The sequence below is a fragment of the Bacillus sp. B28 genome (assembly GCF_029536185.1).
Taxonomy (GTDB): Bacteria; Bacillota; Bacilli; order Bacillales; family Bacillaceae; genus Bacillus; species Bacillus halotolerans.
This window is the reverse complement of sequence record NZ_CP120511.1, coordinates 3,907,860-4,023,202: the sequence shown is the minus strand read 5'-3', so window position 1 is coordinate 4,023,202 and position 115,343 is coordinate 3,907,860. Positions and strand designations below refer to the sequence as shown.

Sequence of the window (115,343 nt, the reverse complement as noted above, 5' to 3'; positions counted from 1 at the left end):
ATGTGTCAAAGCGGCCGAATGTGCTGATCGCGGTTTCTGCGATGCGGTTGACGTCTTCTTCTTTTCCCACATCCGCTTTTACATAGATGGCTTCGTGCCCTTTTTTCTTTACTTCATCAACGAGCTCCTGAAGGGCGTCTTCATTTCGGGCTGCTGCGACGACTTTTGCCCCTTTTTCGGCTGCCATTCTCGCGGTGACGAGTCCGATTCCGCTTGTAGCACCGGTAATGACGATGACTTGATCCTTTACTTTTTTCAGTTTGAGCTTCTTTTTCGGGCTTTGCTGTTCAAGCTGTTCAGTATTGGTGACCGTATCATCAGTTGTCATCGGGAATCCCCTCCTAGACATGTTTGTCTACATTTACCCCATCCAGAAGGTTCTTACCCCTTTTGACAATCCCATGGTTCTTTTTTATATTATATAAGTCGCTCTACCATACCTAGGAGGGAATGTTTCAATGACTAGCAGAGGAGATTCACGTGAAAAAATCCTTCACACAGCGTCACGTCTGTTCCAGCTGCAAGGATATCACGCGACAGGCTTAAACCAGATTGTGAAAGAAAGCGGTGCTCCTAAGGGATCGCTTTATCACTTTTTTCCGAATGGCAAAGAAGAATTAGCAATTGAAGCGGTTACATATACGGGTAAGATCGTTGAACATGTGATACAGAAAAGCATGGATGAGTCCTCTGATCCTGTTGAAGCGATTCAGCGTTTTATTGAAAAAACCGCCAGCCAGTTTGACAATACGGAAAGCATTCAAGGGATTCCAGTCGGCTTGCTGGCGAGTGAAACGGCGTTAATCAGCGAGCCGCTGCGCACGGTTTGCATGAAGGTGTTTAAAAGCTGGGAAGCGGTTTTCGCCAGAAAATTAATGGAAAACGGATTTGCAGAAGAAGAAGCAAGCCAGCTGGGAATGCTGATCAATTCGATGATTGAAGGCGGAATTATGCTTTCTTTAACGAATAAAGACAAAACGCCCCTTCTTCTCATTGCCGAACAAATTCCAGTATTGGTGAGGAAAAAAGGGTAGCAATTTGTTATCCTTTCCCCTAAAATTATATAGAACGGTCTAGTCAAAAACCTACAATATATAGACTGGTCTAAATTGGAGGACGCAACATGAAAACGTTAAGTAAACATTCACTGCCCAAAGAAAAAGTGCCTTACTTGCTTCGCAGCGGAGAGGGAGAGCGCTATTTGTTCGGCAGACAGGTCGCGACAGTGATGGCAAACGGAAAGAGCACGGGAGATTTGTTCGAGATCGTGCTGCTTTCTGGGGGAAAAGGAGATGCCTTTCCGCTTCATATTCACAAAAATACGCATGAAGGGCTTCTTGTTCTGGACGGTAAGCTTGAACTGACGCTTGATGGAGAACATCATCTTTTAGCAGCTGGTGATTATGCGAACATTCCGGCCGGAACGCCGCACAGCTATCGGATGCAGAGCCACAGAACACGGCTGGTGTCTTACACAATGAAAGGGAATGTCGCACATATGTATTCCGTGCTTGGAACGCCGTATGATCACGCTGAACATCCGCCGCACGCAAGCGAAGAGGTATCAAAAGAGCGTTTTGCAAAAGCGGCTGAGGCGGCGGACATTATATTTGCGGAGGATGAAAACCGTGCCGGTGCTCCAAAACTAGTGGAGAATACAGAACTTCCGGCTGGCGTTGTTCCATATGTGCTTGAGTCTGGAGAAGGAGACCGCCTGTTGACGGGCGATCAGCTTCACCGCATTGTGGCTGCGCAAAAGAATACGGACGGGCAATTTATCGTTGTATCATCTGAAGGCCCTAAAGGCGATCGCATCGTTGATCATTATCATGAGCATCATACAGAAACTTTCTATTGCCTTGAAGGACAAATGACGATGTGGGCCGATGGTGAAGAAATTCAGCTTAATCCTGGAGATTTCCTGCATGTTCCTGCCAACACTGTACACTCATATCGCTTGGATTCTCACTATACAAAAATGGTGGGTGTATTGGTTCCGGGCTTATTCGAGCCGTTTTTCCGCACGTTAGGAGATCCGTATGAAGGGCATATTTTCCCGAGTGAGCCTCAAGCTTTGCGATTCGACCGTGTCTTGCAGAATATCGAGACATTAGATTTAAAGGTCATGAAACCATAATATCTCCGCCGGGCTTCCTGAGGAGCCTGGCTTTTTATTGTGAAGGTGACGAGATTGTAAGGTTTTTCCTTTGCGCTGCCACCTAAATCGATGTTTCTTCGTTTCTTTTTTTCATACGCTTGAGGTATAGAAAAAAGGAGCGTGATCCATATGGCTTCATTACAGCCGACTCTGACAAATGAGCGGATTGGTGTGCTTGACGTGTTAAGAGGAATTGCCATTTTCGGCATCCTATTTGTGAATTTGGCGCACTTCAGTTATCCGGATATGTATTTGTCTATGCTTGGAAAGGATAATTTTTTTACGGAAAAGTGGTCTGGTGCAGATTTTGCTGCAGCAGAAATATTGAAATTTTTGATTCAAACCAAATGTATTTTACTGTTTTCATTTTTATTTGGGTTTGGCATGGTGGTGATGATGGAGAGAGCGTTAAGCAAAGGAAAACGTTTTGTCCCGCTTTATATCAGAAGATTATTGGCGCTCTTCATCTTTGGAACCATACATGCTTTTTTGATATGGGACGGGGATATCTTAACGGAATACGCCCTGCTTGGTTTGGTTTTACTTTTGTTCAGAAAAGCAAAGCCGAAAACACTGTTGATATGGGCAGTCTCTTTGTATCTCCTGTTTTCTCTTCCGTTCATTTTGGCAAGCTTTCATCAAGCAAACGGACAAGAATGGGCACAAGCAGCCATTCAGCAAGCGAAGCAGGCGCTTCATGCTTACGGAAACGGCAGCCTGAAAGACATTGCGGAACAGCGAATCCACGATCGGCTCGTTTATATGTCAATGAATGGCATGCTGACCTATAATCCGCTGAATTTCTTTTTTGCCTCCATCCCATATTTCAGTATGTTTTTGCTGGGAGCCGCGGCGGCAAAATCAAGATTTCTGCATCAGCCGGAAAAGCACCGCAAAGCGTTAAAAAGAGTATGGCTGTCTGGGCTGGTCATTGGCATCAGCGCTCATATATTGTACAGTGTGACCGAAATGGAAGTATTTTTGCTGGTTGGTGCGCCTTTTCTTATGTTTTTCTACGTCACAACGATTGTGTATCTTTATCATAAGACAAAACTGGCTAAGCCGCTGCAATACTTTTCCGCAGTCGGGAGAATGGCATTTACCAACTATCTCATGCAATCAATCATTTGTACGTGGATTTTCTATCATTACGGGTTGGGGTTATACGGCAAAGTATATCCGGCTGCGGGCGTGTTGATCACGATCGCGGTATGTGCCCTTCAAATGACCATCAGCCATCTTTGGCTGCGGGCATTCCGAATGGGGCCGTTTGAGTGGCTTTGGAGGAGCCTTACGTATATGAAGCGGCAGCCGATCTTGAAGAAATCATAGATAAATAAAAGTCTAGACTCATAATTGACGTCTAGACTTTTTCATGTTTTCAATTATTTATATACAACCCGTGTACGGCAAATGATGTCATGAAGGCCCTTTTTCTCTCCGAATGCCACCATGATAAAACCGATATAAAAGATAATTCCAGATAATATGTACGCAAAGTAACGGCCGATTGCCTGCCCGACAGACACGCGTCCGCCTTGTTCATTGACTACTTTCAGCCCGAGAATTTTCTTGCCGAGCGTACCTTGCATTTTAGAAGCTGTAAGCAGCCCGTAATATAACACACTGATGACGATCATGATCAGCATGGTTGGCAAAAATGCCAGCGTCAAGTATTTCACCATATATTCGTCTTGTGTCATGTATGGGTCTGTTGCGATGGATCCAGCGATAAATACGGAATTGATAATAAATAGAATAATATAGCTAGGAACAGATACAATAATGCCGTCAATCAAATAAGCTAAAACACGAATCCAAAATCCTGCCGGTTTTTCCATGTATATTTCTCTCTCCTTTGAATTAATCTGGAACAGTATACTTTGTAAAAAAAGCTTTTGCAATATGATATGGTGATAAAATCCTGATATTACTGAAAAATGAGTCTTTTATCCTTTGTTTTTTACTATATAAATATACTAGTAATAACCATATTGTTTGCGTATCTGTTTTGGGATTTTTTAAAATATAATGAATTTTCCACCCGTCTTCCTTATAATAAAAAGGTTAATATTTCTATTTGAAGGAGGAGTTTGATGTCTAGAAAAAACAGCGTGGCGATCATGACAGCCATTTCTGCTTTTCTTTTCTGCGCCATGATTGCTGCGGCTTCACTTTCGCCGCTGGCCGGAACGGGAGGGGCGGCCAATCAATTTAATTCAGTCGGCATGTGGTCAGCTATCGGTATGATTTTTGTATTATATTTTATTCCTTTAATCATTTATATGCTCGGAGTAGATGCGATGAGGTATGTCATGGCGGTGCTTTGCGGCTTTGGGCTGCTGATTCACTTGTCTTCAGCGGGGTTTATCTTGATGTATAGTTTCTTCAGTGACCATCCGTTTTCTGATGTGATCTTTGTGATTGGGGTTAGTCTCGCTGCGGCTGCTGTCAACGTTATTTGGTTTGTGGCTGCATTTCGTTCGGGTGCTGAAAAAACGTCTGCGCATACTCTTACATAGTTTTCTAGTTTGTGATGGTTTTGTGAAGCAGAATGATAAAATGGATGAATATGTTATGATGATCATATATTAGAAAATACATATAATGGGGGTCTCAATGATGATCAAGTCATTTCGTATGAAAGCTTTGATTGCGGGAGCTGCGGTGGCGGCTGCTGTTTCGGCCGGCGCTGTTTCTGATGTGCCCGCTGCCAAAGTGCTTCAGCCGGCAGCTGCTTACGCGGCGGAAACGGTGTTTTCTCAAAATAATGGAGCATCCGGCTTTTTAACAGGAAGGTATGATGTACAAGCTATGGCGCCTGCCATGTTTAACTGGTCACGCGAGAGTCGATTCGCTGGCAATACAGACGGGACGCTGAAATGGCAAAACGATATTAGAACGACACCGCAAAATGGTGCGGGGGCAGTAGTTGATGGAGACGGCACGGTATATCTTCATTCCAGAGACGGGGAAATGAAAGCCTTTAATCCTGACGGCTCAGTCAAATGGGTGACGGGCAATCTGGGAAAAACGTTCACACAATCTCCTGTACTCGGAACCAACGGTGTTATCTATCTGGCATCTTATGATAAAAAGATTTATTTTATCGACAAGGAAACGGGTGAGATTTTAACAACGGTTCCGTTAAGCGGCGGGCCAAGCTCTGAAACGGTGATCGGTTCAGACGGCACGTTGTACTTCTCAACACTTGATAATTATGTTCACGCGATCAAACCGACGTCAAAATCAACTTGGACAGAGCGCTGGAAGTTGAAAACAAATGGTGTCGTCAGCTCTGTGCCGGTGCTTGCCTCAAACGGCACCGTGTATGTCGGCACATACAATAACGTGTTTTATGCGATCAATTCCGGAACCGGACAGGTGAAATGGTCCAGAACGACGTCAAATGCGTTTAAAGGATATCCGGTGATTGATAAGGATGGCACCGTTTATGCCGGCAACCAAGACGGACAGCTGTATGCGTATACGTCAACAGGCAGCTTAAAATGGACATTCCCTCTCAACGGGTTCTCAAGTTCATCGCCTGCGATCGACCATAACGGCAACATCTATATCGGTTCAGGAAGCGGCGAGCTGTTTTCCATCAGCAAAAACGGGGATATGAACTGGTCATTCTACACAGACGGCCCTGTCAGAACGGCGCCGCTGATTGACGCGAAGGGAACGGTTTATTTCGGGTCGGATGATATGAAGGTTTATGCGGCGGACGGAAACGGCAATGAATTATGGAGCTATCAAACCGACAGCAACGTCGTGTCATCTCCCCAGCTTGCTGAGGACGGAACACTTTATATTGGAAGTTATACGAAGCTGATGGCTTTTAGAAAATAGCAGAACAGGCTGGCGAGGTGATCTCGGCAGCCTGTTTTTGGTATCAATCAAGATGTTTATTTTTATAGATAACCTTAGTCCCGCAAATATAATCGTGTAATGCCAGTTTAGAGGGGAAAGCCGCCATAATGTAACCGATATACAAAATTCCTGATGGTATGTAAGCGAAAAAACGGCCAAAGCTGTGCCAAAATGAAATTCGCTCGCCATACTGATTGACAACGATGATGCCCATAAGTTTTTTGCCTAGTGTTGCTTGCATTTTTGAAGAAGTCAGCAAGCTATAATAAAGAATGCCGAAGATATATATGATGGCGATAACAGGGATCGTCCCGAATATCAGGATATAAAATTTATATTGCTCTTGTGTCATATAGGAGCTTCCTGCATCAATGAGAGGCAGGACAATGAAGGTGTTAATTTGGATCATAATAAAAGCAAAAAAATAGATAATTAAATCATCAATAATAGAGGCAACTGCCCGAATCCAAAATCCAGCTGGCTTTTCCATGTATAATATTCTCTCCTTTGAAGTTTCCTGGGATATTATACGTTAGAGGCTGTGCGGTTTCAATGAGATATACTAGAGGAATTTGGTCTCGTAGTGAAAATGGTATTTTATCACTTTTCATTTCTTTATTTTACCTTTTTATCTTTAGGTGAATAGAATGTTAAAAAAGAATCTGCAAGGTAATGCAGATTCTCTTCACTACAATTATTTAGAGGCTTGAATCAATACACCCTTCTCATGAGAAAACTCTTTAAATCCGTATACCCCATGGTAGGAGCCGATTCCGCTTGTATTTACGCCGCCGAATGGCAGGTTGACGTCACTAAAGTGAACGACAACATCGTTAATGGCTGCGTTGCCTGATGTTGTATGCTGAAGGACGTTGTCGATCAGGTCTTGGTTGTGGCTGAATACATAAAGCGCGAGCGGTTTATCGCGGTCATTTACGTAATCGATGACCTCGTCGATGTCTTCATAGTTCATCATTGGCAGGATCGGTGCAAAGATTTCTTCCTGCATGATCTTCATATCTGGCGTAACGTTTTTCAAAACGGTTGGCGAGATCGTACGGTCGCTTGCATCAAATACGCCGCCGAACACGACTTCCGCGCCTTTCTCGATAGCGTCGTCGAAAAGGTCTTTGACGCGGTTGAAGTTGCGGTCGTTGACAATCTGCGTAAATTTGCTGCGGTCCGGATTGTGATCATCCTCCATAAATCCTGCGTTGACGATTGTTTGTAAAATGCCCGCGAACTTGTCCTGCACATCTTTCTTAATGAAGATATAATCCGGTGCGATGCAGGTTTGGCCGGCGTTTACGAATTTGCCGACGGCGATCTTTTTCGCTGCGTCCATGAGATCGTATTCATTGTCAATGATTGTCGGGCTCTTGCCGCCAAGCTCAAGTGTGACAGATGCCAAGTGTTTGGCAGCCGCTGTCATGACGATTTTTCCGACATTTGTGCTTCCAGTGAAGAAAATATGGTCGAATGGCTGATCCAGAAGCTCGGTTGCCACCTCAACCTCTCCTTCAAAAATCGCAACTTCTTTTTCATCAAAAGCATCTCGAATTACTTTTGCGGCAATGTTGCTTGTGTTCATTGTAAAATCGGACAGCTTCACAATCGCGCTGTTTCCTGCTGCGAGAGAAGCGGCAAGCGGCGCCATTGTCAGCATAAACGGATAGTTCCACGGGCCAAGGATGAGTGTTACGCCTTTTGGCTCGTACATGAGAATCCCATTTGCCTCGGAGCTTAACGATGAACCGACTTCTTTAGGCGCCATCCATTTTTCCAGGTTGTTCATATTATCTCTGATCGCTTTTTTTGTTCCTTCGATTTCCGCTTTTTTGACCTCGTGATATGGCTTCCGCACGTCTTTGCGGATCGCTTCGATGATTTCCTCTTCATGTGCAATGACGGAATCCAAAAAGCGCTGAAGCTTTTCTTTACGCTGTTCCGCTGTTGAAGCGCGCAGCACTTTTTGCTGTTTTTTCTGAAGCTGGAAGACGCGCTGAATGTCGTCTTTTAATTGCTGTTCCATTGTAAATCCCCCTCATTTGCTTTCTGCTTATCTCGGAACTATTATAAAGTGGTATCTTTTCTATAAGAGAGACAACGGAGAATCATCTATACGTTACCGTACATATATCGAACATCTGTCTAAGTTTGGAGGTGACTTTTTTGCCGGAATCTGCTGAGGCTCAAATCAAACAGGCGCTTCTGGATTTATTAGAAAAAAGGGATATTCGACAGATTACAATGAAAGAAATTGCTGAACACGCACAAGTGAGCCGCGCGACGCTCTATCTTTATTACGAGGATAAGTTTTCAATCATTGAGGATTTAATGAGTGACATGCAGGAAGGATTGGGCGAAGCGCTCTACGAAGCCTTCAAGCACATGGATACACTTCATCTCAGCCAAAAGCGGCAAACAGTGCATCCAACATTGTCTTTTGTTCATCAGCATCAATCTTTTTTTTCAGCAATGATGGTCAGAGACAACGTACCGTATCACAATTTCCACCGGTTTTTTAAAGATGTGTTTCAGCAGGATGTCATGCTGTCTCCGGTTCATGTGAATTTGACGCCGATGGAGCAGGAGATTTACGGACATTACAGGGCTTTGTATACGTATGCCATTATTTTGTACTGGCTGAATGAGGATGCGTCTGCATCTCCGCAAGCCATCAGTCACAAGGTATGGGAACTCGTTTCTCAGAAACGGTTTTATTGGCTGTTTGGGCAGGCTGTTGAAGCGGAGCCGGAGGAGAGAAAGCAAGTTGACCGGCGTGTTGTCCGCACAAGACAGGCGCTGCAAGAGGCTTTGCTGGACGTATTGGCGGAGAAAAAAGACTATGCGGCGGTGACTATTTCGGATATTACCAGAAAAAGCAACATCCGCAGGGCAACCTTTTATGATCACTATGCCAATAAAGATGAGCTGTTACAAGCGATGATTCATCAATCATGTGCAGATATGATTGATCGGCTGACGGTGAGTGCCAGTCCGGATGAGCTTTCTTTAGCGGAAGCTGAGACGGCGCTTGCCAGCCTGCTTTCTGCATTATCGGAACGCTCGCCCATTGTCCGGTTTCTCAATCCTGAATGGGGAATTCCTCATGTGATACCCAGCATGTTCAAAGCGCTGGAATCTTTTTACCTGCACCAGCAGCTTGATATCCGCGCGGGGAAGAAACTTTATGCTTATTATGTCTCCGCTATGATTATCGGTTTGATGTTGTATCGGCTGGATGAGGGAAAGGCGCACGATCCGAGGGTGCTGGCCAGGGAGTTTTTGCAGTTTTTAGATGTGAAGAAGTATAAGATTATATTGCTTTGAAAAACAGAAAAGAGAGGGGCTGAATCTCCTCTCTTATTTCGTTTCTTCCTTCCATTTCTCATCAATCAGCATCTTCCCAGGCCATGTATACGCCATGATGCCGCCGTCTGCGGTGATGTCTTCGCCTGTGACGTATGAGCTGTCGTCAGATGCGAGGAACAGCGCCACCGTTGCCATTTCCTTCGGCTGGCCGAGGCGGCCGAGCGGTGTGATCCATTTGTTGGCTTCGCGGAATTTCTCGCCCATTTCCTGTTCCTTGGTGCCAGCTAATTTGTCAATAAGCGGCGTTTCAATCGTACCCGGTGAGATGGAATTGACCCGGATGCCGTTTCTTGCGTAATCAATTGCCATCGCTCTTGTCAGGTTTGTGATGCCGCCTTTTGCGGCGTTATAGCCGGAGCGGTCGAGGTCCGCGGCCCGGCCTGACATGGAGGAGGTGTTGATAATGGAGCCTCCCTTTTCGAGCATAAGCGGAATCAGATATTTGCTGCAAAGGAATGTGCCGCGCAGGTCGACGGCCATAATGCGGTCAAATAGCTCAACGGGGTATTCGTGCACCTTTCCGCCTTCCTGATCGACGCCGGCGTTATTAAACAGAATATCTATCGTTCCGCACGCCTCCTTGATTTGATCAGCAAAAGCTTTCACGCTGTTTTCATCTGACACATCGAGGTGAAAGGCATCCGCCTGTCCTCCGTTTTGCCTGATTGCTTCAACTGTATCTTCCATTTGATCTGTATTGATGTCTCCGATCATCACACGCGCGCCTTCATTGGCAAAAACCTCTGCCGTTGCTTGTCCAATGCCTGTTGCGGCGCCTGTGATCACAGCGGTTTTGTTATCAAGTCTTCCCATAACACAAATCCTCCTTTTTCTAGTTGTCTTCCCGCTGTGTGCAGTGATAAACATGTGAGAAAAGTAATACCTGCATATGTTAAAATGAACTAGAAATTGTTGGGAGGTTTTATGTGTTTTGAAGATACAGCATAAGAAGGAACTCAAATTTTATTGTCTCATTACGATTCCGGCTGCGTTTGCTGTGCTGACTGTCATCTCTTTTTTATTGCAAGAGATTACGTTTCCGGTTACAGCTAGCGCATTTCTGAATGCTTCATGGCATAATCTATTGTTTCTGATACCGTTCTGTTTGTTTTTCTATCCGGTGCATATTTGGATGAAGCGGGAGTTTAGCCGATGGAATGATGCAGGACAAAAGAGAGGCTGATCCTCTCTTTTTCTTATCAGACTGTCTAGAAAAAATAGTGAAAATACCCCCAACTAATGTTAAATTTACATATATATGCATCTATTGATCTTTGATGAAAACTGTATTGACATGAGTCATCATTTATGATAAATAGATGCTGAAAAGAGTTTACATAACATCACAAAGCATGAAAAAGGAGAGAGCGGAATGGCCAAAAAAGAGTTTAAAGCAGAGTCCAAACGACTGCTGGATATGATGATTAACTCCATTTACACTCAAAAAGAAATCTTTCTTCGTGAGTTAATTTCCAATGCGAGTGACGCGATTGACAAAATCTATTACAAAGCGCTGACAGACGATGCGCTGACCTTCGATAAAGACAATTACTACATAAAAGTCGCGGCTGACAAAGGCGCGAGAACACTGACCATCACGGATACAGGGATTGGAATGACAAAGGACGAGCTTGAACAGCACCTCGGTACGATTGCGAAAAGCGGCTCTCTTGCATTTAAAAAAGAAAACGAACAGAAAGACGGCCATGACATCATCGGGCAATTCGGTGTCGGATTTTATGCGGCGTTTATGGTAGCCGATGTGGTGACCGTTATCAGTAAGGCGCTCGGCAGCGAAGAAGCGTATAAATGGGAATCTGCTGGCGCAGACGGTTATACAATTGAGCCGTGTGAAAAGGATTCTGTCGGCACAGACATTATCCTGAAGATCAAAGAGAACACGGAAGATGAGAGCTATGATGAGTTTTTAGAAGAATACCGTTTAAAAGCGATCATCAAAAAGTACTCTGACTTCATTCGCTACCCGATCAAAATGGATACAACGGTTAATAAGCCGAAGGAAGGCAGCGAGAATGAATTTGAAGAGGTGCAGGAGGAACAGACGGTTAACAGCATGGTGCCGATCTGGAGAAAAAACAAGAGCGAGCTGACAGATGAGGACTATGAAACGTTCTATTCTGAAAAGCATTACGGATTTGATAAACCGCTCACTCACGTCCATATCAGCGTGGACGGTGCCGTGCGCTACAACGCCATTTTATTTATTCCTGAAAACATGCCGTTTGACTATTATTCTAAGGAATATGAGAAAGGCTTGGAGCTCTATTCCAACGGCGTGCTCATCATGAACAAATGCGCGGATCTGCTTCCGGACCACTTCAGTTTTGTGAAGGGTATGGTCGATTCTGAGGACCTATCGCTGAACATTTCCAGAGAAATGCTGCAGCATGACCGCCAGCTGAAGCTGATTGCGAAAAACATCAGCAAAAAGATCAAAAGCGAGCTGCAGAGCCTGCTGAAAAAAGACAGAGAAAAATATGAGACCTTCTACAAATCGTTCGGCAGACAGCTGAAGTTCGGCGTGTACAATGATTTTGGCGCGAATAAAGAGCAATTGAAGGATCTCTTATTATTCTACTCTTCCAAAGAGAAAAAACTGGTCAGCCTGGACGAGTACGTATCCAGAATGCCTGAAGAGCAGAAATACATTTATTACGCGACAGGTGATTCTTACGAACGCATTGAGAAATTGCCGCAAACGGAAATGGTAGCGGACAAAGGCTATGAAATTCTCTACTTTACTGAGGACATCGATGAGTTTGCGATCAAAATGCTCGCTTCATATCAAGAAAAAGAGTTCAAATCTGTATCAAGCGGCGATCTTGGCATCGATTCAGAAGAGGATCAAAAGCAGTCTGAAGAAGAGGAAAGCAAGTACAAGGATCTGTTTGAGGAAATGAAAAATATCCTGTCTGACAAAGTGAAAAACGTCAGAGTATCGAAACGCCTCAAATCTCATCCGGTCTGCCTCGCAGCTGACGGTGAAGTGACAATCGAGATGGAAAAAATCTTAAACGCGATGCCGGACAGCCAAAATGTAAAAGCGGACAAAGTGCTGGAAATCAACCCGAATCATGAGGTATTCAACACGCTGCAGAACGCTTTTGAACAAGATAAAGAGAAACTAAGCCTGTATACAAATCTCCTGTACAACCAGGCGCTTCTGATCGAAGGTCTGCCGATTCAGGACCCTGTGGAATTTACGAACAATATGTGCAAGGTGATGGTGTAATCATAAAAAAGGAATCGTCTCGATGAGACGATTCCTTTTTCTATTTATGAGGTCCGTTCATTGAGCATACGGCTTTGTCCGTTGTTCTTTCTTCTAAAACGTTTTTTCAGGCTTGCTTCAATTTCTTCTAAGCTTTTCCCTTTGGTTTCAGGAACCATGTAAAGGGCGAAGAAAAATGAGAGAAGACAAATAACTGAAAAAATTGTAAAGACCCATGCGATGCCCATGGCGCTGAGCATCAGCGGGAAGACCAGCGACACGATCAGGTTGGTTGCCGATAACACCAAAGTGGTAAAGCCCGTCGCGGCCCCGCGCGCTTTGGATGGGAAGAGCTCAGGCATCAGAACCCATACAACCGGACCCCATGTTGCCTGGTAAAATACGATATAAACTCCGAGAAAAACAACAGTCAGCCAAGCTGTTGATGTTGAGAGCCCCAGCGTCAGGAGTACAGCCGATAGTGCGGCCAAGCTCAGCGTAATGCCGATGCTTCCCCAGATCAGCAGCTTTTTGCGGCCGATGCGGTCGATTAAAATCATAGCTGTAATACACATGATGACGTTGAGTACGCCGATTCCCATTGTGCCGAGCACCGATGCCGATGTGCCGAGACCGGCCTTCGTGAAAATGGTTGGCGCGTAGTAGATAACCGTGTTAATGCCGACAGCCTGCTGGAAAACGGCGAGGCCGACGCCAATGAGAAGCATAGGGCGAATCCATTTGGCTTTTAGCAAGCCGAGTGTTGTTTCTTTTTTCTCTGCTTCCCCTTGTTTCATATCTGCCAGTTCACGTTCAATATCTTCTTGATCATGAGTGATTTTCATGATTCGTTTCGCTTCATCTTCACGTCCGCGCTTCACGAGCCATCTTGGTGATTCAGGCATAAATGCGATCCCGATTAATAACAGCACGGCAGGCACCGCAGCCAGCCCCACCATCCAGCGCCACGCTTCAAACGGTGTGAATAGATAATTTACGATATATGCAAGTAAAATACCGGTGACAATCATTAAATTGTTCATCGTGCCGAGTGTTCCGCGGATTTTTGTCGGTGCCATTTCGGAAAGATATACAGGCACCAGCGCCGTTGAACCGCCTACAGCCAAGCCGAGAATGACCCGAGACGCGATCAGCATGGTAATGGTTTGAGAAAATGCACAAGCAAGCGCTCCGATGATAAAAATGATGGATAAAACAAATACGACTTTTCTCCTGCCCCAGCGATCGGAGCACGTGCCGCTTAAAGCGGAACCGAAAATCGCGCCGAGGAGCAGCATGCTGACAACCAATCCTTCTGTCAGTGTTGTTAAAGGGATATCATTGTTGATAAACAGCAGCGCTCCCGAGATGACACCCGTATCATAACCGTAAAGCAGCCCCCCTAAAGCGCCGAAAAAGTAGATCATATATTTCCTTGTGTTTGTCTTCACAAATGTTCCTCCTCAGTCTTTGAGCCAGTGAGTATGTACTACGTGTAACAAAGTTAATAGATTAGTACCCTACTCCTAATCAATTTGAAACATTTGTTTGAAAAAGATTGATTTCACAAAAGGAAATTCAAAGCCAAAACGAGGGATATTGGCGGTTTTTACGCAAGTTATTGATCACGAGTGCAATGATCACGATGATGGCAGATCCAATGAAAACGGGAAACAGTAAATAACTCCAAGTATACGCCCCTTGAATGACCACAATGGGATCTGCGCCGGCAGGAGGGTGAGTGGTTTTGGTCAGCATCATGAAAAAGATGGCAAGCCCTGTCCCCAATGCAAAAGTCCAGGGATGAGCCCCGAATATATGAAGGACAGCCAGCCCTGTAAGTGCAGAGATAAAATGCCCGCCAATCACATTTCTCGGCTGTGATAAAGGTGCATTCCAAGCGCTGAATACCAGCACGCAGCTCGCTCCAAAAGGGGCCATTAACCATAGGCTTGATGTATAAGAGGTCAATACTGCAAGCGCCAGAATGGTGATGAATCCTCCTAAAAAGCCTGTGACGGCGTCCTTTCCGTTGACCCGTAAAGGCGTCTTTCCTGTCCCTTTCATTTTTAAAAAGAAGTTGTTTTCCAAATTTATCCCTCCAGTATGTATAGGATAATAGTTAAATACTAACCTGTCAATTTTATTTCCAGGGGTTAGTTTTTCAAGTCGATAAAAAAACCGTTCTCTGGGGAACGGTTTTTTACTCATTATTGATTTTTTTCTGATGGCGTGAGACCTTTTGTCTGTTGCCGCATATCTTCATGGAGCACCATTTTCGCCTTCCTGTTTTATCAAGAAAAAGCAAAATGCACTTTTCGTTCGCACACCGTTTCAGCTGTTGGATTTCTTTTGTATGAATCAGCCATAAGGCATCGTAAGCGATAAGCGATAAAATAGAATCATCTGGTTTTCCATTCGGAATGCGGGCAAGTTTGTCATCTAAGATTTGATAAGAAAAAGGAGCGGCGGCGATTTGATCTTGCAGGAAAGAGATAAAAGCTGGAGAAGGTTCACTGCCTTCGGCGATACGCTCAAAGTGTTTTCTCAGTTCAGCCCGGAATTGATGAATCCGCTGCAATTGTCCCCGGACTTCCTGTAGCGTCAAAGAACTGAGAAAAGGAGCAGTTTCTCCCATTATTTCAAACCATGTCATCAGGTCTTTTTCTGACTGGATGAGATCGTGCCGTTTGTCATAGCTTATGATTTCAGTATTCACGAGATCGAGAGAAAGGTTTTGTGTGATAAGAGGGAATTGAGCATTTGCCATTGTAATCATTCCTTTCAAAATCATTGTAAGCGCCAAAACCTTTTTGACGCAAGGATATGAGTAAAAGGAGGCTTTGCATGTTATCTCTAGGCAGTGTGCTCTTCCTGTTTACCGGAAAAGTACCGGAGGGGAAAAACATCAAAAAACCTTACTCGCGCGGAGTAAGGTCTTGATTTTTATACTCCCTCGTTGACAAAAACCAAGGCGGAGAAACCTTTTTTCTTATCAAATTGCAATTCAACGACGGTAACGTCTGGATTGAAGTTGTGGTATTCCTCTAAGAACTGAATAATGCCTTCTGAAATGTCATCTGACTCAAGCTGCTTGTGATGAAGGCCATATTTGGCTTCCGCGAAGAATCCTGTACGCTTGTTGTAAGACAGCTCTTTTACTTCAACGTCCTCAGGGTAAATCTCTTCTTCATTAGAAATATACACACAAATCCCGTCTACAATTTCTTGCTCATTTAATACCAATTTCATTACCTAAAAGCTCCTTCTGTACGTCTTCGGTGTTTTAAATGCACGAATCAGTGCGATGACAATGAGTAAAATAATGATCAAAGCGATGATATCCACGATCCAGGCAATGGGTGAAGCGCCATAAGAAACATAGCCCGGGCCCCCGACTGGATGATAGGTGTAGCCCCAAGGGTGCATCATGCTGATCATGAACATGCTTGTTGTGAATCCGCTATAATAGCCAAACCATCCTGATGGCGAGAATCCTGCATTGTAATAATGATTCACTGAAACATAACGTCCGCCAACATAAGCTTTAGATGTTTTTCCGCTGTATGTCTTTCCGCTTACTTTTGATGTGGCGCCGGAAAACGTGCCTGACGATTTTTTAGAGCTTGATGAGCTTGTCTTTTCAGGTTTCTTTTTCAGTGAAATCGATGATGATGAATCATCAGACGTTTTGGACTTGTTGCTTGAGGAGCTTGATCCTGAACTGTAGCTTGATTTCGGGCTGGATTTATAGCTTCCGCTGTATGACGAGCTTGAACTTCGGCTGCTGTGGCTGGATGATGAGCGGCCGCTAAAACTTTTTGCGTGAGAAATGGCTGATGGCAGCAGTACACCTAAAGCAACGGTTACTGCAACTAAGGCTTTAACATATTTCAGTTTCATTCTGTTTCCTCCATAGACCGCAACGGCCCGTTATTTCTGGTTTGAATCGTCTGCAAAAGTGATAGAAGCTGATGAGCTTATTCTATTGCTAGCTCATTCTAGCGTCATATCAATCTTTCATATCATGTTTAGCTTTTTCAATCACTTTCTTTCTGAGATAAACTACCTTTATTTTATCGGATTCATGGCTCTTTTTGTAAGTTTTGTATCAAAATCAAACCAATTTATGGGCAAAAAAAAACAGCCTTCCCCATGGAGAAGGCTGTTTTTTTATTATGCGAACAGCTTATCAATAAACGAAATATCCTCCTGAGAAAGCGTTACATCGGCTGTTTTGATGTTATCAATCAGCTGATCGGCACGTTTTGCCCCAGGGATTAAAATGTCAATTTCCGGTCTTGCCAAATACCAAGCTAATACGATGTGAGGGATGTCCACGTTGTGCTTTTCAGCAATCGGCGCCAGTTTGTTGACCTTTCTGATATTTTCTTTGAAACGCTCGCCCTTGAAGTGTTCCTGTTCGTTTCGCAGGTCTCCTTCAGGGAATGTTGTATCTTCCGTATATTTTCCGGCCAGTAATCCTGATACAAGCGGGAAGTAAGGGATGAAAGAAATATTGTGTTCCTTCGTATACGGGAAGAAGGTTGTTTCCGCTTCACGGTTTAACAGGTTGTATTCACCCTGAAGCACATCGACCAAACCGTCTCTGTTGGCTTCCTTCAGCTGTTCCAAAGAGAAATTGGAGACACCGATGGAACGGATTTTTCCGGCTTGCTTCATTTCATTCAGTGCGTTAACCGCTTCATCCTTCGGCGTATGTTCATCCGGAAAGTGAATGTAGAACAGATCGATATAATCGGTATTCAAACGTTTCAGGCTTTCATCAACTGATTTTTTCAGAAACTCAGGCGAATTATCAAAAACAAAGTCATTTCCTTCTTTTCTGTGCGCGGCTTTTGTGGCAATGACGACATCTTCACGATTGAACTCGCGCAGCACTTCACCAATTAGCTCTTCCGAACGGCCGATGCCATAAATATAAGCGGTGTCTAACATGGTCACGCCATTACGAATGGCCTCGCGAACCAATTCTTTTCCGGTTTCTTCATTCAGATTCGGGTAGAGGTTATGTCCTCCGACAGCATTTGTTCCTAATCCGATAGGGAATACCTGCAAGTCTGATTTTCCGAGCGTTGCTTTTTTCATGATCTACCTCCTGGAATAAAATTGATGAAAGACTCTCAACACTATTGTAAACGTTAGGCCAGATGAATGCCGATTTGGTGCTCATGGCAGTACTGCGTGTACTCGTCATCTAACGGCTGAGAGGTCACAATACAGTGCAGTCTGTCAAAGGGCGCATAGGTCAGCAACGTTGATTTTCCGAATTTTGAATGGTCGGCCAATAAATACACTTCTTTCGCTTTTTCAGAAATCCTCTTTTTAATGTCATACTCGAGCAGATCCGAATTGGTCAGTCCGTGTGTCAGTGTTGTTCCGGTTGCGGACATAAAGGCTTTATTGATATTGTACTTCTCTAAAGTGCCCGGATCATCCATGCCGACAAAGGAGCGTGTTTTTCTTTTATAGTTGTTTCCGATAATGATTAAGTTGATATTCTTCATAGCAGATGCCGCATTGATAATGTCCAAGCTGTTGGTTAAAATGGTGACATTTTTGTTCGGATCAAGCGTATCGAGAATCGATTTTGTGGTTGTTCCTGAGTCAATGAAGATTAAGTCATGATCTTCAATAAACCGGGAAGCATAATGGGCAATTTTTGTTTTCTCATCTTGGTGCTGGATGGTGCGATTCTCAAAAGGAACAAGTGCGGTTTTCTCAATTGATGTTACGCCGCCGTATACTTTTTCGATCGCACCCTTTTCCGTCAGCTTGTTGATATCGCGTCTGACTGTGTTTTTCGAAACATTGAAAACCTGGCACAGCTCATCTAAGGAAACAGTGCCATGTGATAAAATGTACTCCTCCATTTCCTGTATCCGCATCAGTTTCATACAAAAAACTCCTTCTTGAATCTTAAAGTAATGTAAATATATAATAAAAACCAAAAGTTAATCAATAGTTGCTTAAAAAATGATAACATTGGTATGTATCTTTTGCAAGATTCGTCGGACTTCTCTTACCTCTCTTCATTGTTTAAAAGATTAATATAATAAAAATAATGAAAAAATGTAGTGTTTATGATTGACTTATGGGTATTATACGATTAGAATATAACCAAGAAATGACCAAAAAGTAACCTGTTGTGTGCGATTTCAGTGATGATATGGTTGCTTACATAAAAAGTGTATCTAACCACTGATTTTTTTGGTTTTTTTGAAAGCGTTTAATTGTTATCTTATGAATCTATCCTGAACCATCCATACAAGTGTATGTGTTTACTAATGAAGGAGGCAATAAGAATGGCAGAAATCAGAAAATTAAAAAACTATATCAACGGTGAATGGGTTGAAAGCAAAACGGATCAATATGAAGACGTTATCAATCCGGCTACGAAAGAAGTGCTGTGCCAAGTGCCGATTTCTACAAAAGAAGATATTGATTACGCGGCTCAAACAGCGGGTGAGGCATTTAAAACATGGTCGAAAGTGGCGGTTCCGCGCCGTGCAAGAATTCTATTTAACTTCCAGCAGCTGCTGTCTCAGCATAAAGAAGAACTTGCTCATCTGATTACCATCGAAAACGGCAAAAACACAAAAGAAGCTCTGGGGGAAGTGGGACGCGGGATTGAAAACGTTGAGTTCGCGGCAGGCGCGCCTTCTCTGATGATGGGTGACTCACTTGCTTCTATTGCGACGGATGTGGAAGCGGCGAACTACCGGTATCCAATTGGAGTTGTCGGCGGAATCGCACCATTTAACTTCCCGATGATGGTTCCTTGCTGGATGTTCCCAATGGCAATTGCACTCGGCAACACATTTATTTTAAAACCGTCTGAGCGTACGCCGCTGTTAACGGAGAAATTGGTTGAGCTTTTTGAAAAAGCGGGCCTTCCAAAAGGTGTTTTCAACGTCGTATACGGTGCGCATGACGTTGTGAATGGCATCCTCGAGCATCCTGAAATTAAAGCGATTTCATTCGTAGGCTCCAAGCCGGTCGGTGAATACGTCTACAAAAAAGGAAGCGAAAACTTAAAACGTGTTCAATCTCTGACAGGCGCGAAAAACCACACGATTGTCCTGAATGATGCGAATCTCGAAGACACGATCACAAACATCATCGGAGCAGCCTTCGGTTCAGCCGGAGAACGCTGCATGGCTTGTGCGGTTGTGACAGTTGAAGAAGGTATCGCTGATGAATTCATGGAGAAGCTTCAAGAAAAAGCCGCTGAGATTAAAATCGGAAACGGCCTTGATGACGGCGTGTTCTTGGGACCGGTTATTCGTGAGGACAACAAGAAACGCACGCTCAGCTACATTGAAAAAGGGCTGGAAGAAGGCGCGAGACTCGTTTGTGACGGACGTGAAAATGTGTCTGACGACGGCTACTTTGTCGGCCCGACAATCTTCGATAATGTCACAACAGAGATGACGATCTGGAAAGACGAAATCTTTGCTCCTGTCCTATCCGTCATTCGTGTGAAAAACCTGAAAGAAGCCATTGAGATTGCCAACAAGTCTGAATTCGCGAACGGCGCCTGCCTGTTCACATCCAATTCGAATGCCATCCGCTACTTCCGTGAAAATATTGACGCAGGAATGCTCGGCATCAACCTGGGTGTGCCGGCACCGATGGCGTTCTTCCCATTCTCCGGCTGGAAGTCTTCATTCTTCGGAACGCTGCACGCGAACGGTAAAGACAGCGTTGACTTCTACACGCGTAAAAAAGTGGTGACAGCAAGATACCCGGCACCTGATTTCAACTAAACGACGAACAGCCGAACGGCGTGTCTTTGCGCTGTTCGGACTCATTCTTACCATAGAAAGAGGAGGGCTTAACCATGAGTCATTTGTTGCGTAAGCCGCAGTCGAATGAAGTATCAAAAGGCGTCAAGCTTGTGCATGAAGTAACGAAATCAAACTCGGATCTTACCTATGTAGAGTTTAAAGTGTTAGAACTCGCATCCGGTTCAAGCTATACAGAAGAATTGAAAAAACAAGAAATCTGCATTGTGGCAGTGACGGGAAAAATCACAGTGACGGATCATGAATCTGCGTTTGAACATATCGGTACGCGTGAAAGCGTATTTGAGAGAAAACCGACAGACAGCGTCTATATCTCCAATGACCGTGCCTTTGAGATTACGGCAGAGAGTGATGCGAGAGTGGCGCTTTGCTATTCGCCATCAGAGAAACAGCTTCCGACAAAGCTGATCAAGGCGGAAGACAACGGGATTGAACATCGCGGAAAGTTTTCCAACAAACGGACCGTTCACAACATTCTTCCGGATTCAGATCCTTCAGCTAACAGCTTATTAGTGGTTGAAGTGTATACAGACAGCGGAAACTGGTCCAGCTACCCGCCTCATAAACACGATCAAGACAACCTGCCGGAGGAGTCCTTCTTAGAAGAAACCTACTACCATGAATTAGACCCGGGGCAAGGCTTTGTATTTCAGCGCGTATACACAGATGACCGTTCTATTGACGAGACAATGACTGTAGAAAATGAAAACGTTGTCATCGTTCCTGCGGGATATCACCCGGTAGGTGTGCCGGACGGATATACGTCCTACTATTTAAATGTCATGGCAGGACCGACACGAAAATGGAAGTTTCATAATGATCCGGCTCATGAGTGGATTTTAGAACGCTAACAAGTGAGGAGTGGCTGTTTACGATGAAGTATACATTCAATGAAGAGAAGGACTTTGATATTGTTGCCATCGGCCGGGCGTGTATTGATTTGAACGCGGTTGAATACAATCGCCCAATGGAAGAAACGATGACATTTTCGAAATACGTCGGCGGCTCACCTGCGAATATCGCGATCGGCAGCTCAAAGCTGGGATTAAAAGCGGGCTTTATCGGCAAAATTCCAGATGACCAGCATGGCAGATTCATAGAGGCCTATATGAGAAACACCGGGGTAGACACAACACAAATGATCGTTGATAAGGAAGGGCATAAAGCCGGTCTCGCATTTACTGAAATTCTGAGCCCGGAAGAATGCAGCATCTTAATGTACCGCGATGACGTGGCCGATCTTTATCTTGAGCCTTCAGAGGTAAGCGAGGACTACATCGCAAATGCGAAAATGCTGCTCGTGTCCGGGACAGCGCTCGCCAAAAGCCCATCACGGGAAGCGGTGTTAAAAGCCGTTCAATATGCGAAAAAGCATCAGGTAAAAGTCGTGTTCGAACTGGATTATCGCCCATATACATGGCAGTCAGCCGATGAAACAGCTGTTTACTATTCTTTGGTTGCTGAGCAGTCCGATATCGTCATCGGAACACGGGATGAATTCGATGTCATGGAAAACCGCACAGGCGGCAGCAATGAAGAGTCTGTCAATTATTTATTTGACCATTCAGCCGACCTTGTCGTCATCAAGCATGGCGTAGAAGGCTCTTACGCATACAGCAAATCCGGCGAAGTCTTCCGCGCCCAAGCGTACAAGACAAAAGTGCTGAAAACCTTCGGAGCCGGTGACTCGTATGCTTCGGCCTTTATCTACGGACTTGTCAGCGGCAAAGACATTGAAACGGCATTGAAATACGGAAGCGCCTCAGCCTCCATTGTTGTCAGCAAGCACAGCTCATCGGAAGCCATGCCGACGGCGCATGAAATCGCACAGCTTATTGAAGCACAGTCATAATTGAAAAAGATCGAGTAAAGGTGGGATCGTTTGTGGGTAAGAAAATTCGCTTAACAACAGCACAAGCGCTGATTACATTCTTAAACCAGCAGTACATCCATGTAGATGGAAAGGAAGAGCCTTTTGTAGAAGGGATTTTCACAATTTTCGGTCATGGAAATGTTTTAGGGATTGGCCAGGCGCTTGAGCAGGATGCAGGCCATTTAAAAGTGTACCAAGGGAAAAATGAACAGGGAATGGCGCATGCCGCAATGGCGTACAGTAAGCAAATGCTGAGAAGAAAAATTTACGCGGTCTCAACATCTGTCGGACCGGGAGCGGCCAACTTAGTGGCGGCAGCCGGCACTGCATTGGCAAATAATATTCCTGTTCTCTTCATTCCGGCAGATACATTTGCGACAAGGCAGCCCGACCCTGTACTGCAGCAAATGGAGCAAGAGTACAGTGCGGCGATTACAACAAACGATGCATTGAAGCCTGTATCGAGATACTGGGATCGCATTACACGCCCTGAGCAGCTGATGAGCAGCTTGCTTCGCGCTTTTGAAGTCATGACTGATCCGGCAAAAGCGGGTCCGGCGACCATTTGCATTTCTCAGGATGTGGAAGGCGAAGCGTACGATTTCGATGAAAGTTTCTTCGTCAAACGGGTTCACTATATTGATCGCATGCAGCCGAGCGAGCGTGAGCTTCTAGGTGCGGCGGAGCTGATTAAAGCCAGCAAAAACCCTGTGATCCTCGTAGGCGGAGGCGCGAAATATTCCGGTGCGCACGATGAATTAATCGCCATTTCTGAGGCCTGTGACATTCCGCTGGTTGAAACACAGGCAGGCAAATCGACTGTGGAAGCTGATTTTCCGAACAACTTGGGCGGAATGGGCATCACAGGAACACTCGCGGCAAATAAGGCAGCCCGCCAAGCGGATTTGATTATCGGTATCGGCACAAGATATACGGATTTTGCGACATCCTCTAAGACCGCTTTTGATTTTGATAAAGCGAAGTTTCTGAACATCAATGTCAGCCGAATGCAGGCGTATAAACTCGATGCGTTCCAAGTGGTGGCGGATGCGAAAGTGACGCTTGGCAAACTGCACGGCCTGCTTGAAGGCTATAAGAGTGAATTTGGCTCAACGATTCAAGAGCTGAAGGACGAATGGCTCGCTGAACGTGACCGCCTCAGCAATGTGACATTTAAACGGAAAGATTTTGATCCGGAAATCAAACATCATTTCTCTCAAGAGATTCTAAACGAGTACGCTGACGCGTTGAATACCGAGCTTCCGCAAACAACGGCATTGCTGACGATTAACGATACCATTCCTGAAGACAGCGTGATTATCTGTTCGGCAGGCTCTCTTCCGGGAGATTTGCAGCGTTTGTGGCACTCCAATGTTCCGAATACGTATCATCTGGAGTACGGATATTCCTGCATGGGCTATGAAGTGTCCGGCACACTGGGGCTTAAATTGGCTCACCCAGACAGAGAAGTGTATTCCATTGTCGGAGACGGCAGCTTCCTGATGCTTCATTCCGAGCTGATCACAGCGATTCAGTATAACAAGAAGATCAATGTGCTGCTTTTTGACAACTCAGGATTCGGGTGTATCAACAACCTGCAAATGGACCACGGAAGCGGCAGCTACTACTGTGAGTTCCGCACAGATGACAACCAAATCTTGAATGTCGATTACGCGAAAGTCGCTGAGGGTTACGGCGCGAAAACGTACCGTGCTAACACAGTAGATGAGTTAAAAGCGGCGTTAGAGGATGCGAAGAAACAAGACGTATCAACGTTGATTGAAATGAAAGTGCTGCCAAAAACAATGACTGACGGCTATGACAGCTGGTGGCATGTCGGAGTGGCTGAAGTATCTGAACAAGAAAGCGTTCAAAAAGCATATGAAGCAAAAGAGAAAATGCTCGAATCTGCTAAGCAGTATTAGAGGGGAGGCATCATGATGAGCAAACATGAAATCCTGTGGGGGATTGCTCCCATTGGGTGGCGGAATGATGATATGCCTGAAATCGGCGCGGGAAATACACTTCAGCATTTGTTAAGTGATATTGTTGTCGCGCGTTTTCAAGGTACGGAAGTCGGGGGCTTTTTCCCCGAGCCTTCCATTCTTAATAAAGAGCTTAAGCTTCGGAATTTACGCATTGCGGGAAAATGGTTCAGCAGTTTTATTTTGCGTGACGGACTTGGTGAAGCGGCGAAGGCATTTACCCTGCATTGTGAGTATTTGCAGCAAGTCAATGCGGATGTCGCAGTTGTCTCTGAACAAACGTACAGCGTGCAAAGTCTGGAGAAAAACGTGTTCACAGAGAAGCCGCATTTTACTGATGAGGAATGGGAACGGCTTTGTGAAGGATTAAATCATCTTGGGAAAATTGCTAATCAGCATGGCTTAAAGCTGGTATATCATCACCATCTCGGCACCGGCGTCCAAACAGCGGCTGAAGTGGACCGCCTGATGGAGGGGACAGATCCTGCACATGTGCACCTCCTCTACGATACGGGCCATGCGTATATTTCTGACGGTGACTACATGGGCATGCTGAAAAAGCATATCGATCGCATTAAACATGTCCATTTTAAAGATGCCCGGCTGAATGTCATGGAAAAATGCAAACTCGAAGGGAAATCGTTTCAGCAAGCGTTTTTACAAGGCATGTTTACGGTTCCCGGTGACGGCTGCATTGATTTTAGAGACGTATATCAGCTGCTGTTAAAACACAATTATTCCGGATGGATCGTCATTGAAGCTGAACAGGACCCCGATGTCGCAAACCCGCTTGAGTATGCATTGATCGCGAGAAACTATATTGATGAGCAGTTGTTGGGTTTGGCGTAATGGGGACTGAATATATGGGCCATACCAATGCAGATTCGGCCTTCAATAAACGGACAATCGCGGCAGCATTGGCTAACTATATAGATGCCGGTTCGATTGTGGCTGGATCTGCTGGTTTATCGTTATGGGTCAGTTACCTGAAGCTGTCAGATACCCAAATCGGATTGCTCGGCGCATTGAGTGCGAATGCCATCTCTGCCGCTGTCGGTGCTTTGCTTGGGGGATTTTTGGCGGATAAAGTCGGGCGAAAAGCTGTTTATACGAACAGCATGCTGATTTATGCGCTGGGGATTTTTTTCGTCCTGTTTAGTGTTAACTTTCCCATGCTGTTAAGCGGTTACATGATTATCGGGCTATCAGTTGGCGCTGATATCACCGCCTCATGGACGATCATCGCGGAAAACGCGCCTAAGAAAAACCGGGCCCGCCACTGCGGGGTGGCACAGGTTGCGTGGGCCGCGGGGGCAGTCGCTGTTCTGCTTCTCTCTGTGTTGGTCGGTGATTTAGGTCTGTTGGGAAATAAAATTGTGTTTGCTCATCTGCTGGTGATTGCGCTGATTACGTACGTCCTCAGAATCAGGCTTCCTGAGTCAGACGCGTGGCAGCAGAAAAATAAGCCTGCAGACACACAGGCTGCAGAGAAGCCGGCTGTATTACACAAAACCTCGTATTTTGATTTGCTCAAGCCTAAGTATGTAAAAAGCATCCTGTTTTTAATGGGTGTGTACTTGGTTTGGAACTTAGCCGCCGGCGTTATGGGCTTCTTTATGCCTTACATTTATCAGCAGGTCGGCGGGGTATCTGCCAACATGGCAAATCTGTTGCAAATGGGTCTGTTTATCTTTACCGGTCTTGGGGTCGCTCTGATCTTTATGCCCTTTGCAGATCAATATAGAAAAACGGTTTTTGGAATCGCTGCTTTTATGGCCGTCATCGGCTGGACGCTGTTTCTGCTCCCGGTTGAAGGACTGCCGGTTCTGCTTCTGTTTATCGTGGTGATGGGGATCAATAACGGGGCCGGCCAGCAGGCGAACTATCAATTATGGGCCAGCGAAATTTTTCCTACTCAATACCGTGCTTCCGCACAAGGACTGATGTTTTTCCTTGTTCGTATCTCAATAGGGATTTGGAGTCTGTTTGTCCCAATGATTATCAGCCATTTCGGCATTGGAACGATGGCTGCAATTCTCCTCGGGTGTGTGACGGCCAGCATGATGATCGGGCTTCTTTTCGCGCCGAATACATCTGGCAAGTCGCTTGAACAAATTCAAGAGGAACTCTACGGATCGCCTCGGAGCCAAGTAAAGCAAGAAACAGAAAGCAAAATGATGTAACCAACAGAAGGAGTGGCTGTCAATGAGTTTACGTATTGGTGTTATTGGAACTGGAGCAATCGGAAAAGAACATATTAACCGCATCACAAACAAACTGTCCGGCGCAGAAATTGTAGCTGTAACGGATGTGAATCAAGAAGCCGCACAAAACGTCGTCGAGCACTACCAATTAAACGCAGCAGTATATCCTGATGATGACAGCCTTCTGGCAGATGAAAATGTAGACGCTGTCCTAGTGACAAGCTGGGGGCCTGCGCACGAATCGAGTGTGTTGAAAGCGATTAAAGCCCAGAAATATGTATTCTGTGAAAAGCCGCTTGCGACAACTGCTGAAGGATGCATGCGCATCGTCGAAGAGGAAATGAAAACGGGGAAACGCCTCGTTCAAGTCGGCTTTATGCGCCGTTATGACAGCGGTTACGTACAGATGAAAGAGGCGCTCGACAACAATGTCATCGGCGAGCCGCTCATGATTCACTGCGCGCACCGCAACCCAAATGTAGCTGATAACTATACAACGGATATGGCCGTTGTCGATACACTTGTTCATGAAATTGATGTGCTGCACTGGCTCGTCAATGATGACTACGAGTCCGTTCAAGTCATCTATCCGAAAAAATCAAAAAATGCCCTGCCGCACTTAAAAGATCCGCAAATCGTAGTCATTGAAACAAAAGGCGGTATCGTTATCAATGCTGAAATCTATGTGAACTGTAAATACGGCTATGACATTCAATGTGAGATCGTTGGAGAAGATGGCATCATCAAGCTTCCTGAACCATCAAGCATCAGTATGAGAAAAGAAGGCAAATTCAGCACAAATATCCTGATGGATTGGCAGAGACGCTTTGTGGACGCGTACGATGTGGAAATCCAAGACTTCATTGATACGATCCAGAAAAAAGGCGAAGTCAGCGGGCCGACGGCTTGGGACGGCTATATTGCTGCCGTTACGACTGACGCGTGTGTAAAAGCCCAGGAATCTGGACAAAAAGAAAAGGTTGAATTGAAGGAAAAACCGGAATTCTATCAATCTTTTACAACAGTTGAAAACTAGGAATATGGAGGAGTGAAAAAAATGAAATTAGCATTGGATCCATCGATGTATCGAGATGATTTAACGTTGGAGGAAATGGTCTATAAAACGGCGGAGCTTGGCTATGAATATATCGAACTTTCCCCGCGCGAGGATTTTTGTCCATTCTATAAATATCCGAAAGTCGATTCAGCAAAGATCAAACAATTAAAGCGGCTTTTAAGGGATACAGGTGTTAAGCTTTCATCACTCCTTCCGCTTTACCATTGGGCGGGTCCTGAAGAAGACCGCCGCCAGGCTGCGGTGCGCAACTGGAAAAGGGCGATCGAAATTGCGGTTGAACTTGAAGTGGATTTGATGAACAGTGAATTCAGCGGTTCAAAATATGATCCTTTAACAAGCGAAGAAAAATTTATCAAATCCATGGATGAGCTTCTGCCAGTATTTGAAAAGGAAGGCATTAAACTCAATCTTCAAGCTCATCCGTACGATTTTATCGAAACGCACAAAGGTGCGATGGATATGATCCGCGCGCTTGACAAGGATTGGATCAACCTTGTCTACTCGACTGCGCATACGTTCTTCTATGATGACGGAAAAGGCGATATCGCGACCATGTTTGACGAAGCCGGCGACCGTCTCACACACGTTTTATTTGCAGATACCTTTAATCATAAAGCGGCTCACGGCCTGCGTTACATCGTCAATCCGCCTGACGCGAAAGTAACGGTTCACCAGCATTTGGACATTGGTCAAGGCGAGGTTGATTTTGATACGATTTTCAGAAAACTGAGAGAGATGAAGTTCGACGGAATTGCGACGAATGCCGTGTTTGCTTGGGTCGACGAAAGAGCGGATGAATCAAGCCGATTTATGCTTAAAAAAATGAAAGAAGAATTAGGTCTGGCATAAGCTGAGCATGGAGTTCGGCGGGATATGGCGAACAGCCTTCCTGCCGAACTCCCTTCATATCTAACACGCAGATGGGGGAGTCTGACATGAAACTTTGTTTTAATGAAGCAACTACATTGGAAAACTCAAATCTTAAACAGGATTTAGAGCTATGCGAAAAGCATGGCTATGATTATATTGAAATCCGCACAATGGATAAGCTGCCGGAGTACTTAAAAGACCATTCATTGGCCGATCTTGCGGAATACTTTCAAACCCATCACATTAAACCGCTTGCCTTAAACGCACTCGTTTTCTTCAATAACCGTGATGAAAAGGGCTATCAGGAGATCATCGCTGAATTTAAGGGCATGATGGAAACCTGCAAAACCCTCGGTGTGAAATATGTGGTGGCCGTTCCGCTTGTGACAGAGCAGAAAATCTTAAAAGAAGAGATCAAAAAGAGCTGTGTAGAGGTTCTGACTGAGCTTTCTGATATCGCCGAACTGTACGGCGTAAAAATCGCCCTTGAATTTGTCGGACATCCGCAATGTACGGTCAATACATTTGAACAGGCGTATGACATCATCAATACTGTCAGCCGCGACAATGTCGGGCTTGTCTTTGACAGCTTCCACTTCCATGCGATGGGATCAAATATGGAAAGCTTAAAGCAGGCGGACGGGAAGAAAATCTTTATTTATCATATTGACGATACGGAAGATTTCCCAATCGGCTTTTTAACGGATGAAGATCGCGTATGGCCCGGCCAAGGGGCGATTGACTTGGATGCCCACTTATCAGCCCTCAAGGAAATCGGCTTCTCTGATGTGGTATCCGTTGAGCTGTTCCGGCCTGAATACTATAAGCTCAGTGCGGAAGAAACGATTCAAACAGCGAAAGAAACTACAATCGATGCGGTATCAAAATATTTCAGCATGTAATGTAAAGGAGGGGTGAACATGGCTTTTGTATCGATGAAAGAGCTTCTTGAAGATGCAAAGCGGGAGCAATACGCGATCGGGCAGTTTAATATCAACGGCCTGCAGTGGACGAAGGCGATTTTGCAGGCGGCAGAGGAAGAACAGTCACCTGTGATCGCGGCGGCATCGGATCGGTTAATCGACTATCTAGGCGGATTTAAAACCGTAGCCGCGATGGTCAATGCGCTGATTGAAGAATTATCAATCACCGTTCCCGTTGTGCTTCACCTTGATCACGGAAGCAGTGTGGAGCGCTGCAAACAAGCGATTGACGCGGGATTTAGTTCAGTGATGATTGACGGGTCACATCAGCCGATTGACGAGAATATTGCGATGACAAAAGAAGTCACCGATTATGCCGCAAAGCACGGCGTGTCAGTAGAAGCCGAAGTCGGCACGGTCGGCGGAATGGAAGATGGACTGGTCGGCGGGGTCCGCTATGCCGATATCACGGAATGTGAGCGGATCGTTAAAGAAACCAATATCGACGCGCTGGCCGCCGCCCTCGGCTCTGTACACGGCAAATATCAGGGTGAGCCGAATCTCGGATTTAAGGAAATGGAGGCTATCTCCCGCATGACTGATATTCCTCTCGTTCTTCACGGGGCATCCGGGATTCCGCAGGATCAGATCAAAAAAGCCATCACGCTCGGCCACGCGAAGATCAATATCAATACGGAATGTATGGTAGCCTGGACAAACGAAACACGCCGCATGTTTCAGGAAAACAGCGATCTGTACGAACCGCGCGGCTATATGACACCCGGCATTGAAGCTGTGGAAGAGACAGTGCGAAGCAAAATGAGAGAGTTTGGATCAGCCGGTAAAGCAGCTAAGCAGCAGGTCGGCTGAAGAGACCTGAAACCGCCGAGATGGCGGTTTTTTTGTGCGGTGTTGCGTCCGTACCCCTGAAACGATTATGATGATGGCAGCAGTGTAAGAAACGGGAGTGGTTCAGTTTGAATAAAATCATGATTGTGGAAGACAGTGAAGACATTCGCGGACTATTGCAGAATTATCTAGAAAAATACGGATACCAAACCGTGGTCGCCGCAGATTTCACGGCTGTTCTTGATGTCTTTTTGCGGGAAAAGCCTGATGTGGTGCTGCTTGATATCAACCTGCCGTCCTATGACGGCTATTATTGGTGCCGCCAAATCCGCCAGCACTCCACAAGCCCGATCATTTTCATTTCAGCCAGAAGCGGGGAAATGGATCAGGTGATGGCGATTGAAAACGGCGGAGACGATTATATCGAAAAACCGTTTTCTTATGATATTGTGCTGGCGAAAATCAAAAGCCAGATTCGCAGGGCATACGGAGAGTACGCCGCCAAGCAGGGAGAGAAAGTGATTGAATATGCCGGTGTGCAGCTCTTTGTGGAACGGTTTGAACTGCGCTTTCAGGACGAAAAAAGCGAGCTTTCTAAAAAAGAAAGTAAGCTTTTGGAAGTGCTGCTGGAGCGGGGAGAAAAGGTGACGGGTCGTGACCGTCTCATGGAAAAAACGTGGGACACCGACATTTTCGTCGATGATAATACACTTAACGTGTATATCACGCGGCTCAGAAAAAAACTGCGGGAGCTGAATGCGCCTGTATCGATTGAATCGGTGCGGGGCGAAGGCTACCAGCTGAGGATGCAGTCATGAAGCTGTTTCTCCGGTCTCATGCCGTGCTGATTCTGCTTTTTCTCCTTCAAGGGCTGTTTGTCTTCTTTTATTACTGGTTTGCGGGTCTTCATTCTTTTTCTCACTTGTTTTACATATTGGGCGTGCAGCTTCTTATTTTGGCGGGCTATCTTGCCTATCGCTGGTACAAAGACCGCGGCGTGTATCATTGGCTCAGTTCAGGACAGGAAGGGACGGACATTCCGTATCTCGGTTCTTCAGTGTTTTGTTCAGAGCTGTATGAAAAGCAGATGGAGCTGATTCGGCTTCAGCACCAGAAGCTCCATGAGACCGAAGCCAAGCTTGACGCTCGGGTGACGTATATGAATCAATGGGTGCATCAAGTAAAGACGCCGCTGTCGGTCATTAATTTAATCATTCAGGAAGAGGATGAGCCCGTTTTTGAACAAATCAAAAAAGAAGTCCGGCAGATTGAATTCGGGCTGGAGACGCTTCTTTATTCATCAAGGCTCGACCTGTTTGAGCGGGATTTTAAAGTTGAAGCAGTTTCCCTGTCCGAGCTTCTCCAATCAGTCATTCAAAGCTATAAACGATTTTTTATTCAATACCGCGTTTATCCGAAAATGAACATTTGCGATGATCATCAGATTTACACCGATGCAAAATGGCTTAAATTTGCGATCGGCCAAGTGGTCACAAATGCGGTCAAGTATTCAGCGGGCAAGAGTGACAGACTTGAGCTGAATGTCTCCCGCGATGAAGACAGGACGGTGCTTGAAGTCAAAGATTACGGTGTCGGGATTCCCTCCCAAGACATCAAGCGGGTGTTTGACCCTTATTACACCGGTGAAAACGGGCGGCGTTACCAAGAATCTACGGGAATCGGCCTCCATCTCGTCAAAGAAATTACGGACAAGCTCAATCATACGGTGGACATCAGCTCGTCTCCCGGTGAAGGGACATCAGTTCGATTTTCATTTCTTACAAAAATGTAAGGCTGCGTTAAGAAAACAACATAGCTCGTTTTGTGTCCCCTTGATAACATGGATTTATGTCAAGGGGATTTTTATGTTGAACGCCCCGGCACTACATGAAAGCAGCCCAGACCAGCAAGAATAAAACCATAAGGAGGATTCTCATGGCGAATATGCTTGAAGTCAAACATATAAATAAAACCTATAAAGGACAAGTGTCCTATCAAGCTTTAAAACAAATTTCGTTTTCAATAGAAGAAGGCGGGTTCACGGCGGTGATGGGACCGTCCGGGTCAGGAAAAACAACACTTTTGAATATCATTTCAACGATCGACAGGCCGGATTCAGGCGATATCCTGATTCACGGAGAAAACCCGCACCGGCTGAAGCGGACAAAGCTCGCTCATTTCCGCCGCAAGCAGCTCGGATTTGTGTTTCAGGATTTCAACCTTCTGGACACGCTGACGATCGGTGAAAATATCATGCTGCCGTTAACGCTTGAAAAAGAAGCGCCGTCTGTCATGGAAGAAAAACTGCACGGCATCGCGGCAAAGCTCGGAATCGAAGACCTGCTCAACAAACGGACGTTTGAAGTGTCCGGAGGCCAGCGCCAGCGGGCCGCCATCGCAAGAGCGGTCATTCATAAGCCGTCACTCATCCTGGCCGATGAACCGACGGGAAACCTTGATTCCAAAGCGTCAAAAGACGTCATGGAAACGATGCAGAGCCTGAATCAGGATGATCATGTCACGGCTTTGATGGTGACCCACGATCCTGTTGCGGCAAGCTACTGCCGCCGCGTCATCTTTATAAAAGACGGTGAACTGTTTAATGAGATTTACCGCGGGGAAAACCGCCAAGTATTTTATGAACAAATTCTCGATGTGCTGTCTATGCTGGGGGGAAACGCAAATGACCTTTCTTCAGTTCGCTTATAAAAACGTCACGAGAAACAAAAGGGCCTATCTTGCATTCTTTTTAAGCAGCGCCTTTTCCGTGTTGATTTTCTTTACCTTTGCGATGTTCCTGTTTCATCCGGCATTAAAGGAAGGCTATCTAAATAACATCGCCAAAAAAGGCCTAACCGCCGCGGAATGGATGATCTTTGTTTTTTCTTTCTTATTTGTTCTGTATTCGGTTAATGCATTTTTGAAATCGAGAAATAAAGAATTCGGCATTTTGCTTATGCAGGGTATTACGCCGGGACAGCTGAGAAAGCTCATTACGGCGGAAAATATGATCATCGGCGTCATGTCAATTGCAGCCGGGATTATCGGAGGATTCATTTTTTCAAAGACGTTCTTTACGGTCGGCGCTTATATTTTAGAAATGGACGCGCTGCCTTTGTATATGCCTTGGAAAGCGCTCGGTATTACGGCCTGCGGATTTCTGCTCTTATTTTTCTTTTTATCGCAGTTTACGATCCTTTTTGTCAGATCAAATACGGTTATCAAATTAATAAAGGGCACTGACAAGGTTAAACCGGAGCCTAAGCCGTCCGTGCTACTGTCCTTATTCGGCATCGCCTGTCTGTGCGGCGGGTACGGCATGGTCCTTAAAGGTAATGTCCACGGGGCCGAGCCGTTTATCATTTTACTGCTCACCGTCATCGGAACGTATTTCTTTTTCAGCCAAAGCAGCATCTGGATTCTGCGCGCGCTGAAGAAGTGGAAAACCTTTTATCTGCGCGGGAAAAACGTCATTTGGGTTTCTGACCTTGTCTATCGTTTAAAAGACAACGCCCGCCTGTTCTTTATTGTCAGCATTATTTCAGCGGTTGCGTTTACTGCGACAGGCGTGCTCGCGATGTACAAATCGACCGTCGGGGCGGAAGAGTCCGCTTATGAAATGGAGTATTTATCTTACAGCAACAATCCAAAAGAACAGACTCATTTGAAAAAAATTGACCATGAACTGAAAACACACGGCTTTACGTATAAGAAAGACAAAATAGATGTTTCTTATGTTCGCTATCAGGAAGGAGAAACTGTCCCCCCTGTTTACATGATCAGCGAATCGGATGTATCAAAATACTTCCATGTTAAGCTGAGCGGCCTGAAACATGATGAGGCTGTCTATTTCCCGGGCACGTATGACCGCAATTTCAAAAACAAAGCGCCGAATCAGCTGAAGCTGCTGAACCAAAAAGGCAAGCCGGCCGGACAAAAATTGTCAGTAAAAGAAGTCAAAAAACCGCTGATCTCATTGAATGCCATCATCGCGGTGAACGATCAAACCTTTGATCAGCTCAAATCACTCGGTGATAAAGCGTCATTATACGGCTACAGCTACGATCATTGGAAAGACAGTCTTGGGATCAGCCAATCCTTGAAAAATGAGATTTACGGCAACTATATTGATGTGCATTCTGATTTTATGGCAAAAGCCGGCACCTACTATGATACGGTGCAGCTGCCGAGCTTAAGTTTATTCATCGGCCTGTTTATCGCGATCGTCTTCTTTGTCGCGGCAGCAAGTTTCTTATATTTCAGGCTGTTCACCGATTTAGAAGAAGATCGGGAGCGCTACCGTTCGCTGGCCAAAATCGGTTTGAGTGAGCGTGAGATGTCACAAAGCGTGACGATACAATTAGCGATTCTCTTTTTCTTTCCATTTGTCATTGCTGTTATGCATACGCTGTTTGCCTTGAGAACATTGGCTGTGGAAGGCTATTCCGATGTAGCGGGACCGCTCAGTCTCACCATCGGAGGGTTTTTCCTTTTTCAGCTTCTATTCTTCCTCGCGGTGCGGTCAAGCTATTTGAAAAAAATGAACAAGTAGGGGAGTGCAAAGATGAAAAAAGCAATGGCGATCCTGGCCGTCTTGGCGGCTGCTGCCGTCATATGCGGGCTTCTCTTTTTTCATAACGATGTTACAGACAGATTTAATCCGTTTATTCACCAGCAAGATGTCTATGTGCAGATTGATCGAGATGGCAAACATCTTAGCCCAGGCGGTACTGAGTATACATTAGACGGATACAATGCATCCGGAAAAAAAGAAGAAGTGACCTTTTTCGCCGGCAAAGAGCTTCGGAAGAACGCGTATTTGAAGGTGAAGGCGAAAGGAAAGTATGTCGAGACCTGGGAAGAAGTCAAGTTTGAAGATATGGCGGACTCCGTACAGTCAAAATTAAAGTGAATCAAAAAACGGCACAGCGTCATGACTGTGCCGTTTTTTTATTTTTTATTTTCTTCGGCCCGTTTGATCAGCATGTCGGTGATGATATCCACCTGTTTGCTGACAGAAATCGGATCGTACGGATAGAAGGTGTCAAAATCATTCATAAACACACGGTTATGTTTCACAGCGTCTAGGTTTTTCCAAATGGAGGATTCCTTCAGCTTGTCGAGTGTTTTGCTTTCGCCTTTCGGATTGTAGTCCGTAATGAACATATAATCTGCGGCATACTCAGGGATCACTTCTTGGGAGAGCTGTTTCATCTCGCCTTTTTTGATGACATCTTGTTCAATCTTTTCAGACGCTTTTAATCCAAGCGCGTTGTATACAGCTTGGCCGCCGCGACCGCCATTGTCATTGAAGACCCAGAATTCGCCCTTGTCCGTGTTTTCATAAATGCCGAAGGTCGCATCTTTGTCGATGACGCCGGCTATTTTCTTTTTGGCTGCTTCCGCTTTTTTGTTAAAGTCAGCCATAAATGATTTTGCTTTATTCTTGGCGCCCGCAATATCTCCGAACATTGCAACGGTATCTTCGACGTTTTTCGCTGTGTTATAAGGAACGACAACGGTTGGAGCGATTTTCTTTAATTTATCGACATTCTCTTCATTCATGACAACAATTAAGTCAGGCTGAAGCTCCATTACTTTCTCAACGCTGATCGGATCACCGACATCCTTTACATCTTTCAGCTTTGATTTTAAAAATGGATTATCAAATGACCATGAGCCCGAGCCGACCACATTTGCCCCAACAGACAGCAATTCCCCAGCATAAAAATCAGTGACGATGCGTTTCGGATGTGCAGGAATGTTGACGTTCCCTTTTGTTGATTTGTATGTTCTCATTTCTGTCTTTTCGGAAGCGGAATCACTTGAGCTTCCTTTCGAAGCCGTGCCGCTGCAAGCGCTGGCAAACATGATAAGCAGCACAAGCATGCCAACGAGCAATGTGTTCTTTTTCATCAAGAACCCTCCAATATGTATGTTGATCGATTAGTAATGATTATCATTATCAATTAATAATATAGCAAGAAACCTGTGCCCCGTCTATCACTATTTTAATAGGAGAAAGTTTTTGTTATACAAGTGACGCGGTATTCTTAATCGATTATTATAGGTAAAAAGGAGGAGGAAAATATGGAAATCACAAAAAGAGGTGCCGCATGGGAATGGCTTCATAGCTGGTGGATGCTGTTTATTTTCATGCCTTTTGCCATTACCAGTTTTTTTGCCTTTTTATTTATTGGCATCAAGGTTAGAAATAAAAAGTGGATCATATACGGAATCATTTATTTTTTCGTATTTGCGTTTGCTTTCGTGCTGCCTGATCCGCCCGGATTGCTTATTGTGCTCCCGTTGTGGGCTGTGACGATTATTCACGGTTTTAAAGTGCGTCCGCTGTATCTGATTCAGCTGGATGTCTACAAAGACAATGTGGAGGCACGGGCCTTTGCTGAGGCAAGAAGTGAAGCCGAGAGCAGATTTCATGCACCGAAACAGTCTATTCAAGATATACATATTCGCAAAGAACAGTAAGAAAAAAGCTCAACACTCGCATTGTGTTGAGCTTTTTATATGTTACTGCTGGTAGGATTGCTGCTGAAATGGCGTGTTTTGGCCGAATGGAAGTGTAGACACATTCGTATTCATGACGCTGGATTGTCCAGTAAGTTCCTGCTGCATTTGGTTGCACATGTTGACAACCTGCTGGCATTTTTGAATGGCTGTGTCATGTCCATGCAGCGCTTGCTGAATGGTATGTGCAGCTTGTTGTTCGTGGTTTAGAATCTGTTGCAGCATTTGGATGTTTTGCTGCTCCTGATGAAGCATTTGGCGATATTGGTTGCTGCTTTGCTGTGTTTGCTGAATAAGCTGCTGAGCTGTCTGGCGGCACTGGTTCAGCTGCTGCAGGCTGTGTTGCGTATTGTGCATAAATGACCCCTCCGTATGTTCAATTGACATTTGTCGGTATTATCATGCGACCCGAACCAAAAGAAATTCTGCAAAAGGGGAACTACAATTATTTTCCTTACCCCCTCTATCTTTGAATGAAATCGGCAAAGATTGTATACTTGTAAAAACCCTTTTTATGTAAATGTCCCGCTCTGCACATAAGAATAGCGGAAAACGAAACTCCGACATCTGGAGAATCGTATTCCGCTTTTTTCTTTTCTTGCTTCAGAAACCGCCTTCGCCCGCAGTAAATGGGATATTTAATCTGTTTTCTACGGCGCGGAGGCGCTGATTGAGCCGGTTTAAGCGGCGTGTATGGCGTTCAACAGTCTGGCTTAGCTGATTGACCTGATCGGCCAATCTTGCAATTTCCCGGTTTTGACGGCGATCCTCATTCGACAGACGGGTTAATTCTCTTGTCTGCTGTTCGTTTTGCCGTTCAAGAGCAGCGATTCTTCTTTCCAATGCCGGCTGTCTGTCCGTCTGGTATGGCTGGTATACATCCTGCTCCGGATATGGATTGTATTCATATTGGCTATAGTAGGGTTCCTGCTGAGGGAGCTGCGGGCTGTAATATTGATAAGGGTTCATGTAATCAATCTCCTTAAAAAGAAATGTGGGTGAATTCCTTATAATCTATGTAGTCATTGGCACAGTGACACGGCATTCGCCTAAAAAAGTAAGAAAGGACGGTGATGACGCTGAGCAGAAAAGGACCTGTTATTGTGTTCCTGTCTGCTGTATGTCTCATCATTTCGGGCTGTCAGCAGCCAAAAGACGAGACGCCGTTTTATTACGGAACTTGGGATGAGTGCATTATCCCCGGTCCCATGGATGGCGTGAAATCAGCAACGGTCACATTTACCAAAGACAAGGTGCTCGAGACGGAGGTGATTGAAGGGAGAGGAGAGGTGCAGCTGCCCTTTATGGAATACAAGGTAATATCTCAAAGCGCTGACGGTTCCATTGAGATCCAGTACCTTGGCTCCTATTATCCGCTCAAAAGCAAACTGAAAAGAGGGAAAGACGGGACGTTGATATGGGAGCAAAATGGTCAGGAAAAAACGATGACTAGAATCGAGTCAAAGGCCCGCAAGGAGGAGAAACATGAGAAATAAAAAAGCGGAAAGACTGGTGTTAACAGGCCTTATTTTACATATCATTCAATGGTTGTTGGTATTATGGGCTTTTCTCAAAATCAAACATTTATTTAGTGACTATACAATCTACAATCCGAATGTCATAAACGGAACGATGCAGTCGTTATCGTTTATGCAAATGCTGCGTTCTATGATGTACTCGGGCGCCATGGTGAATTATGTTCTATTTTTTGTGATTGCATTGCTTATCTATTGTTTAGTGCTTCATGGGGTCATGATTGTTCTGGAAATGGCTGCTTATGTGATGATCAGACGGAATCCTTCATCTTCATGGGCATATTTTTTGGCGGCGGCGGGTGTGAAGCTTGCAATCTTAAATATCACGGGTATTCCATTTTTAGCTGCCGGCTTCCTGCTGATGAAACAGAAACAAGCAGAAAGCGGCGAAAAGGGTGAAGAACGAAAGCGAAAGCCGCGCACGCGGATCCGGAGACAAGGCAGACGTCTAAACAGAAACAGGAGAAAATCATCGCTTTCAGTTGAATATCAAAAAGAAAAAACGATATGATGGGACTATAGCCTGAAAACGACACGAAGGAGATGCAGGATGTACAAATTAATAGCAATTGATATGGACGGAACACTTTTAAATGATCATCATGAAGTGACGGCGGAGGTCCGCGACGCACTGCATGCCGCAAAAGCGGAAGGGGTAAAAATTGTCCTTTGCACCGGCCGGCCTATCGGAGGTGTTCGGAGATACTTAGATGAACTCAATTTAATTGAGGAAGGCGACTACGTCATTGCCTATAATGGGGCGCTTGTTCAAAATACGCATACAAAAGAAGTGGTGACGGAATTGTCTCTAGGATATGATGATTTGGCATCATTATATGATCTGAGCTTAGAGCTGAAGACACCGATGCACTTCTTCGACTCAGCCAACCTGTATACGCCTAACCGTGATATCAGCGAATTTACCGTATATGAGTCGTACGTGACACAGGTGCCGCTTCATTACCGCAAGATTGAGGAGATGCCTAAAGACATTCTCATTCCGAAAGTGATGTTTATTGATCAACCAGAACACTTAAGCCAAGTCATTACATCGATACCGAAAGACGTGAGAGAAAAGTATACGATGGTCAGAAGCGCTCCTTTCTTTTACGAAATTCTGCATCCGGAAGCAAGCAAAGGAAACGCTGTGCGTCAGCTGGCGAATCTGCTCGGAATCGAGCAGGCGGAAGTCATGAGCATAGGCGACAACGGCAACGATCTGACAATGATCGAATGGGCCGGCTGCGGCGTTGCCATGGCAAACGCCATTCCGGAAGTGCTTGAGGCCGCAAACTTTCAAACGCGCTCCAATAATGAACATGGTGTTGCGCATGCGATTCACGAGCTTGTTTTGGCTAAATAAAAAATCCAGCCTTTTAAAGGCTGGATTTTTTCGTTTTATTTGATGTAATGTCAATTCTTTGACGAATCGATTTGACTTTCGTTATGCTGATAAAACCAATTCGTTCACAATATGTATGATATTAATCTGAATTGAAAAGGGGACTGATCAGATGTGCACAAGTCTTACATTGGAAACCGCTGACCGTAAACATGTATTAGCGAGAACAATGGATTTTGCATTTCAGCTGGGGACAGAGGTTATTCTCTATCCGCGCCGTTACAGTTGGAGTAGTGAAGCTGACGGAAAGGCCCATCAGACACAGTACGCATTTATCGGTATGGGGAGAAAACTTGGTAATATTTTATTTGCAGACGGCGTTAATGAAAACGGTTTATCGTGTGCTGCACTTTATTTTCCGGGCTATGCGGGGTACGAAAAAACGATACGGGAAAACACCGTACACATTGCCCCGCATGAGTTTGTGACATGGGCGCTGTCAGTCTGTAAGTCTTTGGATGACGTGAAAGAAAAGATTCGATCTTTAACGATTGCAGAGAAAAAATTAGATCTATTGGATACGGTTTTACCGCTTCACTGGATATTGTCAGACCGGACGGGACGCAGCCTGACGATAGAACCGAGAGCAGATGGCCTCAACGTCTATGACAATCAGCCTGGTGTCATGACGAACAGCCCCGACTTTACATGGCATGTCACCAATCTGCAGCAATATACAGGAATCAGACCGAAGCAATTAGAGAGCAAAGAAATGGGCGGATTAGCCCTTTCCGCTTTTGGCCAAGGCCTAGGGACTGTAGGCCTGCCGGGGGATTATACACCGCCCTCCCGGTTTGTCAGAGCTGTTTATTTGAAAGAACACCTAGAGCCGGCAGCCGATGAAACGAAAGGTGTAACAGCCGCTTTTCAAATTTTGGCAAATATGACGATACCCAAAGGCGCAGTGATAACGGAAAAAGACGAAATTCATTATACGCAATATACTTCCGTGATGTGCAACGACACGGGAAACTACTATTTCCACCACTATGATAATCGGCAAATCCAAAAAGTAAATTTATTTCATGAAGACCTTGACTGTTTGGAGCCTAAAGTGTTTTCCGCTAAAGCAGAAGAAAGTATTCATGAGCTTAATTAATTCACATCAATCAGCTGATTCCGGTTTGAATCCGGAGTCAGCTGTTTTTTATATACGATCGTTACGGCGTCTGAGTGGATAGGCAGTTTGCTAAAAGCGAAAGAAAAGGGAAAGGAAATGGCAAAATTTTATATAAAAACTGAGTCTTTGCTTCATCAGACTCAGTTTTCTTGCCGATATAGAGGTTTTTGCACTAGTTGAATGAACCAATGCCGTTCCATTATGGTTACGCAAGGGTCTTTTCAGCTTAAATAGAAAAATTTAATCTCAACTCATTGACAAACTCGCAATACAAATGTACATTTTGATTTATTCATATTAAACGACTAGGAATATAGGAGTTTATTTTTCGGACTTTTCAGCCTAAAACATTATAAAAGGAGTAACGTCATGACAAGCAAAAAGAAGCAAATCAAATTAGGAGTTTTTCTTGCGGGGACCGGACATCATGTTGCGTCTTGGCGGCATCCGGACGCGCCTGCGGATGCGAGCATGAACTTGGATTATTTTAAAGAGCTGGCGAGAACAGCGGAGCGGGGCAAGCTGGATATGCTGTTTTTAGCAGACAGCCTGTCAATCGACAGCAAATCGCATCCAAATGTGCTTACAAGGTTTGAGCCATTTACTTTGCTCTCAGCTTTGGCGCAGGTGACGTCAAGAATTGGCCTGACAGCGACAGCTTCTACTACTTATAGCGAGCCGTTTCACATTGCCAGACAATTCGCCTCACTGGATCACCTGTCCAACGGCCGTGCAGGATGGAATGTCGTGACCTCATCCATTGAGTCAACAGCGCTGAATTTCAGCGGGGAAAAGCATCTCGAACATCACTTGCGCTATCAGCGGGCAGAAGAATTTGTCGAGGCCGTAAAGGGGCTTTGGGATTCATGGGAAGAGGACGCCTTTATCCGTAATAAAGAAACGGGTGAATTCTTTGACAAAGAAAAAATGCACGAGCTGAACCACAAAGGAGAATATTTCTCGGTTCGCGGACCTCTGAACGTTTCAAGAACCCCGCAGGGCCAGCCGGTCATTATCCAGGCAGGATCATCAGGAGACGGAAAAGCGCTGGCTGCCAAAACAGCCGAAGTGATTTTCACGGCGCAAAACCATTTGGAATCGGCACAGGAATTTTATCAATCAATTAAAAAGCAGGCAGCCGAGTTTGGCCGCGATCCTGAGAAAATCGCGATCATGCCGGGCATTTTTCCGGTCATCGCAGACACTGAAGAAGAGGCGCGGGCTAAATATCAAGAGCTTCAAGATTTAATCATTCCATCTGTCGGTCTGCAAATCCTGCAGAATTATTTAGGCGGAATTGATTTGTCTGCATATCCGCTTGACGGGCCGCTGCCAAAGCTCGACGCGGATGCATCAAACGCGGTGAAGAGCCGATTTAAGCTTGTTCAAGAAATGGCTGAACGAGACAATATGACAATACGTGAGCTTTACAAATACGTTGCAGGCTCCAGAGGCCATCACATTTTTGTCGGAACGCCGGAACAGCTTGCCGACAAGATGCAGGAATGGGTCGATCATAAAGCTTGTGACGGATTTAATATTATGCCTCCGCTTCTTCCGGAAGGAATTGAACTGTTCGTTGACAAAGTGGTTCCGATTTTACAGGAGCGCGGCGTGTTCAGAAACGAATATGAAGGCACAACATTGAGAGAGCATTTTGGTTTAGAAAAACCGGTAAACCGTTATGCGAAGTAAGGAGGAACGCTCGATGAAGACGCAATATCGCCTCGCAGCTGAACGTGATGCCGAACAGCTTCTCGAGCTGACATGGCGCGCCTATGAACCGATTCGAAAGCTCGGCATTCGTTTTGCCGCGGCCCACGCGGATCTGGATCTGGTCTTAAACAATATCCGAAAAAACGCCTGTTACGTCATGGAAGAAGACGGGCGGATCATCGCGACCATCTCCTTACGAATGCCTTGGGGACAGCAGCCCGGACCATATGGCGTTCCTCATATCTGGTGGTTCGCTGTTGATCCTGAAACCGGGCAAAAGGGAGTCGGGACAAAGCTGCTTCAATGGCTTGAGCAGACCATCCTGCGCGATACGTTAAAGGTTCCGTTTGTATCGCTAGGAACAGCGGATAAGCACCCGTGGCTGATCGAGATGTATGAAAGAAAAGGATATGTCCAAGCAGGCGAGAAGGATCTGGGCAAAGGACATATGACAGTCTATATGAAAAAACAACTGCGAAATGACCTATAAAAGATAAAAGGCGGGAAAATCAAATGAAAATGAAAAAATGGACTGTGCTGTTAGTTGCTGCGTTATTAGCCGTGCTATCAGCTTGCGGCAATGGAAACAGCGGCAGTAAAGAGGATGACAACGTACTTCATGTGGGTGCGACCGGACAGAGCTACCCGTTCGCTTATAAAGAAGACGGAAAGCTGACAGGTTTTGATGTAGAAGTAATGGAAGCTGTTGCAAAGAAAATCGGCATGAAACTGGACTGGAAGCTGCTCGAATTCAGCGGTCTGATGGGAGAGCTTCAAACAGGCAAGCTTGACACCATTTCCAATCAGGTAGCGGTGACAGATGAACGCAAGGAAATGTACAACTTCACAGAACCGTACTCTTATGCAGGAACACAGATTGTCGTCAAAAAAGACAACAATGACATCAAATCAGCAGACGATTTAAAAGGAAAGACAGTAGCTGCTGTTTTAGGTTCAAATCACGCGAAAAACCTTGAAAGCAAAGATCCTGACAAAAAAATCAATATCAAAACATACGAAACACAGGAAGGCACGCTGAAGGATGTCGCATACGGACGTGTGGACGCTTACGTAAACAGCCGAAGTGTGCTAATCGCGCAAATTAAGAAAACAGGCTTGCCGTTGAAACTTGCCGGAGATCCGATTGTGTACGAACAAGTCGCATTCCCATTTGCCAAGGATGACGCGCACGACAAGACCCGTAAAAAAGTCAATAAAGCGCTCGATGAACTGCGCAAAGACGGAACGCTTAAAAAGCTGTCAGAAAAATATTTTAACGAAGATATCACAGCAGAACAGAAGCATTAAGAAACGGCGGTGAACCACCAGAATGAATACGATTGATTGGGAATTCATGATCTCAGCATTCCCGACTTTAATTCAGGCCCTTCCGATTACATTGTTTATGGCTGTAGCAGCTATGATTTTTGCGATTATCGGAGGACTTATTCTCGCACTCATTACAAAAAACAAAATTCCAGTGCTTCATCAGCTGTCAAAGCTGTATATCTCATTTTTCCGGGGCGTGCCGACACTTGTGCAGCTGTTCTTAATTTATTACGGGCTGCCGCAGCTGTTTCCGGAGATGAGCAAGATGACAGCTCTCACAGCTGCGATTATCGGTTTAAGTTTAAAAAACGCCGCCTATTTGGCAGAAATCTTCCGCGCCGCCCTTAACTCTGTTGATGAAGGGCAGCTGGAGGCGTGCCTGTCTGTCGGTATGACGAAACTTCAGGCTTACAGACGAATTATCCTTCCGCAAGCAGTCAGAAATGCGATACCGGCAACGGGTAATACATTTATCGGCCTCCTAAAAGAAACCTCATTGGCATTTACTTTGGGTGTCATGGAGATGTTTGCGCAAGGTAAGATGTATGCATCAGGAAATCTGAAGTATTTTGAAACCTATTTGGCGGTTGCGATTGTCTACTGGGTTCTTACAATCATTTACAGCATCCTGCAGGACTTGTTTGAACGCGCCATGAGCAAGCCATACCGGACTTAGAGGTGAAATCAGTTGATAAAAGTAAAAAATATTCGCAAAGCGTTTAAAGATCTGGTCGTGCTGGACGGAATCGACCTAGAAGTAAAACGCGGAGAAGTGGTGGCGATCATCGGTCCGTCCGGTTCCGGAAAATCAACGCTTCTTCGGTGCTTGAACCTATTGGAGCGCCCCAATCAAGGCATCATTGAAATTGGAGAAGCCAAACTGAACGCGGAAAAGTTTACACGTAAGGAAGCGTACCAGCTCCGTCAGCAAACGGCCATGGTCTTCCAAAATTACAATCTGTTCAAAAATAAAACCGCCCTGCAAAACATTACTGAGGCTTTAATCACGGCTCAAAGAAAATCACGAGATGAAGCGAACCGCATTGGGATGGAGATTCTGAGGCAGGTCGGATTAGAGCATAAAGCTGACAGCTACCCGATCACAATGTCCGGCGGCCAGCAGCAGCGAATCGGCATCGCGCGGGCACTTGCGGTTAATCCGCATGCGATTTTGCTGGATGAACCGACTTCGGCGCTTGACCCGGAGCTCGTGGCGGGTGTGCTTCAGGTCATCAAATCGATTGCGGAAAAACAAACAACAATGATCATCGTCACACACGAAATGGCATTTGCAAGAGAGGTTGCCGATCAAGTGATTTTTATGGCGGACGGCCATATTATCGAGCAGGGAACGCCTGAAGAACTGTTTGACCATCCGAAAAACGAACGGACGAAACGATTTATCAAGCAGGTGGGAGAGCCTGCAGAGCTTATATAGAAGGGAAGAAGAAGAATGGCCGAAGAAACGTTTCATACACGTTTAATCAATATGCGGCGTGACCTTCATGCACACCCTGAACTTTCATTTGAAGAGTTTGAAACGACAACCAAAATCCGCCGCTGGCTCGAGGAAGAACATATAGAGATTCTTAACGTTCCTCAATTAGAAACAGGTGTAATTGCGGAAATCAAAGGGCAGTCAGACGGACCCGTGATCGCGATACGAGCAGACATTGATGCGCTCCCGATCCAAGAACAGACGAATTTGCCGTTTGCCTCTAAGATTGACGGCGCGATGCATGCGTGCGGGCATGACTTTCATACAGCTTCCATTATCGGCACGGCCATTTTGCTGAATAAAAGAAGAGACGAGCTGAAAGGCACGGTCCGCTTTATCTTTCAGCCAGCGGAAGAAATCGCCGCAGGAGCAAGAAAAGTCATAGAAGCAGGCGTGCTGGACGATGTTTCCGCCATTTTTGGCATGCACAATAAGCCTGATTTGCCTGTCGGCACCATTGGGATAAAGGAAGGTCCGCTCATGGCAAGCGTAGACCGGTTTGAGATTGTTGTGAAAGGAAAAGGCGGACACGCCGGCATTCCCAATAACAGCATTGATCCCATAGCAGCGGCAGGCCAAATGGTCAGCGGTCTGCAATCTGTGGTCAGCCGCAACATCAGCTCACTGCAAAACGCGGTCGTCAGTATCACAAGATTACAGGCAGGCAGTTCATGGAACGTGATTCCGGACCAGGCTGAAATGGAGGGCACCGTTCGCACCTTCCAAAAAGAAGCGAGAAAGGCCGTTCCGGAGCATATGAAACGAGTGGCTGAAGGAATCGCCGCGGGCTACGGGGCACAGGCCGAATTCCGGTGGTTTCCTTATTTGCCATCCGTTCAGAATGACGGCACGTTTTTGAACGCGGCGTCAGAAGCTGCGGCCCGGCTTGGCTATCAAACGGTTCATGCGGAGCAATCTCCGGGCGGAGAAGACTTCGCTCTTTATCAAGAAAAAATTCCCGGCCTCTTTGTCTGGATGGGAACAAACGGCACAGAGGAATGGCATCACCCCGCGTTTACATTGGATGAAGACGCACTGCAAGTTGCATCCAGCTACTTTGCTGAGCTGGCTGTTATTGTACTGGGGTCAATCAAATGATCCAAACAGAGCTGACAGCAGGTCTTGCTGAGGCCGTAAGATTATCACAGCCTGAGAACGCCCCTGACGCGATGCGTGAAGCCAAAAAGGGATTGCTCGATTTTACAGCCGCATCATTTGCCGGAAGAGAAGAAAACGGCATTCAAAAGCTTTTGCATCTGATCGAAGAGGAAGGCGGCACGCCCCTTGTCCCTATTATTGGACAAGGGAAAAAGGCAGCGCCATTACAATCTGCGCTGCTCAATGGATTTATCGCCCATGCTCTGGATTTCGATGATGTCCATTCCGATGTAAGGGGACATCCGAGTGCAGTTATTTTGCCGGCACTCATTGCTTCAGCTGCCACTCGCGAAAGTGACGAGCGGCTTCTTGGCGCTTATATTGTCGGTGTGGAAGTAATGGCAAGGCTTGGGGAGTCGATTGGCAGCCCGCACTATGAAAAAGGCTGGCATAATACAGGAACGCTCGGAGCCATAGCCGCAGCCTGTGCTGTAGGGTACGCGGAGGAACTCACTCAAGAAGAACTGGAAAAAGCAATCGGTTTTGCCGCAACGCAGTCAGCCGGAATGAGGGTGCAATTCGGCACAGAAATGAAACCGCTGCACGCAGGGCTGGCAGCTCAATCAGGCTTGCTTGCTGTTAAGCTGGCTCAATCTGATGTTGGAGGCTCTCGTACGGCACTGGATGGAGAAAAAGGTTTCTTCAGCCTATACGGTGATGTAGACAAGGCCCAAACCATGCTGTTAAGCCATTGGGGCGAACCGTGGCGAATCGTGAAGCCGGGTTTATGGTTTAAAATCTATCCATTCTGCTCTGCGGCGCACCACGCGGCAGATGCCATTCGCGAGCTTATCTCTCAGGAAGCCATTTCTGCTGACAATACAGAACGGATTGAAGTCGTTTTTCCGCCTGGCGGAGATGCTGCATTAACGGCAAGATCACCAAAAACAGGAGAGGAAGGCCGCTTCAGCGTTGAATATGTCATTGCCCTTGCCCTGCACGGACAGAAGCTGATTGCTGAACATTTCAACAGCGAGCCCATACCAAATCATATGCAGGGCGCAATGCGTCATATTCAGCGTGTGTATGACAATCGCATTCAGCCAGCCTCTCAAGCGGTTCCGAAAGGCCGTTTCACCATTGTTCGGGCGTTTTTATCAGATGGACGCATATGTGAAGCGCGGGTGGACTGCCCAAAGGGAGCTCCCGGAAACGGTCTGTCTGAAGAAGACGTAAAAGAAAAATTAAAATCAGCGCTGCTAAGTAATGTGCAAAAAGCAGCGCATATCATAGAGGCCATTGAGCGCGCTGATATGAAAGAATTTTTATCGCGTTTAGATTAGAATCCGCCTCTCATCCCCTCCTTCAGATGATATGATAATGCCAAATCATACGTTTGAAAAAGGAGAAAGGCCATGACGGTAAATGATGCGGTTGTATGTATTCTGGCAGTCTTTTTATTAGTGGGAGCAGCCGATTATTGCTTGGGAAACAGGTGGGGGCTTGGCGAGCGGTTTGCGGAAGGCTTTAAGGCCATGGGACCGCTTGCGCTGTCAATGGTCGGGATTGTGTCGCTGGCGCCAGTGCTTGCGGCCATACTGATTCCCGTTGTGTCTCCGGTCTATGCCGCCATTGGCGCAGACCCTTCCTCCTTTGCCAACACCATTTTGGCCATTGATATGGGAGGCTATGCGCTGGCAGAAGAAATGGCGAAAGATCCGGACGCAGGCTTGTTTTCATGGGTATTTCTGGGGACGATGATGGGGCCGACGATCGTGTTTACCATTCCCGTCGCTCTTGGCATGATTGAAAAACAGGATCACCCGTATTTTGCAAAAGGCATTTTAATCGGACTGTGCACTGTGCCGATCGGATGCTTCGCAGGCGGGTTAGCTGCGGGATTTGAGATGGGATTGAACCTGAAAAACATTCTGATTCCAAGTCTTTTTTCTGCGGTTATCGCTTTTGGACTATGGCGCTGCACCGACAAGACAATCCGCGTATTTCACGTTTTCGGGAAGGCTGTCAGTATTGTTGCGATCATTGGGCTTGTTGCTGTCTCGATTGAAACAATGACAGGCTTTGTATTCATACCTGGCCTCGAAAAGATTGAAACAGGCATACAAACCGTAGGCACCATCGCGGTTGTATTGGCGGGCGCTTTTCCGCTGACAGCTTTTATCACAAAAGCTTTTGAGAAACCGCTCCATACATTAGGCAGGCTATTACACTTAGACCAGGCAGCGACAGCGGGAATGGTTGCTTCTTTGGCACATCTTATCCCCATGCTCGCCTTATTAAAAGACATGACGCCGAGAGGAAAGGTTATCAATGTCGCGTTTGCGGTCAGCGCAGCCTTTGTGCTCGGCAGCCACCTCGGCTTTGTGGCGGGAATGAAGAAAGAAATGGCAGCGGCCATGATCATCGGGAAATTAGCCGGCGGCATCACAGCTGTCGCGGCAGCTGCCTGGACGACCCCCGCCTATACAGCCAAAAAGCAAAGACACGATTCTCTTGAAGGGTAGTCTGTTTCAATTCTTCTCATTCGGGAAATGATACAGTAACGTTTCCGGAAAGAGGGTTGGGCACATGGATGCGAAGGACCAGTGCATCTCTAAAATAAAACAGGGAACCAAGCCTTGGATACAGCGGTTCGGAAGGCTTGGTTATTTTACATTCGGCGGCGTTTTTATCTTGCTCGGCATTCTGGCATTGATGACGGCTGCCGGAGCTGGCAGCGGGGCAAAGGATTCAAGCGGAGCGCTCCAAACCTTATCACGCATGCCATACGGATCGATTCTGCTTTTCATCATCGGAGTCGGACTCATCGGGTATGTCATATGGATGGTGCTGAGTGCGATTAAGGATACAGAGGGCCACGGCACAGGAAGAAGGGGCCTGTCGCGAAGAACGGGAAATTTGTTCAGCGCCGCCGTATACGCATCAATTGCGTGGAATGCCCTTCGGTTTGTCTTTGATCATGGGAGCGGCAGCACTTCAGAACAGACGTGGTCCGCTTATATATTGGCGCAGCCGTTTGGGCAGTGGCTGACGGGACTCACAGGAGCGGGCTTTATCCTATTTGCGATGGTTCAATTCATGAAAGGTATCCGGGCTTCTTTTATGAGAGAATTTGATACGTCAAAAATGAGCAAAGAAATGATATGTATTGCAAAAAACACGGGACGCGCAGGCAACATCGCCCGTGCCATTATTTTCTCAGCCATCGGCTTCTTTCTCATAAAAACCGCTCTCACCTCTGATCCGGACGACACAAGAGGCTTTGACGGGGCGCTCGCCGAGCTCGCGCAGCAGCCGCATGGCAGAGTGATTCTGATCTTTTTGGCGTGCGGGCTTGTGTTATATGGAATATACGCCATTATGAAAGGCATTTATCAATATATGAAGTGGGAAAAATAAGCTCTGGGAAGCTCTGTGCCAGAGCGTTTTTCAGTTTCTTGCAAATCAGGTGGATGAAAGCAGCTGCCAGCCTGTATAATAAAAGCAAATCGAAAGCAGGTTCACCATGAACTGATCCAAGGGGAGGTGCGGAATGGATCGGGAAAAACAACAATTAAGCATAGAAGCGGCAAGGCTTTACTATCAGTCTGACTACAGTCAGCAGCAAATCGCAGAGCAGCTCAGCATTTCGAGGCCGACCGTTTCCCGATTGCTGCAATACGCAAAAGAAAAAGGATTTGTCCAAATTCGCGTCATGGACCCTTTTGAGGATTTAGATGCGCTCGGTTCCATGCTGGAAGAGAAATACGGGCTTCTCGAAGCACACGTTGTGTTTTCTCCGACACCGGACTATGCAGCAATCACACATGGCTTGAGCCGGTACGGTGCAGAATATATGCATGAAACGGTAAAAGACGGCGACATCGTCGGCGTCAGCTGGGGAACCACCATGTATCAGATCGCGCAAAACATGCAGCCAAAGCAGGTAAAAGGCGTAGAGGTCGTCCAGCTGAAAGGCGGCATCAGCCATTCCCGGGTAAACACCTATTCAGCTGAAACGATTCAGCTGTTTGCAGAGGCTTTTCAAACGATGCCGCGCTATCTTCCGCTTCCCGTCGTGTTTGATAATGCGGATGTGAAGAAAATGGTGGAGAAAGACCGTCATATCGAGCGGATCATTGAGATGGGCAAGCAGGCGAATATCGCTCTTTTCACGGTGGGAACAGTCCGTGACGAAGCGCTGTTATTCCGGCTCGGCTATTTTAACGAAGAAGAGAAAGCGTTGCTGAAAAATCAGGCTGTCGGAGATATCTGTTCGCGTTTCTTTGACGAGGAAGGGAAGATTTGCAGCACCGCCATCAATGACCGGACCATCGGCGTCGAGATTGAGGATCTGAGGCTGAAGGAACGCTCTATATTAGTGGCCGGAGGAAGCCGAAAAGTGTCCTCCATCCATGGTGCGTTAACAGGAAAATATGCCAACGTGTTAATCATTGACCAGCATACTGCAAGGGCACTTGTTAATGATTTGTGACACCCTCAGACCGTTCCCTGAACAAAATTTCAATTACCAATTTACATATGTTCAAAAGTCGGGTATGCTAAAAAATATCTTAACAAAAAAGGAAGTGTGCGAAGGATGACATTAGCCAATAAAATTGATCATACAGCTTTGAAACCGCATACACAAAAAGCGGATATTTTGAAATTAATAGAAGAAGCGAAAACATACAAATTCGCTTCTGTATGTGTAAACCCGACGTGGGTGCAGCTGGCTGCAAAAGAGCTTGAGGGCACAGGAGTTGACGTATGTACAGTCATCGGTTTCCCGCTCGGCGCCAACACAACAGAAACAAAAGCGTTCGAAACGAAGGATGCGATTTCAAAAGGCGCCACTGAAGTGGACATGGTCATTAACATCGCTGCTTTGAAAGACAAAGAAGACGACGTAGTGGAAGCGGATATCCGCGGTGTAGTGGAAGCTGCAGCCGGTAAAGCGCTTGTCAAAGTTATTATTGAAACATGCCTGCTGACAGATGAAGAAAAAGAGCGTGCATGCCGTTTAGCGGTTTCTGCGGGAGCGGATTTCGTGAAAACTTCAACAGGCTTCTCAACAGGCGGCGCAACGAAGGAAGATATCGCTTTAATGCGCAAAACAGTAGGACCTGATATCGGCGTAAAAGCATCCGGGGGTATCAGAACGAAAGAAGATGTAGACACGATGATCGAAGCAGGTGCGAGCCGCATTGGCGCAAGCGCAGGCGTTTCCATTGTAAAAGGAGAGAACGGAGCCGGCGGAGACGATTATTAAGAAGGAGACGGAAGGCACATCGCTTTCCGGCCCTGCTTTTCTTTCCGGGGAAATAATAATGTAAGCGAATACAAATAAAGGAGAAACACATATGAAGTATTTGATTGGGATTATCGGTTTAATCGTGTTTTTAGGCCTTGCGTGGATCGCGAGCAGCGGCAAAAAAAGAATTAAGATCCGCCCAATTATTGTCATGCTCATTTTGCAGTTTATTCTCGGTTACATTCTCCTCAATACGGGGATCGGGAATTTTCTCGTAGGAGGATTTGCACAAGGATTCAGCTACCTGCTTGGATATGCGGCAGAAGGAATCAACTTTGTGTTTGGCGGTTTGGTGAATGCGGATCAATCGACATTCTTTATGAACGTTCTCTTGCCGATTGTATTTATTTCAGCACTCATCGGGATTCTGCAAAAATGGAAGATCCTCCCGTTTATTATTAAATACATCGGCCTTGCCCTCAGCAAGATTAACGGGATGGGAAGACTGGAGTCGTACAATGCTGTCGCATCTGCGATTTTAGGGCAATCAGAAGTATTTATCTCCTTAAAGAAAGAACTCGGTTTACTGTCACAGCAGCGGTTGTACACGCTTTGCGCTTCTGCGATGTCAACCGTATCCATGTCAATCGTCGGCGCTTACATGACGATGCTGAAGCCTGAATACGTCGTAACGGCTCTAGTATTGAACTTATTTGGCGGTTTTATCATTGCCTCTATTATTAATCCTTACGAGGTCGCAAAAGATGAGGATATGCTTCGTGTAGAAAATGAAGAAAAACAATCCTTCTTCGAAGTGCTCGGAGAATACATCTTAGATGGTTTCAAAGTAGCGGTTGTTGTCGCAGCGATGCTGATCGGATTTGTCGCAATTATTGCTTTGATCAATGGTATTTTTAACGCTGTACTCGGTATTTCCTTCCAAGACCTGCTTGGATATGTGTTTGCTCCATTCGCTTTTCTTGTTGGTATTCCATGGAATGAAGCTGTTAACGCCGGAAGCATTATGGCAACAAAAATGGTATCGAACGAATTTGTCGCCATGACGTCTCTTTCGCAAAACGGTTTTCATTTCAGCGGCCGTACAACAGCGATTGTATCAGTATTCCTCGTTTCGTTCGCGAACTTCTCTTCCATCGGTATCATTGCCGGTGCTGTTAAGGGTCTGAATGAAAAGCAAGGAAACGTCGTTGCTCGCTTCGGTCTGAAATTATTATACGGTGCCACGCTTGTCAGCTTTTTAACAGCTGCAGTTGTAGGTCTGATTTACTGAACATAATCGAAAAGGATCGGTGACTATAATGAGAATGGTAGATATTATCATCAAAAAACAAAACGGAAAAGAACTCACCACAGAAGAAATCCAGTTTTTCGTGAACGGCTATACGGACGGAAGCATTCCTGATTATCAGGCAAGCGCGCTTGCCATGGCGATTTTCTTCCAGGATATGAGTGATCGTGAACGGGCGGACTTAACAATGGCTATGGTGAACTCCGGTGAAACGATTGATCTTTCTGCCATCGAAGGAATTAAAGTGGATAAACATTCAACCGGCGGCGTCGGCGACACGACAACACTCGTGCTTGCACCGCTTGTCGCGGCTCTTGATGTGCCGGTTGCCAAAATGTCCGGCCGCGGCCTCGGCCATACAGGCGGAACAATTGATAAATTAGAGGCGATCGACGGGTTTCACGTGGAACTGTCAAAGGAAGAATTTATTAAGCTCGTGAACCGCGACAAGGTTGCCGTCATTGGCCAAAGCGGCAACTTAACGCCGGCGGATAAAAAACTGTACGCCCTGCGAGATGTAACGGGTACGGTGAATTCCATCCCGCTTATCGCTAGCTCCATTATGAGCAAAAAAATCGCTGCCGGAGCAGACGCGATCGTGCTTGACGTGAAAACGGGAGCGGGCGCCTTCATGAAAACAGAGGAAGATGCGGCTGAACTCGCGAAAGCAATGGTACGAATCGGCAACAAGGTCGGCCGCCAAACGATGGCTGTCATCTCCGACATGTCCCAGCCGCTCGGCTTTGCGATCGGAAATGCGCTTGAAGTGAAAGAAGCGATTGACACACTCAAAGGCGAAGGCCCTGAAGACCTGCACGAGCTTGTCTTAACACTCGGCAGCCAGATGGTCGTGCTTGCGAAAAAAGCAGGTACATTAGACGAAGCAAGAGCAAAGCTTGAAGAGGTCATGAAAAACGGCAAAGCGCTTGAGAAATTCAAAGATTTCTTGAAAAACCAAGGCGGCGACAGCTCGATTGTTGATGATCTGTCTAAGCTTCCGCAAGCGGCTTATCACATTGATGTGCCAGCCAAAGAAGCGGGTGTCGTCTCCGAAATTGTCGCAGACGAAATCGGCGTCGCTGCCATGCTTTTAGGTGCCGGACGCGCCACAAAAGAAGATGAAATCGATTTAGCCGTCGGCATCATGCTCCGCAAAAAGGTCGGCGACAAGGTTGAAAAAGGCGAACCTCTCGTGACGCTTTACGCCAACCGCGAAAACGTCGATGAAGTCATCGCGAAAGTATATGACAATATCCGTATCGCAGCGGAGGCGAAGGCGCCGAAGCTGATTCATACGTTAATTACAGAATAAAAATAAAGCACATCCCATCCTGAGTGGGGTGTGCTGTTTTGATTAAAGGATGTGATCAATCGGATATTCTTCTTGTCCGATTTTTTTTGCTTTCGTAAGATTTCTTCTGAAATAGTAGATGAGATAGCATAGGATGATACAAGGAATTCCACAGAAGAGAGCGATTCTTTGATTGGGATCAAAAGCGAGACCGATACAAGAAGCAGAACATAATAAGAGAGCGGCTATCGGCATAAGAGGGTAAAGCGGTGTGCGAAATGTCAGATCTTTTACATTCCCCCCTTTTTTCAGAAATCTCTTTCGAAACAAGAGTTGGGACAAGGCAATGCTCATCCAGACCACGACCCCTGCAAATCCAGCAATCGCTACCATCACCACATAAACAGTTCCAGGCGCCACAATGCTGGAAACGAGAGATAAACAAGATACAGCCATACTGATGATTAAGGCATTTAGCGGAATGCCTTTAGATGTGACTTTTTTAAAGCGAGAGCTGATCATGTTTTCATTTGCTAACGACCACAGCATACGGGTTGAGGCATATAGGCCTGAATTGGCAACGGACAGCAAGGCTGTTAATATAACAAAATTCATAATATCTGCGGCGTAAGGGATTCCGATTTCTGCAAATACTGCTACAAAGGGGCTTTCAATTACACCTGCTTCTTTCCATGAAATCAGTCCGGATAATACGAAGACGGCACCGATGAAAAAAATGACTGTCCTCCATGCGACATTGCGGATAGAACGCGGAATATCCTTTTGAGGATTTGCGGATTCTCCTGCTGTGACTCCGATTAATTCTGTTCCGGAAAAGGCAAAACTCACAGATATCATGGCGATAAATACGGCGAGGAAGCCGTTCGGAAACAATCCTCCATGACCTGTGAAATTTGAAAACATAGGGGCATCAGCCGTCCCGTTTAAAGAGATCAAGCCAAACATGGCGGCGCCTCCTAAAATGATAAATAAAATGATGGTGACAATCTTCACGCTCGAAAACCAAAATTCAGTTTCCGCAAATAATTTGACTGAAAATGCGTTGCATACGAAAAGGAGAGCTGCAAAAATCGCACTCCACATCCATACGCTGCTGTCAGGAAACCAGCGCTGCATGAGAATACCGGATGCGGTAAACTCAGATCCTACCGTCACCACCCAATTCACCCAGTACATGATGCCGACCATAAAACCGGTAGATGGCCCGATGAATGTTGTGGCGTATTTTTGAAAGGAACCGGTCACCGGCATGGCGACCGACAATTCACCGAGACATTGCATGACGAGGTACATCATCAATCCGCCGATTACATAAGCGAGTATCGTACCGCCGGGACCGGCTTGGCTGAGCGTATAGCCCGTACTGAGGAAAAGTCCTGTTCCTATGACGCCTCCCAATGAAATCATAAATAAGTGCCTGCTTTTCATTGTCCGTTTTAGCTGATGGCCGCTTTTTTCCTGAAGACCCACCGTTTCGTCCTCCTTTTAGCTGCCGTTTATCAGGCAGATGAGTTTCTTGTAACCAAAATACAACCTGCCGGAAGATCACTTGAATCGGGAGCGTTTCATTCCTTTTAATGCGTGTAACAGAACGTGAGCTGCGGCTCTGCTTGTCATATCTCGAAAATCGAGGGTGGGATCAACTTCAACGATTTCGATCCCTGCGACATTGGGCTCTTGTGCGATGTACTTGATGGCTTCGAGTAATTCGTCTGTATAAAGGCCGCCCGGACCAATCGCTGGACAGCCGGGTGCATGGGACTGGTCTAAGACATCCATATCAACAGATATAAAAATGAAGTCTGTTCTTGTTTGAACGGCAGGCAGGATCTCTTTAATGGTCGGGATCAGTCCTTTTTCACGAATCATTCCCATCGTGTGGATGTCCACGTGATGATTTTTCGCGTATGTTTCATAAGCCAAGCTGTTGCTGAATTCTCTGATACCCAGTTGAATCAAATGCTGGCCTTCTATGATCTCTTCATCCAAAAGGCGGCGGAAGGGGGTGCCGTTTGTCGGCCCTCCGTCCTCCGTGTTCCGCACATCATGATGGGCATCAAATTGAATAACGGCTGTCGTTCCTTTCGTTTGCGCAATCGCTTTTATGGTGGAGTAGCTGATGGAGTTATCTCCCCCGAGTATGAGCGGTACCCAATCTGGGTGATCTGAAAGCAGAGCATGCATGGTTTGGAAGATTTGATCATGTGATTTCACGATATCAGTCACATGAATATCGACATCCCCCAGATCATAAAGAAAATCTGATACGATATGTTCCCCAAGCTCCGCAGAATAAGCAGATGAATGCTTTAGAGCCTGGCGGATTGTTCCGGGGGCAAAGGAAGCGCCGGAATGACTAATGGATGATTTTGATAGGGGGACACCTATCAGCGCCGGCCCTTTAATGCCTTGCCCGTCCCATTTTTCTATCAGATCGCTCATTTTCGTTACTTCCCGGTCTTTAAACGATGAACCGGCCTCTCTGAGAAAAGGGTATTTATCCAAGAATGGCTCCCTCCCTGTTGACAACAAATGTCCCATTTTTCATGACTTGATGTACATGATTGACGCCGTAGTGATACGGAATATACATGTAATTCGAGGCTTGCCAAATGACAAGATCTGCTGAGCGGCCAGCTTTAAGCTGCCCTGCTTCTTCGCCTTTTCCTATGGCATATGCGGCGTTGACTGTGACGGCATGCCATATTTCTTCTGCGGTCATTTTCAGATGAAGCGCGGCAATCGACATAATCAGCTGAATATTTTCAGTTGGGGAGCTGCCCGGGTTAAAGTCCGTTGCCAGGCTGACACGTACACCCGCATCAATCATGTCTCTTGCTCTGGCATATGTGTGTTTGCCGAGATAAAATGTCGTGCCTGGCAAGAGGACGGCGATGGTTCCTGATTCAGCCATTTGCTGTATGCCTTCATCTGAGGCGCCCACCAAATGATCGGCTGAGACAGCTCTTAGCTCAGCCGCTAATTCAGCTCCTCCAAGAGGATCAATTTCATCTGCGTGGATTTTTAATCCGAAGCCCGTCTCAGCTGCTTTTTGTAAATAACGGCGGGATTGACTGACTGTAAAAACACCTGTTTCTGTAAAAATATCTGCAAAGGCTGCGAGCTCCTCCTCTTTTATTTTTGGCAAGAGATTCAGCATGCGATCTAAAAATTCATCGGGGCTGTCCTTATCTTCAGGAGGAATGGCATGAGCCCCCATGAATGTGGAAACAAGGTCAATGGGCTGGCTTTTATGCAGTTTTTTTGCGACGCGCAATTGTTTCAGCTCTGTATCTATATCTAAGCCGTAGCCGCTCTTCACTTCAGCCGTGGTTGTGCCGTATGACAGCATTCTTTGCAGGTGAAAACGGCCTTTTTGCAGCAGCTCTTCCTCCGAGGCGGCCCGGGTATCTTTGACAGTGGACAAAATACCGCCGCCCTGCGCCAGAATATCTAAATAGGAGATGCCCTGAAGCTTAAGATTCATCTCCTTTTCCCGAGATCCGCCAAATACAAGATGGGTATGCGGATCGACGAGACCCGGGGTTACAAGCCGTCCCGAACAGTCAATGATGTCGTCTGCCTCGTAATCGGCTTCAGTCCCTTTTTTTCCGGCGAACACAATCTTCTGTTCGTGGATTCCGACAACAGCGTCTTCGATCACATGAAGATCCTGCATGCTTTTGCCCGCGCGCGGGCCGCTGCTTTCCATCGTCAAAAGCTGACCGATGTTGATGAGAATCGTATCAATTTGTTTCGGCATGTTATCACTCCCTTATTTTTGCATCGGCACGATAATATCCTGTTTCTTCGCTACTTCAACGGCACGTTCATAACCCGCATCCGCATGGCGGATAATGCCCATCCCCGGATCGCTCGTTAAGACCCTGGCGAGCCGTTCGTCAGCCAGCTCACTTCCATCGGCAACTGCGACCATACCGGCATGCAGGGAATAGCCCATTCCGACGCCGCCGCCATGGTGGAAGGAAACCCAGCTCGCGCCCGCCGCCGTGTTGACAAGCGCATTGAGCACAGCCCAATCACCGACTGCGTCACTTCCGTCTATCATCGCTTCAGTTTCCCGGTTTGGAGAGGCGACAGACCCGCAGTCCAAATGATCTCTCCCAATCACGACAGGCGCTTTTAGCTCCCCGTTTCGGACCAATTCGTTAATGGCAAGGCCCATCTTTTTTCGTTCTCCATATCCAAGCCAGCAAATGCGGGACGGCAAGCCTTGGAACGTGACTTTTTCCTGTGCCATATCGATCCAGCGGTGAAGGGCCTTGTTTGCCGGGAACAGTTCTTTTAATAACGCATCCGTACGGTAAATATCTGCCGGATCACCGGAAAGTGCCGCCCAGCGGAATGGTCCTTTTCCTTCACAGAATAAGGGACGGATGTAAGCAGGGACAAATCCCGGAAAATCGAAGGCATTCTCCAGGCCTTCATCTTTAGCAACTTGCCGGATATTGTTGCCGTAATCAAATACAACTGAGCCCTTTTGTTGAAATGCCAGCATGGCTTCCACATGTTTTTTCATGCTTTGTTTCGCAAGGCGCACGTAAAGGTCTGGATTGTCACGGCGCAAGCGATCGGCTTCATCGAGTGAATAGCCCTCGGGAACGTAACCGATTAATGGGTCATGGGCAGACGTTTGATCGGTGACGATATCAATGGTGACGCCGCGGTTCAGAAGGGTATGATGAACCTCTGCCGCGTTTCCGAGAAGAGCGATGGAGAGAGGTTTTCCTGCCAGCTTTGCCTCTTCAGCCCACGCTAAGGCTTCCTCAATCGACGCTGTTTTACGGTCACAGTATTTCGTTTCAATTCGTTTGTCGATTCGTTTTTCATCAACCTCGACGGCAATCACAACTCCGTCATTCATCGTGACAGACAGCGGCTGGGCGCCTCCCATTCCGCCGAGACCGGCTGTCAGCGTCAATGTCCCTTTTAACGTTCCTCCGAAATGCTGTCTCGCGAGCTCAGCGAAGGTTTCATACGTTCCTTGCAAAATGCCTTGTGAGCCAATGTAAATCCAGCTGCCAGCTGTCATTTGCCCGTACATCATTAACCCTTTTTTCTCAAGCTCGTGGAAATGCTCCCAGTTCGCCCACTTGGGAACAAGAACAGAGTTTGCTAAAAGCACGCGCGGCGCCTGCGGGTGCGTACGGAACATGCCAACGGGCTTTCCGGATTGCACGAGCAATGTCTCATCATGTTTTAGTGTTTTCAGAGAATGCTCAATGGTGCGAAATGCATCCCAATCCCGAGCGGCTTTGCCAATCCCGCCGTATACGATGAGGTCCTCCGGCTTCTCGGCGACTTCCGGATCAAGGTTGTTGCGAAGCATCCGAAGAACCGCCTCTTGTTCCCACCCTAAGCATTCAAGCTCTGTCCCCCGGTTGGCACGGATTGATTTTTTTACATCAGTCATATGTTCATCCCCCTCAATTCTTCGCTCTGTTGATATGGTAATAAAGATTCCTTCTTCAGCCAGGCAGTCAAGCGTTCGATGTCATAGGAAAAAACGCGGTCCTGCTGAATAGACGGCACGACTTTTCTCATTTCTTGAAAAAGCTGTTTGGTGTAGGATGCTGCATGTTCTATGCCTCTGTATTCAACAGCCTGCAATGCGCAAATCGCTTCAATCGCAATCACTCTTCTCGTATTCGCGATTACCAGATAAGCATGACGCGCAGCGATGGTTCCCATGCTGACATGGTCTTCTTGGTTGGCGGATGACGGGATAGAATCCACACTGGCGGGATGGGCCAGTGTTTTATTTTCAGAAACAAGCGAGGCAGCGGCATACTGCATGATCATTGCACCGGATTGCAGACCGGGATGAGGGCTTAGGAACGGCGGCAGGTCATTCAGCTGCGGATTCACAAGTCGTTCGATCCGGCGCTCTGCGATATTTGCAAGCTCTGATACTGCGATTTTTAGAAAATCCATGGCAAAGGCGATCGGCTGCCCGTGAAAGTTTCCGCCAGAAATGACTTTGTCACCATCATTGAAAATAAGAGGATTGTCCGTAGCTGCATTCATCTCAATCTCTAATTTTTCCTTCACGTAGCCTAACGTCTGCCAGGTCGCACCGTGCACTTGCGGAATACAGCGCAATGAATAGGCATCCTGGACCCGCAGTTCTCCTTGAGAGGTCGTCAGGCTGCTGTCAGATAGATAAAAACGGATTCGTTCTGCGACATCGATCTGCTCCTGATAACCGCGGGCGGAGTGAATATCCTCGTCAAACGCATCGATAATCCCGCGGAGCCCTTCAATCGTTAAGCTGGCAATGCGCTCTGTTTGATAGGCTAGTTTTTCCGCTTCAATGTATGCGACCACACCCATAGCAGTCATGGCCTGAGTCCCATTAATCAAGGCAAGCCCTTCCTTGGATGTCAGTGTTACCGGCTGAATACCGGCTTTTTTCAAGCCCCTCATTGTCGGCATTCTCTCCCCCTCAAAAAAGACTTCTCCTTGCCCGATCAGCGCAAGCGCCAGATGGGAGAGCGGCGCCAGATCTCCGCTTGCACCAAGTGATCCCTGCTGGGGAATGACAGGATGGAGACGCTTATTTAAAAAAGCAAGCAATTGCTCAATCAGCTCAGCACGCACACCGGAAAACCCTTTTAACAGCGCATTGGCGCGCAAAAGCAGCATGGCCCTGGAAACACACTCAGGAAAAGGATCTCCGACTCCGCAGGCATGAGAAAGAATTAAATTCAGCTGCAGCGCCGCCGAGTCTTCCTTCTGAATCAGGACATCGCTGAATTTGCCAAATCCGGTGGTAATGCCGTATATTGTCTTTTCTTCGTGAACAATGCGCTCCACTGCCGCTCTGCTTTTTTTCACACGCTCCATACTTTCTTCGGAAGCCGCTGTCTCTTCAAAATCAAACAGCACTCGCGCGACATCGGCTGTTGTCAATGAAGAACCGTCTAATGTCACCATAAGCCCAACTCCTTTGTCTTTACTTTGGTAAAGCGCCCATACAAAAAGGGGCTATGCTGTGAAAACCTGATTTCACGCATAGCCCCCTATCGTCTAAGATCTATGGGCTGTTTCATATGTGATTAATTCCAACGCCGAATGTTTCATGCTCAAGTCCTTTAATCGGCGCCCCGATTGTTCCGTAAAGCGAGACAGCAATCCAATCGCCTTCCGCTTCACTTTCATAAGGATTTCCCCTCAAAACGGCGAACCTCAGGCCAACCGTCCGAAGCAGTGATCCAAGCAGCATTTCACCTCTGGTCACGCCATGCAAAGCCTCCATCGTCGCATGATAAAGCGCATGTGACTCACGGTAACCCTCAGATTGAATGACCCCGCTCTTTTTGGAAGCGGTTTCAATTGCGGCTACTACTTTATGCGCGTCCATTGATCCTACCTTGCCAAGACAGACCTTCCATCCATCTCGCTCCAGCTCCTCGACCTGTGTACTTTCCTCAGCTTCATGAAGCAGCAGAAGAACAGACAGCCGGCCAATACGGCGCTCTTTGTGCAGTGTCATATGAATCACTCAATTCCTAAAAATTCTGATAACTATTAACTGAGTATTATATTAATTGTTTCAGCAATAGAAGTCAAAAGGTTTTTTACAGTCTTTAACAAGTTAGATTGGTATTGTGATATCGTGACGCAGAAAGCAGGACGGGTTTTTTCAGCGATTGCACACGATATCCGGACAGGAGGCAAGCGCCGCTGTCTTACTCTCAATATGCGTTTACTAAGTCGTATTTTTCGCAAAGCATTTTCTCAAGAGCCAGCCGAATGACTTCCTCAGCACCGCCAAGCCAAATGACTCCGGTGTTGACGAGCAGTCAGGCATCATCTTAAAAAACGCCGACAACGAAATGGCTGTATCACAGTCGACGACTTTACAAAAACGGACAAAGCAGTTGTTACATGTACGCGAATGAAAAACAGAGTGATGAAAGAAGGAGAAACAGCAAAAGAGTTGAACTATGAAGGAGAGGATATGCAAGCAGCAGTTCTGCGCAAACAGCCAGACAATGTAAGAGAACAGTGAGAAATCACCTATCTGTTTGAATATGAAAACATTCGGCTGTTTTAATAGGCTGGGGTTTCTTCATAGAGGAATGTAAGCGTTTAAAATTTAATAAAAAAGAGAGGCGAATTGTTTAGATGTTCAACCGATTGTTCCGTGTATGTTTTCTTATAGCTCTTATCATGGCCTTCACCCTCTCAAACTCCGTCTATGCACAAAAACCTGTATTTAAAGAAGTCAGCGTCCATGATCCTTCCATCATTGAAACAAATGGCACCTTTTATGTTTTCGGATCTCATCTCGCTTCAGCGAAAACAAATGACCTCATGCAATGGCAGCAGCTAACCACCAGCGTCAGCAACAATAACCCTCTTATTCCCAATGTCTATGAAGAATTAAAAGATACCTTCGAATGGGCACAATCCGATACCCTGTGGGCGGCTGATGTCGCACAGCTGGCGGACGGCAAATACTATATGTACTACAACGCCTGCCGCGGTGACTCACCAAGATCCGCCATGGGAGTGGCCGTCGCTGACAACATCGAAGGACCCTATAAAAACAAAGGCCTCTTTTTGAAATCAGGCATGGAAGGCACAAGCAATGACGGAACACCGTATGACGCAACAAAACACCCGAACGTCGTAGACCCGCACACCTTTTTTGATAAAAACGGCAAACTGTGGATGGTGTACGGTTCATATTCAGGCGGCATTTTCATTCTGGAAATGAATCCGAAAACTGGCTTCCCGCTCCCTGGACAGGGGTACGGCAAAAAACTGCTCGGCGGCAACCACAGCAGAATCGAAGGCCCATATATCCTCTACAATCCAGACACCAACTACTACTACTTATACCTATCATATGGCGGTCTAGACGCAACAGGCGGCTACAACATCCGTGTGGCCCGCTCCAAAAAACCAGATGGCCCGTATTATGACGCAGAGGGCAGTCCAATGATTGATGTTAAAGGCAAAGAAGGCACATTCTTCGATGACCGCTCCATTGAGCCGTACGGCGTCAAGCTCATGGGCAGCTATTCATTTGAAACAGAAACTGAAAAAGGAGCCGGATACGTCTCACCGGGCCACAACTCAGCCTATTATGACGAAAAAACCGGCCGTTCCTATTTAATCTTCCACACCCGCTTCCCGGGCAGAGGTGAAGAACACGAAGTCAGAGTCCACCAGATGTTCATGAACAAAGACGGCTGGCCAATTGTCGCGCCATATCGATACGCAGGTGAAACACTGAAAAAAGTAAAGCAAAAAGACATCACAGGAACATACAAACTCATCCAGCACGGAAAAGACATCTCAGCCGACATCAAAAAAACCATCAACATTCAGCTCAACAAAGACCACACCATTTCCGGGGAAATGACCGGAACGTGGAAGAAAACTGGAGATGATACAGCCGACATCACGTTAGCCGGCAAGACGTATAATGGAGTATTTTTACGCCAGTGGGATTCGGTGAGAGAGAAGAATGTGATGACATTTAGTGTGTTGAATGGCAGTGGTGAGGCTGTATGGGGGAGCGGTAGGAAAAATATTGAGTAGGCTTAAATTAATTTCAACTATTTAGTTATGAAGTATTTCAAAAGTATAAGTTTTACATTAATTAAAACATGGTACCGTTCACTTTATAGTGAACGGTTTAAATTTTTAACCGATACTAATATCAAGGAAGCAAGACGAATTAAGAGTTTGTATGGATTATAAAAAAGAGAAAAAATATATCGGAAAGAGGTAAGTTAAGAATGATTGTGGGTTTAATGTTAAGGAATTATAAATGTTATAAAAATATAAACTATATACCTTTGCTTAAAGATAAAAAAAATCCGTATACTATACTTACTGGAGATAATGGAGTAGGTAAAAGCGCAGTATTAGAGTCTCTTGATTCTTTATTTAATGGTAGAACGTGGAATGTCAATAATTCAATATCTATAAATGACGATACAAGAACACCATTTATTTGTCCATTATTTTTAATAAAAAAGTCTAAAGTAAAGCTTAAAGAAGAAAATAGAAAAATACTTGAATTTATAAGTGATTTTTTTTGGAATATAAACTGGTCAAAAGGTAGTCAGGATGCTTTTGCAATTATTTCTTCTGACATAGATAACTTCAAAAAATATAACGATGAATATTATTTGTTATTTATTGGTGAAAAATATAATAGTAAAGACGCTTTGTTGACAACAACCTACAATGATGAAATAGAGAAAAGTATTATGAAAGAATTTGATTTCGAACAAAGTAAAATAAAAAAAACACTTAATACTCTAAAAAAGTATATATTTGAGATGTACTCTTATATTTACATACCTGTAGAACAACCAGTTAGTGAATTATTAAAATTAGAGACTAGAGAAATGCAAGCTTTGTTAGACAAAGATATATTAGATTTTATTGAAACTATTATTGAAAGTAATGATATCGTAAAGAATATTAATGATAAACTTAAAGGGTTTATGGATGATGTAAATGAAAATTTAAACAAACTTAAAATGAACTATGTATATGATTATAAATCAAAGGCAAAATACAGATTAACAAGTAAAGATATAAAAGAGCAAATATTAGTAGCATACTTTAATCTGAGAGCTTTAAAAGTTGAGAATAAAACTCTCGATAAGTTAAGCTCCGGGGAACAACGGCAAGCACTGATAAATACAGCTTATGCCTTTCTGAAAAATTCAAATTCATTAGCTATTGAAAGAGATAAAGAAATAATTTTAGCAATTGATGAACCTGAAGTATCTTTACATGTTTCAAAGAGCTTTGAGCAATTTTTAAAATTAGAAGAAATTATAGATAATAGTTCAGCACAGTTATTAGTTACAACCCACTGGTATGGATTTATACCTCTATCCTCTAAGGGCGAATTAAAATATTTATCTAAAAGCAAGGATAACATAACAATAAGTTCCAATTTCTTATCTGATATTTTAAGTGAATCAAGAAATATTCCTGATATTATTGAATTAAAGAGTATGTTTGATTTAGCAATAAGCCTTATCTCTTTTATGCGTAAAAATCCAAATGTTAACTGGATTTTCAGCGAAGGCAAATCTGATGAAATATATTTAAAAGGAATCTTAAAAGGAGAGGAAAATATAAGAACAATTTCCCTTGGTGGTAGAGACCAAGTTTTAAAATTATATAATATAATTTATAGTACCATTTCTGATAAGAAAGAAAAAAACGAAATAAAAAATAAACTATTATTTTTAATAGACACTGATTTAGAATATAAATTTGTAGAAGATCCGAAGTCTTACGGAAAAAATGTAGATAATATTGTTTATCTCAGAAGGTTATTAGTTACAAAAGATTCTGAAGTTTGTTTATGCAATTATAAGAATGGAAGTGAATTAAGAAAAACTGATGTAGAGGATTGTTTAATACCAAAGATTTATATTCAAGCTCTATCTAATACCTTTGAACAAGATACGAGGTTTAAAGAGATTTATACTGAATTAATAAGTGAGGAAAGGATTAATTTTGCATCTAAACATACAAATTTTAGAGATCAAGAAGTTTCATTTATAGACTTTAAAACAAATGATGATTTCAACTATTTTAAAGATTTGATCTTTAAAAATAGTGATAAAGATATTAAAGTCAAGATAGCAATTGAATACTGCAAGTTGTTGGATCGAGAAATGATAAAAGATCATTACTTAAAGAACGAAATTTTAAATCTTTTTTAAAAATATTTATATGCAGAGCAATTATACTTTTAAAGATAAGACTTAAGAAGTTCCTAAGTATTTAATTGTAAAAATTAAATTTGCAGGATTTAAATAAATTATGATGGGAGTTTACCTTGTGAGGATAATAAAAGTTGCAGCAGCAGTGATTAAAAACGATAAAGATATGATATTATGTGCACTTCGTTCGCCAACCATGTCTTTGGCCAATCTATGGGAATTCCCAGGAGGGAAACTTGAAGAGGGAGAGAATGCACGAGAAGCTCTTGTCAGAGAAATTCATGAGGAGCTTGGTTGTAAAATTGAAGCAGGTGAAATTATCGCTGACATTCATCACGAATATGAGAAAGTCATTGTTAATTTGATTTCTATTCAAGCAAAAATTGTTGAGGGTGAACCTGTTGCTAAAGAACATGCAGAACTCAGATGGGTGCCCGTGAGTGAACTTGAGTCACTTGAATGGGCACCTGCTGATCTTCCAACTGTAAATGCACTAGTTAATTAAATCAACATACAAGTTTTCTGGGACAGGCTGATGGAGCTTCCATATTATATTCATAGGTTTGTCCCCATTGCTTGATACGTAATCTACTTTACCTAGATAAATAAAAGGTAAGGTGATGTCATGCATTTCGTTAAATTTACGTACGAATAGATGTATTTTATATTCTCTTTGTCTATGGTTAATAAAATTCTGACCTACAGTAGAATCATGTGATGTTTGATTTTGACTTTGCCAATGAAAATGATAGGGATCCATAAAGTAATCTTTATATAACAAATGGTCCTCAACTTTTTCAGATTTATTTAATGTAATAAAAATTAAGTAGTTATTGTTAACTCTCCTTACACCTTCTCGCCACGTTCCCTCTTGATCAGTTGATTGAAATAAATGTATGAGTTCATTTCTAGTATATGTTTGATACAAAGTGAGTTGTAGTTCACTTGATAAAAGTGCTTCTAAATTATTCATACGTCTAAATTCAGTTAAACCATATTGGATACGCTCCTTAATATAAGGACCAAACTGAGGATGGCATAAACGTTCGATAATATCTGATTGTAGTATGAACGTATTTTCCTTCACTATACCAAAACTCCATTGTTGTTTCTTATGTGATGTGGCTAAACGCTCCATAGATCGTTTAATCAAGTTGTCGTGTATACTAGTGTTTTTGATTTGTAAATGAAATGTATCTTCTAAAGACTTTTTCACATCATCTACAGTGATTTTTTGTATATTAAATCCACTTTGTAACACTAATAAATCATAAGGCCACTTAATCGGAAACTGTTGCTCTAACCAGGATACCATTCTTAAAACTAACGAATCATTTAATACTTCTTTATCCAAAGAATGAAGGTCATCCATTTTTCTTTTCGTTTCGACCCAAGACTTATATTTTTTTATAAAAAAGGTAAGCCCTGGAGCTTGATCTGAATAAAGAAAATCAAGTAGCTCTGGGGAACGCCCAATATCTCGTTTAAATTGATCGTATAATGTTTTTAGCATGGCAGCTGAATTTAGTTTAATACTATCTATTTTATGTAAAATCTCTTTCTTCGTTACAGATGAAAGATCTACATAAGACCCACCAGGTAAGTCTGCAAACTCATGAGTAACTGCAACTCGCAACGAATCTTTATCAAACGATTTTTGACTTGTTTGTCCAGAGAGGGCTAGCGGTATGACAAATGATTTTTGATAGTTTCCTATAAAATCAAGTACCGTTACAAACTCTTTATCATCAGTCTTTCTTAATCCTCTTCCTAACTGTTGAATAAATATGGTTGGTGATTCAGTCGGTCTCAAAAAAAGCAGTAAGTTTAATTTTGGTATATCAATGCCTTCATTAAAAATATCTACTGTGAAAATCAGTTCTAAACTATGATGCGGATCTTCAAGTTCTCTAATCACTTTCTGACGTTGTCCTGAGGAATCCTGCCCTGTTAAATAGGTTGTATGGAATCCTAATTGATTAAATTCTTGGCTCATATATTGGGCATGTTCAACGTTAGTACAGAAGCCCAACCCACACATTTTTTCTCCGTGGAAACCGTACATATTTATCATCTTTATTACATAATCGACTCGCTCATGGTTTTTCAAGTGGTTGACCAGGGAGCGTTCATCATAGACCCCGTTTGTTATTTTTACTTTATCGTAATCAACAGTATGATCCGGAATACCAAAGTAATGAAATGGGGCGAGCAATTCAGCTTCTAACGCATCTCGAAGGCGGATTTCATAGACAACATTATGATTGCAGATCTCAAGCACATCTTTACCGTCTAAACGTTCTGGAGTTGCAGTTAAACCTAATAAGAATTCAGGTTTAAAGTAATTCAACACTGATTGATAGGTAGAGGCTTCTGCATGATGAAATTCATCAATGACAATGTAATCAAATTCATTTGGTGCAAACCGTTTTAATGTTTCTTCTTTATGCAAGGTTTGAACTGTGCTAAATAAAAACCTTTTATTCCATTCTTTTTTCGATCCAGTTAACAATCCAAAGTTATCATGGTCATTTGTGACTTTTTCAAATGTTTCAATAGCTTTAGTTAGTAACTCCTCACGATGAGCGATAAAAAGATATTTTTTTGGTTGATATTCGGAAAAATCAAATGCTGCAAGAAATGTTTTTCCTGTACCAGTTGCAGCGATAATAACAGCCTTTTCCTCACCTTGCTCTCTCGTTTTCTTGAGGTTTTTAAGAGCTATTTCTTGCATGGCATTAGGTTTTATTTTTGTTTGATAAAGAGAGTTTTGAGAGACGAGAGACGCGCTCATTTTGTGGTTAGCTGCTTGAAATTCTTCATAAGCTTTTAAGAACTGGTCATCGACCGGTTGTGTTTTTTCGAGCCATACTTTATTAAAGACATCTTTTGTTTGTTGAAAAATAGGAAGATATTTTGTATCAGGTATTCTCGCATTTAGCTCATACCCAGTGGTCAGAGCGGATTGCGAAAGATTTGATGATCCAATAATGACACTATGTTGCCCTGAAAGACGTTCAAATAAGTAAGCTTTTGTATGAAAAGATTGACGGTAATCATTTACAATTCTCAAGTCGACATTTTGAAATTGCATGAGTTGTTTAAGTGCTTTAGGTTCAGTAATTCCCATATATGTTGATGTGATAATACGTACTGGCACATTACGTTTATTGAGCTCTTGTAATGGTGGAATAAGAAGTTGGACACCAGACCACCTTGTAAAACTGACCATAAAATCCACACGATCAGCAGTTAACATTTCATTCTTTAATGTTTTAAAGAAATTATCATCCGCTCTATGGTTTCCGAGCAGATTCAACCGTGATAGTGAAAAATGCTCCGATACAGGAAGATCCATGTCATTTAAATGATAAAGAACTGTAGAAAGTGGAATTGTAAAGGCAGTATCATTACCAAGATCAGAAGATATTTTTTGGGTTAATTCAACCGCCTGATGATATTGTCCATGTTGAACAAGCGTTTGGATTTTCTCGCCAAATTGTTTAGATATATGTAAAGTTAAAATTTCTGTATATTCTTTTGGTAAAACAGGTTGAAATTGATGTTCTGCGGGATAAAGCTTGTTTTTTTCTTGCAATTCTTCATGAAAACCACTGTTTTTTGTCATTTTTTGCTCCCCATATTTAGATAGATATCCTAATTTTATCATTATTATTGACTATAGGTAACAGGGATTTGCAAATGGCATTGCGAATCAAATGAGGATAATTGTGCCTGCACTTATAGCCCTGTGCAAGTAGAATTTCACTCGCCAGAAAGTGAAATGAAAAGGATAATAGATAAATATACTTATCTATATTCTCTGTAAGACAATCCTTTTTACCTATTTATCCAATATGATCCATCATGTAATATGAAAATAGTCTGTATTGTAAAGAATTGACACAGTTTGATAGAAACACGAGGTGTTGCGGCATGCATAGTGAAATGTTGTTACATTCGGTAAAAGCCGACTTACATGAAAAACAGGAACAGATCCATCAGTTAAAACGAGTGCTGCACGAAATCAGGCAAATCAAACACGAATTTTCTGAGGCCCAGCATCTCATTCATCGGCCTCACCTTAACCGAGAGGCATGGAGAGGAACACATGCGGAGCGGTTTGAAGATATTCGTGAAGGAATGAACAAAGCATATCGTCAAATCAAAAGCGAACAGGTCAGCGGAATCATCGAAAGCATAGAAGGAAAAATCCATTCATTAGAGGGCGATGTATATTCCATCAGACGCCAAATCATAAGAATAGAGCATGAAATAGAGAAGGAAAAACATAAAAAGTGAGGTGAACACAAATGGCCCAGGAAATTAAAATGGTGTATGGCACAGTGAAGCAAGGGCTTTCTCAGCTCAAGCATTCAGCTGAACTCAAGTCCTCCGTGCCCGGCCATCTCTCAGGCAGAAACCATTTGAATGTTGTAAAGTCCATCGAGCAATTAAATGAGGACATCAAAGAGCTCACTGAAGCATATGCGTCCGTTCTGGCCAAGCATATCGCACAAACGGAAAGCGCGGTAAACGCCATGAAGGAAACGGACGAAAACATATCATCTTCCATGAAATAAAGCGCAGGAGGACAAGGGATTGAAAACATTAGATGTCCACGCTCTTCACGAGGGCATTCAGCATACGATTGAGAAACTGGACAAGCAAAAACAGCAGCTGGAGAAGCTGGAAAAAAGCGTTGAGCACTTGGCAGGCATGGAGGATGCGCTAAAAGGAAAAGGCGGAAATGCCATCCGGACCTTTTACGAGGAGTGCCACAAGCCCTTTCTCCTTTTCTTCGGCATGTTTATCGACGAATACAAAAAAGTGCTGAAACAAACACAGCATGCGATTGCCTCTGTAGAATCTGACTCCCACGGCATGATCGCAGAGGCTTTTCTCTCACACGACGCGAGACACGGGGTCAAGCATGCACGAGAAGTGACAGAACAGCTCACTGACGCAGTCAATCGCCAGACATCAGCTATCGACCACATCGTCAGCCTGCCGACAGTCAATGACTCCTTTTTCCGGATGGAAACAGAACAGGCTGAGCGACTGATTTCAGACACCCTGAATAAGCTCTTTCAATTTGACGGCCAGCAAACTCAAGCACTAGAAACGGCAAAATCAGATTTTCAAACGATGAAAAAATATATAGACCAGCTCGAAACCATGTACACCGGTCCGAAAATTGAAATCACAGGATACAAAACCGGCTCTATCTTGAAATCTCAGGAAGAAGAAAACATCAACCAAACCTTCGGCGCCATCAATCCGCAAATGAAACAGCCGGATGAATCACCGATGGAGATGATGTTGAAGAAGTTGGAGAAACATAAGCAGTCCAACGTTGATACCGTGATGAAGGATGGCAAACAACAGAAGATTGAGCGTGAGATTTATGGTGATGACAGTAACTTGACGGTACTGCAGAAAGAAGCAGCAGCCCACCCGAAAGTCTATGGAGACATACGGGTAATAAATGATAAACTATATAATCATAAAGGATTAAAAAAGATAGATACGATTCAAGTGATTGACGAGCTAGAAAGTGATACTGCAAGCATTGACTATGTCGGCGGCAAATATTTTGTATATGAAAATGGCCAAATTGTGAGAGAATTCTACGCTGGAGGGAAAAAGCGGCTAGAAGAAGTGTCTTACATTCCAGAGGATAAAGTAGGCGGAGCTAAGCCACTTGATTCGTTTCTTGCCGGAACTCAATATGAATTTATTGAGTGGGTAAGCCCTCAGGGTGCTGTTAAAAAATTGGCGGTCCGAGGCGGGAAGCGTGTTGTTACAGATGTGGCTAAACATATTGCGGAGAAGGAAAGTAAGGGTGAAGTTAATAAGGTTGCTTCAAAGGGTGCGAGTGAAGGTAGGAAATTGGTATCTTCAAAGACGGTTATTAGCTCAGATATGGAAGCGAAAATATTGGAAGGACAACGTAAAGTTCCAAAAAATATTTTAATAGGTGGACATTCCTCAAGTATAAACAACGCTAATGATAATTTCGCAGTGGAAGTACTATCTACTAATGCAGATGGGACGAAAAATGTTATGTTTACTAAGCAATTTGTAGATGGTAATATTTCTAAAATTAAAAAGAGTACATTATTTCCGGAATCATGGAATGATGATCAGATTCTTAAGAGTATTATAGAGGTTGGAAATACACCACCTATATCTACAAGGTTGAGGGATAGATCAACTTGGCATAGAGCATCAAAAAATGGAGTGGAAATAGACGTTATCAAAAATGGTGACGATGTAACTAGTGGTTACCCAACAGGAAAGGTAAATGCGCCTCGTCCATCAGGTTTTTGAGATGTAAATTGAAAGGTGATAAAAAATGTATAGAGAATTGGATAATCTTTTATCTGCTGAAACAACTGAGGACTCATGGTACGATGATGGTTGTATAATTGCAAGTGATATATTGTCAGATTTTAGAGCAGATGATTGGGGAAAATTAAAAAACGAAGCACTTACTAAACCTTTGGAATGGCAAAAAAAACTGGCATACTGTATGGATAATAACGGAAGTTCACATGAGTTTTCAATATTACTATCACTACTTAGTATTGATAATGAAGAGCTATTTGAGGTATGCATAGATTCTCTAAGAAGCTTTGTGACACCCGAGAGTAAACAAATGATATTGAACGATCCATCCATACTTCAGCGAATAAATGATAAGTTGCCAAAAGCAAGTGCTCCAGTAAAGAAAATACTTGAAGACTTTCTAGAGAAGGTTCATTCTTAATAATTTGTTATAGAATTGTTTATGCAACAATGCTTAAAAGTCAATGATAACTTTTTAAAGCTTATTCTCACACAGTGATGTGGAGTGGAATAAGCTTTTCCTATTGTAGAATCAGCTCCTAATTTTAATAATACGTTAAAGAGGTGGAAAAGTATCAGATGAAATAAACCAGAATGGAAGAGATAGAAGGATGTATACAGTTGAGATAATCAAGAAAAATGAATTTGAATGTAACTGGATTACATTGTTTATTGGTAGGCAGTTTAAGTTAATTTCTTCACAAGAAGTTGCAAATTATGCGGTTAATTATCTAGGGAATAATCTTAATATTAAAGATGAGAATATCCTTGAATTGGCGTGGGAACAAACTGAAGAAAAAGCAGATGCTTTATTAGAACTAGTCTCTGACAGACTTCTAATAACGGATGTAACCCGCTTTTATATCCCTATGAAAAAAATATAATTAGATTATACAATTCGTTTCTATACTTTTTAGTAAGAGAAAAACAAAATATAAAAAATGGCTTACCATTGTAAACAAAAATAGTTCTTAAAAAGTGTTGCTCTTAGTCAAAAACCAAAAATGAAAGCGTTGACATTTGCATAATTCTAGTGCTAAAGTATACCTACAAACAAATACATCAACCCGTCAGGATTGTTACTGCTAAAGCAGGCAAAACCTAAATGGTGCAGGTGCAGGAGGAGACTCTCGCAATCTGTGTCATTTAGGTTTTTTTTATTCTCATTTTGGAGGTGATGCAGCATTAAATACAAAAAAAGCTGGAGAAAGGCGGACACCTTTCATCCAGCTGGTTCCCCCAAAAAAAGGAGGTATACACATGGATTATGATAAATTATCGAGAGACATATTACAACTCGTAGGTGGTGAAGAAAACGTTCAGCGCGTGATTCACTGCATGACGAGACTGCGTTTTAATCTTTATGACAATTCGAAAGCGGATCGGAGTCAATTGGAGCAGCTGCCGGGTGTGATGGGCACCAATATCAGCGGCGAGCAGTTTCAAATTATCATCGGAAATGATGTGCCGAAGGTGTATCAGGCGATTTTGCAAAACAGCAGCCTCAGTGATGAAAAGAGCGCTGGTTCATCTTCTCAGAAAAAGAATGTGCTGAGTGCGGTTTTTGATGTGATTTCTGGTGTGTTTACACCGATCCTGCCCGCGATTGCTGGTGCAGGTATGATCAAAGGGCTCGTTGCGTTAGCGGTCACATTCGGCTGGATGGCGGAGAAGAGCCAGGTCCATGTCATTCTGTCAGCTGTTGGTGACGGTGCGTTCTACTTTCTTCCGCTCCTGCTTGCGATGAGTGCGGCGAGAAAGTTTGGAAGCAATCCGTATGTAGCGGCGGCGATTGCAGCAGCGATTCTGCATCCGAATTTGACGGCGCTGCTCAGTTCAGGGAAAAGCATTTCCTTTATCGGGCTTCCTGTAACCACTGCCACTTATTCATCAACGGTCATCCCGATTTTGCTGGCGATTTGGATCGCATCGTATGTGGAAAAGTGGATTGACCGAATCACGCATTCTTCTCTCAAATTGATTGTCGTTCCGACTCTGACATTGTTGATTGTCGTGCCGCTGACACTGATTACAGTTGGTCCGCTGGGTGCTATTTTAGGAGAATACTTGTCTGTCGGCGTAAACTATTTATTTGATCATGCCGGGCTTGTGGCGATGATTTTGCTTGCGGGAACGTTCTCTTTGATCATTATGACGGGCATGCATTATGCATTGGTGCCGATTATGATTAACAACATCGCGCAAAACGGCCATGATTATTTGCTGCCCGCCATGTTTTTGGCGAATATGGGACAGGCCGGCGCATCTTTTGCGGTTTTTCTTCGCTCCAGAAACAAGAAATTTAAATCGCTTGCGCTTACCACAAGTGTGACGGCGCTGATGGGGATTACAGAACCCGCGATGTACGGCGTGAATATGCGATTGAAAAAACCGTTTGCGGCCGCTTTGCTTGGCGGTGCGGCTGGCGGCGCATTTTACGGCGTGACGGGTGTTGCTTCCTATATTGTCGGAGGCAATGCAGGGCTGCCGAGTATCCCGGTCTTTATCGGCCCAACGTTTATCTACGCGATAATTGGTCTTGTGATTGCGTTTGTTGCGGGAACAGCGGCAGCTTATCTTATTGGATTCGAGGATATACCGTCTGAAAGTGATCAGCCTTCTGTGACAAATGGTCATCAGGGCAGCGGAGAAATCATTCACAGTCCGATTAAAGGGGAAGTGAAAGCATTAAGCGAAGTCAATGACGGAGTGTTTTCTGCCGGCATTATGGGAAAAGGATTTGCTATTGAGCCGGAAGAAGGAGAAGTGGTTTCACCTGTGTATGGAAGCGTTACCACCATTTTTAAAACAAAGCACGCTATTGGCATTACGAGTGATCAGGGAGCTGAAATCCTCATACACATTGGATTGGACACTGTCAAACTGGAGGGCCAATGGTTCACGGCTCATGTCAAAGAAGGCGACAAGGTCACGCCTGGAGATCCGCTCGTTTCCTTTGATCTGGAACAGATTATAGCAGCTGGATATGACGTGATCACTCCAGTTATCGTCACTAACACAGACCAATATTCATTTTCGCCGGTAAAAGAAATCGGCAGGGTACAAACAAAAGAAGCGCTGCTTGCTTTATCTTAAAAAATAAACTGATGAGGTGAACTGTAATGAGTGCAAATGCAAAACGATTTCCAGAAGGATTTTTATGGGGCGGCGCGGTTGCTGCCAACCAAGTTGAGGGCGCTTATAACGAGGGCGGCAAGGGACTTTCGACAGCTGATGTATCACCGAACGGCATCATGTCTCCATTTGATGAATCGATGACTTCTTTAAATCTGTATCATATCGGAATTGATTTTTATCATCGTTATAAAGAGGATATTGCCTTATTTGCAGAAATGGGTTTCAAAGCGTTCCGCACTTCGATTGCGTGGACAAGAATTTTTCCGAATGGCGATGAAAAGGAGCCAAATGAAGAAGGCCTCCAATTTTATGACGACCTGTTTGATGAGCTGTTAAAGCATCATATTGAGCCAGTCGTGACCATCTCTCATTATGAAATGCCGCTCGGTCTTGTGAAACATTATGGCGGCTGGAAGAACCGCAAAGTCATAGAGTTTTATGAACGCTATGCCAGAACTGTTTTCAAACGCTATCAGCACAAAGTGAAGTACTGGATGACATTCAACGAAATTAATGTGGTCCTCCATGCGCCGTTTACAGGCGGGGGTCTTGTTTTTGAAGAAGGAGAACATCAATTGAACGCGATGTACCAGGCTGCACATCACCAGTTTGTCGCCAGCGCCCTTGCCGTCAAAGCGGGGCATGAGATCATTCCCGACTCGAAAATTGGCTGTATGATCGCCGCGACAACAACCTATCCGATGACCTCTAAGCCAGAGGATGTCTTCGCGGCAATGGAGAATGAGCGCAAAACACTTTTCTTCTCAGATGTGCAGGCAAGAGGATCGTACCCGGGATATATGAAACGCTATCTGGCAGAAAACAATATTGAAATTGAAATGGCTGAAGGCGATGAGGAATTGTTGAAAAAACATACGGTCGATTACATCGGATTCAGCTACTACATGTCCATGGCGGCGAGCACCGATCCTGAAGATCTTGCGAAATCAGGAGGCAATCTGCTGGACGGCGTGAAAAACCCTTATCTCAAATCATCAGAATGGGGCTGGCAGATTGACCCGAAAGGCTTGCGCATCACGCTCAACACGTTATACGAGCGCTATCAGAAGCCGCTGTTTATCGTGGAAAACGGCCTTGGCGCGGCAGACAAAGTTGAGGAGGACGGCTCTATTCGCGATGATTACAGAATTGACTATCTGCGGGGCCACTTAATGGAAGCGCGTGAAGCGATTGCTGACGGCGTTGAGCTGATCGGATACACATCATGGGGACCGATTGACCTTGTCAGCGCGTCCACTGCCGAAATGAAAAAACGCTATGGCTACATTTATGTTGATCGAGACAATGAGGGGAACGGAACATTGAATCGCATCAAGAAAAAAAGCTTCGGCTGGTATCAGCAGGTCATTGCCACAAACGGAGAAAGTCTCTGACAACTTTATGAAAAAACATACACCGCAATTGACAATAACAGACAGCAGGCGGACAATAAAAGAGAAAGATGAACCACCCACAGTCCGAAAGGCGGGAAGCGTATGTTTAACAAAATGTTAGTTGCGATTGACGGGTCAGAAATGAGTGCAAAAGCCCTTGATGCCGCAGTGCATCTGGCAAAAGAACAGCAGGCAGAACTAAGCATCCTTCATGTGGGGAGAGAAGCCGTCGTAGCGACTTCTTCTCTGACTGGGATTGTCTATGTACCTGAACATTTTCTTGATGAGATCAGGAACGAAGTTAAAAAAGAAGGCCTGAAGATCCTAGAGAGCGCAAAAGAAAAAGCAGCCGAAAGCGGTGTTCAAGCTGAAATCATTTACGCGAATGGCGAGCCGGCACATGAAATACTAAATCATGCAAAAGAGAAAGGCGTCAGCCTGATCGTGGTCGGAAGCCGGGGCATCAGCGGCCTGAAAGAAATGATGCTTGGAAGCGTCATCCATAAAGTGTCTCAATTATCAACTTGTCCTGTATTAATTGTTCGATAGATAAGAAGAAAAAAGCGCCCGCAAGGCGCTTTTTTTATGTATAGATTCGTAAGATAACTCTGGGTGATTTATGAAACAGCTTCCTTTATAATAGTATCAATATGTAAAAAAGAGGATTTTATCTAATATCTATAGATAGCTATACTGGGGGTCATTTGATGCAGCAAAATCTCATATTACAAAAACAAAAATCAGCAGCCGTGCTGAAAATGGTCATTTCTATGGTGATTTTCGGTTCCATCGGCTTTTTCTCAGAGCATACCAATTTGCAGTCATTTGAATTGGTCTTTGTCCGCTGCCTTTGCGCGACGCTATTTTTAAGCTTTTGCTGGCTGGCGTCCGGTCAGCATAAAACTGAAAAATGGAGCAAGCGGGAAGTCCTGCAAACTTTAGCTTGCGGTTTCTTTCTGGTATTCAACTGGGTCTTCTTATTTAAGTCTTTTGAAGAAACGTCAGTTACAATTGCCATCTCTGTATACCACCTTGCACCTGTGCTTGTTCTTCTCCTGGGGAGTATTATCTATAGAGAAAAATTAAATGTGATCTCCGTCAGCTCCATTATCATCTGCTTTCTTGGAACGGCGCTGATTTCCGGGATTAACGGCAGCACTTCATTGACACAGCTGATGGGATCAGGAATCATTTGGGCCGTTCTCGCCGCACTGTTTTATGCGTTCACCACTTTATTGGGAAAAGGCATTCAAAACCTCAGCCCTTACACGACCACCTTCCTGCAAACCGGTTTAGGGGTGATCATCCTGATTCCGTTTATTCACTTCGGCGCTTTTGCAAACCTGTCTCAGGGAAACTGGATCATGGTCGTCTCCACTGGTATTATTCATACAGGTATTGTGTATTTGCTGTTTTTTGACAGTTTGCGATTTTTATCAACGAAATTTATTTCGGTCATTGTCTTCCTCGACCCCGCTGTCGCGATCGTGCTCGATACCGTGTTTACGGGATTTCGCCCGGATCTTTTTCAGACACTCGGCATTGCAATGATCTTTGCGGGTATGGCTTTGACGCTTGTCAGGAGGCAGGGGAAGGCGGATGCAGCTGCTGAAGAAAAGGATTTAGAACAATTTCAATCATGATAGAAAAAAGTGTAAAGGCCTTAAAGGGCCTTTTTTTGGTTTTTTAGGTCTTTTTGCTCTGTTTAAATCTTAAAATAAGATAAATTTTCTAGAAAAATATTGTAATAATATTTCAGTGACGTTAACATTGTTGAGTAAATATTACTTTTATTACAAAAGGAGAGAGGAAATGAAAAAAAGAAAGAGGCGGAACGTTAAGAGATTCATTGCCGTATGTTTAGTGTTGGCGCTAATGATTTCATTATTGCCAGTAGATGTATTGGCAAAAACTTCAGAAGAAGAGTCCGGAAATCGTGTCGCAACTGCTGATCCGGAAGAAACCCTTCTGAATGATCAAACAGAGAAAGCTGTACCATTTAATGAGAAGGATATAAACAAAGAGGGAGAAATCACCTCAGAAAGAACGGAAAACACAAAGCTTTATTATGAAGGAGACGGTGTTTATAAACAGGAAGTATACCTTGATCCTATTCATACAAAAGAAACATCGAATGCAGACTGGGAGGAGATTTCTCCTGAATTAAAAGAAACGACAAGCAAACAAGTTGAAACTGAAAATGCTGTTTTGAATTCAGATTTTCAAAAACAAATGAAGAACGGACTTTATGCGACTTTTGAGCACAATGATCACAAGCTTACATATTCACTTGTAGAAGCAAAAGGTCCAAATAAAACTTCACTTACTCCGAAAGATACTCCAGCAGACTATAAGACTGATGGTAATGAGATTGTTTATCCGGATGTTTTTCCGAACATTGATCTTCAGACTTTCACATTCAACGAAAACATAAAAGAAGATTTAGTCCTTCATCAGTATGATGGATACAACACATTTACATTTCAGGTGAAAACCGATTTGCAGGCAAAAGAACAAGAGGATGGATCAATAGATTTTTCTGATGAAAAAGGAAAAGTTGTTTTTTCTGTGCCTAAACCTTTTATGACTGATTCAAAGCTGGATGAACTTTCCGGCGAGGTGGGGCGTTCAGAAAAAGTCACCTATAAGCTGGAAAAGAATAAAGAAGGGTATTTGCTTCATCTCACGGCAGACGAGAACTGGCTGAAAGACCCTGAACGCGTGTATCCAGTGTCTATCGACCCGTCAACGTCTTTATCTGTTTCATCAGATACGTTTGTCATGAGTGCCTACCCGACGACCAACTATTCGGCATCTTCGCAGAAATGGGATGCTAATCTGAAGGCCTATGTGCTGAAAACGGGTTATTACGACAAAACAACAGGCACCAATTATGCGTTTATGAAATTTAACAATTTAAAACCGATTCAAAATATGACAGTCAGCAAAGCTACATTAAAAACATACGTAGCCCATTCCTATTATGGAACAAAGGCAACTGGTCTTTGGCTGGATACAGTCAACAGCAATTATGATCATGCAAAAGTAACATGGAACACCAAACCGGCATCTAAAAATATCGGAAAAGCCGACGTCCATAAAGGACAGTGGGCGAGTTACGATGTGACCGCCGCTGTAAAGTCATGGAACTCCGGCGGGGCCAATTATGGATTTAAGCTTCATGCAAACGGAAACGGTAAGGAATATTGGAAAAAACTAATTTCCTCAGCGAACTCAAACAATAAGCCTTATATTGAAGTGACATACACCATCCCGAAGGCTAGCACACCTGCTGTTAAGGCATACAATAACGGGAACGGCACCGGTTTTTTCAATATCAGCTGGAAAAAGGCCGAGGGTGCAAAAGGCTATAAGGTATGGATTTATAATGGGAAAGAATATCAAGCGATCTCAGTCGGCAACACGACATCCTGGAGCACAAAAGGGAAAAATATTTGGCCGACAAGTGCAGAAATTTCATCCGGTAAGTACAAGCTTCATCTTGATGGAAAAGGCGGAACTGAATTAGCGCTAGATCCATCTCCAGTGTATAAGAACTCCGGCGGAAGCTATGCCACAAGTAAAAACTATTGGATCGGCGTCAGCGCGATCTTTGATCAGGGAGAAGGAGCGATGTCCGCACCGGCAAAGCCTGTTATCCCTAATGTAGGAAAAGCACAAGCACCGTCAACCAAGGGCTATAATAATGGGAATGCCACAGGATACTTAGATCTTTCTTGGAAAGCTGTATCAGGAGCCACCGGCTATAAAGTTCAGGTATTGAATGGGAAAGGCTTTGAGACACTTGATCTGGGAAATCAGACGTCTTGGACCACCAAGGGGAAAAAGATCTGGCCGACAAGTGCAGAAATCAAAGCGGGAAAATATGCTCTTCACCTAAAGGACGGAAACGGAGCAGAGCTGCCGATCAATCCCGGACCAACCTATAAAAACGCGGGTGGGGATGCAGCCAAAAAAAATTACTCATTTAAAATCATTGCCTATAACAAAGACGGCGAAGCCATTGCATCACCGGCTGCCAACCCGACACTTCCTGATATCGCTAAACCAAAGAACTTATCCGGTTATGTGTATACAAACACAAAATCAAGCCAAACCGGTTATGTGAATTTGATATGGGAAAAGGTTCAAAAAGCGAAAGGCTATAAAATTAATATCTATAACGGCAAAGAATATCAGTCCTATGATGTTGGTGACGTGGATCATTGGACAACCCAAAATAAAAACATTTGGCCGACTTCTGAGGAAATAAAAGCCGGAAGCTACAAGCTGCATACAGACGGAAAAGGCCGTGAATTGGCACTTGACCCGTCACCTGTCTATAACAATGCAAATGGAAATTACAAAGGGAAGAAGAATTATTCCTTCACTCTTTCCGCCTATGATGCGAATGGTGAAACGATCCCGACAGCACCCTTTAACCCAACGTTCCATGAAGGCGCAGAATTCCTTGGAACAGAAGAATACTGGTCTATCATTGATATCCCAAGCGGCCAGTTAAATGGTGCGACAGGAAATGTCATTGTGAATGAAGAAGATCTGTCAATTGACGGGCGCGGACCGGGACTTGGCTTATCGAGAACCTACAACAGTCTTGACAGCTCCGACCACTTATTTGGACAAGGCTGGTATGCTGATGCAGAAACATCTGTCATCTCGACGGGCGGCGGGGCAATGTATATTGATGAAGACGCTACGACACATCGATTTACTAAAAAAGCCGATGGCACATATCAGCCGCCGACCGGTGTCTATCTTGAATTAACAGAAACAGCTGATCAGTTCATATTAAAAACAAAGGATCAAACCAACGCTTATTTCAATAAAAAAGGCGGCAAGCTTCAAAAGATAGTGGATGGCCACAACAATGCAACTGTCTATACTTACAATGACAAAAATCAACTGACAGCCATTACAGACGCATCAGGCCGCAAGCTCACATTCACATATGATGAAAATGGCCATGTGACCTCCATCACCGGACCTAAGAATAAGAAAGTCACCTACTCATATGAGAGTGATTTGCTGAAAAAAGTCACGGATACAGACGGGACTGTCACAAGCTTTGACTATGATGCGGAAGGGCGTCTTGTCAAACAATATTCAGCCAACAGCACCGAAGCAAAGCCTGTCTTTACTGAATATCAGTATAGCGGACACCGTCTCGAAAAAGCGATCAACGCTAAGAAAGAAACATATGTCTATAGCTATGATGCTGATAAAAAGACGCTTCTCATGACACAGCCGAATGGCCGGAAAGTACAGTACGGCTATAATGAAGCGGGAAATCCCATTCAGGTTATTGATGATGCGGAAGGGCTAAAAATTACAACAAATACAAAATATGAAGGCAATAATGTCGTAGAAGATGTAGATCCAAACGACGTCGGAACCGGAAAAGCAACGGAAAGCTATCAATATGACAAAGATGGCAACGTTACATCCGTTAAAGACGCATATGGAACTGAGACATACGAATACAACAAAAACAACGACGTCACAAAGATGAAGGATACCGAGGGGAATGTCACGGATATTGCCTATGATGGACTGGATGATGTATCCGAAACCGATCAGAGCGGAAAATCATCTTCAGCAGCTGTTTATGATAAATATGGAAACCAGATTCAATCCAGCAAAGATTTATCAGCTTCAACTAATATCTTGAAAGATGGAAGCTTTGAAGCACAAAAATCCGGCTGGAATCTGACCGCATCTAGAGACAGCGGCAAAATCTCAGTCATCGCCGATAAAAGCGGGGTTCTTTCCGGATCAAAGGCTTTGGAAGTCTTGAGCCAATCAACGTCTGCCGGAACAGAACTCGGGTATTCGTCAGCGACACAAACAGTGGAACTGGAGCCGAATACTACCTATACATTAAGCGGGAAAATCAAAACAGATCTAGCGAAATCAAGAGCCTACTTTAACATTGATTTGCGAGACAAAGATCAAAAACGAATTCAATGGATTCACAATGAATACAGTGCATTAGCCGGAAAAAATGACTGGACAAAACGGCAAATCACTTTTACGACTCCTGCGAATGCAGGAAAAGCCGTTGTATATATGGAAGTCGATCATAGAGATAAAGACGGCAAAGGAAAAGCATGGTTTGATGAAGTCCAGCTGGAAAAAGGCGAAGTATCGTCAAGCTATAACCCAGTTCAAAACAGCAGTTTCACATCAGCAACGGAAAACTGGAGCGTAAGCGGGGCATCCGTTGATTCTGAAGAAGGCTTTAATGATGATGTATCATTAAAAGCTGCCCGAACCAGTGCGTCCCAAGCCGGATCAGTAACAAAACAAACCGTTGTCTTAGGGCAAAACGCAAACGACAAACCGGTTTATCTCACACTGACAGGAATGTCGAAAGCCAGCAGCGTCAAATTTTCAGATGAAAAAGACTATTCTCTGCAGGCTAATGTCACTTACGCGGACGGCAGCACAGGTGTATACAATGCCAAATTCCCTTCTGGAACACAGGAATGGAACCGGGCAGCTGTCGTTATACCAAAAACAAAGCCGATCAATAAAGTCGATATCAGCATTCTGTTCCAAAAGAGCGCGACAGGAACAGCGTGGTTTGATGATATCCGTCTGATTGAAGGAAGCCTTCTAACAAAAAGCACGTATGACAGCAATGGAAACTATGTGACCAAGGAAGAAGATGAACTAGGATACTCTACTTCAACTGATTACGATGAAACGGGTAAGAAAACGTCTGAAACGGATGCAAAAGGTGAAAAAACAACCTATACGTATGATCAGGCAGACCAATTGACAAACATGACGCTCTCCAACGGTACGTCTATCCTTCACAGCTATGATAAGGAAGGCAATGAGGTAAGCAAAACCATCCGGGCGGGAGCAGATCAAACCTATCAATACGAATATGATGTCATGGGCAAGCTTGTCAAAACAACTGACCCTCTCGGCAATGTGCTAGCAAGTGAATATGATGCCAACAGCAACCTGACCAAAACCATTTCACCGAATGGCAACGAAGTGTCTCTTTCTTATGATGGAACAGACCGGGTGAAATCAAAATCGTATAACGGTACAGAAAAATACAATTTTACGTATGACAAAAATGGAAATGAAACGTCGGTCGTCAATCAAGAGCAGAACACCACAAAGAAACGGACATTTGACAACAAAAACCGCTTAACCGAACTGACAGACCGCGGCGGCAGCCAAACTTGGACATATCCTAGTGATTCCGATAAGCTGAAAACCTTCTCGTGGACTCATGGGGACCAAAAAGGAACGAATCAATTTACGTATAACAAACTGGATCAAATGGTTGAGATGAAAGACAGCACATCTTCCTATTCATTTGATTATGACGAAAATGGCAACGTCCAAACCTTTATTACGGGCAACGGCGGCGGAACAAGTTTTTCATATGACGAAAGAAACCTAGTAAGCTCGCTGCATATCGGTGACAAAAACGGCGGCAGCATTCTGACGGAAAGCTATGAATACGACGCCAACGGCAACCGCACCACGATAAACAGCTCAGCAAGCGGCAAGGTGAAATATGAGTATGGAAAGCTGAATCAGCTTATCAAGGAAACCCATGAAGACGGAACTGTCATTGAATACACATATGACGGATTCGGCAACCGGAAAACCGTTACAACTGTAAAAGACGGTTCAAGCAAAACGGTGAACGCTTCCTTCAACATCATGAACCAGCTGACAAAAGTCAATGATGAAAGCATCTCTTACGATAAAAACGGCAACCGCACATCCGACGGCAAATTCACATATACGTGGGATGCAGAGGATAACCTGACCGCCGTTACAAAAAAAGGTGAAGACAAGCCATTCGCAACATATAAGTATGACGAAAAAGGAAACAGAATCCAAAAAACCGTCAACGGAAACGTCACGAACTACTTCTACGATGGAGACAGCTTGAACGTCTTGTATGAAACAGACGCGGACAACAAAGTCACAAAATCATACACGTACGGAGACAGCGGCCAGCTGTTATCCTACACAGAAAATGGCAAGAAATATTTCTATCACTACAACGCTCACGGCGACGTCATCGCGATCTCAGACAGCTCTGGAAAAACTGTTGCCAAATATCAGTACGACGCATGGGGAAACCCAACAAAAACCGAAGCAAGCGACGAAGTGAAAGACAACCGCTACCGCTACGCAGGCTACCAATACGACGAAGAAACCGGTCTGTACTATCTCATGGCCCGCTACTACGAGCCAAGAAACGGCGTGTTCCTATCGCTCGACCCAGACCCGGGCAGCGACGGAGATTCATTGGATCAGAATGGATATGCTTACGGAAATAATAACCCGGTGATGAATGTTGATCCGGATGGGCATTGGGTTTGGCTTGTGGTTAATGCTGGATTTGCAGCCTATGATGGGTATAAGGCATATAAATCAGGTAAAGGATGGAAAGGTGCTGCTTGGGCAGCTGCTTCTAACTTTGGGCCTGGGAAGATATTTAAGGGTGCTAGTCGGGTTTATAAAGCTACCCAACAAATGAGCAGGAGGGCTTCATTCAGGGCTGCTAAACGGGCTGCCGGAATACCTACTTCTTCTCAATTTAAAACGCATAAAAAAGTATACGATGGTAGTAGTGAGCATAGAACTGTATATTCTTTTGGTAGAGTTGGAAGAGGAAGTCATAAAAAATATGTGGTACTTCATAAACATGATAAACGAGGTAGAGGGCCCCATTTTCATGGTGTTGGAAAAGGTAGAAGTCCCTTTAAAAAAGGGAGGTACAATCAACTCAAAGGACATTATCCAGAACATTTTAAAGGATATAGAACAAAAAGAAGGAGATAGGGTAATTGAGAAGAAAATTAGATGAAAAACTTAAGGAGAATAAGAGAAAAATTTTAATAAAACAATTAAAAGAGAGATTACAATACTGCGAAAAAAAAGGATTTGTTTACCAACTAGCTGATGTAGGGCAAAGCCGCGATTTGTTGGAAGTTGTCTTATCAAATTCTATTGAAGGTACGTTGCGTGAAATGAAGGTGAATAGCAAAAAGGAGGCTGAACAGTTATTAAAAGAAACCATTGTTGCCTTGGGTTCTGAGAGCATAAATGATATTGTCTATCTATTTCATCCACATAGTGATGAAGTGGGAGCCATCAAGAGTACCCTGAAAGATTGTGTAGAGCATCTAGGCTGTTTATTAGATTTTATTGAATTTGAAGGTCAATTACTTTCTAATAGCTTTATTTTGCTAGAACCATCCTTTGCATTTGCAATCTGTTTATTTCACACCGAATATGGTTGTGAGCTCTTTTATGCAAAAAAACTGTAAGTTTATAACTAATCATTTAGTACTTTGAATACGTGGTGTCAGTTTGACCACGGTGAAGCTAATAGAAGGCATATATAAAATCAAAAGCGGGATTGATTTGAAAATTCTCCAGATGATTATTTGCATTCAACAGATGATTTAAATGATTAGATAAAACAATATACAAAGTGATATATTTTCGGCTTGATGATGACTTATGATTATCATCAAGCCTCTTTTATATACGGATTTGTTGGTATATAAACAGAGATTAGTCAGGAGGTGGAAAAATGTACAAAATAATGAACAATGGATAGATTATATTGACGGGGGATGCGATGTATTAAAGGTCGATTATCAGTTCTTTAAAAAAGAACTCTCACTCGATATTCAAGTTTTTGATGAAAACAATAATAAATATACTCATAACATTCTCTTTCAAAATGTAGCTTCTGTTTATTTTAATGCAGGTGACGGTAATATCAGATTAGAGAAAATTATTCCAGAGGAATTAGTTATCACCCGGAAGGAATCGGAAAGCTGTCAAATCCTATAATACCAGAGTATCAATCAAATGCTAATTTTCTCATTGACATAAACAGAAGATTGATATCCGTTGAGGCTGAGTTTGTTTCTTTTGATTCAAAACAATTTTATGCATATAAGGGTAAAGAGTGAGAGAATTTCTAACTTGGGAGCATAACCAATGAAAAAATTAAACATGAATAAAATCACCAACACGGACACCCAAGATTGTTTTTTCCATGCTGATGCACAGGGACGTGTCTACATTGGAAAAGGTGAGAAAGGTGATATCACCCTTTCAATCTATGACCCTACTGGTGATATTCGGGATTTCACAGTGAAAGATCAGATTGTATGCAGCGATATTCTGCTCTTTCAACAATGTGCAAATGGCTATGTTTTCGTTTATTACGATTCGCATGAGCCGAAGGTAAAGGTATTTTCAGAAGAGGGAAGAGTGAGAAGTGCTTTTTGTTTGCCTTCAGGGGTTTCCTGCTGTCTTTTGGACAAGAAACAAAACCTTTGGGTGGGTTTAAGTGATGAAGGCATTTATAGTGATGAAAACACCAATGGAAAAAGTGTGCTGTGCTTCACTTTAGACGGACAACTAAAGAAAACTCACATTGATCAACAGCTTTCAGAAATATATGCGCCCGTGGTAGATGACTGCTATGCACTTGCAGAAAAAGACGGACTGATCTACATGCTGTATTACTCTTATACAGTCGTTGCTGCGTTTGATGAGATGGACGTGAAACGAGTGTGGATTATTTCTGATAAAGATTATTCTGGGGTATATGACCAGCTTGCCATATCAAATGATGGGTTTTGGGTATGCAGAGATGAGCATTCACTGTTCCTCATCCCGGCTAATGTCAGTCAGCCGGTGCAAGAGGTGAAGTGCTGTGACTCGAACGGTGTAGCCCTAGACGTTCAACAGCTGAAACTGACAAGTAACGCTGTTTACGCAGTGACTTCTTCTGGTGTTTATAAGCAGGATATCCAATAAGGTGTTGATGAGATCATGATGAATTGGCGCGCTTTAAGTCAGACAAAACAAGACAGCATCTGGTCAGAAGTGAACCAGCTCATAAAATGGATGCCCGGAAGCAGATGTCATCACATCATCCCGCTTGATCCATATCGAGTGTTTGATATCTCAATCGGGATGAGCAGTAAAGCTGGTCGTAATGATGTAAGCGGAGTGCTGAGTGATTTAGAGACTACTATTTTAAAAGCATTTCAATCATGTACTGGGAAGAACGATGTGATGTACGCATTAGATTGGCAGCATGACGGCTATATCTTTAGCCCTCATCAGACAATGCCTAAGGATGAATTTGGCGAATGGCCTGTTCCGGTATTTCCAAACGGAGACTATTATTTCTTTTTTCATCAGGATTTTTCTTGGGGGCTTTTGGGTGATCCGTGGAAATGTACCATCACTGTGTTTGGTGAAGACCTGTTGGAGGCGATAGATAAATATCCGCCTATCCTGTTTCAAGATAGATTAGTTTGATATTTAACATGTGTCGGAGGAGAGAGTCGGCGTGTTTGAAAAACTAAGAAAAAGACAGCGGGAGCTTGAAAAAAAGCCGTATCCTGATGAATTGTACGGCTTTGAAGCGGAAATATATGAGTTTTTTATGCTTGTTGCTGGCAGTTTGGGTTATGTGCTGGCGAATAAAAGGATGCCCCGGCATCAGCGGCATTCGTTGGAGAAAAGCTTTTTTGAGCTGTATCCTGACATCCCGCCGGATATGATCAAAAACGATACTGATTTGTATCATCACATTCTTTTGTATGAGCAAGTCAGACAAGAGATTTGCGCTTCGCTATCCAACTGATAAGGAGGATTTTATGAAAAAAACCGCTATAAGCAGTATTGGCAATTTGGACATGATCGAGCTTAAGCCTGACCAAACCGTTATGTCATGCGAACTTGAAGATGCTGAGTCTTTTTATCGTTTTTGGCAGGGGCTTGCCTATGAGCGAATCATGATACAGGTGATAACGAGTGGTTCATTTATAGAAGACCTGTCAGAGTTTTTCAAAGGCTATGCTTACAAAGTGACGAAGCTGGCGAAAAGGCAATTTCATTTCCAATGCGTAGTACATGAAGCAGGCCGGAGCATTGCAGATTTTCTCTTTCTGTTAGCTTCTATCAATGATGATGTTTTTCTGATCACTGCCCCTCAACCGGATAAAAACCATTTTTCCGAAGGCAAACTCCAGTGCCTGACGGACTCGGGCGAACGGATCATGTGGTTTGAATACGATGCTGCGGACATCTATATGGTTGGCGGTAACTAAAAATAGGGGGAATTCATTTGAATATCATACAATACGAGAAATTGAAAAAGCATCTTTCTGATGCGGATACAGGCCCATTTACATTCAACGAGTTTTCTTTCTATATGAAAGAAGATGATCGTTATATTCAAATTCCTGTGTTTGAATGAAAACTATCTGCTCAAACCTGTGACATTCATTTGCGGTTTGAAGACATTAGTGCATCGAAACTGGATGACCTTGAATCCATCGATTCGGTTGAATTGGAGATTGTACCGACTGACGATCAATGGGAAAGACTCCGTTATTATGTGTATGACGAAGAAGACCAAATAAGCTTCTATTGCGGAGGTTGGGATGTGATCAAGTGTGACAAGAAGTCACACTGATTTTCCCCACTTTCCAAGCGTTCTTGCTTTTGTTGCCGCATATGTCACGAGAAACGGAAAAGTCACAACCAGGAAAGCCAAAGGCACCCAATTTGATAATCCGGTCAAATAATGGAGTGCAATTGACAAGAGAGTCAGGAAACTCAAGGTGCAGGTGACATTTCGAATGTCTTTTTCACTTCTTTTATATTTCTCTCTCATGGTGGATTGATCACTGTATATCGGCGAAGTCCCGGGCTCAGCCGAAAAGATATGCATACCTCGTGAAGAGCAAACACGTTCCCACCCGGCCGCTTCAAACATCTCGGTGTATTCCGCCAAGCTTTCTTCCCCAACATCATGATAATCAATACTGTAGATCAACTTCCGCGGCTCAGCTTTTCTAAGTTTATACCCCATAACCGCAAAAGAATCGAGCATCCAGCCTTTGCTGGCCATATCGCTGAGTTTCTTCATATCTTTTTCTTCTGAAAAAGCCAAGCCTTCAGACATCATATATTTTTTTTGTTTCATGACTGATCTCCTTTCAATTGTTGAAAAGCGCGTTCGCCGTGTTCAGCCATCACCTTTCTGCGCTGAATTTCTTTTTTGAGTAATTCTTGGCCGTGCAGGGTTGTCTGGTACACTTTGCGGCGCGGGTTTTCATTGTTGACAAGCTCAATGATCTCTTCCTGCAATAATTTCTTTAACAATGTATATAAGGTAGCTGGGCCGATCGTAAAGGAGTCATCGGTCATGTCCTCAATTTCCTGCATGATCGAATATCCGTGTTTTGGCTCCAGCAAGGTTAAGACAATATAATAGGCTGGATCGGTAAGCTGACCCATTTCCTGCGGACGTTGCTTTGGCAAGCGGTCACCTCATTTCTTATATCAACTAATGATATATCAATTATTGATATAATAAAATCTTCCTTTCCTTTTGTCAATGCCATTTTTTTCTGCATTCAGTCATCATAAAGAAACAATCACCGAGTATGCATTAATGAGTGCGTTTTCATATAGGGGGATTCTTAATGAAAAAATGGATAACGGCGGGTTTTGTGATGATGTTGTTGTTGGGTTTCAGCGGGGCGGAGAGTTTAAAGGCATCTGAGCTTAAGGTGTATCAGTTTGACTTTGGGAGCGGTTCGGCTGAGCCTGGTTACATTGGTGTCAGGGCGTCTGAGCGTTATAACCCGTCAAAGGGCTACGGTTTTCAGACGCCGGAATATATGAAGGATGTGGAGGCATCCGGGACGGGTGTGAAGAGTGATGCGGTTCAGTTTTTGGCGTATGGGACGAAAAGTGACAACACGTTTAATGTGGATCTTCCAAATGGTCTTTATGAGGTGAAGGTGACGCTGGGCAATACGGCGAGGGCAAGCGTGGCGGCGGAGGGTGTGTATCAGGTCATCAATATGACGGGAGACGGTGCGGAGGATACGTTCCAAATTCCTGTCACCGACGGGCAGCTGAATCTGCTGGTGACTGAAGGCAAGACGGGTACGGCTTTTACGCTCAGCGCCTTGAAGATCAAGAAATTGTCTGATCAGCCGGTGACAAACCGAACGATCTATGTCGGCGGCGATTCGACGGTGTGCAATTATTATCCGCTCAACAGCAGCAAGCAGGCGGGCTGGGGGCAGATGCTGCCTCACTATGTCGACAAGCGTACCTTTCAAGTGAGAAACATGGCGTCAGGCGGGCAGATTGCGAGAGGGTTTCGAAATGACGGACAGCTTGAGGCGATCTTGAAGTACATTAAACCGGGAGATTACTTTATGTTGCAGCTCGGCATTAACGATACAAACCCGAAGCATAATGAATCTGAAGCTGAATTTAAGGAGATTATGCGTGATATGATTCGCCAGGTGAAAGCGAAGGGCGCGGACGTGATTCTTTCAACACCGCAAGGCCGGGCGACAGATTTTACTTCTGAGGGCGTCCATTCCTCTGTAAACCGATGGTACAGGGCTTCTATTTTGGCTTTGGCCGAAGAAGAAAACACAAGGCTTATTGACCTGAATGTCCTCAGTTCATCTTACTTTACATCGATCGGTCCGGAAAAAACGCTCGCGCTTTATATGGATGGCGATACGCTTCATCCGAACCGCGCAGGGGCCGATGCACTGGCGCGATTGGCCGTTCAGGAACTAAAAAGACAGGGGATTGATGGCTTCTAAAACGTCATTTTTCAGCCAAAACACATACGCCGCCGGAAATTAGAGTATAATGAGAACATCTGCAAGAGACAGGAGTTTATAGATGAGTCATTTTAAAAACTATCAAATCAGTCACGACATTTTACGAGCATTGGAAGGACTGGGGTATACAGAACCGACCGAGGTGCAGCGAAACGTGATTCCGGCAGCTCTTGAACGAAAAGACCTTGTCGTCAAATCACAGACGGGAAGCGGGAAAACGGCTGCGTTTGGCATTCCTCTCTGCGAGCTGGCGGATTGGGACGAAAACAAACCGCAGGCACTGGTGCTGACGCCGACCCGTGAGCTTGCCGTGCAAGTAAAAGAGGATATCACGAACATCGGAAGATTTAAACGAATCAAAGCGACAGCTGTATTTGGAAAATCATCCTTTGATAAACAAAAAGCCGAGCTGAAGCAAAAAAGCCATATCGTTGTCGGCACACCGGGACGCGTCCTGGATCATATTGAAAAAGGCACGCTGCCGCTGGATCGCCTATCCTATCTGGTTATTGATGAAGCGGATGAGATGCTGAATATGGGCTTCATCGATCAGGTGGAGGCGATTATCAAGCATCTCCCGGTTAAGCGTACAACGATGCTGTTTTCTGCGACGCTGCCAGAGGATATTGAGAAATTAAGCCGTCAATATATGCAAAAACCAGAGCATATCGAAATCAAAGCGGCCGGCCTCACCACAAGGAATATTGAACATGCGGTGATTCAAGTCAGAGAAGAGAATAAGTTTTCTTTGCTGAAGGATGTACTCATCACTGAGAACCCGGACAGCTGCATCATTTTCTGCCGAACGAAGGAGCAAGTCAATCAGCTGACCGATGAATTGGATGACTTAGGATATCCATGCGATAAAATTCACGGCGGAATGATTCAGGAAGACCGATTCGACGTCATGAATGAATTTAAAAGAGGCGAGTACCGTTATTTAGTCGCGACAGACGTCGCCGCGCGGGGGATCGATATCGAAAATATCGCCCTTGTCATCAACTATGATTTGCCCCTTGAGAAAGAAAGCTACGTACACCGTACAGGACGGACAGGGCGAGCCGGAAATCAGGGAAAAGCGATTTCATTTGTGGCGCCGTTTGAAAAGCGGTTCCTGACTGAAATAGAAGACTATATCGGATTTGGGATTCAGAAATTGGAAGCCCCATCCCAAGAGGATGTCGCAAAAAAGAAACCGGATTTTCTCGCTAAACTGAAAGACCGTCCGAAAATCAAAAAGGACAAGAGCGAAGAGCTGAATAAAGACATTATGAAGCTGTATTTTAACGGCGGAAAGAAAAAGAAAATCAGAGCCGTTGATTTTGTCGGGACGATTGCCAAAATTGATGGTGTGTCAGCTGATGACATTGGCATCATTACGATCATGGATAACGCCTCGTACGTAGAAATTTTAAACGGAAAAGGCCCTCGTGTTCTCAAAGCCATGAAGGATACAACCGTCAAAGGGAAAAAGCTTAAGGTGAATAAAGCGAATAAATGATGAATGACCTGCTCCCAGTTAAAGGGGCAGGTCATTTTTGTGATGGCTGACATTGGTGCTGTTTTCTTCCGGCACAAAGGCAAGAATCACAATGCCGATCACAAACAAAATGATCAGGCTGAACACCGCGGTCGATGATTTTCCGGTAAGCTGGGCGGTAACGGCGATGAGCAGCGGCCCCATAATCGAGGCGAATTTTCCGAAAATGTTGTAGAAGCCGAAGAATTCATTTGCATGGTGTTTCGGGACGAGCTTGGCGAAATAGGAGCGGCTTAATGCTTGAATGCCGCCCTGCGAGGTGGCGACAAGCATGGCTAGAATCCAGAAATCAAGCGTCGTTTCCAGAAAATACGCATATACGCAGACAATCATATACATGACGATGCCAACGTACAGCATTGTTTTCCCCGTGAAGCGCTCCGCCAGTCTTCCGTATAAAATGGCAAACGGCGCGGCGACGACCTGAGTGACAAACAGGATGATCAGGAGACTTGTGGAGCTGATGCCCAAATCTGACCCGTAAGAGGTCGACATCGTAATAATGGTGCCGACTCCATCGATATAAAAGAAATAAGCAAGCAGAAAAAGGAACAGCGCCCGGTACTGCCGGATCCGTTTCATCGTTTGCCCGAGGCGTTTAAAGCTGTTGGCTATGATGCGGGGTTCTTTTTTGATGTAATAGCGCTGATGAACGTGTTTCAGCATCGGAATGGTAAACAGTCCCCACCAAGCGGCCGTTATAAAAAAGGACAGCTGGCTTGCGCCAGACACAGACATCGGAATCGTTTCTGCCTGTGCGAGCAGGATCACGGCGATGCTGAGGATAAATGGGATCGTGCTGCCGATATAGCCTAAGCCAAAGCCGCGGGCGGAGACGAGATTCATTCGCTCCTCAGGCGTGACGTCAACGAGGAAGGCGTCGTAGAATACATTGGCGCCGGAAAAACCGACAGCCGATATGGTGTAGAACAGCAGCAAAAGCAGCCAATGTTCACTTGGAATAAAGGCAAGCGCCGCGGTGCTGGCGACACCCGCTGACACAAAGAAGCCGAAGAACTTTTTTTTGCAGCCTTCATAGTCGGCGATGGTTCCTAAAATCGGGCCGAGCATGGCGAGAATAAAGGTAGAAATCGCTATCGTATAACCTAAATAAGCAGTTGATTGAGCAGCGCTGACACCGCCTTCCGCAGCGGCTGATTTATAAAACAACGGAAATACCGCGGTTGTGACGACAATGGAATAAGCAGAGTTAGCCCAGTCATATACAACCCAGCTGTTTTCTTGTTTCGTAAAACGTTTCATCTGCAGAGCCCCTCCCCAGTAACGATACTTCTATTGTACGAGAAACCGCATAGAAAAGGATGGAACCGCGGTCAATTTTTACAAAATGTTTATGTTCTATACAGGTCAAATAATACTTTTGGTTTATTGCTGACACATCATATATCTGGTACGATTTAACTATATTTTGCCGCGTTTTCCAGACGAGTTTCAGCAGAGAGGAGACAGAGCATGAGGCGAATAGGCTTGTTGATAAGCCTGCTGATCGCTGTTCTTGCGATGAGCGCATGTGAAAGCGAAAGCAATGTTCAGACCGCCGCCCATCATGATCAAAAGGCGATCAAACAAAGCATGATAAAATCACTGGGCAGCAAGAAAAAGCAAGACTTTCAGACCCTATCAAACGATATGCAGCTGGCGGTTGTTTTCAGTTCTATGGTACACGTAAGCGAGACGTTTGATTATGGGATCGGCAACCCTGAATATTTCATTCGCAGCAGCATGACAGAAGAGGAAGCAGATATAGCGAAGAAAAATCTTGAATCCATTAAACTCGAAAACGGCCGGCTCAAAAAACAAAACAGAGAGGCATTCGCAATGCTTCAGAAAACCCGCAATCAAGAAAAGAGCCGCAATGAGAATCAGCAGCTTAAAGACAATAGAGACACCTTTTTTGAGATTACCGGCAGCATGATCGCTCTCATCAATCAAGTCACACCGAAAAACGCTAAACAAACAAGAAAACAGCTGGATCAGCTGAAAAAACAATATACGAAATACAATGCCGAAAGCATCAGCTTAATGAATGGCATAGTCGAGAAGCAGGGGGCAGATAAAGAATTCTTTGAACGCCATCTTGAGGCGCTGCTTCAGAAACAGAGCGGGCAGACGGTGCTGAGTGAAGTATATTGACCGGATCGCTGCTCTTTCCCTGAAGATATTGACCTAGTACAAAAAGAATGTACAATCAAGGTGTAGTCTGTTCTTAGCTGATTGGAGGGACATGTCATGAAGATTGCGAAGGTGATCAACAATAACGTGATCAGTGTGGTCAATGAACAAGGGAGCGAATTGGTCATCATGGGCAGAGGGCTCGCGTTCCAAAAAAAGTCCGGCGACGAGGTCGATGAAGCACGCATTGAGAAGGTGTTCACTCTCGATAACAAGGATGTATCAGAGAAATTTAAAACCCTTTTGTATGAAATACCGCTTGAATGTATGGAAGTGTGTGAGGACATTATCAGCTATGCGAAATTACAGCTTGGAAAAAAGCTGAACGACAGCATCTACGTGTCGCTGACTGATCATATTAACTTTGCCATACAGCGCAATAAAAAGGGTCTTGATATCAAAAATGCGTTGCTGTGGGAAACCAAACGGCTGTACAAAGATGAGTTTGCGATCGGCAAAGAAGCGCTGCACATGGTGAAAAACAAGACAGGTGTTTCCCTTCCGGAGGATGAAGCAGGTTTTATTGCCCTCCATATCGTGAATGCCGAACTCAATGAAGAGATGCCCAATATCATGAACATTACAAAAGTGATGCAAGAGATTTTAAGTATTGTAAAATATCATTTTAATATTGAATTTGATGAAGAATCGCTGCATTATTACCGGTTTGTCACTCACCTGAAGTTTTTCGCGCAGCGTCTTTTTAACGGAACCTACCTGGAAAGCCAGGACGATTTTTTGCTGGAAACGGTGAAAGAAAAATATCATCGCGCGTATGACTGCACGAAGAAAATCAAAGCGTATATGGAACACGAATATGAACACAAACTCACCAGGGACGAGCTGCTGTACTTAACGATTCATATTGAAAGGGTCGTCAAACAAACATGATGAAAGCGTTGACATTTTTATTTTCGTGTGTTAATTTCTTCTTACATCAATATATTATGATTTTAGGATTGTTACTGATAAGCAGGCAAAACCTAAATTACGATGAGTGCGGAGGATCTCTGTCTGCGCTGGTGGTAATTTAGGTTTTTATTTTTTTCAGGGGATGGTGATGGAGCAAAATTGAAGAAAAATCGAATGATGAAGTCTTATAGGATTGTTACTGGTCAGCAGGCAAAACCTAAACTACTTGTTCCTATTGTGGCAGGGGTAGTTTAGGTTTTTTATTTTTCAGCGGAAGGGATGAGGGGAAATGGGGATTCAGGCAGCAGCCAGAGACATTTTACAATTGGTCGGCGGGGAAGAAAATGTGTGTTCACTTGTACATTGTGCGACGCGCTTGCGTTTTACGCTGAACGACCGCTCAAAAGCAGACAAAGAAAAAATAGAAGCTTTAGACGATGTCGTGACTGTTGTGGAAAGCGGCGGGCAGTTTCAGGTGGTCATCGGTAATCATGTTTCCGAGGTGTATCGCGAGATTGGAAAGATATCAAGTGTGCTGCAGGATGACCAAACAGAGCGTTCTGCTCAGAAAGGGAATCTGTTCGGCCGTCTGGTTGATATCGTATCGAGCATTTTTACGCCTTTGCTTGGCGTGATGGCGGGAGCGGGAATTTTAAAGGGCCTGCTTATGATCTGTACAAATGCCGGCTGGCTCAAAACTGAGGATACAACTTACACGATTTTATATGCCGCCGCGGACAGCCTGTTTTATTTTCTGCCATTGCTGCTTGCGATTACAGCTGCCCGAAAATTCGGCGCAAACGTGTTTGTGTCTGTCACGGTTGCCGGGGCGCTCATCTATCCAACCATTATTGAACTGAAGAATGGCAATGCGGATACCGATTTTTTTGGCATTCCCGTTGTTTTAATGAATTACACATCAACCGTTATACCGATCATCCTGGCGATTTTCGTGATGAGCTGCATGGAGAAGTTTCTAAACAGGCTGATTCATGACAGTGTAAAAACCTTCATCACGCCGCTGATCTGTTTAGTGATGGTCGTGCCGCTCACATTAATCGTGTTCGGGCCGATTGGCGTAAATGCCGGAAATGGCATCGCGGCTGTGATTCTGGCGATCTTTCATTTTAATCCAATGCTGGCCGGTGCCGTGATCGCAGCCCTTTGGCAGATCCTTGTCATCTTTGGCATTCACTGGGGCATCGTGCCGGTTATTTTAAACAATATTGCGGTCAACGGGCAGGATTCTATCAAACCGGCTACAGCAGCAGCTGTGTTTGCCCAAACAGGTGCCGCCATCGGGGTCATGTTAAAAACGAAAAATAAAAAATTGAAGGCGCTTGCGGGTTCCGCCGCAGTCACCGGAATTTTCGGCATTACGGAGCCTGCCGTTTATGGGGTGACGCTCAGACTGAAAAAACCTTTTGTATGCGGTGTCATCAGTGCGGCTGTTGGCGGGGCGATTATCGGGCAGGCTCACAGTGTGGCCATCGCTTCAGGTGCGCCGGGTCTATTGACCATCCCGATTTTCTACGGACAGGGGTTTGCAGGCTTTATCTTGGGAATCTCGGTATCTTTTATTCTCTCAATCATCCTAACGTACATTGTCGGATTTGAAGATCCTGCGGAAAAAGCAGATGCCAAAACGGAACCGCCAGCACCTGCCACACATCATGAGCAGATCAGCAGTCCATTAGAAGGAAGCGTGATTCCGTTAGCGGAAGTGAAGGATAAGGTGTTCGCATCGGAGACGCTTGGAAAGGGAATTGCGATTTTGCCGGAGAAAGGCCGGCTGGTGGCTCCGGCAGATGGCGTGATAACGACTGTTTTCCCGACTGGCCATGCATTCGGCATGATCACCCATCAGGAAACAGAAATCCTGATTCACCTCGGATTTGATACGGTGAAGCTGGAAGGTAAACACTTTTATCCTAAAGTGGTGCAGGGGCAAGCCGTCAAACAAGGCGATCTGCTGGCTGAATTTGATTTAGAGGAGTTAATAAAGGCAGGGTTTGATATGAACACGCCGATCATCATCACAAACACAGATCAATATACCGACGTCATTCAAACTGATCAAAAGCAAGTCAAAACAGAAGAAAGAATTCTTTCTTTAATCTAAAGCATTGGAGGAACAGACGATGAACTATAACAAACTTGCGGCATTTCCGGAGAACTTTTTGTGGGGAGCATCAACTTCTGCTTATCAGGTTGAAGGCGCGTGGAACGAAGATGGAAAGGGACCTTCAGTGATTGACGCCCGCGACAGCTATCCTGAGGGAACGACTGATTTTAAGGTAGCCAGCGATCATTATCACCGTTATAAAGAAGACGTTGCGCTGTTTGCTGAAATGGGCTTTAAAGCATACCGTTTTTCTATCGCCTGGACGCGCATTATTCCTGATGGCGACGGAGACATCAATCCAAAAGGGATTGAATTTTACAGCAATCTGATTGATGAGCTGCTCAAATATAAGATTGAACCGATCGTCACGATGTATCACTTTGATCTGCCGAATGCATTGCAGGAAAAAGGAGGCTGGTCAAAGCGATCTGTAATTGACGCTTTTGAACGGTATTCGAAGGTGCTGTTTGAACACTTCGGTGACCGTGTCAAGTACTGGCTGACAATCAATGAACAAAACATGATGATCCTGCATGGAAGTGCGCTGGGCACACTTGATCCGAATCTGAAAAACCCGAAAAAAGAACTGTATCAGCAAAATCACCACATGCTGGTGGCACAGGCGAAGGCTATGAATCTATGCCATGAGATGCTGCCGGAAGCCAAGATCGGTCCAGCTCCGAACATTGCGCTGATTTACCCGGCATCTTCAAAACCGGAAGATGTTGTCGCAGCCTTCAACTACAATGCAATCCGCAACTGGCTCTATTTAGATATGGCGGTTCACGGGCGTTATAACACGACAGCTTGGGCATATATGAAAGAAAAAGGCTATACGCCAGTCATTGAAGATGGTGATATGGAGATTCTGCGATCTGCGAAGCCTGATTTTATCGCATTTAACTACTACACGTCTCAAACGGCGGAAGCAAGCAGAGGCGACGGCTCGGACGAAGCAGCGCGCGGAGGAGACCAGCATTTGAAAACGGGAGAAGACGGCGTCTACCGCGGCAGCGCCAACCCGAACCTGGAGAAAAACGATTTCGGCTGGGAAATTGATCCGGTTGGCTTCCGTTCCACACTTCGTGAAATCTATGACCGCTACCAGCTGCCATTGATCATCACAGAAAACGGGTTAGGCGCTTTCGATCAACTCGAAGAAAACGATACGGTTAATGACGATTACCGGATTGATTATGTAAAGCAGCACATTGAACAAATTCAATGGGCGATGACAGACGGCGTTGACGTATTCGGCTACTCACCGTGGTCTGCGATTGACTTAATTTCCACCCACCAGGGCTGTTCTAAACGCTACGGCTTCATCTATGTCAATCGTGATGAATTCGACCTGAAAGACCTGCGCCGTATTCGCAAGAAAAGCTTTTATTGGTATAAAGAGCTGATTGCTTCGAATGGCGCGTCATTGAACGGATAGAAAAAATAAACAATTTATGAAAATAAATATATTTATGTAAATGATCCGAGCCCCTTGCCGATATGTATAGTATAAAATTGGAAAGGGGTTTGTATATGAAGAACAAAAAAATTGTTTCACTGCCTTTTTTGTGTACTGTGTTGCTTGTTGTTTTTAGCTTATGTCTGAATTCAAATGCTGCCTCAGCGCAAAGTGTGTTAAAAGATAAACCAATTATGGAGCAGCAGGAAAAACTGAAAAAACAAAAGGAAACTGAGGGTGTTTCATTAAATCAAGCGAAGCAAGTAAGCTTTAAAACGGACAATACAACAGAAAAGCTGAAAGTGAAGAAGCCTTCGAATGAGAATGGTTTTAAAACAAGTTCCATGTACAACTCCGATGACCAGGTTTTCAATACAACCTCTGTCCTTGATGAAAATAATCCTGATGATATGTACTTTTTCAGTACTTCGTCAGATCGAACCCTTATCACAAGAATTCTTTCAGACAACAGCGATTACCATCTGAAATTGTATGTTGTCAATTGGGATACAGGAGAAGCTCAGCCGTCTAATATATCTATGGCAGCAGGGAACTTAGTGCTTTTAAAAGAGCTTCCCGCTGGCGATTATATGATCCGGGTTTACTCTGAAGGAACGACGGGAGATTCATATAACATTCAGTTAAACGCGAAAAACCCTTCAAATTATTCAAGTGTAAAATCGGTAACGTCTAATTTACAAGCCTTTGTTGCTGAGTATGGAGACGGTTCCGTTTATGCTAATGGTACACTGCTGTACAATTCTAGTACGAAAACATCTTCATTAGACTGGGAAAGAGAATATTATTTTTCCTATGGAGGCGGGTATAATCAGCGCACCCATTCCATTTCTGATGTGAAGGTTAAAAATATTTCTGACCCTGTCACTTATCATTCGAGTTATGCAAGTTCAAGCTCAGCCATCATGGTTTACTTAGACACAGGCACGCTTTTTATGCATCATGTATCAGCTTATCAGTCCGGGGTAGGTTATGATGATTCTTTCCTTGATACGTTAGGTAAAAAAACACCTAGAAGGCTTGATGCGGATGATCAGAACTATGGGGACCATATATTAATCGTTGATCTGAAAACCGGCAAAGCGATAGACTTTTTCAGTGTTTTAAATTACTACTATGCTTCAGGTGCTGAAAGCTTGCCTGTCATAAAATATATCAATTAAATTACCAAAAAAGGATTTCCGGAAGCGGAAATCCTTTTCTCACATTAAAACGAAATAATCCCAATCAGCAGTGCCGCAATCGTCATCACAATGGTTGTTCCCACGGCCCATTTGATCGTGAATTTTTGATGGTCGCCAAAGCTGACACCCGCCATTCCGACCAATAAATAAGTGGAAGGAACGAGAGGACTGAGCAAATGCACAGGCTGGCCCAGCAAAGAGGCTCTGCCGATTTCTGCGGCATCTATTCCGTAAGCAGCGGCGGCTTCTGTGATAATTGGCAGAACACCGAAGTAAAAGGCGTCATTCGACATAAAAAAGGTAAATGGCATGCTGACGATGGCTGTAATCAAGGGCAGATGCGGACCCATGGCGTCAGGGATGAGTGATACGAGAGAATGCGCCATGGCGTCTACCATTTTTGTGCCCGACAAAATGCCTGTGAAAATGCCGGCGGCAAACACCATGGAGACAACGTTTAACGCATTACCCGCATGCGCCGAGATTCGTTTCTGCTGCTCTTTTACATTTGGATAGTTCACCATCAAGGCGACAGCAAATGCGATCATAAAAAGAACAGGGAGCGGGAGCAGGCTGGTGATCAAAGCCGCCATCAGCACGACAGTCAGCAGCAGGTTAAACCACTGGAGAGCGGGTCGTTTGAGCGGCGCTGTATCCGGATCGGACGCGTGCTGGTGTTCAATTGAAATGACACCGAGCCGTTTCCGTTCTTTTTTTCCAAGAATATAGGCTGCGGCAAGCACCCAGAGAATGCCGGCGATCATAGCAGGAATCAGCGGAGTGAAGACTTCTGACGTGTCCAATTTTAGAGAAGCCAACACCCTTGCAGTCGGTCCTCCCCACGGAATAATATTCATGACTCCCGATCCGAGCATTGCAATTCCCGCCAACACCAGCCGGTTCATGCCGAGCCGTTTGTATAGCGGAAGCATCGCAGCAATGGTAATCATGTACGTTGTTGTCCCATCTCCGTCCAGCGAAATGGTCATCGTCAACACCGCTGTGCCGACAGCGATTTTTAATGGATCTCCTTTCACAAGGGATAAGATTTTGGCAATGAGCGGATCGAACAAACCTGAATCAATCATGATGCCGAAATACAGGATCGCAAATAATAGCATGATGCCTGTCGGAGCGAGGCCTGTTACACCCTGAAGCATCATATCGCCCAGGTCTTTGCCGAATCCGCTGATCAGGGCAAACACAACAGGAACGACAATCAAGGCAATAAGAGCGGAAAGCCGGTTAGACATAATAAGATACATGAAGACAATGATCATCACAAAACCGAGTATCGCAAGCACGATATGACCTCCCCCATTCAACAGCACAATTATAGTAAGCGCTTCCGCACTTCGAGAAGGCTTATTTCAAATATTTATGACCTCATGTTGACAAGTAGACCTCAAAACCTAGAGAGCAGATGAGCAGTTTATATACAGATCGCCCCGGGTAAATGTGCTGTAGAATGTTTATTTTTTGAGATCTGCAATAGGAAAAGGGGGAGCAGACATGAGTGATGATCAAAACAAACGAGTCAATGAACACTCAAAAGACGAGCAGCTCGAACAGTACAGGGTTGATAACAGCGGAAAGAAAATGACGACAAACCAAGGCGTACGGGTGTCTGAGGACGAACATTCGTTAAAAGCCGGAGTTCGCGGCCCGACGTTGATGGAGGATTTTCACTTTCGGGAGAAGATGACCCATTTTGACCATGAGAGAATCCCTGAACGGATCGTGCACGCGCGCGGGTATGGCGTGCATGGCTTTTTTCAGGTTTACGAACCGATGACAGAATTCACCCGGGCGAAATTTCTTCAGGACCCTTCGGTGAAGACACCGGTATTTGTCCGGTTTTCAACAGTTGCGGGCTCCAAAGGCTCCGCTGACACGGTGCGTGACGCCAGAGGCTTTGCGACGAAATTCTATACCGAAGAAGGAAACTATGATCTAGTAGGCAATAATATCCCGGTGTTCTTTATTCAGGATGCGATCAAGTTCCCGGATTTGGTGCATGCGTTTAAGCCTGAGCCGCACAATGAAATGCCCCAGGCCGCGACAGCTCATGATACGTTTTGGGACTTTGTCGCCAATAATCCAGAGTCTGCTCACATGGTGATGTGGACGATGTCTGACAGAGGCATTCCCCGCAGCTACCGGATGATGGAGGGCTTTGGCGTTCACACGTTCCGTTTTGTGAACGAACAAGGAAAGGCGCGTTTCGTGAAATTCCATTGGAAGCCGGTGCTCGGCGTACATTCCCTCGTATGGGATGAAGCGCAGAAAATTGCCGGAAAAGACCCTGATTTCCACCGCCGCGACCTGTGGGAAACGATTGAAAACGGCGGCGTTGTTGAATATGAGCTAGGCGTGCAGATGATAGATGAAGAAGATGAATTCAACTTTGATTTTGATATTCTTGATCCGACGAAGCTTTGGCCGGAAGAGCTTGTACCGGTGAAGATCATTGGGAAAATGACGCTGAACCGCAACCAGGATAATGTGTTTGCGGAAACAGAACAAGTCGCATTCCACCCGGGAAATGTCGTGCCGGGCATCGACTTCACAAATGACCCGCTGCTGCAGGGACGGCTTTTCTCTTATACGGATACACAGCTGATCCGTCTTGGCGGCCCGAACTTCCACGAGATTCCGATTAACCGCCCGGTATGTCCGTTCCATAACAACCAGTACGACGGTTATCACCGGATGACCATCAACAAGGGGCCGGTCGCTTATCATAAAAACTCTCTGCAGAACAATGACCCGTCTCCTGCGTCAGCCGAAGAAGACGGTTATGTCCACTATCAGGAGAAAGTAGAAGGCAGAAAAATCCGCCAGCGGAGCGACAGTTTCAATAATTACTACTCACAGGCAAAACTGTTCTGGAACAGCATGTCTCCTGTGGAGAAACAGCACATCATTTCTGCTTTCTGCTTCGAGGTCGGGAAGGTCAAAAGTAAAGACGTACAGCGGCAGGTCGTTGATGTCTTCAGCAATGTCGATGCAGATTTAGCAGAAGAAATCGCCAAAGGAGTAGGCGTGGCGCCGCCGGCGAAACGCAAAGCATCAAAAGAAATCCTTACCTCACCTGCGTTAAGCCAAGCCCGTACAGTGAAAACAGCGTCAACGAGAAAAGTCGCGGTTCTCGCCGGCAATGGTTTTGATGAAAAAGAACTGCAAACAGTGCTGGATGCCTTAAAACAAGAAGGGATCACAGCGGATATCATCAGTCAAGCGCTGGGGTACATCACAAGCGGCGCCGGACAGCAGCTTGAGGTCAGCGGCACATTCCTGACGGTTGATTCTGTTCTGTATGATGCCGTTTATGCCGCAGGAGGACCTGAATTAAAAGAAGATAAACAAGCGATGGCGTTTATCAGAGAAGCCTACAATCACTATAAGGCGGTCGGCGCGGCAAACGAAGGAGTTGACCTCCTCAAATCGGCTGTCGGCACAACAGAGGGGCCGGGCGTTGTGTCAGCAAAAGACGAAGATGATTACACCGGCTTCAGCAAAGCGTTTATCGAAGCGGTTGCCGCCCACCGCCATTGGGATAGACGAATTTGATTCGCTCCTGTATCTTAGAGGAAGATACTTTTCATAAGGAGCATGACATATGAACGAAAAACAGCTCGCAGAGGCTTACGAGCGCGACGAAAATATGATGATATTAGTGTTCGCCCAATGGTGTGTGAACCATGATCTTGATCCGTTGGAGCTATATGCCAAAGCATATCCGCAGCAAAAGCTGAATGAAAGCTTGAAAAAAACAGTGGAAGAACTGATCGTGCCGAAGAACGAGTCAGAACACATACCTGACCAGACCGTCATCGCGGTGTTGGAGATGTTTGGGAATATTGATTTGGCACAAGCGGTTCACGAAGTGATTGCCGGGCGTAAATAGTAAAAAAGAGACAATTTATTGTCTCTTTTTTATTGGGAAAATCGAGCAGATAGACCTAGAAACTTCTTTTCACCTCATCAGTCTATAAAAGTGTGCGTTGCAGAAAAAAGGGAATGATAAACAAAGAACATCGAAAAGGGGAGATTGTATGAAATGGAACAAAATGATGAAATGCGCGGTAGCTGCTGCTGTTTTGCTTTTTAGTGTATTTGCATATGCGGCCCCATCTTTACAAGCGGTTCAAGCGAAAACGCCGACTGTCAGCAGCCATACGTACAAAAAGATCAAGGAATTAAAGTATCCTCAGGTTCATCACATCGGGAATGCCGCATTTGAAAAGAACATCAATCAAGAGCTGAAAGCCTATATTGAACAATCGTATCAGGAATACCTGAAAAACAAAAAAGCAGGCGAACAGCAGGGCTTCAACGCGGAATATCAAACATCCTTCAGCGTCAAATATAATGCAGCGGGCAAGCTCAGCATTCAAACGCTCAATTATATCTATTCAGGCGGCGCCCATGGTTTAACGTCTGTTCAGTCCTTCAACTATGACTTGAAAACACAAAAGCGGGTGACGCTGAATCAGATTCTGAATACCAAAACAAAAGTCAGCAAAACGAAAGATTACCTATACAGCTACATCAAAAAACATGACACGCTGTTTTTTCCTGATGTAAAGAAAGAGGATATTACCCTTAACCAAGACACAACGTTTTACTTTACGAAAAACGGAATCGCCATCGTCTTCGGCCAGTATGACTTAGGACCATATGCAGCCGGAATCCGAGATGTGCAGGTGCCTTCCTCTATTTATCAATAATCAAAAGAGCCATATCCTTAAAAGGGATATGGCTCCATTTTTCTACCACACAAACAGGCCGACAATCGCAGCACTTAGTAAAGATACCGCAATTCCGCTGACGAGCAGCTTCCACACGTTTCTCCCGATCACGGTTGATTTTTCGCCGTCAAGGATCGAGTTATACGTTCCGTAAATCATGCCGACAGTACTGAAGTTGGCAAATGACGTCAGGAATGTCGTCGCTACCGCAACTGTGTGAGGCGGTAGTGTTTTCAGATTGTTTTTCAAGTCAAGCATCGCAACAAACTCGTTCGTCGCCAATTTCATTCCCATCAGCTGCGCGACATACATCGCATCGTGTACCGGCAGCCCAAGCAGGAATGCGAACGGACTAAAGAGATAAGCAAAAATCGTCTGGATGGTCAGGCCGTGTACGAAAACGCCAAGAATACCATTGACTGCTGACGTTAACGCCACATATCCAATCACCATTGCCAAAATAACGATCACCATGTTCATGCCGACAAGCATACTGTTAGAAATCGTAGAGAAAAAGTCTTTTTTCTCTTCTTTAGGCGGTGTATAGATGATGTCTTCATCCTCCGGCACATGAACAGGATTCAGCAGGTTTGCGATAATCAGCGCGTTTAAGCAGTTTAAAGGAATCGCTGTAAACACGTATGTCGCCGGCACCATTGACAGGTAAGATCCAATAATGGAGCCGCTGATGCTGCTCATGCTCATTAAGCCGAATGTGAGCAGGCGGTTGTTGTTTAATACTGTGAGCTGCTGGCGAATGACTGCCAGAGCTTCTGTATTTCCCAAGAACATCATTTGAATAGAGAAAAAGCTTTCTAATTTCGGCAAGCGGGAAGCCTTTGAGATCACCCAGCCGATTTTATCGATCAGCCATGGCAAAATGCCGAAATATGTTAAAATGTCAAAGAATGTGACGATGAAAATAATTGGAAGAAGTGCGCTGAAGAAAAAGTCTACCGTTTCATTTGCCATCACAGAAGGGAAAGCAAACGCGATCCCGTCACTGGCACAAGCAATCAGCCAAGTGAAGAAATTTCCAATTTGTCCGATGGCCCAGCTGCCGACTTTTGTCCCCAGCATAAACCAAGTAATCAAAAGCTCCAGAACAATTAACGTAATAATAGGACGCCACTGGATTTTCTGTTTCTGCGGGGAGCATAGGAACACAACTGCCATAATCACAATGAGACCGACAAGGTTTAATAAAAAGTACATGATAGCAACTCCTATGAGGTTTATTATGGAAATGAAAAAAGCCCTTATCCTTCACAAATTCTGGAAGTGCAGAAAGTGTGAAAAATAAGAGCAAACAGAAAAGAACTTGTCCTTTTCAACTCGTTCAAATTTATTCAAACTTTCTTGTAGTCTAGTTTTTTACGGTTACTAGGTAGAAACAATCAGACCTTATTACTGATTATATACAAGAATGTCTTTTTTCTAAGATGATAGCAGTATTTTATCCTTTCACTTTTTGAAAATCAACCTTTTTAACTATTTTCAAAATAATAAATTTATATTTCGAAGTCGAGAAAATAAAGGAAAATCATATTGGATTGCTATGCTGAAATTGTGATCAGGAGGGACAAAAATGAAGCACATCATTATCACCGGCACGTCAAGAGGGATTGGGGAAGCATTAGTTCAGAAACTAATACATGCTGACCATCGGCTTTACTGTATTTCAAGACAGCCTAATCAAAAGCTGATCGACTTGGACAGCAGCTTGCAATATTACTCATTTGATTTGAGAGATAGCCGCGGGTTCGAGGCGCTCTTTGATGAATTGTTTCAGCACATTAGCCTTGATACGGAGCCGGAAGGCATTTATGTAATCAATAATGCCGGTGTACTGGCGCCAATTGGGCCGATCGATCAAAATAAAACGGAGGACATGATAGAAAACCTGCAGGTCAACTTAATTGCACCTATGGTGATCACTTCCCATTTTGTGAAGCACACGAAGCACATCAAAACGGATAAGCGAATCATGAATATCTCGTCAGCTTCAGCTAAATATCTGCTGCCTTCACAAAGCTGCTACAGCACGTCAAAAGCGGCGCTGGATTCATTTTCTAAAAGCATCAGTCTGGAGCAGGCGGATCAGCCGTATCCAGTTAAAATCGCAGCGGTGTATCCCGGGGTGATTGATACCCAGCTGCAAACTGAAATTCGATCCGTTCGTAAAGAGGATTTTCCTACTGTTGATCAATTCATTCAGTTAGAGAAAGAAGGAAGATTGCAGTCTGCTGAAGTAACAGCCCACTTATTAATTGACCTTCTAAACAGCGAGGAGTTCGGGCAGCCGCCTGTCGTTGAGAATCTGGTTCCTATTTCTGGATGATTGATGTATCATAATAGCGGGGAAACCCTCTATGCAGCAAAAAGGAGTTCTTTTTTATGATTATTCAATTCATTCGTTATAGATAATGACAGGTATAGACGACTTTCCAGACCTGGCCAAAAAGTTAGATAGGTCCAGGTTTATTTGTCTATGCCTTTTTCATTTATTTAAAAAACGAATGAATGAGGTGTTTTTTGTGTCAAACATAAAGAAGCATGCTGCTTATATGAATCAATTTGTCTCTCAATTTCGATGCCCGATTTGTGATTCTTCTATGAAAGTCACATCATGGAAAAGTTTGATTTGTTTAACGAGCGGGCACACGTTTGATATATCCCGGCATGGGTACGTGAATTTCCTGACAAAGCCGGTCAAAAGCAGCTATCGGGCGGGGCTTTTCGAAGCAAGAAGCCAGCTGATGGCAGAGTATCATTTTTTTGCACCGCTTCATCAGGCAATAGCTGACTTGATCAGTGACCGGAAGTCTGAAAAAGAGACGTTAACCATTTTAGACTGCGGATGCGGTGAGGGGACCCACTTGAAAGCGGTTTGCGATCTGCTTCAAGAGAAGAAAACAGTTCACGGAATTGGGATTGATATTGCCAAGGATGGCATTTTACGGGCTTCAAAAAATAGTGGCGGAATGCTGTGGGCCGTAGCCGATGTAGCTAATGCGCCCTTTCAAGACCGGCAATTTGATGTCATTCTATCGATTTTCTCACCTTCAAATTATGCAGAGTTTCACAGACTGCTGAAAAAAGATGGTTTGGTTATAAAGGTTGTTCCTCAAAAGGATTATTTAACAGAACTAAGGCAGGTTTTATACGCAGATTCAGAAAGACGAACCTATTCCAATACCCCTGCAATTGAGCGTTTTACAACACATTTTCAGCTCGATCATCTGATGAGGCTGCGCTATACCAAAACGCTTCATCAGCAAGGCATAGAATGGCTTCTGAACATGACACCGTTAGCCTGGTCCGCATCGGCTGAAAACATCAACCAGTTTAGAAAAATGGAATCGGCTCAGCTGACAGTTGATGTCGATGTATTAATCGGAACGATATGAGTGATAGAGGAAAGCTCCCAAAAAAGGAGCTTTCCTTTCTTGTTTTCCGCAAAAACGGAAATTTCCACCGGATTGGAATAGTTATCTCGCATTTTCCGTAAATATGGAAAGGGAAAGGCTTGAAATGGTGTCCTGGTAACTGGCACAGAACTTGCATGAGAAATGACGGAAAGGGAGGGGATAATTTGTAAACGCTTTCCTTTTCTCAGACAAGCGGAAAAGAGGGATGTTTGTGGACATTATTATTATTCTTTTGGCTTTGGGTTTGCTGATGTTTGTCGCCTATCGGGGATTTTCAGTCATTTTGTTTGCTCCGATTTGCGCCTTATTTGCTGTGCTGCTGACAGATCCAAGCTTTGTGCTTCCTTTTTTCTCAACCATATTTATGGAAAAGATGGCGGGGTTTATTAAGCTGTACTTTCCAGTATTTCTGCTTGGCGCCATTTTCGGAAAGGTTGTCGAGATGTCCGGCTTGGCGGCTTCCATTGCGAAGACTATTGTCAGACTGGTTGGGGCGAAACGAGCAACACTCGCTATCGTATTGATGGGCGCCATTTTAACGTACAGCGGAGTCAGCCTGTTTGTTGTCGTCTTTGCTGTATACCCCTTTGCGAAAAATATGTTCAAAGAAGCTGACATCCCGAAGCGCCTCATACCGGGAACGATTGCTCTCGGGGCATTTACCTTTACAATGGACGCACTGCCGGGTACACCGCAAATCCAAAATGTAATTCCTACGACGTTTTTCAAAACAGACATTTACGCCGCCCCTTGGCTTGGTATGATCGGTGCGGTGTTTGTGCTGGCGGCGGGTATGCTCTACTTGGAATCGAGGCGCAAAAAAGCAGAGAAATCGGGCGAAGGCTACGCCGGTTTTCAATCGGAGATTTCTGCCGCGCGTGAGCCATCTGATCTTGCCCCGGAACAAAGCCGGCCGGTCTTAGAGCCTGACACCGGTAAGGTCCGGCACGCACTCGCTTTTGTTCCTCTTATTCTCGTTGGTGTGATGAATAAATGTTTCACCACGTTCCTTCCCAAGTGGTATCCGAATGAATTTGATTTTTCCGCCATAGGATTGGGAGAGTTCGGGAAACTTGATATCTCCTCCGCGGTTGCCATTTGGTCAGTGGAGATGGCCCTCCTGATCGGAATCATCGCAACCATTCTGTTTGATTGGAGAAAAGTGTTTGGACAGCTAAAGGAAGGGCTGAATGAAGGGATCGGCGGCGCTTTGCTTGCATCGATGAATACAGGCGCCGAGTATGGTTTCGGCGGCATCATTGCTGCGCTGCCGGGGTTTCATAAGCTGAGCAGCGGCATTTCACATACGTTTACGGATCCGCTTGTAAACGGAGCTGTGACGACAACAACGCTGGCAGGGATCACCGGATCGGCCTCAGGGGGAATGGGAATCGCATTAAGCGCGATGTCTGATCAATATTTGAAAGCGATTCAGACCTATCACATACCGCCTGAAGTGATGCACCGGGTCATTTCGATGGCGTCAGGAGGCATGGATACGCTTCCGCATAATGGGGCGGTGATCACCCTGCTGGCTGTGACGGGTCTGACCCATCGCCAATCGTATCGGGATATTTTTGCGATTACTCTCATCAAAACCGCCGCCGTATTTGTGATTATCGCGATTTACAGTTTGACGGGCCTTGTATAGGACAAAACGAAAGGGGAATCAGATATGGGAAAAGTGCTGTCATCGAGTAAGGAAGCCGCAGAACTCATTCGGGAGGGGGATACACTGATCGCGGGCGGATTCGGCCTGTGCGGAATACCCGAGCAGCTCATTCTGGCGATAAGGGATAAAGGGGTAAAGGATTTAACCGTCGTCAGCAATAATTGCGGAGTTGATGATTGGGGGCTCGGCCTGCTGCTGGCAAACAAGCAAATCAAAAAAATGATCGCCTCCTACGTCGGCGAAAACAAAATTTTTGAAAAGCAATTTTTAAGCGGAGAATTGGAAGTGGAATTGGTTCCCCAAGGGACACTCGCTGAAAGAATCCGAGCAGGAGGAGCAGGCATACCGGGATTTTATACAGCCACAGGCGTCGGAACCACCATCGCTGACGGGAAAGAGCATAAAACCTTTGACGGACGCACATATGTGTTAGAAAAAGGAATTACTGGGGACGTCGCCATTGTAAAAGCGTGGAAAGCGGACACCATGGGAAATTTAGTTTTCCGGAAAACGGCAAGAAACTTCAATCCGGTTGCCGCCATGGCGGGAAAGATCACAATTGCTGAGGCAGAAGAAATTGTTGAGGCGGGAGAGCTTGATCCCGACCACATCCACACGCCTGGTATTTACGTACAGCATGTTGTGCTCGGCACACATGAAAAGCGGATTGAAAAACGAACCGTTCAGCAAGCAAAGGGAAAGGAGGCGGCACAATGAAGGAAGCCAGAAAACGAATGGTCAAACGTGCTGTAAAGGAAATAAAAGACGGTATGAACGTCAATCTTGGCATAGGGATGCCGACACTTGTCGCAAATGAGATACCGGAGGGCGTGAATGTGATGCTTCAATCAGAAAACGGTTTGCTCGGGATCGGCCCGTATCCGCTGGAAGGAACGGAAGACCCGGATCTGATAAATGCGGGGAAAGAAACGATCACCGCCGTAACAGGCGCATCCTATTTTGACAGCGCGGAATCCTTTGCGATGATACGAGGCGGGCATATCGACCTGGCCATCCTCGGGGGCATGGAGGTTTCTGAACAAGGGGATTTGGCGAACTGGATGATTCCGGGCAAAATGGTGAAGGGAATGGGCGGCGCTATGGACTTGGTCAACGGGGCTAAGCGAATCGTCGTCATCATGGAGCACGTCAATAAACATGGGGAATCGAAGGTGAAAAAACAATGCTCCCTCCCGCTGACAGGACAGAAAGTCGTTCATCGGCTGATTACTGATCTGGCTGTTTTTGATTTTGATAACGGGCATATGACACTGACTGAGCTCCAGGACGGCGTCACGCTGGAAGAGGTATATGAGAAAACTGAAGCTGACTTCGCCGTGAGCCAGTCAGTCATTCGGCAAAAATTTTGAGCGGGAAGGTGTATGACATGAAAAAACAAGTCGCTCTTGTGACAGGCGCAGCCGGGGGAATCGGATTTGAAATCGCAAAGGAATTCGCCCGGGAAGGCGCCGATGTCATTATTTCAGATCTAAATCCAAAAGCGTGCGGTGAGGCCGCCGCCAAGCTGAACGAGGAAGGCTTTAGCGCCACGGGCATTCCATGTGACGTGACAAAGGAAGAGCAAATCGCTGATATCGTCCATACTATCAAGACCCGATACGGACGTTTGGATACTTTGGTGAATAACGCAGGCATGCAGCATGTCGCGCCGATTGAAGAGTTTCCGACAGAACGGTTTGAACAGCTTATTCGCGTCATGCTGACCGCGCCATTCATCGCAATGAAACATGTCTTTCCCCTTATGAAAAAACAGCAGTTCGGCAGGATCATCAATATCGCGTCTGTGAACGGACTGGTGGGGTTTGCGGGAAAAGCCGCTTATAACAGCGCAAAGCATGGCGTCATTGGGCTGACAAAGGTGGGGGCGCTGGAAGGCGCGCCCCACGGGATTACGGTGAATGCACTCTGCCCGGGATATGTGGACACACAGCTTGTCCGCAATCAGCTGAGCGATCTTTCTAAAACAAGACATGTTCCCTATGAATCGGTTCTGGAAGAGGTGATTTTTCCGCTTGTGCCGCAAAAACGTCTTCTCTCGGTTAAAGAAATTGCTGATTATGCCGTCTTTTTAGCGAGTGAAAAGGCGAAAGGTGTCACAGGGCAGGCGGTCGTGCTGGATGGAGGCTACACAGCTCAATAATAGATTCTTGTATTCATAGGAGGCTCTCGTTTATCATAAGGTTGAAAGCGATTACAAAATGTGACGGGAGCGACAGGGAGATGAAACATTCTATTAAAAGATTACCCTTTGAATGGCTGGATGAAATCATCAACCTTGCGGCGGAATGTATTGTTGTGGTTGATCATGAGGGGAACATTCTCTATATCAATCAGGCGTACTGTGACTTTCTTAAAAAAACAGAGGAAGAAGCGATAGGAAAACCCGTTCAGGACGTGATTGAAAACTCGAGAATGCACATCGTGGCGAAGACGGGGCGGACAGAGGCTGCCGCTATTCACCCGATTAACGGCAGCGAAATGATCGCCAACCGGTATCCGCTCTTTGTGAACCGGCAGCTTGTAGGAGCGGTCGGAACCGTTATGTTCCGCAATCCGCAGGAATGGATGGATTATTCAAGAAAAATTAAACCACTCCTCAATGAACTCAATTACTACAAAAATAAATACGAAAAAGAGCTTTTCAGTAAATACCACTTTGGCGACTTGATTGGAAACAGCTCTCTCTTTATGGAAGCGAAACGGCTGGCTGAACGGGTATCTGACAGCCAATCGGCCGTTTTGCTTTTAGGAGAATCAGGCACGGGAAAAGAGCTGTTTGCCCACGCCATCCATCAGAACAGCCGCCGCAGGTATGCTCCCTTTCTGCGCGTCAACTGCGCCTCGATCCCAGAGCATTTGTTTGAATCAGAAATGTTCGGATACGAAGACGGCGCTTTTACGGGGGCAAAAAAAGGCGGGAAAAAAGGAAAATTCGAACTTGCGCATCAAGGAACCATTTTCCTTGATGAGGTAGGTGATATGCCGCTGCATATGCAAAGCAAAATCCTTCGCGTACTGCAGGAGAAAGAGATAGAGCGGATCGGCGGAAGAAGCCCGATCCCAATAGATGTACGAGTGATTGCGGCGACACACCGAAACCTCGAAGAAATGGTCCGGGAAGGAGACTTCCGGCAAGACCTCTATTACCGACTGAATGTGATCAAAATTCAAATCCCGTCCTTAAGAGAGCGCATAGAGGATGTTGTGCCGATCGCGGGGCTTCTATTAAAAAAACTTGAACGGAAATTTGGCTTTGATGGCTTGGAGCTTTCTAAAGAAGCAATTGCAGTGCTTCAGAGCTATTCTTGGCCGGGAAACATACGAGAATTGGAAAATGTCTTAGAACGGGCTGTCAACGTCCTCGACGGCAAACGAATCGAACCGAAACACCTGAATCTCACTCCTGAAGATCAACCCATCCAAAGAACAATCAAAATCCGGGAATATCAATCTATACAGCCATTAAAAGAGACAATCGCTGAGGCGGAAAAAAACGCGATCATCGAGGCGCTTGCCGCAGCAGACGGCAATAAAATAAAGGCAGCAAAGCTATTAGGCATAGGAAAAACAAGCTTATATGAAAAATGCAAAGCCTATCAAATTGAGCAGGCATAAAAAAACACACTTGCCCCGCCAGGGAATCAAGTGTGTTTTTCTGTTCCTTATTTCCAAACATCGTTAGCGATCTCAACAACATGGCGCAGCTTCGCCCATTGCTGTTCCTCGGTCAGCTTGTTGCCTTCCTCAGTCGAAGCGAATCCGCATTGCGGGCTCAGGCACAACTGATCTAGGCTGACATAACGGGAAGCCTCCTCGATACGGCGTTTCACGTCGTCCGGATGTTCAAGCTCACCGAATTTAGATGTCACTAAGCCTAGGACAAGCTGAAGATCAGAGCGTTTCACATAACGGAGCGGTTCGAATCCGCCTGAGCGTGAATCATCATACTCTAAGAAAAGCCCGTCCAGATTCAAGCCGTCAAAAATGGTTTCCGCCGCCGCATCATAACCGCCTTCAGCTGTCCAAGTGGACTGGAAGTTGCCGCGGCAAATATGCATGGTAATGGTCATATCATCCGGACGGTCGGCAGTTGCGTCATTGATTGACTTCGCAAACAGCTGGCGAAGCTCGTCAGGCGTTGTTCCGAATGCTTCCACTTGTTTCAAGCCTTTTTCAGATAAGAAAACTGCCCATGCCGTATCATCAAGCTGGAGGTAGCGGCAGCCTCTGTCATAAAACGCTTGAATCGCTTTTTTATACGCTTTTGATACATCATGCTGGAAAAGAGCATAATCGTTTTTGTATGCATCCTTTTCCAATCTGCCGCGGAAAAAGAGCATATTCGGACTCGGAATTGTCAT

104 protein-coding genes, 5 pseudogenes and 1 riboswitch (2 of these 110 cut by a window edge) are annotated in these 115,343 nt (G+C 44.7%); of the genes and pseudogenes, 81 read left to right on the top strand and 28 right to left on the bottom strand.

Annotated elements, in window-relative coordinates; translation table 11 throughout:
* A protein-coding gene (locus tag P3L57_RS20045) for an SDR family oxidoreductase (protein WP_069486668.1) crosses the window boundary here: on the bottom strand, positions 1–328 show its 5' end (the start). It extends 740 nt beyond the left edge of the window; the window shows 328 of its 1,068 coding nt (coding positions 1–328); it begins with the start codon at positions 326–328; its stop codon lies beyond the left edge, outside the window.
* A gap of 130 nt (positions 329–458) precedes the next feature.
* Between P3L57_RS20045 and yxaF the strand changes: the two genes are divergently transcribed.
* The 3 genes from yxaF to P3L57_RS20030 all read left to right on the top strand — a co-directional run bounded on the left by yxaF (position 459) and on the right by P3L57_RS20030 (position 3,490).
* Positions 459–1,034 (top strand): transcriptional regulator YxaF, encoded by a 576-nt coding sequence (yxaF, locus tag P3L57_RS20040; protein WP_059292158.1) that lies wholly within the window; start codon positions 459–461, stop codon positions 1,032–1,034.
* Between the two features lie 89 nt (positions 1,035–1,123).
* Complete coding sequence (locus tag P3L57_RS20035) at positions 1,124–2,137, top strand: quercetin 2,3-dioxygenase (RefSeq protein WP_069486669.1); 1,014 nt, start codon at positions 1,124–1,126, stop codon at positions 2,135–2,137.
* A gap of 150 nt (positions 2,138–2,287) precedes the next feature.
* Positions 2,288–3,490 (top strand): DUF418 domain-containing protein, encoded by a 1,203-nt coding sequence (locus P3L57_RS20030; protein WP_059335295.1) that lies wholly within the window; start codon positions 2,288–2,290, stop codon positions 3,488–3,490.
* Positions 3,491–3,543: 53 nt separating this feature from the next.
* On the opposite strand, the gene P3L57_RS20025 is transcribed toward P3L57_RS20030, so the two are convergent.
* Positions 3,544–3,999, bottom strand: a complete 456-nt coding sequence (locus tag P3L57_RS20025; RefSeq protein ID WP_044160124.1) for an RDD family protein — start codon at positions 3,997–3,999, stop codon at positions 3,544–3,546.
* Between the two features lie 255 nt (positions 4,000–4,254).
* On the opposite strand from P3L57_RS20025, the gene P3L57_RS20020 reads away from it, so the two are divergent.
* Complete coding sequence (locus P3L57_RS20020; RefSeq protein ID WP_069486670.1) at positions 4,255–4,680, top strand: DUF5391 family protein; 426 nt, start codon at positions 4,255–4,257, stop codon at positions 4,678–4,680.
* 100 nt (positions 4,681–4,780) lie between these two features.
* Positions 4,781–6,013, top strand: coding sequence for an outer membrane protein assembly factor BamB family protein (locus tag P3L57_RS20015; RefSeq protein WP_069486671.1), 1,233 nt, complete (start codon positions 4,781–4,783; stop codon positions 6,011–6,013).
* Between the two features lie 43 nt (positions 6,014–6,056).
* Here the strand turns inward: P3L57_RS20015 and P3L57_RS20010 are convergent, their stop codons facing one another.
* Positions 6,057–6,524: an RDD family protein gene (locus P3L57_RS20010; protein ID WP_059335293.1), complete on the bottom strand. Its 468-nt coding sequence runs from the start codon at positions 6,522–6,524 to the stop codon at positions 6,057–6,059.
* Positions 6,525–6,728: 204 nt separating this feature from the next.
* Positions 6,729–8,066: an aldehyde dehydrogenase family protein gene (locus P3L57_RS20005; RefSeq protein ID WP_059335292.1), complete on the bottom strand. Its 1,338-nt coding sequence runs from the start codon at positions 8,064–8,066 to the stop codon at positions 6,729–6,731.
* Between the two features lie 140 nt (positions 8,067–8,206).
* Here P3L57_RS20005 and P3L57_RS20000 point away from each other — a divergent pair, with 140 nt between their 5' ends.
* Entirely contained in the window at positions 8,207–9,367 is a 1,161-nt protein-coding gene (locus tag P3L57_RS20000; RefSeq protein WP_069486673.1) for a TetR/AcrR family transcriptional regulator, read from the top strand.
* A gap of 33 nt (positions 9,368–9,400) precedes the next feature.
* Here P3L57_RS20000 and P3L57_RS19995 read toward each other — a convergent pair whose 3' ends face one another.
* Positions 9,401–10,222, bottom strand: coding sequence for an SDR family oxidoreductase (locus P3L57_RS19995; protein ID WP_069486674.1), 822 nt, complete (start codon positions 10,220–10,222; stop codon positions 9,401–9,403).
* A 118-nt stretch (positions 10,223–10,340) separates the two neighbouring features.
* Between P3L57_RS19995 and P3L57_RS19990 the strand changes: the two genes are divergently transcribed.
* The gene (locus tag P3L57_RS19990; protein ID WP_024123458.1) at positions 10,341–10,592 is read left to right on the top strand and encodes a hypothetical protein; all 252 of its coding nucleotides are present in this window, start codon (positions 10,341–10,343) and stop codon (positions 10,590–10,592) included.
* A gap of 189 nt (positions 10,593–10,781) precedes the next feature.
* Positions 10,782–12,662: a molecular chaperone HtpG gene (gene htpG, locus P3L57_RS19985; RefSeq protein ID WP_264798219.1), complete on the top strand. Its 1,881-nt coding sequence runs from the start codon at positions 10,782–10,784 to the stop codon at positions 12,660–12,662.
* A 44-nt stretch (positions 12,663–12,706) separates the two neighbouring features.
* Here htpG and P3L57_RS19980 read toward each other — a convergent pair whose 3' ends face one another.
* The 7 genes from P3L57_RS19980 to iolR all read right to left on the bottom strand — a co-directional run bounded on the left by P3L57_RS19980 (position 12,707) and on the right by iolR (position 18,559).
* Positions 12,707–14,092 (bottom strand): sugar porter family MFS transporter, encoded by a 1,386-nt coding sequence (locus P3L57_RS19980; RefSeq protein WP_069486676.1) that lies wholly within the window; start codon positions 14,090–14,092, stop codon positions 12,707–12,709.
* 127 nt (positions 14,093–14,219) lie between these two features.
* A complete protein-coding gene (locus P3L57_RS19975) occupies positions 14,220–14,732 on the bottom strand; it encodes an HPP family protein (protein WP_044160106.1) in 513 nt (170 codons plus the stop codon).
* Between the two features lie 112 nt (positions 14,733–14,844).
* On the bottom strand, positions 14,845–15,411 hold the full coding sequence (locus tag P3L57_RS19970) for a CGNR zinc finger domain-containing protein (protein WP_083244483.1): 567 nt from the start codon (positions 15,409–15,411) through the stop codon (positions 14,845–14,847).
* 176 nt (positions 15,412–15,587) lie between these two features.
* Complete coding sequence (locus P3L57_RS19965; RefSeq protein WP_069486677.1) at positions 15,588–15,893, bottom strand: DUF2653 family protein; 306 nt, start codon at positions 15,891–15,893, stop codon at positions 15,588–15,590.
* Between the two features lie 3 nt (positions 15,894–15,896).
* Positions 15,897–16,544, bottom strand: coding sequence for a hypothetical protein (locus P3L57_RS19960; protein WP_059353239.1), 648 nt, complete (start codon positions 16,542–16,544; stop codon positions 15,897–15,899).
* A 273-nt stretch (positions 16,545–16,817) separates the two neighbouring features.
* Positions 16,818–17,750, bottom strand: coding sequence for an aldo/keto reductase (locus P3L57_RS19955; protein ID WP_024123451.1), 933 nt, complete (start codon positions 17,748–17,750; stop codon positions 16,818–16,820).
* 53 nt (positions 17,751–17,803) lie between these two features.
* A complete protein-coding gene (iolR, locus tag P3L57_RS19950) occupies positions 17,804–18,559 on the bottom strand; it encodes a myo-inositol utilization transcriptional regulator IolR (RefSeq protein ID WP_024123450.1) in 756 nt (251 codons plus the stop codon).
* Between the two features lie 408 nt (positions 18,560–18,967).
* On the opposite strand from iolR, the gene iolA reads away from it, so the two are divergent.
* From iolA to P3L57_RS19875, 15 genes are all read left to right on the top strand, one after another.
* The gene (gene iolA, locus P3L57_RS19945; protein WP_069486678.1) at positions 18,968–20,431 is read left to right on the top strand and encodes a methylmalonate-semialdehyde dehydrogenase; all 1,464 of its coding nucleotides are present in this window, start codon (positions 18,968–18,970) and stop codon (positions 20,429–20,431) included.
* A 74-nt stretch (positions 20,432–20,505) separates the two neighbouring features.
* Complete coding sequence (gene iolB / locus P3L57_RS19940; protein WP_044160097.1) at positions 20,506–21,321, top strand: 5-deoxy-glucuronate isomerase; 816 nt, start codon at positions 20,506–20,508, stop codon at positions 21,319–21,321.
* Between the two features lie 23 nt (positions 21,322–21,344).
* Positions 21,345–22,322, top strand: coding sequence for a 5-dehydro-2-deoxygluconokinase (gene iolC / locus P3L57_RS19935; RefSeq protein ID WP_069486679.1), 978 nt, complete (start codon positions 21,345–21,347; stop codon positions 22,320–22,322).
* 32 nt (positions 22,323–22,354) lie between these two features.
* Positions 22,355–24,268, top strand: a complete 1,914-nt coding sequence (gene iolD, locus P3L57_RS19930; RefSeq protein ID WP_069486680.1) for a 3D-(3,5/4)-trihydroxycyclohexane-1,2-dione acylhydrolase (decyclizing) — start codon at positions 22,355–22,357, stop codon at positions 24,266–24,268.
* 15 nt (positions 24,269–24,283) lie between these two features.
* Positions 24,284–25,177 (top strand): myo-inosose-2 dehydratase, encoded by an 894-nt coding sequence (gene iolE / locus P3L57_RS19925; RefSeq protein ID WP_069486681.1) that lies wholly within the window; start codon positions 24,284–24,286, stop codon positions 25,175–25,177.
* A gap of 14 nt (positions 25,178–25,191) precedes the next feature.
* A complete protein-coding gene (locus tag P3L57_RS19920; RefSeq protein WP_069486682.1) occupies positions 25,192–26,511 on the top strand; it encodes an MFS transporter in 1,320 nt (439 codons plus the stop codon).
* Positions 26,512–26,533: 22 nt separating this feature from the next.
* On the top strand, positions 26,534–27,568 hold the full coding sequence (gene iolG, locus P3L57_RS19915) for a bifunctional inositol 2-dehydrogenase/D-chiro-inositol 1-dehydrogenase (protein ID WP_069486683.1): 1,035 nt from the start codon (positions 26,534–26,536) through the stop codon (positions 27,566–27,568).
* A gap of 21 nt (positions 27,569–27,589) precedes the next feature.
* Positions 27,590–28,459, top strand: coding sequence for a sugar phosphate isomerase/epimerase family protein (locus P3L57_RS19910; protein WP_059335278.1), 870 nt, complete (start codon positions 27,590–27,592; stop codon positions 28,457–28,459).
* A gap of 86 nt (positions 28,460–28,545) precedes the next feature.
* Positions 28,546–29,382 carry a 2-keto-myo-inositol isomerase gene (gene iolI / locus P3L57_RS19905; protein ID WP_069486684.1) on the top strand — a complete coding sequence of 279 codons (837 nt, stop codon included), beginning with the start codon at positions 28,546–28,548 and terminating at the stop codon, positions 29,380–29,382.
* 18 nt (positions 29,383–29,400) lie between these two features.
* On the top strand, positions 29,401–30,273 hold the full coding sequence (gene iolJ, locus P3L57_RS19900) for a 6-phospho-5-dehydro-2-deoxy-D-gluconate aldolase (protein ID WP_069486685.1): 873 nt from the start codon (positions 29,401–29,403) through the stop codon (positions 30,271–30,273).
* A gap of 107 nt (positions 30,274–30,380) precedes the next feature.
* On the top strand, positions 30,381–31,070 hold the full coding sequence (gene yxdJ, locus P3L57_RS19895) for a two-component system response regulator YxdJ (RefSeq protein WP_044160083.1): 690 nt from the start codon (positions 30,381–30,383) through the stop codon (positions 31,068–31,070).
* Entirely contained in the window at positions 31,067–32,044 is a 978-nt protein-coding gene (gene yxdK / locus P3L57_RS19890) for a two-component system sensor histidine kinase YxdK (RefSeq protein WP_069486686.1), read from the top strand. Before yxdJ ends, yxdK begins: the two co-directional genes overlap by 4 nt.
* Positions 32,045–32,187: 143 nt before the next feature.
* Positions 32,188–32,961: an ABC transporter ATP-binding protein YxdL gene (yxdL, locus tag P3L57_RS19885; protein WP_015240899.1), complete on the top strand. Its 774-nt coding sequence runs from the start codon at positions 32,188–32,190 to the stop codon at positions 32,959–32,961.
* Entirely contained in the window at positions 32,936–34,804 is a 1,869-nt protein-coding gene (yxdM, locus tag P3L57_RS19880) for an ABC transporter permease YxdM (protein ID WP_069486687.1), read from the top strand. Before yxdL ends, yxdM begins: the two co-directional genes overlap by 26 nt.
* Positions 34,805–34,816: 12 nt before the next feature.
* The gene (locus P3L57_RS19875; protein ID WP_069486688.1) at positions 34,817–35,164 is read left to right on the top strand and encodes a YxeA family protein; all 348 of its coding nucleotides are present in this window, start codon (positions 34,817–34,819) and stop codon (positions 35,162–35,164) included.
* Between the two features lie 38 nt (positions 35,165–35,202).
* Here P3L57_RS19875 and P3L57_RS19870 read toward each other — a convergent pair whose 3' ends face one another.
* A complete protein-coding gene (locus tag P3L57_RS19870) occupies positions 35,203–36,168 on the bottom strand; it encodes an iron-hydroxamate ABC transporter substrate-binding protein (protein WP_277617465.1) in 966 nt (321 codons plus the stop codon).
* A gap of 174 nt (positions 36,169–36,342) precedes the next feature.
* Between P3L57_RS19870 and P3L57_RS19865 the strand changes: the two genes are divergently transcribed.
* Positions 36,343–36,741: a hypothetical protein gene (locus tag P3L57_RS19865; RefSeq protein ID WP_069486690.1), complete on the top strand. Its 399-nt coding sequence runs from the start codon at positions 36,343–36,345 to the stop codon at positions 36,739–36,741.
* A 42-nt stretch (positions 36,742–36,783) separates the two neighbouring features.
* Here P3L57_RS19865 and P3L57_RS19860 read toward each other — a convergent pair whose 3' ends face one another.
* On the bottom strand, positions 36,784–37,137 hold the full coding sequence (locus P3L57_RS19860) for a hypothetical protein (RefSeq protein ID WP_059335272.1): 354 nt from the start codon (positions 37,135–37,137) through the stop codon (positions 36,784–36,786).
* Positions 37,138–37,383: 246 nt separating this feature from the next.
* Entirely contained in the window at positions 37,384–37,749 is a 366-nt protein-coding gene (gene cotNE / locus P3L57_RS19855; protein WP_044160076.1) for an inner spore coat protein CotNE, read from the bottom strand.
* A gap of 104 nt (positions 37,750–37,853) precedes the next feature.
* Here cotNE and P3L57_RS19850 point away from each other — a divergent pair, with 104 nt between their 5' ends.
* The 18 genes and pseudogenes from P3L57_RS19850 to P3L57_RS19765 all read left to right on the top strand — a co-directional run bounded on the left by P3L57_RS19850 (position 37,854) and on the right by P3L57_RS19765 (position 54,353).
* Complete coding sequence (locus tag P3L57_RS19850) at positions 37,854–38,276, top strand: DUF3255 family protein (protein ID WP_069486691.1); 423 nt, start codon at positions 37,854–37,856, stop codon at positions 38,274–38,276.
* The gene (locus P3L57_RS19845) at positions 38,266–38,826 is read left to right on the top strand and encodes a hypothetical protein (protein WP_069486692.1); all 561 of its coding nucleotides are present in this window, start codon (positions 38,266–38,268) and stop codon (positions 38,824–38,826) included. Before P3L57_RS19850 ends, P3L57_RS19845 begins: the two co-directional genes overlap by 11 nt.
* Positions 38,827–38,865: 39 nt before the next feature.
* A complete protein-coding gene (gene yidA, locus P3L57_RS19840; RefSeq protein WP_059335270.1) occupies positions 38,866–39,678 on the top strand; it encodes a sugar-phosphatase in 813 nt (270 codons plus the stop codon).
* A 151-nt stretch (positions 39,679–39,829) separates the two neighbouring features.
* Positions 39,830–40,816 carry a penicillin V amidase gene (yxeI, locus tag P3L57_RS19835; RefSeq protein WP_069486693.1) on the top strand — a complete coding sequence of 329 codons (987 nt, stop codon included), beginning with the start codon at positions 39,830–39,832 and terminating at the stop codon, positions 40,814–40,816.
* Positions 40,803–41,021, top strand: a pseudogene (locus tag P3L57_RS19830) (hypothetical protein). Before yxeI ends, P3L57_RS19830 begins: the two are co-directional and overlap by 14 nt.
* A gap of 185 nt (positions 41,022–41,206) precedes the next feature.
* Entirely contained in the window at positions 41,207–42,532 is a 1,326-nt protein-coding gene (locus tag P3L57_RS19825; RefSeq protein WP_069486694.1) for an LLM class flavin-dependent oxidoreductase, read from the top strand.
* 13 nt (positions 42,533–42,545) lie between these two features.
* The gene (locus tag P3L57_RS19820; protein WP_069486695.1) at positions 42,546–43,043 is read left to right on the top strand and encodes a GNAT family N-acetyltransferase; all 498 of its coding nucleotides are present in this window, start codon (positions 42,546–42,548) and stop codon (positions 43,041–43,043) included.
* A 23-nt stretch (positions 43,044–43,066) separates the two neighbouring features.
* A complete protein-coding gene (locus tag P3L57_RS19815) occupies positions 43,067–43,861 on the top strand; it encodes an amino acid ABC transporter substrate-binding protein (RefSeq protein ID WP_069486696.1) in 795 nt (264 codons plus the stop codon).
* Between the two features lie 22 nt (positions 43,862–43,883).
* The gene (locus P3L57_RS19810; RefSeq protein ID WP_024123423.1) at positions 43,884–44,558 is read left to right on the top strand and encodes an amino acid ABC transporter permease; all 675 of its coding nucleotides are present in this window, start codon (positions 43,884–43,886) and stop codon (positions 44,556–44,558) included.
* A gap of 12 nt (positions 44,559–44,570) precedes the next feature.
* A complete protein-coding gene (locus P3L57_RS19805; protein WP_059335265.1) occupies positions 44,571–45,320 on the top strand; it encodes an amino acid ABC transporter ATP-binding protein in 750 nt (249 codons plus the stop codon).
* Between the two features lie 15 nt (positions 45,321–45,335).
* Positions 45,336–46,478, top strand: coding sequence for a M20 peptidase aminoacylase family protein (locus tag P3L57_RS19800; protein WP_044160066.1), 1,143 nt, complete (start codon positions 45,336–45,338; stop codon positions 46,476–46,478).
* On the top strand, positions 46,475–47,821 hold the full coding sequence (locus P3L57_RS19795) for an MmgE/PrpD family protein (RefSeq protein WP_069486698.1): 1,347 nt from the start codon (positions 46,475–46,477) through the stop codon (positions 47,819–47,821). Before P3L57_RS19800 ends, P3L57_RS19795 begins: the two co-directional genes overlap by 4 nt.
* A gap of 72 nt (positions 47,822–47,893) precedes the next feature.
* The gene (gene eutH / locus P3L57_RS19790) at positions 47,894–49,003 is read left to right on the top strand and encodes an ethanolamine utilization protein EutH (RefSeq protein ID WP_069486699.1); all 1,110 of its coding nucleotides are present in this window, start codon (positions 47,894–47,896) and stop codon (positions 49,001–49,003) included.
* A gap of 64 nt (positions 49,004–49,067) precedes the next feature.
* Complete coding sequence (locus P3L57_RS19785; RefSeq protein WP_069486700.1) at positions 49,068–49,898, top strand: DUF1206 domain-containing protein; 831 nt, start codon at positions 49,068–49,070, stop codon at positions 49,896–49,898.
* A gap of 133 nt (positions 49,899–50,031) precedes the next feature.
* On the top strand, positions 50,032–50,973 hold the full coding sequence (gene deoR / locus P3L57_RS19780) for a DNA-binding transcriptional repressor DeoR (protein WP_069486701.1): 942 nt from the start codon (positions 50,032–50,034) through the stop codon (positions 50,971–50,973).
* 105 nt (positions 50,974–51,078) lie between these two features.
* Positions 51,079–51,750 (top strand): deoxyribose-phosphate aldolase, encoded by a 672-nt coding sequence (deoC, locus tag P3L57_RS19775; RefSeq protein WP_024123415.1) that lies wholly within the window; start codon positions 51,079–51,081, stop codon positions 51,748–51,750.
* 91 nt (positions 51,751–51,841) lie between these two features.
* The gene (gene nupC / locus P3L57_RS19770) at positions 51,842–53,023 is read left to right on the top strand and encodes a nucleoside permease NupC (RefSeq protein WP_059292196.1); all 1,182 of its coding nucleotides are present in this window, start codon (positions 51,842–51,844) and stop codon (positions 53,021–53,023) included.
* A gap of 28 nt (positions 53,024–53,051) precedes the next feature.
* The gene (locus tag P3L57_RS19765) at positions 53,052–54,353 is read left to right on the top strand and encodes a pyrimidine-nucleoside phosphorylase (protein WP_069486702.1); all 1,302 of its coding nucleotides are present in this window, start codon (positions 53,052–53,054) and stop codon (positions 54,351–54,353) included.
* Positions 54,354–54,395: 42 nt separating this feature from the next.
* Here the strand turns inward: P3L57_RS19765 and P3L57_RS19760 are convergent, their stop codons facing one another.
* The 6 genes from P3L57_RS19760 to hutP form a co-directional block, all read right to left on the bottom strand.
* The gene (locus tag P3L57_RS19760) at positions 54,396–55,823 is read right to left on the bottom strand and encodes an amino acid permease (RefSeq protein WP_044160058.1); all 1,428 of its coding nucleotides are present in this window, start codon (positions 55,821–55,823) and stop codon (positions 54,396–54,398) included.
* Positions 55,824–55,898: 75 nt separating this feature from the next.
* On the bottom strand, positions 55,899–56,858 hold the full coding sequence (gene hutG, locus P3L57_RS19755; RefSeq protein WP_069486703.1) for a formimidoylglutamase: 960 nt from the start codon (positions 56,856–56,858) through the stop codon (positions 55,899–55,901).
* Positions 56,851–58,116: an imidazolonepropionase gene (hutI, locus tag P3L57_RS19750; RefSeq protein ID WP_069486704.1), complete on the bottom strand. Its 1,266-nt coding sequence runs from the start codon at positions 58,114–58,116 to the stop codon at positions 56,851–56,853. Before hutI ends, hutG begins: the two co-directional genes overlap by 8 nt.
* Before the next feature lie 12 nt (positions 58,117–58,128).
* A complete protein-coding gene (gene hutU, locus P3L57_RS19745) occupies positions 58,129–59,787 on the bottom strand; it encodes a urocanate hydratase (protein WP_069486705.1) in 1,659 nt (552 codons plus the stop codon).
* Complete coding sequence (hutH, locus tag P3L57_RS19740) at positions 59,784–61,310, bottom strand: histidine ammonia-lyase (protein WP_069486706.1); 1,527 nt, start codon at positions 61,308–61,310, stop codon at positions 59,784–59,786. The genes hutU and hutH overlap by 4 nt, the downstream gene beginning before the upstream one ends.
* A gap of 112 nt (positions 61,311–61,422) precedes the next feature.
* Positions 61,423–61,869 carry a histidine utilization transcription antiterminator HutP gene (hutP, locus tag P3L57_RS19735; RefSeq protein WP_044160053.1) on the bottom strand — a complete coding sequence of 149 codons (447 nt, stop codon included), beginning with the start codon at positions 61,867–61,869 and terminating at the stop codon, positions 61,423–61,425.
* A gap of 343 nt (positions 61,870–62,212) precedes the next feature.
* Here hutP and P3L57_RS19730 point away from each other — a divergent pair.
* The 4 genes and pseudogenes from P3L57_RS19730 (at position 62,213) to P3L57_RS19715 (ending at position 66,593) form a co-directional block, all read left to right on the top strand.
* Positions 62,213–62,388: pseudogene (locus P3L57_RS19730) on the top strand (hypothetical protein).
* A gap of 116 nt (positions 62,389–62,504) precedes the next feature.
* Entirely contained in the window at positions 62,505–63,929 is a 1,425-nt protein-coding gene (gene abnB, locus P3L57_RS19725) for an arabinan endo-1,5-alpha-L-arabinosidase AbnB (RefSeq protein WP_069486707.1), read from the top strand.
* A 200-nt stretch (positions 63,930–64,129) separates the two neighbouring features.
* Positions 64,130–66,088, top strand: a complete 1,959-nt coding sequence (locus tag P3L57_RS19720; protein ID WP_059292203.1) for an AAA family ATPase — start codon at positions 64,130–64,132, stop codon at positions 66,086–66,088.
* Between the two features lie 118 nt (positions 66,089–66,206).
* Positions 66,207–66,593: a (deoxy)nucleoside triphosphate pyrophosphohydrolase gene (locus tag P3L57_RS19715; RefSeq protein ID WP_369810949.1), complete on the top strand. Its 387-nt coding sequence runs from the start codon at positions 66,207–66,209 to the stop codon at positions 66,591–66,593.
* On the opposite strand, the gene P3L57_RS19710 is transcribed toward P3L57_RS19715, so the two are convergent.
* Positions 66,582–69,716, bottom strand: a complete 3,135-nt coding sequence (locus tag P3L57_RS19710; RefSeq protein ID WP_069486708.1) for a DUF3427 domain-containing protein — start codon at positions 69,714–69,716, stop codon at positions 66,582–66,584. The two genes, P3L57_RS19715 and P3L57_RS19710, sit on opposite strands and share 12 nt — an antisense overlap.
* A 308-nt stretch (positions 69,717–70,024) precedes the next feature.
* On the opposite strand from P3L57_RS19710, the gene P3L57_RS19705 reads away from it, so the two are divergent.
* The 18 genes and pseudogenes from P3L57_RS19705 to P3L57_RS19625 all read left to right on the top strand — a co-directional run bounded on the left by P3L57_RS19705 (position 70,025) and on the right by P3L57_RS19625 (position 89,269).
* Positions 70,025–70,390 (top strand): YwqH-like family protein, encoded by a 366-nt coding sequence (locus tag P3L57_RS19705; protein WP_069486709.1) that lies wholly within the window; start codon positions 70,025–70,027, stop codon positions 70,388–70,390.
* Positions 70,391–70,401: 11 nt separating this feature from the next.
* Positions 70,402–70,671, top strand: coding sequence for a YwqI/YxiC family protein (locus tag P3L57_RS19700; RefSeq protein ID WP_059335250.1), 270 nt, complete (start codon positions 70,402–70,404; stop codon positions 70,669–70,671).
* Positions 70,672–70,690: 19 nt separating this feature from the next.
* Positions 70,691–72,421 (top strand): T7SS effector LXG polymorphic toxin, encoded by a 1,731-nt coding sequence (locus P3L57_RS19695; RefSeq protein WP_059292205.1) that lies wholly within the window; start codon positions 70,691–70,693, stop codon positions 72,419–72,421.
* 25 nt (positions 72,422–72,446) lie between these two features.
* Positions 72,447–72,860, top strand: a complete 414-nt coding sequence (locus tag P3L57_RS19690) for a hypothetical protein (protein WP_015483915.1) — start codon at positions 72,447–72,449, stop codon at positions 72,858–72,860.
* Between the two features lie 190 nt (positions 72,861–73,050).
* Positions 73,051–73,323: a DUF2247 family protein gene (locus tag P3L57_RS19685; RefSeq protein ID WP_059292206.1), complete on the top strand. Its 273-nt coding sequence runs from the start codon at positions 73,051–73,053 to the stop codon at positions 73,321–73,323.
* 376 nt (positions 73,324–73,699) lie between these two features.
* Positions 73,700–75,535, top strand: coding sequence for a beta-glucoside-specific PTS transporter subunit IIABC (locus tag P3L57_RS19680; protein WP_069486710.1), 1,836 nt, complete (start codon positions 73,700–73,702; stop codon positions 75,533–75,535).
* A 26-nt stretch (positions 75,536–75,561) separates the two neighbouring features.
* Positions 75,562–76,971: an aryl-phospho-beta-d-glucosidase gene (gene bglH, locus P3L57_RS19675; protein WP_069486711.1), complete on the top strand. Its 1,410-nt coding sequence runs from the start codon at positions 75,562–75,564 to the stop codon at positions 76,969–76,971.
* Between the two features lie 102 nt (positions 76,972–77,073).
* On the top strand, positions 77,074–77,520 hold the full coding sequence (locus P3L57_RS19670; RefSeq protein WP_277617464.1) for a universal stress protein: 447 nt from the start codon (positions 77,074–77,076) through the stop codon (positions 77,518–77,520).
* A 158-nt stretch (positions 77,521–77,678) separates the two neighbouring features.
* Positions 77,679–78,614, top strand: a complete 936-nt coding sequence (locus P3L57_RS19665; protein WP_069486712.1) for a DMT family transporter — start codon at positions 77,679–77,681, stop codon at positions 78,612–78,614.
* Positions 78,615–78,783: 169 nt separating this feature from the next.
* Complete coding sequence (locus P3L57_RS19660) at positions 78,784–85,815, top strand: DNRLRE domain-containing protein (protein ID WP_277617463.1); 7,032 nt, start codon at positions 78,784–78,786, stop codon at positions 85,813–85,815.
* A 5-nt stretch (positions 85,816–85,820) separates the two neighbouring features.
* Positions 85,821–86,303: a YxiF family protein gene (locus P3L57_RS19655; RefSeq protein WP_059292212.1), complete on the top strand. Its 483-nt coding sequence runs from the start codon at positions 85,821–85,823 to the stop codon at positions 86,301–86,303.
* Between the two features lie 85 nt (positions 86,304–86,388).
* Positions 86,389–86,453: pseudogene (locus P3L57_RS20810) on the top strand (DNA-binding protein); the annotation flags it as partial.
* Between the two features lie 82 nt (positions 86,454–86,535).
* A pseudogene (locus P3L57_RS19650) lies at positions 86,536–86,960 on the top strand (YxiG family protein).
* A gap of 28 nt (positions 86,961–86,988) precedes the next feature.
* A pseudogene (locus tag P3L57_RS19645) lies at positions 86,989–87,315 on the top strand (DNA-binding protein); the annotation flags it as partial.
* 516 nt (positions 87,316–87,831) lie between these two features.
* Positions 87,832–88,326, top strand: a complete 495-nt coding sequence (locus tag P3L57_RS19640; RefSeq protein ID WP_083244484.1) for a DUF2716 domain-containing protein — start codon at positions 87,832–87,834, stop codon at positions 88,324–88,326.
* 31 nt (positions 88,327–88,357) lie between these two features.
* Positions 88,358–88,654: a YxiJ family protein gene (locus P3L57_RS19635; protein WP_069486715.1), complete on the top strand. Its 297-nt coding sequence runs from the start codon at positions 88,358–88,360 to the stop codon at positions 88,652–88,654.
* Positions 88,655–88,667: 13 nt separating this feature from the next.
* Positions 88,668–89,120 (top strand): hypothetical protein, encoded by a 453-nt coding sequence (locus P3L57_RS19630; RefSeq protein WP_069486716.1) that lies wholly within the window; start codon positions 88,668–88,670, stop codon positions 89,118–89,120.
* Positions 89,121–89,137: 17 nt separating this feature from the next.
* A complete protein-coding gene (locus P3L57_RS19625) occupies positions 89,138–89,269 on the top strand; it encodes a hypothetical protein (RefSeq protein ID WP_069486717.1) in 132 nt (43 codons plus the stop codon).
* A gap of 210 nt (positions 89,270–89,479) precedes the next feature.
* Here the strand turns inward: P3L57_RS19625 and P3L57_RS19620 are convergent, their stop codons facing one another.
* Together P3L57_RS19620 and P3L57_RS19615 are read right to left on the bottom strand one after the other, a co-directional pair.
* Entirely contained in the window at positions 89,480–90,001 is a 522-nt protein-coding gene (locus P3L57_RS19620; protein ID WP_044160041.1) for a DUF2812 domain-containing protein, read from the bottom strand.
* On the bottom strand, positions 89,998–90,339 hold the full coding sequence (locus tag P3L57_RS19615) for a helix-turn-helix transcriptional regulator (protein WP_059353282.1): 342 nt from the start codon (positions 90,337–90,339) through the stop codon (positions 89,998–90,000). Before P3L57_RS19615 ends, P3L57_RS19620 begins: the two co-directional genes overlap by 4 nt.
* A 164-nt stretch (positions 90,340–90,503) precedes the next feature.
* On the opposite strand from P3L57_RS19615, the gene P3L57_RS19610 reads away from it, so the two are divergent.
* Both P3L57_RS19610 and P3L57_RS19605 read left to right on the top strand, forming a co-directional pair.
* Complete coding sequence (locus tag P3L57_RS19610) at positions 90,504–91,652, top strand: rhamnogalacturonan acetylesterase (RefSeq protein ID WP_069486718.1); 1,149 nt, start codon at positions 90,504–90,506, stop codon at positions 91,650–91,652.
* Between the two features lie 82 nt (positions 91,653–91,734).
* Complete coding sequence (locus P3L57_RS19605; protein ID WP_069486719.1) at positions 91,735–93,174, top strand: DEAD/DEAH box helicase; 1,440 nt, start codon at positions 91,735–91,737, stop codon at positions 93,172–93,174.
* 18 nt (positions 93,175–93,192) lie between these two features.
* On the opposite strand, the gene P3L57_RS19600 is transcribed toward P3L57_RS19605, so the two are convergent.
* Complete coding sequence (locus tag P3L57_RS19600; RefSeq protein ID WP_069486720.1) at positions 93,193–94,476, bottom strand: MFS transporter; 1,284 nt, start codon at positions 94,474–94,476, stop codon at positions 93,193–93,195.
* Between the two features lie 210 nt (positions 94,477–94,686).
* On the opposite strand from P3L57_RS19600, the gene P3L57_RS19595 reads away from it, so the two are divergent.
* The 5 genes from P3L57_RS19595 (at position 94,687) to P3L57_RS19575 (ending at position 101,083) form a co-directional block, all read left to right on the top strand.
* Entirely contained in the window at positions 94,687–95,367 is a 681-nt protein-coding gene (locus P3L57_RS19595; protein ID WP_069486721.1) for a hypothetical protein, read from the top strand.
* 96 nt (positions 95,368–95,463) lie between these two features.
* Entirely contained in the window at positions 95,464–96,297 is an 834-nt protein-coding gene (gene licT, locus P3L57_RS19590) for a BglG family transcription antiterminator LicT (protein ID WP_044160035.1), read from the top strand.
* Between the two features lie 310 nt (positions 96,298–96,607).
* Complete coding sequence (locus P3L57_RS19585; protein ID WP_069486722.1) at positions 96,608–98,440, top strand: beta-glucoside-specific PTS transporter subunit IIABC; 1,833 nt, start codon at positions 96,608–96,610, stop codon at positions 98,438–98,440.
* A gap of 19 nt (positions 98,441–98,459) precedes the next feature.
* Entirely contained in the window at positions 98,460–99,881 is a 1,422-nt protein-coding gene (locus P3L57_RS19580) for a glycoside hydrolase family 1 protein (RefSeq protein WP_069486723.1), read from the top strand.
* Positions 99,882–99,976: 95 nt separating this feature from the next.
* A complete protein-coding gene (locus P3L57_RS19575; protein WP_059335233.1) occupies positions 99,977–101,083 on the top strand; it encodes a hypothetical protein in 1,107 nt (368 codons plus the stop codon).
* Between the two features lie 44 nt (positions 101,084–101,127).
* On the opposite strand, the gene citH is transcribed toward P3L57_RS19575, so the two are convergent.
* A complete protein-coding gene (gene citH, locus P3L57_RS19570; protein WP_059335232.1) occupies positions 101,128–102,408 on the bottom strand; it encodes a citrate transporter CitH in 1,281 nt (426 codons plus the stop codon).
* 208 nt (positions 102,409–102,616) lie between these two features.
* On the opposite strand from citH, the gene P3L57_RS19565 reads away from it, so the two are divergent.
* The 3 genes from P3L57_RS19565 to P3L57_RS19555 all read left to right on the top strand — a co-directional run bounded on the left by P3L57_RS19565 (position 102,617) and on the right by P3L57_RS19555 (position 105,837).
* Positions 102,617–104,677 (top strand): catalase, encoded by a 2,061-nt coding sequence (locus P3L57_RS19565; RefSeq protein ID WP_069486725.1) that lies wholly within the window; start codon positions 102,617–102,619, stop codon positions 104,675–104,677.
* Positions 104,678–104,726: 49 nt separating this feature from the next.
* On the top strand, positions 104,727–105,014 hold the full coding sequence (locus tag P3L57_RS19560; RefSeq protein WP_044160029.1) for a hypothetical protein: 288 nt from the start codon (positions 104,727–104,729) through the stop codon (positions 105,012–105,014).
* A 148-nt stretch (positions 105,015–105,162) separates the two neighbouring features.
* The gene (locus P3L57_RS19555; protein ID WP_044160028.1) at positions 105,163–105,837 is read left to right on the top strand and encodes a DUF3298 and DUF4163 domain-containing protein; all 675 of its coding nucleotides are present in this window, start codon (positions 105,163–105,165) and stop codon (positions 105,835–105,837) included.
* Between the two features lie 42 nt (positions 105,838–105,879).
* Here P3L57_RS19555 and P3L57_RS19550 read toward each other — a convergent pair whose 3' ends face one another.
* Complete coding sequence (locus tag P3L57_RS19550; protein WP_059335230.1) at positions 105,880–107,073, bottom strand: NupC/NupG family nucleoside CNT transporter; 1,194 nt, start codon at positions 107,071–107,073, stop codon at positions 105,880–105,882.
* A gap of 127 nt (positions 107,074–107,200) precedes the next feature.
* Positions 107,201–107,302, bottom strand: a riboswitch (purine riboswitch).
* A 144-nt stretch (positions 107,303–107,446) separates the two neighbouring features.
* Between P3L57_RS19550 and P3L57_RS19545 the strand changes: the two genes are divergently transcribed.
* The 7 genes from P3L57_RS19545 (at position 107,447) to P3L57_RS19515 (ending at position 114,597) form a co-directional block, all read left to right on the top strand.
* On the top strand, positions 107,447–108,199 hold the full coding sequence (locus P3L57_RS19545) for a (S)-benzoin forming benzil reductase (protein ID WP_059335229.1): 753 nt from the start codon (positions 107,447–107,449) through the stop codon (positions 108,197–108,199).
* Between the two features lie 226 nt (positions 108,200–108,425).
* Positions 108,426–109,268 carry a methyltransferase domain-containing protein gene (locus P3L57_RS19540; protein WP_069487000.1) on the top strand — a complete coding sequence of 281 codons (843 nt, stop codon included), beginning with the start codon at positions 108,426–108,428 and terminating at the stop codon, positions 109,266–109,268.
* Positions 109,269–109,500: 232 nt separating this feature from the next.
* Positions 109,501–110,940, top strand: coding sequence for a GntP family permease (locus tag P3L57_RS19535; RefSeq protein WP_059292224.1), 1,440 nt, complete (start codon positions 109,501–109,503; stop codon positions 110,938–110,940).
* A 24-nt stretch (positions 110,941–110,964) separates the two neighbouring features.
* Positions 110,965–111,678 carry a CoA transferase subunit A gene (locus P3L57_RS19530; protein WP_044160025.1) on the top strand — a complete coding sequence of 238 codons (714 nt, stop codon included), beginning with the start codon at positions 110,965–110,967 and terminating at the stop codon, positions 111,676–111,678.
* Complete coding sequence (locus P3L57_RS19525; protein ID WP_059335227.1) at positions 111,675–112,331, top strand: CoA transferase subunit B; 657 nt, start codon at positions 111,675–111,677, stop codon at positions 112,329–112,331. Before P3L57_RS19530 ends, P3L57_RS19525 begins: the two co-directional genes overlap by 4 nt.
* 17 nt (positions 112,332–112,348) lie before the next feature.
* A complete protein-coding gene (locus tag P3L57_RS19520) occupies positions 112,349–113,122 on the top strand; it encodes a 3-hydroxybutyrate dehydrogenase (protein ID WP_059292226.1) in 774 nt (257 codons plus the stop codon).
* 80 nt (positions 113,123–113,202) lie between these two features.
* Entirely contained in the window at positions 113,203–114,597 is a 1,395-nt protein-coding gene (locus P3L57_RS19515) for a sigma-54 interaction domain-containing protein (protein WP_069487001.1), read from the top strand.
* A gap of 47 nt (positions 114,598–114,644) precedes the next feature.
* Here P3L57_RS19515 and P3L57_RS19510 read toward each other — a convergent pair whose 3' ends face one another.
* Positions 114,645–115,343, bottom strand: partial view of a 5-methyltetrahydropteroyltriglutamate--homocysteine S-methyltransferase gene (locus P3L57_RS19510; RefSeq protein WP_069487002.1) — the 3' portion only. Its footprint extends 441 nt past the window's final position; only the last 699 of its 1,140 coding nucleotides appear in the window; the start codon falls outside the window, past its right edge; it ends in the stop codon at positions 114,645–114,647.

Bases quoted from the DNA above. Each gene is read 5' to 3' on its own strand.
- P3L57_RS19720 (WP_059292203.1), top strand. From the start codon at position 64,130: ATGATTGTGGGTTTAATGTTAAGGAATTATAAATGTTATAAAAATATA.
- P3L57_RS19525 (WP_059335227.1), top strand. From the start codon at position 111,675: ATGAAGGAAGCCAGAAAACGAATGGTCAAACGTGCTGTAAAGGAAATA.
- P3L57_RS19670 (WP_277617464.1), top strand. From the start codon at position 77,074: ATGTTTAACAAAATGTTAGTTGCGATTGACGGGTCAGAAATGAGTGCA.
- iolR (WP_024123450.1), bottom strand. From the start codon at position 18,559: ATGAAACTGATGCGGATACAGGAAATGGAGGAGTACATTTTATCACAT.
- P3L57_RS19920 (WP_069486682.1), top strand. From the start codon at position 25,192: ATGGGCCATACCAATGCAGATTCGGCCTTCAATAAACGGACAATCGCG.
- P3L57_RS19520 (WP_059292226.1), top strand. From the start codon at position 112,349: ATGAAAAAACAAGTCGCTCTTGTGACAGGCGCAGCCGGGGGAATCGGA.
- P3L57_RS20030 (WP_059335295.1), top strand. From the start codon at position 2,288: ATGGCTTCATTACAGCCGACTCTGACAAATGAGCGGATTGGTGTGCTT.
- P3L57_RS19865 (WP_069486690.1), top strand. From the start codon at position 36,343: ATGGAAATCACAAAAAGAGGTGCCGCATGGGAATGGCTTCATAGCTGG.
- P3L57_RS19540 (WP_069487000.1), top strand. From the start codon at position 108,426: ATGAATCAATTTGTCTCTCAATTTCGATGCCCGATTTGTGATTCTTCT.
- P3L57_RS19530 (WP_044160025.1), top strand. From the start codon at position 110,965: ATGGGAAAAGTGCTGTCATCGAGTAAGGAAGCCGCAGAACTCATTCGG.
- yidA (WP_059335270.1), top strand. From the start codon at position 38,866: ATGTACAAATTAATAGCAATTGATATGGACGGAACACTTTTAAATGAT.
- htpG (WP_264798219.1), top strand. From the start codon at position 10,782: ATGGCCAAAAAAGAGTTTAAAGCAGAGTCCAAACGACTGCTGGATATG.
- P3L57_RS19620 (WP_044160041.1), bottom strand. From the start codon at position 90,001: ATGAAACAAAAAAAATATATGATGTCTGAAGGCTTGGCTTTTTCAGAA.
- P3L57_RS19515 (WP_069487001.1), top strand. From the start codon at position 113,203: ATGAAACATTCTATTAAAAGATTACCCTTTGAATGGCTGGATGAAATC.
- P3L57_RS19665 (WP_069486712.1), top strand. From the start codon at position 77,679: ATGCAGCAAAATCTCATATTACAAAAACAAAAATCAGCAGCCGTGCTG.
- P3L57_RS19710 (WP_069486708.1), bottom strand. From the start codon at position 69,716: ATGACAAAAAACAGTGGTTTTCATGAAGAATTGCAAGAAAAAAACAAG.
- iolA (WP_069486678.1), top strand. From the start codon at position 18,968: ATGGCAGAAATCAGAAAATTAAAAAACTATATCAACGGTGAATGGGTT.
- P3L57_RS19850 (WP_069486691.1), top strand. From the start codon at position 37,854: ATGACGCTGAGCAGAAAAGGACCTGTTATTGTGTTCCTGTCTGCTGTA.
- iolC (WP_069486679.1), top strand. From the start codon at position 21,345: ATGAAGTATACATTCAATGAAGAGAAGGACTTTGATATTGTTGCCATC.
- P3L57_RS19660 (WP_277617463.1), top strand. From the start codon at position 78,784: ATGAAAAAAAGAAAGAGGCGGAACGTTAAGAGATTCATTGCCGTATGT.
- P3L57_RS19560 (WP_044160029.1), top strand. From the start codon at position 104,727: ATGAACGAAAAACAGCTCGCAGAGGCTTACGAGCGCGACGAAAATATG.
- cotNE (WP_044160076.1), bottom strand. From the start codon at position 37,749: ATGAACCCTTATCAATATTACAGCCCGCAGCTCCCTCAGCAGGAACCC.
- iolE (WP_069486681.1), top strand. From the start codon at position 24,284: ATGAGCAAACATGAAATCCTGTGGGGGATTGCTCCCATTGGGTGGCGG.
- P3L57_RS19550 (WP_059335230.1), bottom strand. From the start codon at position 107,073: ATGTACTTTTTATTAAACCTTGTCGGTCTCATTGTGATTATGGCAGTT.
- P3L57_RS19640 (WP_083244484.1), top strand. From the start codon at position 87,832: ATGATGAATTGGCGCGCTTTAAGTCAGACAAAACAAGACAGCATCTGG.
- P3L57_RS19955 (WP_024123451.1), bottom strand. From the start codon at position 17,750: ATGAAAAAAGCAACGCTCGGAAAATCAGACTTGCAGGTATTCCCTATC.
- P3L57_RS20005 (WP_059335292.1), bottom strand. From the start codon at position 8,066: ATGGAACAGCAATTAAAAGACGACATTCAGCGCGTCTTCCAGCTTCAG.
- P3L57_RS19700 (WP_059335250.1), top strand. From the start codon at position 70,402: ATGGCCCAGGAAATTAAAATGGTGTATGGCACAGTGAAGCAAGGGCTT.
- P3L57_RS20025 (WP_044160124.1), bottom strand. From the start codon at position 3,999: ATGGAAAAACCGGCAGGATTTTGGATTCGTGTTTTAGCTTATTTGATT.
- iolB (WP_044160097.1), top strand. From the start codon at position 20,506: ATGAGTCATTTGTTGCGTAAGCCGCAGTCGAATGAAGTATCAAAAGGC.
- P3L57_RS19795 (WP_069486698.1), top strand. From the start codon at position 46,475: ATGATCCAAACAGAGCTGACAGCAGGTCTTGCTGAGGCCGTAAGATTA.
- iolG (WP_069486683.1), top strand. From the start codon at position 26,534: ATGAGTTTACGTATTGGTGTTATTGGAACTGGAGCAATCGGAAAAGAA.
- P3L57_RS20020 (WP_069486670.1), top strand. From the start codon at position 4,255: ATGTCTAGAAAAAACAGCGTGGCGATCATGACAGCCATTTCTGCTTTT.
- iolJ (WP_069486685.1), top strand. From the start codon at position 29,401: ATGGCTTTTGTATCGATGAAAGAGCTTCTTGAAGATGCAAAGCGGGAG.
- hutU (WP_069486705.1), bottom strand. From the start codon at position 59,787: ATGACTGATGTAAAAAAATCAATCCGTGCCAACCGGGGGACAGAGCTT.
- P3L57_RS19685 (WP_059292206.1), top strand. From the start codon at position 73,051: ATGTATACAGTTGAGATAATCAAGAAAAATGAATTTGAATGTAACTGG.
- bglH (WP_069486711.1), top strand. From the start codon at position 75,562: ATGAGTGCAAATGCAAAACGATTTCCAGAAGGATTTTTATGGGGCGGC.
- P3L57_RS19610 (WP_069486718.1), top strand. From the start codon at position 90,504: ATGAAAAAATGGATAACGGCGGGTTTTGTGATGATGTTGTTGTTGGGT.
- P3L57_RS19690 (WP_015483915.1), top strand. From the start codon at position 72,447: ATGTATAGAGAATTGGATAATCTTTTATCTGCTGAAACAACTGAGGAC.
- P3L57_RS19910 (WP_059335278.1), top strand. From the start codon at position 27,590: ATGAAATTAGCATTGGATCCATCGATGTATCGAGATGATTTAACGTTG.
- P3L57_RS19870 (WP_277617465.1), bottom strand. From the start codon at position 36,168: ATGAAAAAGAACACATTGCTCGTTGGCATGCTTGTGCTGCTTATCATG.
- P3L57_RS20015 (WP_069486671.1), top strand. From the start codon at position 4,781: ATGATCAAGTCATTTCGTATGAAAGCTTTGATTGCGGGAGCTGCGGTG.
- yxeI (WP_069486693.1), top strand. From the start codon at position 39,830: ATGTGCACAAGTCTTACATTGGAAACCGCTGACCGTAAACATGTATTA.
- P3L57_RS19595 (WP_069486721.1), top strand. From the start codon at position 94,687: ATGAGGCGAATAGGCTTGTTGATAAGCCTGCTGATCGCTGTTCTTGCG.
- P3L57_RS19810 (WP_024123423.1), top strand. From the start codon at position 43,884: ATGAATACGATTGATTGGGAATTCATGATCTCAGCATTCCCGACTTTA.
- hutH (WP_069486706.1), bottom strand. From the start codon at position 61,310: ATGGTGACATTAGACGGTTCTTCATTGACAACAGCCGATGTCGCGCGA.
- yxaF (WP_059292158.1), top strand. From the start codon at position 459: ATGACTAGCAGAGGAGATTCACGTGAAAAAATCCTTCACACAGCGTCA.
- P3L57_RS19970 (WP_083244483.1), bottom strand. From the start codon at position 15,411: ATGGCAAATGCTCAATTCCCTCTTATCACACAAAACCTTTCTCTCGAT.
- P3L57_RS19995 (WP_069486674.1), bottom strand. From the start codon at position 10,222: ATGGGAAGACTTGATAACAAAACCGCTGTGATCACAGGCGCCGCAACA.
- P3L57_RS19965 (WP_069486677.1), bottom strand. From the start codon at position 15,893: ATGAAATTGGTATTAAATGAGCAAGAAATTGTAGACGGGATTTGTGTG.
- P3L57_RS19845 (WP_069486692.1), top strand. From the start codon at position 38,266: ATGAGAAATAAAAAAGCGGAAAGACTGGTGTTAACAGGCCTTATTTTA.
- eutH (WP_069486699.1), top strand. From the start codon at position 47,894: ATGACGGTAAATGATGCGGTTGTATGTATTCTGGCAGTCTTTTTATTA.
- P3L57_RS19630 (WP_069486716.1), top strand. From the start codon at position 88,668: ATGAAAAAAACCGCTATAAGCAGTATTGGCAATTTGGACATGATCGAG.
- P3L57_RS19705 (WP_069486709.1), top strand. From the start codon at position 70,025: ATGCATAGTGAAATGTTGTTACATTCGGTAAAAGCCGACTTACATGAA.
- iolI (WP_069486684.1), top strand. From the start codon at position 28,546: ATGAAACTTTGTTTTAATGAAGCAACTACATTGGAAAACTCAAATCTT.
- P3L57_RS19820 (WP_069486695.1), top strand. From the start codon at position 42,546: ATGAAGACGCAATATCGCCTCGCAGCTGAACGTGATGCCGAACAGCTT.
- yxdK (WP_069486686.1), top strand. From the start codon at position 31,067: ATGAAGCTGTTTCTCCGGTCTCATGCCGTGCTGATTCTGCTTTTTCTC.
- P3L57_RS19800 (WP_044160066.1), top strand. From the start codon at position 45,336: ATGGCCGAAGAAACGTTTCATACACGTTTAATCAATATGCGGCGTGAC.
- P3L57_RS19960 (WP_059353239.1), bottom strand. From the start codon at position 16,544: ATGAAACTGAAATATGTTAAAGCCTTAGTTGCAGTAACCGTTGCTTTA.
- P3L57_RS19575 (WP_059335233.1), top strand. From the start codon at position 99,977: ATGAAGAACAAAAAAATTGTTTCACTGCCTTTTTTGTGTACTGTGTTG.
- P3L57_RS20010 (WP_059335293.1), bottom strand. From the start codon at position 6,524: ATGGAAAAGCCAGCTGGATTTTGGATTCGGGCAGTTGCCTCTATTATT.
- P3L57_RS19815 (WP_069486696.1), top strand. From the start codon at position 43,067: ATGAAAATGAAAAAATGGACTGTGCTGTTAGTTGCTGCGTTATTAGCC.
- P3L57_RS19545 (WP_059335229.1), top strand. From the start codon at position 107,447: ATGAAGCACATCATTATCACCGGCACGTCAAGAGGGATTGGGGAAGCA.
- deoC (WP_024123415.1), top strand. From the start codon at position 51,079: ATGACATTAGCCAATAAAATTGATCATACAGCTTTGAAACCGCATACA.
- P3L57_RS19600 (WP_069486720.1), bottom strand. From the start codon at position 94,476: ATGAAACGTTTTACGAAACAAGAAAACAGCTGGGTTGTATATGACTGG.
- nupC (WP_059292196.1), top strand. From the start codon at position 51,842: ATGAAGTATTTGATTGGGATTATCGGTTTAATCGTGTTTTTAGGCCTT.
- P3L57_RS19605 (WP_069486719.1), top strand. From the start codon at position 91,735: ATGAGTCATTTTAAAAACTATCAAATCAGTCACGACATTTTACGAGCA.
- P3L57_RS19585 (WP_069486722.1), top strand. From the start codon at position 96,608: ATGGGGATTCAGGCAGCAGCCAGAGACATTTTACAATTGGTCGGCGGG.
- yxdM (WP_069486687.1), top strand. From the start codon at position 32,936: ATGACCTTTCTTCAGTTCGCTTATAAAAACGTCACGAGAAACAAAAGG.
- P3L57_RS19825 (WP_069486694.1), top strand. From the start codon at position 41,207: ATGACAAGCAAAAAGAAGCAAATCAAATTAGGAGTTTTTCTTGCGGGG.
- yxdL (WP_015240899.1), top strand. From the start codon at position 32,188: ATGGCGAATATGCTTGAAGTCAAACATATAAATAAAACCTATAAAGGA.
- P3L57_RS19785 (WP_069486700.1), top strand. From the start codon at position 49,068: ATGGATGCGAAGGACCAGTGCATCTCTAAAATAAAACAGGGAACCAAG.
- P3L57_RS20035 (WP_069486669.1), top strand. From the start codon at position 1,124: ATGAAAACGTTAAGTAAACATTCACTGCCCAAAGAAAAAGTGCCTTAC.
- P3L57_RS19875 (WP_069486688.1), top strand. From the start codon at position 34,817: ATGAAAAAAGCAATGGCGATCCTGGCCGTCTTGGCGGCTGCTGCCGTC.
- hutI (WP_069486704.1), bottom strand. From the start codon at position 58,116: ATGCCGAAACAAATTGATACGATTCTCATCAACATCGGTCAGCTTTTG.
- P3L57_RS19555 (WP_044160028.1), top strand. From the start codon at position 105,163: ATGAAATGGAACAAAATGATGAAATGCGCGGTAGCTGCTGCTGTTTTG.
- hutP (WP_044160053.1), bottom strand. From the start codon at position 61,869: ATGACACTGCACAAAGAGCGCCGTATTGGCCGGCTGTCTGTTCTTCTG.
- deoR (WP_069486701.1), top strand. From the start codon at position 50,032: ATGGATCGGGAAAAACAACAATTAAGCATAGAAGCGGCAAGGCTTTAC.
- P3L57_RS19580 (WP_069486723.1), top strand. From the start codon at position 98,460: ATGAACTATAACAAACTTGCGGCATTTCCGGAGAACTTTTTGTGGGGA.
- P3L57_RS19680 (WP_069486710.1), top strand. From the start codon at position 73,700: ATGGATTATGATAAATTATCGAGAGACATATTACAACTCGTAGGTGGT.
- abnB (WP_069486707.1), top strand. From the start codon at position 62,505: ATGTTCAACCGATTGTTCCGTGTATGTTTTCTTATAGCTCTTATCATG.
- P3L57_RS19860 (WP_059335272.1), bottom strand. From the start codon at position 37,137: ATGCACAATACGCAACACAGCCTGCAGCAGCTGAACCAGTGCCGCCAG.
- P3L57_RS19765 (WP_069486702.1), top strand. From the start codon at position 53,052: ATGAGAATGGTAGATATTATCATCAAAAAACAAAACGGAAAAGAACTC.
- P3L57_RS19565 (WP_069486725.1), top strand. From the start codon at position 102,617: ATGAGTGATGATCAAAACAAACGAGTCAATGAACACTCAAAAGACGAG.
- licT (WP_044160035.1), top strand. From the start codon at position 95,464: ATGAAGATTGCGAAGGTGATCAACAATAACGTGATCAGTGTGGTCAAT.